The 115343-nt window shown below is 64.4% G+C and carries 93 protein-coding genes, 4 tRNA genes, 3 rRNA genes and 5 pseudogenes (2 of these 105 only partly in view); 56 read left to right on the forward strand and 49 right to left on the reverse strand.

Translation table 11 applies throughout. The annotated features are described in order from the left end of the window. Positions 1-370, reverse strand: the 5' portion of a protein-coding gene (locus AC3IT0_RS03825) for a hypothetical protein (RefSeq protein ID WP_489322472.1). Its footprint begins 140 nt before the window's first position; 370 of the gene's 510 nt are visible here — the first part of the coding sequence; the start codon lies at positions 368-370; its stop codon lies beyond the left edge, outside the window. Beyond that, complete coding sequence (locus AC3IT0_RS03830; protein ID WP_489322473.1) at positions 357-1775, reverse strand: phosphomannomutase/phosphoglucomutase; 1419 nt, start codon at positions 1773-1775, stop codon at positions 357-359. The genes AC3IT0_RS03825 and AC3IT0_RS03830 overlap by 14 nt, the downstream gene beginning before the upstream one ends. Before the next feature lie 96 nt (positions 1776-1871). On the opposite strand from AC3IT0_RS03830, the gene AC3IT0_RS03835 reads away from it, so the two are divergent. Then, complete coding sequence (locus AC3IT0_RS03835; protein ID WP_489322474.1) at positions 1872-4052, forward strand: RecQ family ATP-dependent DNA helicase; 2181 nt, start codon at positions 1872-1874, stop codon at positions 4050-4052. Here the strand turns inward: AC3IT0_RS03835 and AC3IT0_RS03840 are convergent. From AC3IT0_RS03840 to AC3IT0_RS03855, 4 genes are all read right to left on the reverse strand, one after another. Beyond that, positions 3976-5481 (reverse strand): MFS transporter, encoded by a 1506-nt coding sequence (locus tag AC3IT0_RS03840; protein ID WP_489322475.1) that lies wholly within the window; start codon positions 5479-5481, stop codon positions 3976-3978. The two genes, AC3IT0_RS03835 and AC3IT0_RS03840, sit on opposite strands and share 77 nt — an antisense overlap. Positions 5482-5710: 229 nt before the next feature. Beyond that, positions 5711-5798 (reverse strand) — tRNA-Ser (locus AC3IT0_RS03845). A 135-nt stretch (positions 5799-5933) separates the two neighbouring features. Further along, positions 5934-6461, reverse strand: coding sequence for a GNAT family N-acetyltransferase (locus AC3IT0_RS03850; RefSeq protein WP_489322476.1), 528 nt, complete (start codon positions 6459-6461; stop codon positions 5934-5936). Continuing rightward, positions 6461-8731 (reverse strand): prolyl oligopeptidase family serine peptidase, encoded by a 2271-nt coding sequence (locus AC3IT0_RS03855; RefSeq protein ID WP_489322477.1) that lies wholly within the window; start codon positions 8729-8731, stop codon positions 6461-6463. The genes AC3IT0_RS03850 and AC3IT0_RS03855 overlap by 1 nt, the downstream gene beginning before the upstream one ends. 75 nt (positions 8732-8806) lie before the next feature. Between AC3IT0_RS03855 and AC3IT0_RS03860 the strand changes: the two genes are divergently transcribed. Next, entirely contained in the window at positions 8807-10855 is a 2049-nt protein-coding gene (locus AC3IT0_RS03860; RefSeq protein ID WP_489322478.1) for an FAD/NAD(P)-binding protein, read from the forward strand. A 397-nt stretch (positions 10856-11252) separates the two neighbouring features. Here AC3IT0_RS03860 and AC3IT0_RS03865 read toward each other — a convergent pair whose 3' ends face one another. Beyond that, positions 11253-11597 carry an AAA family ATPase gene (locus tag AC3IT0_RS03865; RefSeq protein ID WP_489323713.1) on the reverse strand — a complete coding sequence of 115 codons (345 nt, stop codon included), beginning with the start codon at positions 11595-11597 and terminating at the stop codon, positions 11253-11255. A gap of 141 nt (positions 11598-11738) precedes the next feature. Between AC3IT0_RS03865 and AC3IT0_RS03870 the strand changes: the two genes are divergently transcribed. Next, positions 11739-14522 carry a phytase gene (locus AC3IT0_RS03870; RefSeq protein WP_489322479.1) on the forward strand — a complete coding sequence of 928 codons (2784 nt, stop codon included), beginning with the start codon at positions 11739-11741 and terminating at the stop codon, positions 14520-14522. 937 nt (positions 14523-15459) lie between these two features. On the opposite strand, the gene AC3IT0_RS03875 is transcribed toward AC3IT0_RS03870, so the two are convergent. The 10 genes and pseudogenes from AC3IT0_RS03875 to AC3IT0_RS03920 all read right to left on the reverse strand — a co-directional run bounded on the left by AC3IT0_RS03875 (position 15460) and on the right by AC3IT0_RS03920 (position 25019). After that, a complete protein-coding gene (locus AC3IT0_RS03875) occupies positions 15460-15963 on the reverse strand; it encodes a DUF6262 family protein (RefSeq protein ID WP_489322480.1) in 504 nt (167 codons plus the stop codon). Further along, a complete protein-coding gene (locus AC3IT0_RS03880; RefSeq protein ID WP_489322481.1) occupies positions 15960-16247 on the reverse strand; it encodes a hypothetical protein in 288 nt (95 codons plus the stop codon). The genes AC3IT0_RS03875 and AC3IT0_RS03880 overlap by 4 nt, the downstream gene beginning before the upstream one ends. Further along, positions 16244-17467 carry a hypothetical protein gene (locus AC3IT0_RS03885; RefSeq protein ID WP_489322482.1) on the reverse strand — a complete coding sequence of 408 codons (1224 nt, stop codon included), beginning with the start codon at positions 17465-17467 and terminating at the stop codon, positions 16244-16246. Before AC3IT0_RS03885 ends, AC3IT0_RS03880 begins: the two co-directional genes overlap by 4 nt. Before the next feature lie 4 nt (positions 17468-17471). Beyond that, on the reverse strand, positions 17472-18230 hold the full coding sequence (locus AC3IT0_RS03890; RefSeq protein ID WP_489322483.1) for a tyrosine-type recombinase/integrase: 759 nt from the start codon (positions 18228-18230) through the stop codon (positions 17472-17474). Between the two features lie 329 nt (positions 18231-18559). After that, positions 18560-19174: a hypothetical protein gene (locus AC3IT0_RS03895; RefSeq protein ID WP_489322484.1), complete on the reverse strand. Its 615-nt coding sequence runs from the start codon at positions 19172-19174 to the stop codon at positions 18560-18562. A 129-nt stretch (positions 19175-19303) separates the two neighbouring features. Further along, on the reverse strand, positions 19304-19489 hold the full coding sequence (locus AC3IT0_RS03900; RefSeq protein ID WP_489322485.1) for a hypothetical protein: 186 nt from the start codon (positions 19487-19489) through the stop codon (positions 19304-19306). A gap of 1 nt (position 19490) precedes the next feature. After that, positions 19491-20855, reverse strand: coding sequence for an RHS repeat-associated core domain-containing protein (locus tag AC3IT0_RS03905; RefSeq protein ID WP_489322486.1), 1365 nt, complete (start codon positions 20853-20855; stop codon positions 19491-19493). A gap of 188 nt (positions 20856-21043) precedes the next feature. Continuing rightward, a pseudogene (locus AC3IT0_RS03910) lies at positions 21044-23794 on the reverse strand (5'-nucleotidase C-terminal domain-containing protein); the annotation flags it as partial. A gap of 202 nt (positions 23795-23996) precedes the next feature. Next, positions 23997-24764 (reverse strand): VOC family protein, encoded by a 768-nt coding sequence (locus AC3IT0_RS03915; protein ID WP_489322487.1) that lies wholly within the window; start codon positions 24762-24764, stop codon positions 23997-23999. A gap of 167 nt (positions 24765-24931) precedes the next feature. Further along, positions 24932-25019: transfer RNA gene (locus tag AC3IT0_RS03920), tRNA-Ser, on the reverse strand. A 109-nt stretch (positions 25020-25128) separates the two neighbouring features. Between AC3IT0_RS03920 and AC3IT0_RS03925 the strand changes: the two genes are divergently transcribed. The 9 genes from AC3IT0_RS03925 to AC3IT0_RS03965 all read left to right on the forward strand — a co-directional run bounded on the left by AC3IT0_RS03925 (position 25129) and on the right by AC3IT0_RS03965 (position 34900). Beyond that, on the forward strand, positions 25129-26112 hold the full coding sequence (locus AC3IT0_RS03925; protein WP_489322488.1) for an NAD(P)H-quinone oxidoreductase: 984 nt from the start codon (positions 25129-25131) through the stop codon (positions 26110-26112). A gap of 120 nt (positions 26113-26232) precedes the next feature. Continuing rightward, the gene (locus tag AC3IT0_RS03930) at positions 26233-26844 is read left to right on the forward strand and encodes a PadR family transcriptional regulator (RefSeq protein ID WP_489322489.1); all 612 of its coding nucleotides are present in this window, start codon (positions 26233-26235) and stop codon (positions 26842-26844) included. After that, the gene (locus AC3IT0_RS03935) at positions 26841-27578 is read left to right on the forward strand and encodes an ABC transporter ATP-binding protein (protein WP_489322490.1); all 738 of its coding nucleotides are present in this window, start codon (positions 26841-26843) and stop codon (positions 27576-27578) included. Before AC3IT0_RS03930 ends, AC3IT0_RS03935 begins: the two co-directional genes overlap by 4 nt. 1 nt (position 27579) lies before the next feature. Next, positions 27580-30477 (forward strand): FtsX-like permease family protein, encoded by a 2898-nt coding sequence (locus AC3IT0_RS03940; RefSeq protein WP_489322491.1) that lies wholly within the window; start codon positions 27580-27582, stop codon positions 30475-30477. Between the two features lie 140 nt (positions 30478-30617). After that, complete coding sequence (locus tag AC3IT0_RS03945; protein ID WP_489322492.1) at positions 30618-30902, forward strand: DUF1540 domain-containing protein; 285 nt, start codon at positions 30618-30620, stop codon at positions 30900-30902. A 200-nt stretch (positions 30903-31102) separates the two neighbouring features. Continuing rightward, positions 31103-33403, forward strand: a complete 2301-nt coding sequence (locus AC3IT0_RS03950) for a carbon starvation CstA family protein (protein WP_489322493.1) — start codon at positions 31103-31105, stop codon at positions 33401-33403. Beyond that, positions 33403-33606: a YbdD/YjiX family protein gene (locus AC3IT0_RS03955; protein WP_489322494.1), complete on the forward strand. Its 204-nt coding sequence runs from the start codon at positions 33403-33405 to the stop codon at positions 33604-33606. Before AC3IT0_RS03950 ends, AC3IT0_RS03955 begins: the two co-directional genes overlap by 1 nt. A 113-nt stretch (positions 33607-33719) precedes the next feature. After that, positions 33720-34412 (forward strand): bacterial proteasome activator family protein, encoded by a 693-nt coding sequence (locus AC3IT0_RS03960; RefSeq protein ID WP_489322495.1) that lies wholly within the window; start codon positions 33720-33722, stop codon positions 34410-34412. Positions 34413-34420: 8 nt separating this feature from the next. Next, positions 34421-34900: a hypothetical protein gene (locus AC3IT0_RS03965; protein ID WP_489322496.1), complete on the forward strand. Its 480-nt coding sequence runs from the start codon at positions 34421-34423 to the stop codon at positions 34898-34900. 21 nt (positions 34901-34921) lie between these two features. Here AC3IT0_RS03965 and AC3IT0_RS03970 read toward each other — a convergent pair whose 3' ends face one another. Together AC3IT0_RS03970 and AC3IT0_RS03975 are read right to left on the reverse strand one after the other, a co-directional pair. Continuing rightward, the gene (locus AC3IT0_RS03970) at positions 34922-35107 is read right to left on the reverse strand and encodes a hypothetical protein (RefSeq protein ID WP_489322497.1); all 186 of its coding nucleotides are present in this window, start codon (positions 35105-35107) and stop codon (positions 34922-34924) included. Positions 35108-35146: 39 nt separating this feature from the next. Next, complete coding sequence (locus AC3IT0_RS03975) at positions 35147-36130, reverse strand: hypothetical protein (RefSeq protein WP_489322498.1); 984 nt, start codon at positions 36128-36130, stop codon at positions 35147-35149. A gap of 352 nt (positions 36131-36482) precedes the next feature. On the opposite strand from AC3IT0_RS03975, the gene AC3IT0_RS03980 reads away from it, so the two are divergent. Continuing rightward, positions 36483-36704, forward strand: a complete 222-nt coding sequence (locus tag AC3IT0_RS03980; RefSeq protein ID WP_489322499.1) for a hypothetical protein — start codon at positions 36483-36485, stop codon at positions 36702-36704. 254 nt (positions 36705-36958) lie between these two features. After that, entirely contained in the window at positions 36959-37276 is a 318-nt protein-coding gene (locus tag AC3IT0_RS03985; protein WP_489322500.1) for a hypothetical protein, read from the forward strand. Between the two features lie 177 nt (positions 37277-37453). Here the strand turns inward: AC3IT0_RS03985 and AC3IT0_RS03990 are convergent, their stop codons facing one another. The 4 genes and pseudogenes from AC3IT0_RS03990 to AC3IT0_RS04005 form a co-directional block, all read right to left on the reverse strand. After that, positions 37454-37846 (reverse strand): DNA/RNA non-specific endonuclease, encoded by a 393-nt coding sequence (locus AC3IT0_RS03990; protein ID WP_489323714.1) that lies wholly within the window; start codon positions 37844-37846, stop codon positions 37454-37456. A gap of 86 nt (positions 37847-37932) precedes the next feature. Continuing rightward, positions 37933-38286, reverse strand: a pseudogene (locus tag AC3IT0_RS03995) (hypothetical protein); the annotation flags it as partial. 27 nt (positions 38287-38313) lie between these two features. Continuing rightward, the gene (locus AC3IT0_RS04000) at positions 38314-38583 is read right to left on the reverse strand and encodes a helix-turn-helix domain-containing protein (RefSeq protein ID WP_489322501.1); all 270 of its coding nucleotides are present in this window, start codon (positions 38581-38583) and stop codon (positions 38314-38316) included. A 269-nt stretch (positions 38584-38852) separates the two neighbouring features. Next, positions 38853-39218: a hypothetical protein gene (locus AC3IT0_RS04005; RefSeq protein WP_489322502.1), complete on the reverse strand. Its 366-nt coding sequence runs from the start codon at positions 39216-39218 to the stop codon at positions 38853-38855. Here AC3IT0_RS04005 and AC3IT0_RS04010 point away from each other — a divergent pair. Next, positions 39207-39740: a flavin reductase family protein gene (locus tag AC3IT0_RS04010; protein WP_489322503.1), complete on the forward strand. Its 534-nt coding sequence runs from the start codon at positions 39207-39209 to the stop codon at positions 39738-39740. The genes AC3IT0_RS04005 and AC3IT0_RS04010 overlap by 12 nt on opposite strands. Before the next feature lie 292 nt (positions 39741-40032). On the opposite strand, the gene AC3IT0_RS04015 is transcribed toward AC3IT0_RS04010, so the two are convergent. From AC3IT0_RS04015 to tmk, 5 genes are all read right to left on the reverse strand, one after another. After that, entirely contained in the window at positions 40033-42528 is a 2496-nt protein-coding gene (locus AC3IT0_RS04015; protein ID WP_489322504.1) for an ATP-dependent Clp protease ATP-binding subunit, read from the reverse strand. Positions 42529-44286: 1758 nt separating this feature from the next. Continuing rightward, a tRNA-Thr gene (locus AC3IT0_RS04020) sits at positions 44287-44359 on the reverse strand. Positions 44360-44455: 96 nt separating this feature from the next. Further along, complete coding sequence (locus tag AC3IT0_RS04025) at positions 44456-46021, reverse strand: alpha/beta hydrolase (RefSeq protein ID WP_489322505.1); 1566 nt, start codon at positions 46019-46021, stop codon at positions 44456-44458. A gap of 21 nt (positions 46022-46042) precedes the next feature. After that, positions 46043-47185 carry a DNA polymerase III subunit delta' gene (locus AC3IT0_RS04030; RefSeq protein ID WP_489322506.1) on the reverse strand — a complete coding sequence of 381 codons (1143 nt, stop codon included), beginning with the start codon at positions 47183-47185 and terminating at the stop codon, positions 46043-46045. Further along, on the reverse strand, positions 47182-47838 hold the full coding sequence (gene tmk / locus AC3IT0_RS04035; protein ID WP_489322507.1) for a dTMP kinase: 657 nt from the start codon (positions 47836-47838) through the stop codon (positions 47182-47184). The genes AC3IT0_RS04030 and tmk overlap by 4 nt, the downstream gene beginning before the upstream one ends. 53 nt (positions 47839-47891) lie before the next feature. Between tmk and AC3IT0_RS04040 the strand changes: the two genes are divergently transcribed. Continuing rightward, the gene (locus AC3IT0_RS04040) at positions 47892-49082 is read left to right on the forward strand and encodes a trans-sulfuration enzyme family protein (RefSeq protein WP_489322508.1); all 1191 of its coding nucleotides are present in this window, start codon (positions 47892-47894) and stop codon (positions 49080-49082) included. Between the two features lie 9 nt (positions 49083-49091). Further along, positions 49092-49442: a DUF2516 family protein gene (locus AC3IT0_RS04045; protein ID WP_489322509.1), complete on the forward strand. Its 351-nt coding sequence runs from the start codon at positions 49092-49094 to the stop codon at positions 49440-49442. Positions 49443-49503: 61 nt separating this feature from the next. Here AC3IT0_RS04045 and AC3IT0_RS04050 read toward each other — a convergent pair whose 3' ends face one another. Then, a complete protein-coding gene (locus AC3IT0_RS04050) occupies positions 49504-50328 on the reverse strand; it encodes a class I SAM-dependent methyltransferase (RefSeq protein WP_489322510.1) in 825 nt (274 codons plus the stop codon). Between the two features lie 94 nt (positions 50329-50422). On the opposite strand from AC3IT0_RS04050, the gene AC3IT0_RS04055 reads away from it, so the two are divergent. Further along, positions 50423-51169: a phosphoglyceromutase gene (locus AC3IT0_RS04055; RefSeq protein ID WP_489322511.1), complete on the forward strand. Its 747-nt coding sequence runs from the start codon at positions 50423-50425 to the stop codon at positions 51167-51169. A 75-nt stretch (positions 51170-51244) separates the two neighbouring features. Here AC3IT0_RS04055 and phoU read toward each other — a convergent pair whose 3' ends face one another. Then, on the reverse strand, positions 51245-51898 hold the full coding sequence (phoU, locus tag AC3IT0_RS04060; protein WP_489322512.1) for a phosphate signaling complex protein PhoU: 654 nt from the start codon (positions 51896-51898) through the stop codon (positions 51245-51247). 202 nt (positions 51899-52100) lie between these two features. Between phoU and AC3IT0_RS04065 the strand changes: the two genes are divergently transcribed. Together AC3IT0_RS04065 and AC3IT0_RS04070 are read left to right on the forward strand one after the other, a co-directional pair. Next, positions 52101-53309, forward strand: coding sequence for a sensor histidine kinase (locus AC3IT0_RS04065; protein ID WP_489323715.1), 1209 nt, complete (start codon positions 52101-52103; stop codon positions 53307-53309). Next, the gene (locus AC3IT0_RS04070) at positions 53306-53986 is read left to right on the forward strand and encodes a response regulator transcription factor (RefSeq protein WP_254752476.1); all 681 of its coding nucleotides are present in this window, start codon (positions 53306-53308) and stop codon (positions 53984-53986) included. Before AC3IT0_RS04065 ends, AC3IT0_RS04070 begins: the two co-directional genes overlap by 4 nt. Positions 53987-54091: 105 nt before the next feature. Here the strand turns inward: AC3IT0_RS04070 and AC3IT0_RS04075 are convergent, their stop codons facing one another. Then, positions 54092-54652 (reverse strand): hypothetical protein, encoded by a 561-nt coding sequence (locus AC3IT0_RS04075; RefSeq protein ID WP_489322513.1) that lies wholly within the window; start codon positions 54650-54652, stop codon positions 54092-54094. A 255-nt stretch (positions 54653-54907) separates the two neighbouring features. On the opposite strand from AC3IT0_RS04075, the gene AC3IT0_RS04080 reads away from it, so the two are divergent. The 9 genes from AC3IT0_RS04080 to AC3IT0_RS04120 all read left to right on the forward strand — a co-directional run bounded on the left by AC3IT0_RS04080 (position 54908) and on the right by AC3IT0_RS04120 (position 63858). After that, positions 54908-55390 carry a CarD family transcriptional regulator gene (locus AC3IT0_RS04080; RefSeq protein WP_026266570.1) on the forward strand — a complete coding sequence of 161 codons (483 nt, stop codon included), beginning with the start codon at positions 54908-54910 and terminating at the stop codon, positions 55388-55390. Between the two features lie 135 nt (positions 55391-55525). After that, entirely contained in the window at positions 55526-56332 is an 807-nt protein-coding gene (gene ispD / locus AC3IT0_RS04085) for a 2-C-methyl-D-erythritol 4-phosphate cytidylyltransferase (protein WP_489322514.1), read from the forward strand. A gap of 2 nt (positions 56333-56334) precedes the next feature. After that, positions 56335-56832, forward strand: coding sequence for a 2-C-methyl-D-erythritol 2,4-cyclodiphosphate synthase (gene ispF, locus AC3IT0_RS04090; RefSeq protein WP_489322515.1), 498 nt, complete (start codon positions 56335-56337; stop codon positions 56830-56832). Between the two features lie 73 nt (positions 56833-56905). Continuing rightward, complete coding sequence (gene cysS / locus AC3IT0_RS04095; RefSeq protein ID WP_489322516.1) at positions 56906-58363, forward strand: cysteine--tRNA ligase; 1458 nt, start codon at positions 56906-56908, stop codon at positions 58361-58363. A gap of 67 nt (positions 58364-58430) precedes the next feature. Then, positions 58431-59420, forward strand: coding sequence for a 23S rRNA (guanosine(2251)-2'-O)-methyltransferase RlmB (gene rlmB, locus AC3IT0_RS04100; protein WP_489322517.1), 990 nt, complete (start codon positions 58431-58433; stop codon positions 59418-59420). A gap of 182 nt (positions 59421-59602) precedes the next feature. After that, a complete protein-coding gene (glgX, locus tag AC3IT0_RS04105) occupies positions 59603-61714 on the forward strand; it encodes a glycogen debranching protein GlgX (protein WP_489322518.1) in 2112 nt (703 codons plus the stop codon). An 18-nt stretch (positions 61715-61732) separates the two neighbouring features. Then, positions 61733-62218, forward strand: coding sequence for a guanyl-specific ribonuclease (locus tag AC3IT0_RS04110; RefSeq protein ID WP_489322519.1), 486 nt, complete (start codon positions 61733-61735; stop codon positions 62216-62218). A gap of 8 nt (positions 62219-62226) precedes the next feature. Further along, positions 62227-62583, forward strand: a complete 357-nt coding sequence (locus AC3IT0_RS04115) for a barstar family protein (protein ID WP_489322520.1) — start codon at positions 62227-62229, stop codon at positions 62581-62583. A 594-nt stretch (positions 62584-63177) separates the two neighbouring features. Next, positions 63178-63858, forward strand: coding sequence for a hypothetical protein (locus AC3IT0_RS04120; protein ID WP_489322521.1), 681 nt, complete (start codon positions 63178-63180; stop codon positions 63856-63858). Here AC3IT0_RS04120 and glgP read toward each other — a convergent pair. Continuing rightward, positions 63855-66473, reverse strand: coding sequence for an alpha-glucan family phosphorylase (glgP, locus tag AC3IT0_RS04125; RefSeq protein ID WP_489322522.1), 2619 nt, complete (start codon positions 66471-66473; stop codon positions 63855-63857). The two genes, AC3IT0_RS04120 and glgP, sit on opposite strands and share 4 nt — an antisense overlap. Positions 66474-66625: 152 nt before the next feature. On the opposite strand from glgP, the gene AC3IT0_RS04130 reads away from it, so the two are divergent. The 7 genes from AC3IT0_RS04130 (at position 66626) to AC3IT0_RS04160 (ending at position 81012) form a co-directional block, all read left to right on the forward strand. Then, complete coding sequence (locus AC3IT0_RS04130) at positions 66626-68707, forward strand: alpha-1,4-glucan--maltose-1-phosphate maltosyltransferase (RefSeq protein ID WP_489322523.1); 2082 nt, start codon at positions 66626-66628, stop codon at positions 68705-68707. Next, positions 68704-70500: a maltose alpha-D-glucosyltransferase gene (treS, locus tag AC3IT0_RS04135; RefSeq protein WP_489322524.1), complete on the forward strand. Its 1797-nt coding sequence runs from the start codon at positions 68704-68706 to the stop codon at positions 70498-70500. Before AC3IT0_RS04130 ends, treS begins: the two co-directional genes overlap by 4 nt. A 1-nt stretch (position 70501) precedes the next feature. Then, the gene (locus tag AC3IT0_RS04140; protein ID WP_489322525.1) at positions 70502-74209 is read left to right on the forward strand and encodes a 1,4-alpha-glucan branching enzyme; all 3708 of its coding nucleotides are present in this window, start codon (positions 70502-70504) and stop codon (positions 74207-74209) included. Positions 74210-74677: 468 nt separating this feature from the next. Then, a 16S ribosomal RNA gene (locus AC3IT0_RS04145) occupies positions 74678-76203 on the forward strand. Between the two features lie 490 nt (positions 76204-76693). Next, a 23S ribosomal RNA gene (locus AC3IT0_RS04150) occupies positions 76694-79833 on the forward strand. A gap of 220 nt (positions 79834-80053) precedes the next feature. Next, a 5S ribosomal RNA gene (rrf, locus tag AC3IT0_RS04155) occupies positions 80054-80170 on the forward strand. The 16S, 23S and 5S rRNA genes sit together here, the layout of an rRNA operon. Positions 80171-80514: 344 nt before the next feature. Then, complete coding sequence (locus tag AC3IT0_RS04160; RefSeq protein WP_489322526.1) at positions 80515-81012, forward strand: SRPBCC domain-containing protein; 498 nt, start codon at positions 80515-80517, stop codon at positions 81010-81012. A 26-nt stretch (positions 81013-81038) separates the two neighbouring features. On the opposite strand, the gene AC3IT0_RS04165 is transcribed toward AC3IT0_RS04160, so the two are convergent. Then, entirely contained in the window at positions 81039-82085 is a 1047-nt protein-coding gene (locus tag AC3IT0_RS04165; protein WP_489322527.1) for a LacI family DNA-binding transcriptional regulator, read from the reverse strand. Then, the gene (locus AC3IT0_RS04170; RefSeq protein WP_489322528.1) at positions 82085-83815 is read right to left on the reverse strand and encodes a glycoside hydrolase family 13 protein; all 1731 of its coding nucleotides are present in this window, start codon (positions 83813-83815) and stop codon (positions 82085-82087) included. The genes AC3IT0_RS04165 and AC3IT0_RS04170 overlap by 1 nt, the downstream gene beginning before the upstream one ends. 197 nt (positions 83816-84012) lie before the next feature. Here AC3IT0_RS04170 and AC3IT0_RS04175 point away from each other — a divergent pair, with 197 nt between their 5' ends. Continuing rightward, on the forward strand, positions 84013-85383 hold the full coding sequence (locus tag AC3IT0_RS04175; protein ID WP_489322529.1) for an FAD-binding oxidoreductase: 1371 nt from the start codon (positions 84013-84015) through the stop codon (positions 85381-85383). Positions 85384-85524: 141 nt separating this feature from the next. On the opposite strand, the gene AC3IT0_RS04180 is transcribed toward AC3IT0_RS04175, so the two are convergent. From AC3IT0_RS04180 to AC3IT0_RS04195, 4 genes are all read right to left on the reverse strand, one after another. Beyond that, complete coding sequence (locus tag AC3IT0_RS04180) at positions 85525-86946, reverse strand: DUF4032 domain-containing protein (protein WP_489322530.1); 1422 nt, start codon at positions 86944-86946, stop codon at positions 85525-85527. A 175-nt stretch (positions 86947-87121) separates the two neighbouring features. Further along, positions 87122-88204, reverse strand: coding sequence for an ABC transporter ATP-binding protein (locus AC3IT0_RS04185; protein WP_489322531.1), 1083 nt, complete (start codon positions 88202-88204; stop codon positions 87122-87124). A 234-nt stretch (positions 88205-88438) separates the two neighbouring features. After that, a complete protein-coding gene (otsB, locus tag AC3IT0_RS04190) occupies positions 88439-89269 on the reverse strand; it encodes a trehalose-phosphatase (protein ID WP_489322532.1) in 831 nt (276 codons plus the stop codon). Then, positions 89259-90761 (reverse strand): alpha,alpha-trehalose-phosphate synthase (UDP-forming), encoded by a 1503-nt coding sequence (locus AC3IT0_RS04195; RefSeq protein WP_489322533.1) that lies wholly within the window; start codon positions 90759-90761, stop codon positions 89259-89261. The genes otsB and AC3IT0_RS04195 overlap by 11 nt, the downstream gene beginning before the upstream one ends. A gap of 179 nt (positions 90762-90940) precedes the next feature. Here AC3IT0_RS04195 and AC3IT0_RS04200 point away from each other — a divergent pair, with 179 nt between their 5' ends. The 4 genes from AC3IT0_RS04200 (at position 90941) to AC3IT0_RS04215 (ending at position 92940) form a co-directional block, all read left to right on the forward strand. Next, positions 90941-91816, forward strand: a complete 876-nt coding sequence (locus tag AC3IT0_RS04200) for a DsbA family protein (RefSeq protein ID WP_489322534.1) — start codon at positions 90941-90943, stop codon at positions 91814-91816. A gap of 151 nt (positions 91817-91967) precedes the next feature. Next, positions 91968-92044: transfer RNA gene (locus AC3IT0_RS04205), tRNA-Thr, on the forward strand. Between the two features lie 138 nt (positions 92045-92182). Then, complete coding sequence (locus tag AC3IT0_RS04210) at positions 92183-92545, forward strand: hypothetical protein (protein WP_489322535.1); 363 nt, start codon at positions 92183-92185, stop codon at positions 92543-92545. Positions 92546-92550: 5 nt separating this feature from the next. After that, entirely contained in the window at positions 92551-92940 is a 390-nt protein-coding gene (locus tag AC3IT0_RS04215) for a hypothetical protein (protein ID WP_489322536.1), read from the forward strand. A 94-nt stretch (positions 92941-93034) separates the two neighbouring features. Here the strand turns inward: AC3IT0_RS04215 and AC3IT0_RS04220 are convergent, their stop codons facing one another. From AC3IT0_RS04220 to AC3IT0_RS04235, 4 genes and pseudogenes are all read right to left on the reverse strand, one after another. Further along, the gene (locus tag AC3IT0_RS04220) at positions 93035-94063 is read right to left on the reverse strand and encodes an AAA family ATPase (RefSeq protein WP_489322537.1); all 1029 of its coding nucleotides are present in this window, start codon (positions 94061-94063) and stop codon (positions 93035-93037) included. A 512-nt stretch (positions 94064-94575) separates the two neighbouring features. After that, positions 94576-94887: a HigA family addiction module antitoxin gene (locus AC3IT0_RS04225; protein ID WP_489322538.1), complete on the reverse strand. Its 312-nt coding sequence runs from the start codon at positions 94885-94887 to the stop codon at positions 94576-94578. A gap of 53 nt (positions 94888-94940) precedes the next feature. Next, positions 94941-95515, reverse strand: a pseudogene (locus AC3IT0_RS04230) (DUF6994 family protein). Further along, a complete protein-coding gene (locus tag AC3IT0_RS04235; RefSeq protein WP_489322539.1) occupies positions 95505-95633 on the reverse strand; it encodes a DUF6994 family protein in 129 nt (42 codons plus the stop codon). Before AC3IT0_RS04235 ends, AC3IT0_RS04230 begins: the two are co-directional and overlap by 11 nt. Positions 95634-96390: 757 nt before the next feature. On the opposite strand from AC3IT0_RS04235, the gene AC3IT0_RS04240 reads away from it, so the two are divergent. The 3 genes from AC3IT0_RS04240 to AC3IT0_RS04250 all read left to right on the forward strand — a co-directional run bounded on the left by AC3IT0_RS04240 (position 96391) and on the right by AC3IT0_RS04250 (position 97506). Beyond that, positions 96391-96597 (forward strand): hypothetical protein, encoded by a 207-nt coding sequence (locus tag AC3IT0_RS04240; protein WP_489322540.1) that lies wholly within the window; start codon positions 96391-96393, stop codon positions 96595-96597. Between the two features lie 248 nt (positions 96598-96845). Next, complete coding sequence (locus AC3IT0_RS04245) at positions 96846-97022, forward strand: hypothetical protein (protein ID WP_489322541.1); 177 nt, start codon at positions 96846-96848, stop codon at positions 97020-97022. A 220-nt stretch (positions 97023-97242) separates the two neighbouring features. Then, positions 97243-97506, forward strand: a complete 264-nt coding sequence (locus AC3IT0_RS04250) for a hypothetical protein (protein WP_489322542.1) — start codon at positions 97243-97245, stop codon at positions 97504-97506. 48 nt (positions 97507-97554) lie between these two features. Here AC3IT0_RS04250 and AC3IT0_RS04255 read toward each other — a convergent pair whose 3' ends face one another. The 3 genes from AC3IT0_RS04255 to AC3IT0_RS04265 all read right to left on the reverse strand — a co-directional run bounded on the left by AC3IT0_RS04255 (position 97555) and on the right by AC3IT0_RS04265 (position 99923). Then, the gene (locus AC3IT0_RS04255) at positions 97555-98151 is read right to left on the reverse strand and encodes a hypothetical protein (RefSeq protein WP_489322543.1); all 597 of its coding nucleotides are present in this window, start codon (positions 98149-98151) and stop codon (positions 97555-97557) included. 48 nt (positions 98152-98199) lie between these two features. Further along, complete coding sequence (locus AC3IT0_RS04260; protein WP_489322544.1) at positions 98200-98451, reverse strand: hypothetical protein; 252 nt, start codon at positions 98449-98451, stop codon at positions 98200-98202. A 119-nt stretch (positions 98452-98570) separates the two neighbouring features. Further along, positions 98571-99923 (reverse strand): alpha/beta fold hydrolase, encoded by a 1353-nt coding sequence (locus AC3IT0_RS04265; protein ID WP_489322545.1) that lies wholly within the window; start codon positions 99921-99923, stop codon positions 98571-98573. Between the two features lie 101 nt (positions 99924-100024). On the opposite strand from AC3IT0_RS04265, the gene AC3IT0_RS04270 reads away from it, so the two are divergent. From AC3IT0_RS04270 to AC3IT0_RS04285, 4 genes are all read left to right on the forward strand, one after another. After that, positions 100025-100978: a GlxA family transcriptional regulator gene (locus AC3IT0_RS04270; protein ID WP_489322546.1), complete on the forward strand. Its 954-nt coding sequence runs from the start codon at positions 100025-100027 to the stop codon at positions 100976-100978. A 153-nt stretch (positions 100979-101131) separates the two neighbouring features. Beyond that, entirely contained in the window at positions 101132-101416 is a 285-nt protein-coding gene (locus tag AC3IT0_RS04275) for a hypothetical protein (RefSeq protein ID WP_489322547.1), read from the forward strand. Between the two features lie 42 nt (positions 101417-101458). Beyond that, positions 101459-102328, forward strand: a complete 870-nt coding sequence (locus tag AC3IT0_RS04280) for a hypothetical protein (RefSeq protein ID WP_489322548.1) — start codon at positions 101459-101461, stop codon at positions 102326-102328. A gap of 43 nt (positions 102329-102371) precedes the next feature. Beyond that, positions 102372-102689 (forward strand): hypothetical protein, encoded by a 318-nt coding sequence (locus tag AC3IT0_RS04285; RefSeq protein WP_489322549.1) that lies wholly within the window; start codon positions 102372-102374, stop codon positions 102687-102689. Positions 102690-102742: 53 nt separating this feature from the next. Here AC3IT0_RS04285 and AC3IT0_RS04290 read toward each other — a convergent pair. Beyond that, a pseudogene (locus AC3IT0_RS04290) lies at positions 102743-103581 on the reverse strand (helix-turn-helix transcriptional regulator). Positions 103582-103738: 157 nt separating this feature from the next. Here AC3IT0_RS04290 and AC3IT0_RS04295 point away from each other — a divergent pair. Continuing rightward, positions 103739-104654, forward strand: a pseudogene (locus AC3IT0_RS04295) (SDR family oxidoreductase); the annotation flags it as partial. Here AC3IT0_RS04295 and AC3IT0_RS04300 read toward each other — a convergent pair. From AC3IT0_RS04300 to AC3IT0_RS04310, 3 genes are all read right to left on the reverse strand, one after another. After that, positions 104543-105334: an SDR family NAD(P)-dependent oxidoreductase gene (locus AC3IT0_RS04300; protein WP_489322550.1), complete on the reverse strand. Its 792-nt coding sequence runs from the start codon at positions 105332-105334 to the stop codon at positions 104543-104545. The pseudogene AC3IT0_RS04295 and the gene AC3IT0_RS04300 overlap by 112 nt on opposite strands. Before the next feature lie 186 nt (positions 105335-105520). Next, positions 105521-105754: a hypothetical protein gene (locus AC3IT0_RS04305; protein WP_489322551.1), complete on the reverse strand. Its 234-nt coding sequence runs from the start codon at positions 105752-105754 to the stop codon at positions 105521-105523. Then, the gene (locus AC3IT0_RS04310) at positions 105751-106614 is read right to left on the reverse strand and encodes a sugar phosphate isomerase/epimerase family protein (RefSeq protein ID WP_489322552.1); all 864 of its coding nucleotides are present in this window, start codon (positions 106612-106614) and stop codon (positions 105751-105753) included. The genes AC3IT0_RS04305 and AC3IT0_RS04310 overlap by 4 nt, the downstream gene beginning before the upstream one ends. Positions 106615-106861: 247 nt before the next feature. Here AC3IT0_RS04310 and AC3IT0_RS04315 point away from each other — a divergent pair, with 247 nt between their 5' ends. The 7 genes from AC3IT0_RS04315 to AC3IT0_RS04345 form a co-directional block, all read left to right on the forward strand. Beyond that, positions 106862-107854 (forward strand): substrate-binding domain-containing protein, encoded by a 993-nt coding sequence (locus tag AC3IT0_RS04315; protein WP_489322553.1) that lies wholly within the window; start codon positions 106862-106864, stop codon positions 107852-107854. A 74-nt stretch (positions 107855-107928) separates the two neighbouring features. Further along, positions 107929-108969 carry an ABC transporter permease gene (locus AC3IT0_RS04320; protein WP_489322554.1) on the forward strand — a complete coding sequence of 347 codons (1041 nt, stop codon included), beginning with the start codon at positions 107929-107931 and terminating at the stop codon, positions 108967-108969. Positions 108970-108983: 14 nt separating this feature from the next. Then, on the forward strand, positions 108984-109910 hold the full coding sequence (locus AC3IT0_RS04325) for an ATP-binding cassette domain-containing protein (RefSeq protein WP_489322555.1): 927 nt from the start codon (positions 108984-108986) through the stop codon (positions 109908-109910). Positions 109911-109941: 31 nt separating this feature from the next. Further along, positions 109942-111372 (forward strand): aldehyde dehydrogenase family protein, encoded by a 1431-nt coding sequence (locus tag AC3IT0_RS04330; RefSeq protein ID WP_489322556.1) that lies wholly within the window; start codon positions 109942-109944, stop codon positions 111370-111372. 24 nt (positions 111373-111396) lie between these two features. Beyond that, complete coding sequence (iolD, locus tag AC3IT0_RS04335; protein WP_489322557.1) at positions 111397-113346, forward strand: 3D-(3,5/4)-trihydroxycyclohexane-1,2-dione acylhydrolase (decyclizing); 1950 nt, start codon at positions 111397-111399, stop codon at positions 113344-113346. Beyond that, a complete protein-coding gene (locus AC3IT0_RS04340) occupies positions 113343-114116 on the forward strand; it encodes an HpcH/HpaI aldolase family protein (RefSeq protein ID WP_489322558.1) in 774 nt (257 codons plus the stop codon). The genes iolD and AC3IT0_RS04340 overlap by 4 nt, the downstream gene beginning before the upstream one ends. 28 nt (positions 114117-114144) lie before the next feature. Next, positions 114145-115343 carry the 5' portion of a Gfo/Idh/MocA family protein gene (locus AC3IT0_RS04345; protein WP_489322559.1) on the forward strand. Its footprint extends 13 nt past the window's final position, so the window shows 1199 of its 1212 coding nt (coding positions 1-1199); it begins with the start codon at positions 114145-114147; the stop codon falls past the right edge of the window.

Consider the following 115343-nt stretch of genomic DNA (forward strand, 5'->3'; position numbering starts at 1 on the left):
CGTCCGATTTTTCCTCCACGAGCAGGATGTCGCAGACCACCGCGGCCGCCCGGAAATCATCCCGGTTTTGGCGGAGCAGTTCCGTGAGGTCGCTGATCATCACATCCGCGTCGAAGTCGCCCCCTGAACCCTCCGCGGCATCTGCCGGCGTGATCGCCATCAGCCGGACCTCGCCGTCGTTCGCCACTACCAATGCGAATGGCAGGAACCCGCCGTTCCGTTGCAGCTGTTCCTGGGCTGCGCCGACGCCTGTGCCCAGCAGGTTTTCCAGGTCCGTGGCCGAGGCCTCCGGAACGGAATCCCGCCACGAAGCCACCGTAGCCGGGCCGTCCGTGGCTTCGTGGGCCACCTCCGGCTTAGCGCCGGACATTGGACAGCACGCGGTCGCGGACGCTTTCCATCGTGGCCCGGTCCGTTGCTTCCACGTTCAGCCGCAGGAACGGCTCGGTGTTGGACGGGCGCAGGTTGAACCAGAAGCTGCCGTCATTGGACGTGAAGGTGCTGCCGTCCATGGTGTCCACGGTGATGTCCTCGGCGGCAAAGTCGGTGCGGACGCGCTCGACGGCTCCGGCCTTGTCCTCGATTTCGGAGTTGATCTCACCGGAGGAGACATAGGGCTCGTACTCGCGGCCGAGCTCGGACAGCGGTCCGTCCTGCTCGCCGAGGGCTGCCAGTACGTGCATGGCTGCGAGCATCCCGGTGTCTGCGTTCCAGAAGTCGCGGAAGTAGAAGTGCGCGGAGTGCTCGCCGCCGAACACGGCACCTTCCTCTGCCATGACTGCCTTGATGAAGGAGTGGCCCACGCGCGTGCGGACGGCGCGTCCGCCGTCGTGCTCTACCAGTTCCGGCACCGCACGGGAGGTGAGCAGGTTGTGGATGACGGTGGGCGTTGCCTCGCCCTGCGCCTGGGCGCGGGCGATTTCGCGGCGTGCCACCATGCCGGTGATGGCCGACGGCGACACGGGCTCGCCCTTTTCGTCGATGACGAAGCAGCGGTCGGCGTCGCCGTCGAATGCCAGGCCAATATCGGCGCCGTGCTTAATGACGGCGGCCTGCAGGTCGCGGAGGTTCTCCGGCTCGAGGGGGTTGGCCGGGTGGTTCGGGAAGGAGCCGTCCAGCTCGAAGTAGAGGGGGATGATCTCGAACGGGAGCTTGGGCAGCAGGGCGTCGCCCAGGACCGCGGAGGTGGTGAGGCCGGCCATGCCGTTGCCGGCGTCCACAACCACCTTAAGCGGGCGGGACGAGGAAAGATCCACAAGCTGGCGGAGGTACTCGGAGTAGTCCTTCAGGACGTCATGGACGCCGATCAGGCCGCGCTCGGGGGCTGCCGGGATGGAGCCTTGGTTGAGGTACTGCTCGGCGAGGGCCTGGATCTCCTTGAGGCCTGATTCGGAGGAGATGGGCTGCGCGCCGGCCTTGGACATCTTGATGCCGTTGTATTCGGCAGGGTTGTGGCTGGCGGTGAACGTGGCGCCGGCAGCGTTGAGGGAGCCGCAGGCGAAGTAGAGCTCATCTGTGGAGATGAGGTCGAGGAGCTTGACGTTGGCGCCGCGGGTGGCTGCTCCGTCAGCGAATGCCTTGGTGAACTCGGGGGAGGAAGGGCGCATGTCGCCGCCCACCAGGACTGTCTGGCCCTCCAATTCCAGGACGTCAACGAACGCGGCGCCCACGGCTTCGACGATTTCAGCGGTGATGGATTCACCCACGATGCCCCGGACGTCGTAGGCCTTGAAGGATGCCGAGAGGTCAAAAGTCTTTGTATGTTCGCTAGTCACGGGTTTTATCTTACGTGGAGCCACCGACGTTTACGGTTGTCCACATACGGCGGTCCCGGCTTTATGGGTGTCGGTGGGGGCTGGGATACTGAATCAATGGTCGATACCCAGAACGCCGCTCTTCTTTCCGCTTCCCCTGACTCACCGTCCGCCACAAAAAGCCAGGCGCTGGCGGTTCTCCGGGAACTTGTGGGGCATCCGGCGGCGGATTTCCATGACGGACAGTTTGAGGCGATTGAGGCACTGGTCGACGGCGGCCGCCGGGCTTTGGTGGTCCAGCGCACCGGTTGGGGAAAATCGGCGGTGTATTTTGTGGCGTCCCTGCTGCTCCGGCGCCGCGGCGCCGGCCCCACGCTGATCGTTTCGCCGCTTCTCGCCCTGATGCGGGACCAGGTGGCTGCCGCCGCCCGCGCCGGAGTGCGTGCCGTGGCCATCAACTCGGCAAACCAGCTTGACTGGGACACCGTCCGGGAACAGCTCGCTGCCGATGAAGTCGACGTGCTGTTGGTTTCGCCGGAACGGCTCACCAACCCGTCCTTCCGTGAGAACCAGTTGCCGGAGCTCATCCGGCGGACGGGCCTGCTGGTGATTGACGAGGCTCACTGTATTTCGGACTGGGGCCACGACTTCCGGCCGGACTATCGGCGGATCGCTGACCTGATCACGCAGCTGCCGGAGTCCGTGCCTGTCCTGGCCACCACCGCCACGGCCAACTCGCGCGTGGTCCACGACATCGAGGAACAGCTGGGCGCCGGCGTCCTCACCATCCGCGGAACCCTTGGCCGGGATTCCCTGCGCCTGGGTGTCCTCGCACTCCCGAATTCCCGCGAACGGCTGGGCTGGCTCCTGACGCACCTGGCCGATCTGCCCGGCAGCGGCATCATCTACACGCTGACCGTCTCCGCCGCGGAGGACACGGCCCGGCTTCTCGCCGAAGCCGGGCACACGGTGCAGGCCTACACCGGCAGGACCGATCCCGCGGACCGGGAGCGCGCAGAGCAGCTGCTCAAGGACAACCAGGTCAAGGCACTGGTGGCCACATCGGCGCTCGGTATGGGCTTCGACAAACCGGATCTTGGCTTCGTGGTCCACCTCGGGGCACCGTCCTCCCCGGTGGCGTACTACCAGCAGGTGGGACGTGCGGGCCGCGGCGCGGCGAACGCAGACGTGCTGTTGCTGCCGGGATCTGAAGACCGGGATATCTGGCAGTACTTCGCCACCGCTTCCATGCCATCGGAGGAGAAAGCCACGGCGGTGCTGACGGCGTTGGCTGAGGCCGGTACGGCCGTGTCCACCGTTGCGTTGGAGGCCAGGGTTGACCTCCGCCGCACCCCGCTGGAGCTGCTGCTGAAGGTCCTGGCCGTGGATGGTGCCGTTGAACGCGTCGGTGGCGGGTGGCGTTCCACCGGCCAGCCCTGGATCTACGACGCCGAGCGCTACCGCCGGATCGCCGAGGCCCGGGTGGACGAGCAGGACTCCATGGTGATTTACCAGGACACCGCGGGTTGTCGGATGGAGTACATCACCTCGGTCCTCGATGACGAGACAGCGCACCCCTGCGGGCGGTGCGACAACTGTGCAGGCCGCTGGTTCCGGGCTGACATCGCCGCGGATGCCACGGCAGCCGCCGGCCAGACCCTCACCCGCGCCGGCGGTGTCCTGGAGGCACGGCTGCAGTGGCCCAGCGGCATGGACCGCCTGGGCGTTCCGGTCAAGGGCAAGATCAAGCCTGACCACGGACTGGCGGACGGCCGCGTGCTGGCCAGGCTTACTGATCTCGGCTGGGGCGGGGCGCTGCGGGAACTCTTCGCAGCCGGGGCCGCGGACCGTCCGGTGGATCCCGCCATGCTGCAGGCCTGTGTCCAGGTCCTGCGGGAATGGGCTACCGGTGACGGCCGGAACCCGGGCTGGAGCGGTGCAGGGCGGCCGGCCGCGATCGTCAGCATGCCTTCCCGCAGCAAACCTGAACTGGTCCGGTCCCTTGCCCAGGGAATTTCGGAAATCGGCAGGATCCCCTACCTTGGCGAGCTGGCCCTGGGCCACGGCGGGCCCACTGGAAGCCGCGGCGGCAACAGCGCGTACCGGCTGGCGGGTGTCTGGGACCGCGTGATGGTGGGTCCGGAGTTGGAGGTGGCCATGGCGTCACTTCGTGGCCAGGGCGTGATGCTGATTGATGACCTCGTGGACAGCCGGTGGACCGTTACCGTGGCTGGACGTGCCCTGCGCCAGGCGGGAGCGGGGGCTGTTCTTCCGCTGGTGCTTGCCCAGGCCGGCTGACTTTTGGCCCGCCAGACTGGCTGACCTCTGCGCCGGCATGCCGGTGCAGTGACAGGCTGTCCGCCGTACTGAAGAGCATCAGGACGGCCATGGTGAGGAAGGCTCCACGGAACGGGCCGGCATGATCGGCGGGAAAGGCCGCCACGCCGTCGAAAATCCGGATCAGCAGGGCGCCAACGGCGATGCCGGCGCCAGCGGCGAGTTGCACTAGGGTCGCTGACACGGAATTGGCCGATGTCAGCTGGGCGGGTGCGATGTCCGCGTACTGCACCGACGCGTAGGCGGAGAAGCCGATGGAGCGGAACGCCCCGCTGCAGACCAGCAGGGCGAAGATCAGGGCCTGCGGCGTGTCCGGTGTGAGCAGGGCGCACAGTGCGAAGGTCACCGCTGATGCCAGGGAGCCGAAGACCAGCATGGCCCGGAAACCGAAGCGTCGGATCAGCGGCGTGGTGGCCGGCTTGATGCCGATGTTGCCAATGAACACGGCCGCCACCATGATTCCTGCGTGCAGCGGTGACCAGCCGAAGCCGGTCTGGAACATCAGGGGCAGGAGGAAGGGCACCGAGCTGATGGTCAGGCGGTACACAAACCCGCCGGTGGCCATGGCCCGGAAAGTGCGGGTAGTGAAAACCGAGAGGTCAAACAGCGGGTTCTTGGCCCGCCGCATCCACAGCACGGCGGCGGTGAGGGCGCATACCCCGGCAGCGGCGCTCACGGCGGCCCATGGTCCGTCCGGGTGCGCCGTAGCCAGTTCTAGGCCGACCACCAGGGCACCAACGCCGGTGGTGGTCAGGAGCAGGCCCAGCCAGTCGAGCTGGCGTGCGCTGTCTCCGGCGCCGAGGGGAACCAGCCTGAGGGCGGCGATGAAGGCGGCCGCCCCCAATGGCAGGTTGATGAGGAAGATCCAGTGCCAGGACAGGTACATGGTCAAGGCGCCGCCCACGAGCGGCGCTAATACCGGCGCCAGCAACGCGGGCCACACCAGGAAGGCCGTGGCGCGCAGGAGCTCCGACTTGGGTGTGCCGCGCAGTACCAGGAGGGTGCCGACAGGAACCATCATGGCCCCACCGGCGCCCTGCAGGATCCGGCTAGCGGTCAGCACCGTCAGGTCAGGGCTGACGGCACAGGCCAATGAAGCGAGCGTGAAGAGCCCTATCGCGAAGCAGAATACTTTGCGTGCTCCCACACGTTCAGCAAGCCAGCCGCTAAGCGGGATGCCCATGGCCACGGTCATGAGGTATGCCGTCATGGTGATGTTTACGTCGGCGGCCGGAACGCCAAAGTCGCTGGCGATGTTGGGAATGGCGGTGGTGAGGATGGTGCCGTCGAGGAACTCCATAAAGAGTGTGGCGGCAACCAGTAGCGCCAGGCGGGGATTCCATGCCTGGCGTGAGCTGGATTCCGTCGCGGGGGCGTTGCTTGCTGCCATTCCACCATCCTGCCACCGCCGGCCCGGGTGGAGCCTCCGGCGTCCGCACCCCGGACCGCCAGCCCACGCACCCGCGCGCACCACGCCCAGGCTCCCGCCCATGTAGGTAGCAGTAACTGTCGTTGTGAGCGTCCATAACGACAGTTACTGCTACCTAGTTGGGGGGCCAGCCAGACGCGCATGTGCCCTCGGAACGCAAAAGGCCCCGGTCCAGGACCGGGGCCAAACGCGGAGACGGGGGGATTTGAACCCCCGGTGGAGTTGTGCCCCACACTTCATTAGCAGTGAAGCCCATTCGGCCGCTCTGGCACGTCTCCAATGGCTATTACTAGCCCACCAAGGATACGCAGAACCGGGCACGCAGTGCAAAACGGCCATGGGTTCCGGCCCAAGGCAGCCCGCGGACGGCCGGCAACTGGCAGGCCCTGCCATGCCCGGGGTTGCGGTCCACCTCAGATGTCGGGCTGCGCGGGGCGGACCATCCTGATTTCGCGGAGGTTTTCCCAGCCAGTGATCCGGTCCTCGGCACCGTCAGCAGCAAAGCCGAAGCGGGTATAGAAACCGATGGCTCTGCCGTTGTCTGCTGCAACCCACAGGCTCGCCGCGTTATTGCCCAGGGCAGCTTCGAGAAGCCGGCGCCCCAGGCCCAGCCCCTGATGCGAGGCCAACAAATACAATCCCCAGAGCTCCAGGTCACCGGACGACGGCGGCGGGTGGCCCTCCGGGGAGCCGGGAGCGGGCTGTCGGCGGGTGCCGGCGAATCCGACCACAGTGCCGTCGTCGCACGCTGCCCACACCTCGGCGGGGTCCGGCCGGTCCAGCAGCTGGTGCCATAGTGCCAGCCGGCCTGCCGGATCCACGGCGGACAGGAAACTGTCGGACAGCATGCCGCGGTACGTTTCCTGCCAGCAGCGGACATGGACAGCGGCAAGCCGTTCCACGTCAGCCGAGACTGCCCGCCGCACCGACAACCCGGACATCAGCCGCCTGCCAGGGTCCGCCACAGGAAGTGCTGGCTGCGGGCCTGCAGCGCGGCGGCCTGCCGGTTGTCCGAAGCCCCGGCGTGGCCGCCTTCCAGCGCCTCGTGGAACCAGACATTCGGGATTCCCATCGCCAGCATCCGGGCAGCCATCTTGCGCGCCTGGACCGGCCCTACCCGGTCATCAGAGGTGGCCGTCCAGATGAAGGTTTCCGGGTACTCCACGCCGTCCTTGAGCAGGTGGTAGGGCGAGAACGTCTTGATGTACTCCCATTCCGCCGCCACATCCGGGTCGCCGTATTCGGCGATCCAGGAGTGCCCGGCGGAGAGCCTGGTGTAACGCCTCATGTCCAGCAGTGGAACGCCACAGGAGACAGCCCCGAAGAGCTCCGGGTAGCGCGTGAGCATGTTGCCCACCAGCAGCCCGCCGTTGGAGCCACCTACGCAGCCAAGCCGCTCCCGTGACGTGACGCCACGGGAGACGAGGTGCTGCGCAACGGCCGCGAAGTCTTCGAAGGCACGGTGCCGGTTTTCCTTGAGCGCGGCCCGGTGCCATGACGGCCCGTATTCGCCGCCGCCGCGGATGTTGGCCACCACGTAGACGCCGCCGCGGGAGTGCGCCGCCTCGCCGGGCCCGCCGGAGGTTGCGGTCCTGCGTTCCAGCCAAGCCCGGCCGACGGTTCCGCTGTACGCAGGGGTCCGGGAGACTTCAAAGCCGCCGTAGCCGGAGAGCTGCGTGGGGTTCTGCCCGTCCAGGACCAGGTCCCGCGAGGCCACCTGGAAGTAGGGGACCCGGGTGCCATCTGCGGATACGGCGAAGTGCTGCTGCACCTCGTACTGGTCGTCATTAAAGAACGACGGCGACGCCTTGACTGCCGCATGGCTGCTCACCACGCCAGCCGTCCCGGCAGCGCCCGCTCCGGAGCCTGCCGTCCCGGCAGAATCCCGTGTGAGGCTTCCGCGCATCAGTGTGCTGGGGGTGGTGAAACCGGTGGCGACCAGCCAGAAGTCGTCGCCAGCACCGCCGTCGGCCGGTCCTTCATCCTCGTCGTCCACCGCGTAGGCGTTGACGTCGTGCAGCGGCGGGCAGGCGTCCAGCAGCGAAGAAGCCCAGGCACCCCCGTCGGCCGCGCCGCCACCGGTCGCGCCCCCGTCGGCCGCAGCGCCGGGCACGGACGGATCCAGGACCCGGATCTCGGACGAGACGTCCCGCAAAAGGTTCAGCAGCAGGAAATTCCGGGTCCAGCTCCAGGACTGCAGCGACGTGTGTGCATCCGGCGAAAACAGCACCAGAAGATCCCGTGAGCCCGCGAGGTAGTCCTCGAACTTGGCGGCCAACAAGGACCCGGCGGGGTAGGTGCTGCCCTCAAGGGACCAGTCCTGCTGCGGCCGGAACAGGAGCCACTCGCGGTGCGCGCTGAGGTTCACATCCGTCGGCGCGTCGATCTCGAGCCAGGCGTCGTCCCCGCGGATGAACGTGCTGCGGTTGTAGAAGTCGATGTAGTCCACGGCGAAGGTTCGCTCGAAACCGGGAGTGGAGTCGTGCGCCACCACAGCCATCATGTGGTCCTCCGGCACTTCAAAAAGCCGGGCAGCCGCGGAGAGGGCTTCGCCGCGTCGCAGGGTGACGGCCGTCCGGGCGTAGGAGGAGGCGGTCCGCGGCAGGTCCCCGGCGGTGGAAGCGACCAGCAGCGTGTCCGTGTCCAGCCACGAGACGTTCCCCTTCGCCGTCGGGAGGTCAAAGCCGCCGTCAGCCGGGTCAACAAAGGTGCGGGTTTCGACGTCGAACTCGCGGTAGCGGTTGGCGTCGCCGCCGTCGGGGGAGAGCGCCAGCAGCGCGAGGCGGTACGGTTCCCCTTCGGCGGGGCGCAGGAACGTGGCGCCGTGGAATACCCACTCTTCGCCTTCGGCGGCGGCGAGCGCATCCACATCCAGCAGGACATCCCAGTCGGGGGAGTCCGTCAGGTAGCTTTCCCAGGTGGTGCGGCGCCACAGGCCCTTCGGGTTCGCCTGGTCTTTCCAGAAGTTGTAGTACCACTCGCCGCGCTTGCCCACCATGGCGATCCGGTCCGTGGAGTCCAGCACCTCCAGGATGCGTCCTTCCAGGCCCGCGTAGTCGGCGTCTTCCAGCAGGTCCTCGGTGCGGGCGTTCTGCTCGCGGACCCAGGCAAGCGGCGCCTCGCCGTAGATTTCCTCCAGCCAGACGTTCTCATCAGTGGGTTCGGGGGCGGGCGATGAACCGGATGCTTGATCAGCTGCAGTGGTGGTCATGCGCCCCATCCAAACAACATTTTCGCGCCGCAAGCAAGTCAAGTGCCCGGGGCGCATGCCGATACTCTGGATGCCGTGGGTAAATCGAAGAGCATCCGGACAGCCATCATCGGCGCCGGACCGCGGGGAACCAGTGTGCTGGAGCGCCTGCTCGCCCACGCAGCCGCCTACGCTGCAGCCCACTCCGGCCCCTCATCCCTTCATATTGACGTCATCGACCCCTATCCCGCGGGCCCGGGGCACGTGTGGCAGCCCGGCCAGTCCCGGCTGTACCTCATGAACACCCAGTCCTTCTACCCGACGGTCATCCCTGAGGACTCCCGGCTGGCGCCGCCCGTCGCGGGCACCACGTTCGACCGCTGGCGTGCCCGGCAGCAGCGTGAGCCGATGCCGTCCCTGACGTCGGACGAGCGGTCCGAACTGGCTGCGTTGGGATCGCGGAACTTCCCCAGCCGGGCCCTGTACGGCCGCTACCTGCGCTGCACGCTGGACGAGTTGACGGAAAAACTGCCCGCTGGCGTCACCGTCAGGTTCCACGAAACCACCGCCGTGTCGGTGCGCCCGTCGGGCGACCGAACAGCCCGGACGCCGGGGGACGGAACAGCCCGGACGCCGGGAGGCGGCCCAACAGAAGACGGCACAACAGAAGACGGCACCCCAAGCGGCACAACCCCAAGTACCGGAACGTTCGACGTCGGACTCGCCGGCGGCGGGTCCCTCACGGTCGATTCCGTGGTCCTGGCCTTGGGGCACCTTGCGTCCCGGCTGAACCCTGAGCAGCGCGAACTCCGGGCATCGGCCGCCCAGCTGGGCCTGAGCTACTTCCCGCCGGCCGTCCCGGCGGACGTCGACTGGGCCGCGGTTCCGGCCGCCGACCCGGTCCTGGTCCGGGGCATGGGGCTGAACTTCTTCGACGTCATGGGCCAGCTCACGGAGGGCCGCGGCGGAAAATTCATCGACGCCGGACCCCGGCTTGAGTATCAGCCGTCCGGCCAGGAGCCGCTCATCATTGCCGCCTCCCGCCGCGGCACCCCGTACCGCGCCAAGGCCGCGCTGGCCGGCTACTACCCGGCGTCGGTCACCCTGCGGTACCTGACCGCGGCCGCGCTGGAGCGGTTCGCGGCCACCGGGATCCGCCCGGGTTTCGACCACGATCTCTGGCCCCTGCTGCACCGCGACACCCTCTGGGCCTACTACTCCACCCTGGTGCGCTCGCAGCCGGCGGCCGTCCCCGACGCGTCCGCGTTCCTGGCCGCGCTGGAGGAGGCGCTGCGGCCGCATGCCCACAGTGCCGCCAACTGGGAGGCGGCGGTGGAGAGCGTCCTTGCCGTGCACGTCGGGCCGCGGCACCGGCTGGATCTGCCAGGTCTCGCGTCTCCCCTGGCGGGCAAGTCCTTCGCGTCGCGTGCTGAACTGGACGCCGCCGTCGTCGAGTATTTGCTGGATGACGCCCGCCGCTCCGCACTCGGCGAGGAGGATCCGGTGAAGATGGCCATCGGCGCCCTGCATCATGGCCGCGCGGTGCTGAAAACGGCAGTGGCCGACGGCGGCATCACCGATGAGTCCTGGGTGGCCGGCCTGCGTGGCTGGTTTGAGTCGTTTGTGGAGGGCCTGGCCAGTGGCCCGCCCGCGCTGCGCGCTGAACAGCTGGCGGCCCTGGCGCGCGCCGGCGTGGTCAGCTTCGTGGGACCCGATCCGCGGTTCAGCGTGGACCGCCGGTCCGGCCGTTTCACCGCAGTCTCGCCCTGGGTGAACGGTCCGCCGGTGGCCGCGAAGACCATGGTGGAGGCCCTCGCGCCGGCGAACCGAGTGTCCGCGAACGATTCACCGCTGCTGGAACAGCTCCTCGCGGACGGGATGGTGCGGCCCCGGCTGATGATGACGGCGGAAGGTGCGCCGGTCCAGGCCACCGGGCTCGACGTTGCGCCGCACCCGTACCGGCCGGTGGCGGCCAACGGCTCGGTCACCGACGGTCTCTATGTGCTGGGCCTCCAACTCTCGGCCACGCAATGGGGCACGGCCATCGCCGCGGAAGCAGTCCAGCCGGGCGGCCCCACATACGCCAGCGGGCAGCGGACGCTCCGCGACGCCGACGAAATCGCGCAGGCGATCCTCGGGCACTGAGGATCCCGGCCGCGACGAAATATTCGTCCATACGTCCCCTGAGTTTTTGTCCAGATAACTGCCCCTGAGCCTGTGAATCGCAGCGATGAATGGCGGGGTTTCCGCAGCGATAAATGTCACCCCCGGCCGCCCCCTAGCCGAACGCTCTACGGACACAATGGAAGCTGAACTCGGATGAAGGCGAAGATCCTCACCGGGCGATTGGCTGCGTAGTATCCCATCCGGGCAATGTGCCTTCGGGGAATCGTGAAGCAACCTGCAGATCGCGGACGTTTCGTGATTACCGCCGTGTTCAGTGTCCGATGAGGAGGGCTTCCTGGGCGGCGTCAACAGCTTCCGGTGTCAGTTGGTCGCGCGGACGATCGCGGCGAGGGCTGCGGAGTGTGCGAGTCCAGCGTCATCTGGGTCGGGCCCGGGGAGGCTTTGTGCCACAGCAGCGGCGAGTTCGTCGCCCGTACTCGTGGGCGAAGCCTATGCGGCTATAGAGCTGGGGATAGCGAGCGAGGCGTTTCTCGATGGCGGGCATGCCTATTAGGATGACGCCCATGCTGTGGCGGTCGTAGAAGTCGCGGACTTGCTTGAGGCCGGTGGTCTTGAGCCGGTCGGCTTCGTCGATGATGAGTAGATCGGTCTGCCCGCTGTGCTGGGATTCGGTGTGAACGTATGAGTCGACGTGCCCGTGTTCGGCGTAGTTCTCAAGCCAGCAACCAAGTACCGGGGGCAGAAAATCAGGTAGTGCCAGCCGATATTCGGGTACCTGGCCTTATTCTGGGCTGGTCCGGCCGCGGGTAGGCTTCATCTACGGCGCGGAATGTTGCTGGGGGCGTCCGTATCGGACGTCCGGTGCCTTCGTGCAGCGCACCGGCCAACGGATAGGAAATCCATGGCTCACACTGTTAGTGTTCGACGCACGCAGGCGGCTGGCGGATCCTTGCGCCACGCTCCCACGCTGCTCCGGCTACTGCTTGTCGCGGTTTTAGCTGCCGCCCTCGCAGGCCTCAACGTACTCATCGCCCCGCAAGCGCATGCGGCGGACGTCCTCGTGACTCCGTCGGCAGAGACAACACCCGTTCCGAGCTCTAGTGACGCGGCAGACGACACCGCGATCTGGATACACCCAACGGATCCGTCGCAGAGCGTGGTGATCGGTACGGACAAATTAAGTACCGGAGGCGTGGGGGTCTACGACCTGTCGGGGCGCCAGTTACATTTCTACCCGCACGGCAGTATGAACAACGTCGATCTCCGGTACAACTTTCCGTTGGGCAGTGAGCGCATCGCCCTCGTCGGCGTGACGGAGAGGAATGTGGAGTCGACCGGCGTTCGATTCTACAAGGTGAACGTCGCGGATCGGTCCCTGACAGAGGTGGGGCGCATCAGCACTCCAGGTAGGCCTCGCGGCTTCGGAATGTATCACTCCCCAGTCTCTGGGAAGTATTACGCCTTTGTGCATGACTTCAATACGAATGTGGTAACCCAGTTCGAGCTGGACGGCTCCAATGGATCGGTTCGAGGGACTGCCGTGCGTTCTTTCGACAACGGCGACAGCTCCGAAGGCATTTCGGCAGATGATGAGCTGCAACGTGTCTATGTGTCCGAGGAGAAAGTCGGCTTGTGGCGGTACGGAGCTGAGCCGGGGGACGGTTCAACCCGGTCACTCGTGGATCGCACCGTGGCAACCGGTGGACGAATAGTGGAGAACGTCAAGAATTCCGCCATTTATTATGGTCGGCAGGGGACCGGTTATCTGATTGTGTCGAGCCAGGGTGGATCCAACTTCGTCATCTACAACCGCGGTGACAACGCCTTCGTCGGCTCCTTCAAGATCATCGATGGAGGCGGCGTCGACGGTGTGAATGGTCAAGACGGGATTGATGTCACCAATTTCCCACTTGGATCTTCCTATCCCGCTGGACTTTTCACCAGCCAGGACCACAACAACACCAATGCGGGCAACGGCAACAGTGGTAACCAAAATCACAAGCTTGTCTCCTGGCAGCGAATTGCCGATGCTTTCAGCCCTCGGCTGCTTGTGGACACCACTTTTGACCCCCGTCAAATAGGAGCAGTGGGCGGAGGAGGAGACCCCGGACCGGATACCGCACCGCCCGATACCTCGATTTCAGGTGGTCCATCAGGGACGATTAGCAGCACTTCGGCTGAGTTCACCTTCACTGCGACGGAGCCTGGGACTTTCGAGTGTGCCTTGGATGGGGGTGCCTTCGAGGGATGTACGTCGCCGAAGAATTACGCTGATCTCGCAGTTGGCTCGCACGTCTTCGCGGTGCGAGCGACCGACGCGGCTGGCAACTCCGATCCAACTCCTGCGGAGCGAACCTGGGTAATCGATATGTCCGCGCCTCAGACGGTGACGTTGGCGCCGACAGCGGACGCCTATGTTTCCAGCGCGGCGGCGACGACGAACTACGGGACGGCGCCGAAGCTCGCAGTGGACAACAGCCCGGTGGAGAATGCCTACCTGAAGTTTGATTTGTCGGGACTCGCAGGAAAGACGATCGTAAGCGCGAAGCTCCAACTGCGGGCGACGACCAGCGGCTCAACGGGTACGCAGAACGTCAGGTTGGTTACGGAAGACGCGTGGACTGAGAGCGGCCTCATGTACAGCACAAGGCCGGCTTTGGGCAGCAGTGTGCTGGGCAGTGTCGGACCGGTCACAGGGAACACCGGTTATGAAGTGCCACTGTCTGCGTCAGCCCTTCAGGGTGAGCTTGGCGGCATCCTGTCGCTTGGCATCAACACCACCAGCGGCGACGGGGCCGACTTCGGCTCCAGAGAGACTACGACCCCACCAACGCTGGTGCTCCAGTTAGGATCGGGCACGGGGACGCCACCGGAGGATACCACCGCACCCACGGTGACCTCAGTGACTCCGGCAGAGAATGCACCAGACGCAGCGGTCACCGGAAATGTCACGGCTACGTTTTCGGAGGCCATGGACTCGACGACGGTCAACAGGACGACGTTCACGCTGGCCGAGGGAACTTCAACCACTCCTGTGGATGCGGTCGTCAACCTCAGCAACAACACCGCCACATTGGATCCCACCGCCAATCTCAATCCTGGTACGCAGTACACCGCGAGGGTCACCGGAGCGAAAGATTCCTCCGGCAACACAGTCATCGCTAAGACGTGGACTTTCACTACAGCCGCGGCTACGACGCCCTCGGTGACGGTGACGTTGGCGCCGACAGCGGACGCCTATGTTTCCAGCGCGGCGGCGACGACGAACTACGGGACGGCGCCGAAGCTCGCAGTGGACAACAGCCCGGTGGAGAATGCCTACCTGAAGTTTGATTTGTCGGGACTCGCAGGAAAGACGATCGTAAGCGCGAAGCTCCAACTGCGGGCGACGACCAGCGGCTCAACGGGTACGCAGAACGTCAGGTTGGTTACGGAAGACGCGTGGACTGAGAGCGGCCTCATGTACAGCACAAGGCCGGCTTTGGGCAGCAGTGTGCTGGGCAGTGTCGGACCGGTCACAGGGAACACCGGTTATGCAGTGCCACTGTCTGCGTCAGCCCTTCAGGGTGAGCTTGGCGGCATCCTGTCGCTTGGCATCAACACCACCAGCAGCGACGGGGCCGACTTCGGCTCCAGAGAGACTACGACCCCACCAACGCTGGTGCTCCAACTGCAACAACCGTAGGTAATCGCAGCTGGACCAGCTTCAGGCCTCAGCGCGCCGAACAGTCGTCCCATCTACGGGTCACTCGGCCGGCACGATGCTGGCGTGCCGAATGCTCAGACGCCATGCCGCACCGTGTCGGGTCCGGATGTCTGCGTATCGAAAGGTGGCGTCCCCGTTGAACCTGAAGAGTAAAAGCGCGGACACCGGTAAAGACGCGCAATAGGGCTAGGGGATTTCGCCGAGGCGACCAGAGCACCACTTAGGAGAACAAAAGGCGGGGTCCAGTGGACCCCGCCTTTTGCTTGCTTGTCAGCGGACCCCGGTTAGGTCCTCATCCTTGGGTGCTTCGAGGTTGACCTTGGCCTGCTTCTTGATGAAGAACAGGACCAGGCCGACGGCCAGGAACTCTATTTACCGCAACGTGTGCAGCGCCTGTAGCGGCCGCCATCCTCGGTGGTTTCGATATGCCACTGGTGGCGCAGATTCGTCTTGCACAGCAGGAACTTGAGCATGATGCTTTCCCGTCCGAAGCACGGCAACGCTCAAAAGGGTGACGGATTCCAGCTTAGCTGCGGCCTTCAGCCGCGGCTACTGACGGTGTCGTGGGCACGGCGAGATAATTCTGCCATCACGGGAGGTGCTGCTGCCCGACCGTGGAATATCGAAGGAAATGAGACGCGGATGTGGCACAAAGAAAGCCACGAGATGGGGGACCAGTGGGCTTTCCGGATTCGACAGTACCGGTAGCGGTTTCGGACATCGAGTGAAGTTTCGAGAAATGAGTTCCGGTGCAGACTGTCCCAATTCCAAGGTTCTCTCGGGGTCCGACGGGACTCCGGCAAGGAACAGACTTCGTTTGTGCAGGTCAGGCGTCGTCGGGCGCCACTCTGACGTGGGCCACAGGTGTGGTCCTAGTGATTACACCCGTCGGAGTGTGGCCGGTTGAGCCGGGTCATCAGCTCGCGGTTGGTGGCCCGTGTCGCGTGGAGCTCGTCGTCGTTTTCTGAGAGTTGCCGGCGTTGTTCTGCGGTCTGTTGTTCCAGCTCGGTGACGCGGCGGTGGAGACGGTCGACATCGTCGGGGCACCGAGGCCGGACTCTCGCCACACCCGTTCGCCGAGATGCTCGGACAGACGCTGGCGGAGTTGGGTGTTTTCGCGGGACAGACGGGTGATGCGGTCATGAGCGTTGGCCAGGTCGGCAATGAGGGATGGCCGGCTGACGCTCGGTCCTCCGGTCCTTGCGGTGGTCGGTTCGGCGGCCTTGACGAGCACCGCTGCGTGCAGGTCGCGGTGGCGATAGAGGAAGCTGCGGTCCACCCCGGCGCGGCGGGCGATCGCGGAGATGCTGATTTCGGTGCCCAGATGGACAGCTTGCTCAAGTGCGGCGAGAACACGTTGACGGCATCTTGTGCTGTGGGCTTGCCGGGCCGCGGCGATGCCATTGGTGTTGTTGTTCACGGTCTCTCCAGTCCCACACTGAGATCGGGCAGGCGCTTGATGGCTGGCATACCCAGGCTGGTTACTTGGCGGGTGCGCCGAACGGCAGAAATGGCGGCGGTGATATCGGCTCGTTCGGCGGGGGTTAGCTGTTCGACATGCTCTTGGACACGGTGCACGAGTTCTTTCACCCTGCGGATCTCCTCCTCTGACGGTAAAGCTTCTGTTCTGGCCCAGTTTTCGAGATCGGTGGTTGCCAGCACGCGTTCGCGGTCACGGAGCAGGTCGTGCAGGTAGGCCTTCAACTCGGGCAGGTGCGAGGGATCGGTGTGGAAGTGATCGCAGCCGACGCAGCGAAACCGGAATGGACAGGCGCCACCCCCTGCTTGGACGTTCGAGGGTTCGTGACAGTTGCCGTAAGGCACCGATACTTGGCCGAGCGCGTGGCGCGCATGCTCTTCGTCGAGTAAAGCCTGAGCGTCACGCCAGACGTGCTTGCCGTGCGTTGCGCGTAGGTGTGTCGATAGGAGTAGGGCGTGATCGTGGTCAGGTCATAGCTGCTGCCGTCGGAGCGCCGGAGAGGAGACGGCAGCGCAGCGAGCCAGCCGCGGTGGGCCCGGCCGATGCGATGCCGGGCCATCGCACGTCGGCCGTCCGGGTCTTCCGGGTCCGAGGGCAGCAAAACCAGCGACGCCGAGTTGCTGTCCGGGAACCGCTCCCGGATTGCTTGCTGTTGGGCGATGATCAACTCCGCGGTCGCCTGGGTGATCGGAAGCCGCCGGCCCGGCCGGTTGTTCTTGAGGTCGTCGTAGACCAGGACATAGTTCTCGTCGTGATCGCGGTCTATGCAGTCCCAGGGCAGGTTCAGGATCTCACCGGGTCGGCGGCCTGTGTCGATGAGCAACTCGATCGCAACGGCCAGCCCTTTGGGCGCGCGGGTGCGAAGCAGTGGCAGGGCATCGCAGAGCTGAGCGAGGATCTCGGGCGGCAGCGCCCGGTTTGGAGTCTGCCGGTCCGGGTGTTCGGGAATGTCCTCGCGGCGGAACGCGAAGTCGTCAGGCAGCCCGCTGAGTGGGTCACCGGCCCGGGTCAGGCCGAGCAGCCGCATCTGACGCAGCGCGTGATGAGCCTTCCGACAGTTCAGGGACCGGGATAACGCGGTGATCTTGTCGCAGTGCTCCAGGTAGGCGAGTCGCTGCAGAAACAACTCGATGTCAGGGCGGCCGAGCTCGCGGATGACCAGGCCGCGGTCGCTTCGATGGGCGCGCAGGCTCTCTGATAGACCGGCCAATGCCGCCACGTGAGCTCTTAGCACCGTGGTGACGCCCTCGCCCCGGCGACGTATCAGGTCGTGTATCGCCCACCGTTTCGCGCCTTCGCGTAACCAGGGTTGGCTGATCGCGGTGAAGTCCAACCGCCCGCTGTGGCCAAACAGGGACATCGCCCAGATGTCCTTGGCCTGTTCTGCTTCCAGCTGGTCCTCGTGTGTCGACGTGACCAGCGCACGAGCCGGCACTGCGGTCACCTGGTCACGTTCCCGGTGACGTGGCGGCCTGGGCTACCCGCTCCACCGCAGCCCGCAACCGCTCCGGTGCCGGATGGAGATACACCTGGCTCGAGCTGATCGAGGCATGGCCGAGGAGCTCTTGGACCTCGTCGATGCTCCCGCCGGCGTCCAGGACGTTGCTGGCAAACCCATGACGCAGCGCATGTGGGTGCACCGCCGGATTCAGACCCGCGCGGCGGGAGGCCGCGGCCAGCAGTTCGTTTACCGCAGCGGGAGTCATCGGCGCGCCGATTGGCGCCCGGAACAGGTTCACGAAGACGAAATCGCTCTCACTTGCCGCGGTATTCGTGGCTCTCTCGGTGAAGTACTGGTCGTGGGCATACACGACCACGGAATCCACCGGGACGATCCGGGAGTGCCGCGATTTTGCCCACGCGCCGTTGGTGTTCTGCCTCCGCACCACGTGCAGGTGAGATCCGGGGAAGCTACAGCCCAAGGATGATGAGTCGACCAGGAAATGGACGTCCTCACGCCGCAGTCCAACCAGCTCGCCGCGACGCAACCCCGCCCGCGCGAGCAGCATCACCAGCAACCGGTCGCGCGCCGAGAGGCACGCCCGCAGCAATGCGAGGACTGCGTCATCGCGGGCCCGATCAGGCCGTTGCCTGATGGCCGGAACCCGGTGCCGGGCCTTCATCCGCAGCCTCCAGACGCCGTCCTCGCCGCGCGCCTCAGCCGGCAGATCCTGGCTATCGGCAAGCTCATAGAGATGACCAAGCACCCCTCTCGGAGCGTCGCCGTGATCCACCGCGAAGGACAGAAAACCCCGTACCCCCGCGAGCACACAGTTGATCCGCCGCGGTCCGCGGACCGCAGGCACGACCGCACCGCCGATCGACCGGAAAAGTTCGCATGGTCATCTCCTATGCCAATCATGGCCGCCAGAACGACGAACCCCTGACCGACACACGGAGAGAACCCGTCGTCCACCAAGCAAGCGATCAAGCTTGTGCCACAGTCCACCACAGGCGATGGGACCCCCATAGAACCAAGGAAGTGGAACAGTCCGCCGTGCTGGCGTGACACAGGTTCCGGCGCCCATCCATTTGACTAGGGGTTCGCTCGGTGCCGCTTTCTCGTCCTGAGTATCGTCCAGAGGGCGGCGGCGATGATCAGGAGCATAATTGCAATCGGCAGGAGGAGCGGCAGGGCGAAGGTGTTACCGGCCGCTCCGGCGATGACGGCGATGCAGCCGAGACTGATACCGATAATCGCTAAGACGATGGCAGCTCTCTTCCAGGATCTGGCATCACGGTCGCTTAGATCTGGTGCCTTGAACAGGGGAAGGCCTTCCGGTTCGTACAGATAGGCAACGAACAAACCCAGGAGCATCTGCACCAACGGGGACAGCAGCGGGGAGTAGCGATCCGGCTGTGCTGCGAGGATGGCGATGACCGCGACCGTGATCGTCACGGCCACAACGGCGCCGACGATGGTGAAATACTTCCAGCGTCGTCGGGTTAGGAGCAGCGTGCCGGATTTGGTTTTTCCGCCCAGGATCATGGCGGCCCATAGAAGCAGGATGGCGCACAGCAGGCTCCCGCTGATCTTGAACCAAAGCTCGATCTCCGGGCGCCAGATCATAAAAAGCGAAGCGGCGGCGAGGGCGATGACTGCCAGAGCGAGAGGGATCCGGAGTCTGGCGTTAGTCTCTACGGATGCCATGGGCTAAGTGCATCCGTCGGTCTTGCGCTTGTCAATAGGCGGCTGGCCTGGCGTGGGAAGTCTTCGGAGGGCGGTGTGTGGACGGTGCCGCGCCTTGCAGGACGCCACCACTGAAGATGGCTGGAGGGGTCACCCTTCAAGTCTGATAAACAACACAGCGATGAGGCAACAAATACTCAGAAAGAGGGGGATCATCATGAGTTTCTGTTTCCGGCTGTATGGTTTGCCCTTGATGGGCGGGTCTTTCGTCAGATAGACCGTGGTTATCGCGCCCAGAAGGATGCCCACCATCGTCAACATGGTCGCCAAGTACATGTCACAACCCTAGAGGGCAGTAGAAGAAGAGTGCGTTATAGGCATAAATAAAGCCCAATCCGCCTGTGAGCCATGTAGCGAGCTGCCACCTCGGATCCTTAAGGACGGCCCAGAAAATGTTAGCGCCAATATTCGCGATGAACATCACGTTGCTGATGTCATTGAAAGCGTCACACAGGGGTCCAAGCCCGGTGGGGTCGGTGGTGTTGACGGGGTTGCAGCCCGCATAGGCGTAGCGGTTGGATTCTTGTCCGGAGGGGTCGGGTTGGGTGAAGCGGCCGCGGGCGGGGTGGTAGTAGCGGGCACCGAATTTGATGCGATTGCTGGTGGTGTCGTTGTAGCCGCCGGCGTAGGTCCAGGGGTTGGTTGCTGCTTTGGTCCCGGTGGTTCCGGTGTTCTCTCCCCAGGAGCCGTAGCTGTAGGTGGCGGCTTTGGCTTGGGCGCTGTCGGTGAGCAGGATGGTGGAGCCGAGGGCGTCGGTGGTGTAGTAGTAGCTGGCGCCGGAAGCGTCGCGCATGCTGATGAGGTTCCCGTCGGGGTCCCGGATGAACGAGGTTGTCCCGCCGGTCCTGGTGAGTTGCGTAATGCCCAGGGAGCCGTTGAGGAACGAGGTTGAGCCGGCGGTGAGGCGTTCATCGTTGCGTGTTCCGGCGTAGGTGTAGTTCGTCACGGTGGTGCCGTTCGTGCCGGAGGTGAATTGGTCGAACACGTTGTAGGTCAGGTTCGTGGCGGAGCCACCACCGGTGTTGTTGCCGTTGGCGTCATATGAATAGTTGGTGGCTCCTGCAGGCGGAGCTGAACAGTCCCCGGAGGTGCTGGCGTACCAGCAGAGCTGGTCCGCGGCGTTGTAGGCGGAATGGACGGTGGGGGTCCCGGTTTTGGCGTCGGTGAGACGGTTGCCGTTGAGGTCGTAGGTCCAGGATTCGGTGACCGCGCCGGTGACGGCGGATGTCAGACGCCTCACGGCGTCGTAGCTGTAGGTCGTTACCTGGCCGGTCTCGGTGGTCATGGTCTTTCGGAAGGCGCCGTCGCGGACCGGGGCGGTGCCCCAGGTGGTGTGCGTGTAGGCGCGTTTGGCAAGGATGGCTGTGGCGGTGTTGGTCGCGGTGATGGAGGTGATCCTGCCGGAGTTGTCGTAGACCGTGGTGTTTTTCACGCCGTTCGGGTACGTGGTTCCGGTGCGCCGGTTCTTGTCGTCGTAGGTGAAGCCGGTGCATTTGGTGCTGTTGGGGAAGGCCGGGGTCACGGGGCAGGATCCGCCGGGTTCGGCCAGGGCGGTGAGCCGGTCGGCGTTGTCGTAGCGGTAGCCCACAGTGCCGGTCGGGTCGGTGAAGCTGGTCACGTTGGAGGCCGGATCGTAGGTCACGGTGGTGCTGACCCCGCCGATTGTACACCGGGCGGACGCTCCGCGAGCACTTTGGCCTGGCCGTCCCGGCCAACTCCTTTGAACGGGTGCCACAGCCTGCCTGAGCATTAATCGTGGCCATTAACGGAAGGTGCCCCTCCCCACTGGTTCAGTCGGGGAGGGGCACCTCTGCTTATGCTGGCCCGCGCTTAGCCGCGCAGCCACTGCTGGTACTGGATCCAGGCAGTGCCGTAACGGATCCAGCCCAGGATGTCGTACCACTTGGTGGGCGCCACCGGTGCCGTGCAGACCGGCGGAACCGGTCCGCTGGCAGCCACCTGGACAGCCGTCTTCACCACGGTGCCGGACTCGGCGGCCGTGAGCGCCAGGGTGCCCGATCCTGAAGCAGCGCCGGTAGGAACGGCCAGATTCACGGCGGCTGCACCGGCCGACACCGGCACCGTGCCAAGGTCCGTCACAGTCCCGGCGCTGTCGGTGAACGCCGCAGCCAGCGAAGTATTGACCGGGCTGCCCAGCGAGGTGAGGTCCAGCTTGGCGACCGCCAGCGTGATGCCGTCCCCGGCCTTGACCTCGGTGGCTGTGGTGTTCACCACGGCCACCGTCCGCCGGGCGAAGTCCGGCGACACGGGGTTGTGACCCTGCAGGTACTTGATCCAGGCGTCCCGGTCCACCAGCCCTGAATCCTTGGTGCCGGTTCCCTCCTTGAAGACCCGGAAGTTGTCGCCGCCGGTGGCCAGGAAGCTGAACGTCCCGATCCGGTAGGACTTCGCCGGATCGATCAGCGCGCCGGCCACCCGGATGGAGGTGATCCGGTCACCTGCGGCGCGGGTTGCGTCGTAGGTGTAGTTGACGTTCTGGGAGAGGCCCAGTTGCTGGAAAGCGCGGCTGGGGACCGTGCCGTCGGCGTTGGTCTGCCACTGCTGCTCCAGGAGGGCCTTGAACTGCGTGCCAGTCAGGGACGTGGTCCACAGGTTGTTCACGAACGGCAGGACCGAGTCGGCCTCCGCGTAAGTGATGGTGCCGTCCGGGGCGTAGTACAGCTCGTTGCGGAGGCCGCCGGGATTGACGACGCCGATTTCCGCGCCGCCCAGCTCGGCATGCTGGAGCGACTCCAGCAGGGAGTCGGCCACCAGGTTGCCCAGCGTCGATTCGCTGGCACGGTCATCACGCTTGGCCGGTCCGCCCGCGGGGTCCGCGGTGAACGCCGTGGTGATATCTGCGGTCAGCGCCCCGACCGGCTGGTTGCCGATCGCGGCTGCTTCGGCCAGGGCCTTCCGCACAATGGCATCAACCGCTGCAACCCGCGGGTAAGCGTTCACGAGGTCAGTGGCCAAGTCCGTGGTCCGCTTGACGTTCCCGGCCTTCGACGCGGTCACTTCCTTGGTGGCCGTATCCACCGTGAGCTGGATCTGGCCGATGTTCTCGCCGTAATTGCCGGTCTGGACAATCGGACGGGTCTTGCCGTCGGCCCCGGGGACCGGTGCGTCCCAGGCGTATTCCTTGTGCGTGTGGCCGGTGAAGATGGCGTCCACGTCGGCCGAGGTTTCGGTGACCAGCTTCGCGAACGGGCCGCCCGCTGCGACTTCCAGCTCAAGGGTGGCGCCGTCGGGCGTCCCTGACCCGGCGCCGTCGTGGTTTTCGGCGATGATCACGTCGGCGAGGTTCTCCGCCGTGATCTTGGCAGCCACGCGGTTGATCGCGTCCACGGGATCGCCGAAGTCAAGATCGGCGATGCCGGCGGGTGTCACCAGGGACGGGACTTCCCGGGTGACGGTGCCGATGACGGCAACCTTCACGCCGTCCATGTCCAGCACCGTGAATTCCGGCAGGACCGGTTCGGTGGTTCCCTTCTTGTAAACGTTCGCCCCCAGCAGCGGGAACGTAGCGTTGGTGCCGCCCGCGATGACGCGGTCGCGCAGGTCCGCCCAGCCGCCGTCGAACTCGTGGTTGCCCACGGCGGAAGCGTCCAGTTCCAGCGCGTTCAGCACATCGATGGTGGGCTGGTCCTTGGCAACGGCCGAGGCGAACAGTGACGCGCCGATGTTGTCGCCCGCGGACAGGAAGGCCGTGGCCCCGGGGGCGGCGGCGCGCAGCTTCTCGATGGTGCCGGCGAACAGCACCGTGTTGGTGTCGATGCGGCCGTGGAAATCGTTGATGCCCAGGAAGGTCAGCTCAACGCTGGCCGGTGTGACCGGGCCGGCAGGCAGGTCCAGGCCCACCACCACAGGATCGTGGTCGCTGGCGCGGTACTGGTCCGGCGCATAGTAGTTGGTCACATTGTTGTTATACCTGCTGTACTCCAGCGCCACGGACTCTACGGAGTTGATGTTCCAGATGTCCGCCCCGGTGACCACTGCGTCGGCGCCCGGGGAGGCCAGGATGTGGTCCAGTGAACCCACCAGGCCGCCGAACAGGTAGGAGTGCTTCGCGGAGCCGTCGGCGTGCTTCGCTTTGCCGTCCTGGTTGACGTAGCCAGCGTCCGTGAAGACGTTCATCGGGTCTTCCTGGGCGTAGGAGTTGAAGTCGCCGATCAGGAAAACCTTGTCCGTGTCATCCGGCGTTGCTGCCGAACCCTTGGACTTGAAGTGGTTGGCGATCGCGATGAACTTCTCGTCGTCCCCGGCACCCACCGGCTTGAACACTGGGGCCAGCGGCTTGCGGGCGTTCGCGAAGGCGACGCTGTCGTTGTGGATGATGGACTCTTCCACGGGTTCGGCAAGGGCTTTCTTGAAAATGAACGCGGTGCGGATGATGTCCTCGTCAGCCAGCGGGGGAGCGTTGGCTGGCGTGCGCACATAGTCCCAGATGCCGGGAGTCGCGATGTTGAGGGCGTCCACCAGTTTGGCCAGGGCGTCGTCGCGGTCCTTGCCGAACTGGGCGGAGTTTTCGATTTCCATGAGGGACACCACGTCGGCGCCGGTCTTGGAGATCGCGGCAACCCGATGGAGTGTGTCCGGGTTGTACCTACGGACAATGTCCGGAATCCACGCGTGATCAGGTGGTGTCCGGCACAGCAAAGCAGCGCCGCATGAACGCAAGGTTGATGGTGGGTGCATTCGGCGAAACGTCCGTGGGGCAAAACAATACCGGCCGGTAGCCTCGATGGAAGCTGCCGGCCGGTATTTCGTCGAAGGAATTTACTTATGCAATGATCTTGAACATTGCTCCGGTGGGGTCGGCCAGCGAGGCGAGGCGGCCGAACGGAGAGTCCTCCGGTCCGTCAATGACGGTGGCTCCGAGCGAAACAGCTTTCTCAATCGAAGCGTCCGCATCTTCGACGTTGAAGTAGACCTGCCAGTTGGACGGAACGTCAGCCGGCAGGTAGCCGGAGGCGTCCATGATGCCCGCCTTGGCGAAGTCCCCGGCGCCCAGGGTGGTGTACCGGAAGTCCGGAGTGTCGCTCATAACATCCGTGTCCCAGTTAAATACTGCCTGGTAGAACTTCACGGCGGCGTCGTAGTCCTTGGTGTGGAGCTCGTGCCATGCGGCAGCGCCGGGCTCGGCAACTAGCTCATACCCCTTCATCTCGCGCGGCTGCCAAACTCCGACGGCCGCGCCGGCGGCATCACCGAAGATGGCCATGTGGCCCTGCTCCGGCACATCCATGGGCGGCATGTACACCTCACCGCCGTTGGCCGTGACAGCGGCCGCAGTGGCCTCGGCGTCGTCCGAGCGGAGGTACGTGGACCAGACGTCGGGCATGCCGGCCTCGTCCTCACCCTTCTGCATGAGCCCGGCCACGGTCTTGCCGTTCTTCCGGGCGGTGGTGTAACCGCCGTACATTTCCTCGTCGCCGGTTTCGTACTCCCAGCCGAAGAGTTCGCCGTAGAACTGGCGGGCTTTGGTGATATCCGATGTCATGAGGTCGATCCAGCAGGGTGCGCCGGGGGTGATCTCGGGTGCAGGCATGATGGCTCCTTGATGTGTGCAGGCGGATAGGTCGGCCTCAAAAGGGCCGGTAGAGACAGGAACGACACTATGCCCGGGGACTGACAGTTTCAACGAAAAGTTCGCGGAATCCGATTAAAACGAAGAACCCCGGCCCGCCATTATGTGGCGTGCCGGGGTTCCATTCGCGGAAGGTAAGAGATTCGAACTCTTGGTACGGGGTTACCGCACACTAGTTTTCAAGACTAGCTCCTTCGGCCGCTCGGACAACCTTCCCTAACGAGTAGTGTTTCATAGGCAGTTGGCTGCAACAAAACAGAGTCTGCCGTGCGTCCGGTGCACACTGGTTCTGGGGCACGAATCAGCTAGAAAACGGGAGTTCTCCATGAAAGCGGTCTACATAACAGAACCCGGTGGTCCGGAGGTGCTGGTGGTCCGCGAAGTGGACGCGCCGGTGCCCGGGCAGGGCGAGGTGTTGATCGACGTCGTCGCCGCCGGCCTGAACCGCGCAGACGTGCAGCAGCGCAGGGGCTTCTACCCGCCCCCGCCGGGCGCGTCCGAGATTCCCGGGCTGGAAGTCTCCGGGCGGATCGCCGGCTTCGGACCCGGCGTCACCAAGGCGTTCTCCGTGGGCGACAAGGTGGTGGCCCTGCTGGCCGGCGGAGGCTACGCGGAACAGGTTGCGGTGCCGGCGGAACAGGTCCTGAGGATTCCCGACGGCGTTGATGTGGTCACTGCTGCGTCACTGCCGGAAGTCGCAGCCACGGTGTACTCCAACCTGATCATGACGGCGCAGCTGCAGGCAGGCGAGACGGTCCTGATCCACGGCGCCACCGGCGGGATCGGCACCATGGCCATCCAGCTGGCCAAGGCATTCGGCGCCAGGGTGGCCACCACCGCGGGAAGCGCGGAAAAGGTGGGGACGGCGAAGGCTTTCCTGGGCGCGGACATCGCCATCAACTACACCGAAGAGGACTTTCCGGAAAGCCTCCGGCGGCAGAACGGCGGCAAGGGTGCCGACGTGATCCTCGACGTCGTGGGTGCCAAATACCTGGCGCAGAACGTTGATGCGCTCGCGGACTACGGCCGGCTCGTTGTCATCGGCCTGCAGGGCGGGACGAAGGGGGAGCTGGATCTTGGCCAGCTCCTGCGGAAGCGCGCGGCAGTGGTTGCCACGGCACTGCGGCCGCGCCCGGTGGCGGAGAAGGGCGCCATCATGAACGCCGTCCGCGAATCCGTGTGGCCCCTTATCACGGACGGCCGGATCCGCCCGCTGGTGGCCAAGACCTTCCCGCTGGACCAGGCCGCGGCCGCCCACCGGTACTTCGACAGCGGCGACCATGTGGGCAAGGTCCTGCTGGTCATGTAGCCAAGGTAGATACTGAGTATTGCTTTGCATGGCGGACTGGGTTAGCCTCACTCTATACGCGGTATGCACGGGTCTTGGGGGTCCGTGCATGCCGACGCTGACGCCACCGCTAGGAGCATCATGTCCATCCGCCACAGCCTCCTTGCCCTGCTGCAGGACCAGCCGCGTTACGGCTACCAGCTCAGGGTTGAGTTCGAAAACCGGACCGGGTCCACCTGGCCCCTGAATATCGGGCAGGTGTACACCACCCTGGACAGGCTGGAACGCGACGGCCTGGTCAGCAATGACGGCAGTGATGGCGAAGGCCACGTCGTCTACAGCATCACCGCCGCCGGCACGGCGGAAGTGCAGAACTGGTTTGCCGCCCCCGTGGAGCGCAACAACCCGCCCCGGAACGAGCTGGCCATCAAACTGGCGCTCGCGGTCACGCTGCCGGGCGTGGATGTGCAGGGCATCATCCAGGCCCAGCGGGTGGCGTCCATCCGCGCGCTGCAGGATTACACCAAGGCCCGCCGCGACACCGCCGCCAACCAGAGGGCGGCGGACACCGCCTGGCTGCTGGTGCTGGATTCGCTGATCTTCCAGACAGAAGCGGAGGTCCGCTGGCTGGATCTTTGCGAGGCCCGGATGCTGCAGCAGGCGCAGACCGCAGGCCAGGACACACCACGTAAATCGTCCAACGGGGTCACTGTGGAAGAGGCTGCCCCGCTCATCGCGGATATCCGCCGATGAGCGTCCAAGGGCCGCAGCAGGTCCTGGAACTCGCCAAGGTCAGCAGGACGTTCGGTGAAGGCGCGACGGCGGTCGCCGCGTTGCGCGAGGTTGACCTCAGCATCAGGGCGGGCGAGTTCGTCGCCGTGATGGGTCCGTCAGGTTCCGGGAAATCCTCCCTCCTGGCGCTGGCAGGGGGACTGGACAGGCCGACGTCGGGCGGTGTCTTTGTGGAATCAACACCCCTGGGCGGGCTGGGACTTAACGAACTCGCCCGGTTGCGCCGCCGCGCCGTCGGCTACGTCTTCCAGGACTTCAACCTTGTCCCCACCCTGACCGCGGCCGAGAACGTGGCGCTGCCGCTGGAACTGGACGGGACGGCCACTCGGAAGGCGCAACGCCAGGCGCTGGATGCGCTGCGGCAGGTGGGCATCCCGGAACTCGCGGACCGCTTTATGGACCAGATGTCCGGCGGGCAGCAGCAGCGGGTGGCCATCGCCCGGGCCATCGTGGGCGACCGCCGGCTGATCCTGGCGGACGAACCCACGGGAGCCCTGGATTCCACCACAGGCCACGGCGTGATGGAAGTGCTCCGCGGACGTGCCGATGCCGGTGCGGCCGTGATGCTGGTGACCCATGAGGCCCGGCATGCTGCGTGGGCTGACCGGGTGGTGTTCCTCCGGGACGGCCGGATTGTGGACCAGGCAGCGGCCATGCACGATCCCGCCATGCTCCTCGCACAGGCCGGCAGCTGACGTGGCACTCACCCTCGCACCGGCGCCCGGCGGGCGTCGGCAGGCTTTCCGCGTCGCCGTCCGGATGGCGCGGCGCGATATCCGCCGCCACAAAGCGCGCTCCCTCCTGATCATCCTGCTGATCATGCTCCCCGTGGCCGCCATGGCCGGGGCGGCCACCCTGGTCCAGAGCACCCAGGAGACCGCCGCCGAGCGCGTGGAGTACCAGCTCGGCAAAACGCAGGCGCGGTTCCGGCCCATGCCCATGGCCAACGGGGTCATGGTCCAGCACCCGGTCGACGAGCTGCAGATCACCACGAGCGACTGGGACAGCAACCCTGGCTTCACGCCGACTGATCCGCAGGACGCGATCCCGGCCGGCTACGACGTGCTCACAGAATCCACCCTCGACCTCACCGCTGAATCGGGGGCGGCGGACGTGCGGGTGGTGGGCCGGGCAGTGGACGCCCTGGCCCCGGCATTTGCCGGAAAATACACGCTGCTGGACGGCAGAGCCGCCGGGACCGATGCCGAGATGCTTGTGTCGCCGGGGCTGCTGGAGCGGTTCGGGCTGGGACTGGGGGAGGAACTGCCGACGTCGGCCGGGACGTTTGTTGCGGTCGGAACCCTCCGCGATGCGGGCTATTCGGACAGCAACTCCATCGTCTACCTCAAGCCCGGCCAGGGCGACGTGGGCGTTCCTGTTCCGCCGGACTCCGCTGTCCGCGAGCCAACCGTGTCCGCCATCAAGTCCACCATGTATTACCTGGTGGGTTCCGTGCCTGTGACCTGGACCCAGGTGCTGGCGGCCAACGCCGTGGGTGTCACCGTGCTGTCCAGGTCCGTGGTGCTGAATCCGCCGCCCCAAGAGGAGCGCGGGCCGGAGGGCGCGGGGACCTCGTCCAGCGCGTCGGTGCCCCTCGCCGCCTATGCGGCCGGGGCGCTCCTGGGCGCCCTGGCATTGCTGGAGGTGGGCCTGCTGGCGGGAGCCGCGTTTGCCGTGGGCGCCAAAGGGCAGGTCCGGGAGCTGGCCCTGCTCGCCGCGACGGGGGCCGAAAGCCCCACCATCCGTTCGGTGGTGATGGCGGCGGGCCTGTGGCTCGGCGGACTTGGCGTGGCCGCCGGCGCCGCGGTGGGGCTGGCAGCGGCCGCCGGGGTGGTGATGGTTGCGCGCCTGAACGGATCGGTCCGTTTCCCGGGTTTCCATCCGGACGCTTTGCTGACGGTCCTGGTGATGATTATGGGTTTTGTCGCCTGCCTCCTGGCTGCCTTGGCCCCGGCGCGGCAGGTGGCACGTCAGGCCGTCCTCGGCGCACTCAAATCAGGGCGGGCGCCGGCGTCGGCCGGCAGGGCGCCCACCGTGGTGGGTGCTGTCCTGCTGGGCGTGGCCGCCGCTGCGCTCGCGGCCGGCACGTGGCTCGCCGTCAGCAGCGACGACCCTGACGTGTTCAGCTCAAGGACGCCGGTGGTCGTCTGGTTCCTGCTGGGCGGCGCGGTACTTGGCGTGACGTCCCTGGTCCTGCTGACCGGCAAGGTGGTGACCCTCCTTGCCAGGCGTGCCGGACGCCTTCCCCTGGCTGCGCGAATGGCCGCACGGGACTCTTCGCGGAACCGCAGCCGGACTGTTCCGGCTGTTGCCGCCGTCCTTGCCGCGGCCACCCTGGCGAGTGCCGGCATGGTGCTGGCCGCCAGCCAACAGGCGAACGAGCAGCAAAACCACTACTGGTCCGCGTTGCAGAACCAGGCGGTCCTGCCGTTGTCCGTGGCGCAACCCCTACTGGCTGACGGAACAGTGCCGGACCCGGTGCGGATTGACCCCGCTGCGGTGGCGTCCGCATTGGATGGCGCTGTGGACACCGTCGAATGGACCAGTGTCCTGCGCACAGCCGACACCCGGAACTGCGATATGCGGCCGGAACTGGCGGACGCGTCGCCCCCGCAGACGCCGACGTCGAGCTGCCTGCAATATTCGCTGGCGACGCCGGAAGGCAACGCGTGTCCCGTGACCGCCGGCGGGCGTGTCCTGGATCCGGAGGACTGGCGCTGCCAGGGGCCAATGCGTCCGTATGAGTCCCAGGGAAGGGCCGACTCGATGATCGTCGGAACTGCCGATGACGTCGAAAGGCTGTTCGGAACGGTGCCGACGGCCGAAGCCCGCGACGTGCTGGCGGCCGGCGGAATGGTAGTCGGCAACCCCGTGTTCGTCCGCGACGGGCAGACGTCCTTGGTGGCACGGGACGTGCGCAAGCCCGCGCGCGCCGACCCCGCCACAGGCGCCTTCCAGGGCTACGAGGAGACGGCGCGGACGGACGTGGCCGCGGCTGTGTTGGCGCCGGAGGTCAATGTGCCGTACTACGGAGTGGTATCCCCGGAAGCTGCCGCGGCGGCCGGAATGCGCGTGGATGACAGCGCCCTGCTGGTCCAGTTCAGCGCTTACCCCGATGCCGTCCAGATGGACAAAATGTCCGCCGCAGTCGCCGCCATCTACAAGGACCGCTACGGGACCCCGCTTGTGGAGCGCGGAGCGGAGCGGGACACCTCGCTGATCCTCTGGTCCATCGTGGGCCTGGGCGCACTGATCACACTCAGCGCGGCCGGCATCACCACGGGCCTGTCCATGGCGGATTCGCGGAAAGACCACGTGACCCTTGCCGGGGTGGGTGCGGCCCCGCGGTTGCGGAAGGCGCTGGCAGGTTCGCAGGCCCTGATGACGGCGGGTCTCGGAACTGTGTTGGGCAGTGTTGCCGGGATAGTGCCCGCCGTGCTGCTGGTGACCGCAACCGGGATGGCGCGGACCGCCGTCGTTCCCTGGCTCCAGCTCGTGGCGCTGCTGATCGCGGTGCCGCTCACCGGTGCGGCCCTGGCCTGGCTGTTTACCCGGGCAAGGCTTCCGGTGTCCCGCCGCGAGGTGGGGACCTGAGCGCTCTGCCGTGGCAGCTGATTGGGGGCGGGCCGGGAATTAGGTCACACAGTTGGGTCTTTTTGATTGGACCCAACAGGCCTACCGTGGGACTCAGGGCGCTGTCCGTCCCGGACGGCCGAAGTACGGAGGAACCTCTTATGACAACGCATGTTGCCGATTGCAGTGTTACCCGTTGCTCGTTTAATGACCATGAGGGCTGTTCGGCCCACGCCATCACCGTGGGCGGGAGCAAGGACCACGCCAGCTGCGCCACGTTCATCGACACCGGCACACACGGCGGGCTGCCCAAGGTCCTGGCAGATGTCGGAGCATGCCAGCGTGTCGAATGCGTTCATAACGACCACCTGATGTGCAACGCCCCCGAAGTCCATGTGGGCCCCGGCGTCGACAACGCGGACTGCCTCACTTACGCACACGCGTAGCCACGGCTCCCGCCCGGGATTATTCACGAAGGCCTCCGTCCAGGAAACCCTGAACGGGGGCTTTTGTGCGCTCGGCGCCTCCCGTCCGCCGTTCACCGCAATGACACGCGGCGCGAGCACGATGCCGCCTCCTTGTTGGTGCGGCGTTGGTAGGGTGCCTTTGAGCAACTCACTGAAGCACCAAATCTCAAGGAGGAGACATGGCCAGCAGGCCTGACGAACCGGTAAGTGCAGCGAAAGGAAGGGGCCCGTTGACGGCCGATCCGAAGCTTCCGCCAACGGCCGTGGATGAGGCCGTCCGCGAGGCTGAAGACAAGAAATGGACCCCGGCCAAGATCGCCCTGTGGGCAGCCATCGCCCTGCTCGGCGGCGTCGCCTGGTTCATGCTGGCTATCGTCCGTGGCGAGACCGTCAATGCGATCTGGTTCGTTTTTGCCTCGGTCTCTACCTACCTGATCGCTTACCGCTTCTACTCCAAGGTGATTGAACGCCTCATCACCAAGCCGGACGACCGCCGCGCCACGCCGGCGGAATACAAGGCTGACGGCAAGGACTATGTCCGCACGGACCGCAACGTGCTGTTCGGCCACCACTTCGCCGCGATCGCCGGCGCCGGCCCGCTGGTCGGGCCCATCATCGCAGCCCAGATGGGCTACCTCCCCGGCACCATCTGGATCATCATCGGCGTTGTGCTCGCAGGCGCCGTCCAGGACTACCTGGTGATGTTCTTCTCCATGCGCCGCGGCGGCCGTTCCCTCGGCCAGATGGCCCGCGAGGAACTGGGCGTCATCGGCGGCACCGCAGCACTGATCGCCACCCTCCTCATCATGGTGATCATCGTGGCGATCCTCGCGCTCGTCGTCGTTAATGCCCTGGGCGAAAGCCCGTGGGGCGTGTTCTCGGTGGGCATGACCATCCCGATTGCGCTGTTTATGGGCGTCTACCTGCGCTACATCCGGCCGGGCAAGATCATGGAAGTCTCCCTGATCGGCTTTGTGCTGCTGATGGCCGCCATCATCGGCGGCGGGCTGGTGGCGGAGACCGAATGGGGTTCCGCGTTCTTCACCCTGGACAAGGTGACCATTGCCTGGGGCCTCATTGTCTACGGCTTCATCGCCGCCATCCTTCCGGTCTGGCTGCTCCTCGCTCCCCGCGATTATCTCTCCACGTTTATGAAGATCGGCGTGATCGTGATGCTCGCGCTGGCCATCATCGTGGTCCGCCCCGAGATCAATGTCCCGGCCTTCAGCGAGTTCGCCAGCAGGGACAACGGACCGGTGTTCCCCGGTGCCCTGTTCCCGTTCCTGTTTGTCACCATTGCCTGCGGGGCCCTATCCGGCTTCCACGCCCTGATCTCCTCGGGCACTACCCCGAAGCTGATCGAGAAGGAACGCCAGACCCGCTTCATCGGCTACGGCGGCATGCTGATGGAGTCGTTTGTGGCCATCATGGCGCTGGTCGCGGCCATCTCCATTGATCGTGGGCTCTACTTCGCCATGAACGCACCGGCCGCCCTGACCGGTGGCACGGTGGAAACCGCGGCCGCCTGGGTCAACAGCCTTGGCCTCGCCGGAGTGAACATCAGCCCGGATCTGTTGTCGGAGACGGCCAGGAACGTCGGCGAGCAAAGCATTGTGTCCAGGACCGGCGGTGCGCCCACGCTCGCCGTCGGCCTCGCGCACATCATGCAGCAGTTCATCGGCGGCACGGCACTGATGGCGTTCTGGTACCACTTCGCCATCATGTTCGAGGCGCTGTTTATCCTCACCGCGGTCGACGCCGGCACGCGTGTTGCGCGCTTTATGCTGCAGGACTCCATCGGCAACTTCGTCCCGAAGTTCAAGGAACACTCCTGGCGGCCGGGGGCCTGGCTGTGCACCGCCGTTATGGTGGGCGCCTGGGGTGCCGTGCTGCTCATGGGCGTGACCGACCCGCTGGGCGGCATCAACACGCTGTTCCCGCTGTTCGGCATCGCCAACCAGCTGCTGGCCGCGATCGCGCTCTCCGTGTGCCTGGCCATCGTCGCCAAGCGGGGGACCTTCAAGTACCTCTGGATCGTTGCGGTGCCGCTGGCGTTCGCGGCAGTGGTGACCATCACCGCCAGTTACCAGAAGATCTTCTCCCCAACGCCCGCCGTCGGCTACTTCGCCAACAACGCAGCCTTCAGCAAGGCACTCGCGGACGGCAAGACGGAGTTCGGTTCAGCCAAGAGCGTTGCCGCCATGGAAGCCGTGGTGCGGAACACCGCGATCCAGGGCTGGCTGTCCGTTATCTTTGTGGTGCTGAGCATCACCGTCATCGCCATGGCCCTGGTGGCCACCATCAAGGCCTTCCGCAACCATTCCGCAGGGCTGCCGAACGTTGACAACGAGGATGAGGCCCGGCCGTCCAAGGTCTTCGCACCCGCCGGGCTGATCCCCACACCCGCGGAACGTGAGCTGCAGGCCGAATGGAACAAGCTGCCGGCCGAGCTGCGGTTTGAAAGGCCAGGTCACCACTAATGAGCACCGGTCTGGCCGCGGTGGCAACAGGGTTCCGGGGTTTCGCCCGGTATCTCGGCGGCGTGCTCGGTGCCGATGCGTACGCCAAGTACCTGGAGCACCACCACGCGGCCGGACACGGGGAGCCCCCTCTGACGGAACGCGAGTTCTGGCGGGACCGGACGGACCGCCAGGACACCAACCCGCAGGGCCGGTGCTGCTGATGCTGCCGGCCGACGTTGACAGCCGGCCAGCCTTTACCAGGGTGGCCGGCTTCATCAACTGGCCGGCTTCATCAACTGGTCTGCGCGTCCTCCGCTCGTGAGAGTATGAACGCATGAGCGATCCGACAGACACTCAGCCTGATGATGTCCCCGTTGAGGGCAGGACCCTCGACAACGGCGAACCGGCTGGTCCGGCAGCTGCCAGCGACTTCGGACCCGGCACCGGTCCGGTGGCTACCGTGCCCGCGGCTGGTGGCCCCGCGGCGGGCGGCCCGGCGGCCGGGGGCAAGGCCAAGGGCAGCAACCTGCAGGACCTGGTGGACGAGCCTGCGAAAGTCATGCGGATCGGCACCATGATCCGGCAGCTCCTGGCGGAGGTTAAGTCAGCTCCGCTGGACGACGCCGCGCGCGAACGCCTGGCCGAGATCCACGAGCGTTCCATCAAGGAACTCGAGGACGGGCTGGCCCCCGAGCTCGTTGAAGAACTGGAACGGATCAGCCTGCCCTTCCCGGAGAACGCCACGCCGTCGGACGCGGAGCTTCGGATCGCCCAGGCCCAGCTCGTGGGATGGCTGGAAGGCCTCTTCCACGGCATCCAGACGGCCATCGCCGCCCAGCACGCCGCGCGGGATCAGGTCGCCGCGCAGCTGCACCTGAAGCAGCTTCCCCCGGGCACCATGATCGCCCCCGGTGTGGTCATCGGGGAGAACGGTGAGCCGCAGAGGGCCACCGCCGGCCAGCGTCCCGGTCCGGTGCCGTCAGGCCGGCCGGAGGACCCGGACCACGGCCCCGGCCAGTACCTCTAGGCTCCTGCATGGGATTTTTTACTGCAGCCCGCCAGGGGCGCAAAGACGATGCTGAGCTGGGCAAGGGCCTTTGGCGCCGCGCCCACGATCGCTTCCAGCGCGGCCTGGACCGCTATCACCAGGTCCTCGAAGGGGTCGAAGACGAGCAGCTTTACGCGGAACTCGTGGAAGTCGCGAACGAGCTGGCGGGGCTCCTGGAACGTGTCCGTGTCGTTTGTGTCGAAGCCCAGCGACGTTCGCCCAGCGAGGGGCTGGACATTCCTGGCGCCTTGGCCGGTGTGCACCGGTCGCTGTCGAAGGCGGGCAATTCACTGGCCACCACTGCCGAGGCTGCAGCCATGCTCCGGCTCGCCGTCGGTCCCGTCCCGGTGGGGGCGGCTTCGGTGCGCCGCCGCGCGGAATCCGTGTTCGAGCAAGTGGCCGACGCCGAACGCCGGCTCGCCGAGGATGCCGCCGCCGGCGGGAGGCCGGAAAGCCGTTCCGGCTGAGCGGTATTTCCGGCTGAGCCTTCAGGCGGCGATCCGGGCCTGCCCCACGGCAACAGCGTCGATGACGGCCCATGATTCCTCGCTGCCACAGTTCCGGCTGGCGAATCGTTCGGCTTCTTTCAGGGAGTCGAAGATTTCACTGCTGATCCGGCCGCAATCGGCGTCGAAGTACGTGACGTGAAATTCCTGTGCAAGTTGGTTTTCCATAAATCCAGTCTGCAACCGGGGTCTGACAATAACCGTTCATCAGTCCCGCGTGTTGCCCAGGCGCAGCACGCGCTCCTGCGCGAGCATGGCCGAACGCTTGGCCTTATCTGCTGCCCGCGCCGCCTGCTTGGCCTCGGCCGCCGCCGTGCCCAGATTCTTCCGGGCATTGTCTAGTTGCTCCTCGGCGGCTTTGAGCCGGTCGCGGAGCTCACGTGTTTCGCGGGTCAGGTCCGCGACTTCAGCCTCCGTGTCCGCCAGCTGACTTTGCCGGTCCACGGCCAGCCGGGCGGACTCCTCCTCTGCTGCCTTGGCCTCGGCCAACGCGGCGTTGGCCTTCTCCAGGGCCGAGGGTGAGGCCGGCCGCGGAGTCTCCCGGACAGCCTTGAGGCGCGGTTCGTCCGCGCGTTTGCTCGTGCCGGGTTCCGCCGTCGTCCGTTCTGCTTCTTCTGGCGCAGTGGCCACCGGTGGCTGTTTGGGGCGACCTTGTGTGGTGGCGCGCGGCGCCGGCACTGCCCCGGGCACCGCTACGGCGCCATCGAGATCAACAGTGTCCACACCGTCGGCGGACAGTGCCTGGACCAGCAGTCCGCTTTGGACGGCGGCGGTGGCACCTTCGTCGGCGGTCATCGCCTGCAGGGTCCGCTCGACGTCGGCCGCAATCGTTGCGCTGATGCTGCGTCCCTGCTGTTCGGCAATGGAGCGGGCGGTGTCGACGGCGGTCGCTAGCAGGGTGCGGCGTTCCCGCGCCAGTTCGCGCAGGGCGGCGGCGTCGAGGGCTGCCTGGGCCGACCGCATCCGTTGGCCGAGCTCGGCCAGCTGCGCGAGCACTTCCGGTTCATGGATGGCCACCATGTTGACCGCCCAGGCCGCCGCTGACGGTTTTGGCAAGGCCTTGACCGCGGCAAGGAGCTCCTTGCCGGAACCGGTGGCGGCCTTGGCTGCCGCGGTCCGGGCAGCCACAAATTCGTCGAAAGGCAGGGCATACAGTTCGAACGCGATCGCCGCCAGCGCCTTGTCATCCATGCACGCCATCTTAGGGGGACGGCTCCGGCGCCGCAGTGCATGCACCGCCTAGACTGGCCGCATGGAAAGAGTGTGGGGACTCCTTGTCCGGCCAGCTGTACTGATGCTGGCGGTTTGCCTTCCGCTTGCTGGCTGCTCTAACGTATGTCCCGCCATCGGGTGGGTCAATTCGGTCACCGTTGAATTGTATGGGGACGTATCGCGGGTAGCCACGGTGCAGCTGTGCGCCGATGGCGCATGTTCGGAGCTGCGTCCAGAGCCTGGGTCAGCAGCGCCGCGTATTGTCGTAACAACGCCGCTGGATGCCAGGGCTCCTGTCGTACCTGACGGCACACCGGATGTGCAGCCCACCATGGCCCCGTTCTACGCTGCGCGGATCGACGCCGATACGTGGCGGTTCACCGTAGTCAATATGGGTTCGCCGGACCAAGTGACCGCCAAAGCGCTGTCCGCCACGGGTGAGCTCCTTGCCGAAACGGACGCGGATCTGGACTGGAAGCGGGTCGGCGGCTCGGCCCAATGCGGTGGGCCTGCGGAGGCTTCGCCGGTCGAGCTCACAATCCCGAACGGCTGAGCGGGGACGTTGTGGCCACCCAACGTGTACCGGCGGTGCTTCTGGTCGCGGCGGGCGCAGCGTGGATGGCCAAGGCCGGCGTCATTCTTGCCACCGGCGTCCAACCGGCGCTATTGCTGCAAATCGGCTAGATGCTGTGCGCACTGGCTCTCCTACTACTGCTCGCGGGGTTACCAGAACCGCAAAGGCGGCGTGTGGTCATTGGGGCAGTTGCTGCAGGCGCCGCTGTTGTTGCCATCTTGGCGGCGTCCGTTATGGAACTGGTGCCCGGCGCCGAAATTTCCCGGGGCGATGACTTCGTGTTCCCTTATTCCGCGTTGGTTCTGACTGGCACTCTCGGCATCTTCTTCGCCATGCTTTCGTTTGGAATCGAGTTCCGCCGTTTGGCGCGCCCAGCCGGGAAGTCGATGGTTCCGCTTGTTGCAGGGTTGGTGCCCCTGCCGTCAGCTGCGACGGGCTTCATGCACATCGAGCTGCCAATCCTTCTTATCGGTTTCGCGTGGGTTGCGGCAGGCTCCGTGATCCTCCGTCAGCCGCCGAGGTCGGTTCAGCCCAAGGGACCCTGGGCTTGACCCGCACCTCGCAGCACCTCATGCACGCCATATGCGGCTGCGCCGGCGTTAAAGTATGGGAGTGGAGATTACAGCCACCATCGAGGCCCGGACGGCAGCTGATCGCCATCCGCACTTTCTGACACGACAGTTTGCCCCGGTCACGGCAAATGGTCGCTTGACAAACCTTCCCGCATATCAGTCGCCGTTCAGATCGAAGTCCAAATCGAGGTCTTCCAGGGACACAAGCTTCCGCCAGGTCGACGTCACCCGTGCAGTGGGCAGTTCTGCAGCAATGGGCATCCGATCAACTGCCACCAGCTGGTCCAAGTTCAGGCCGGTGAGGGTCGCGATGTCACGGATGGGGACCTGAAATGTCCGGAACGGGCCAAGCGGGGGCGCCACGTCCACGGCCCCCGGCCGGGGCACATCGGGCAGCTCGGCCAGCTGCGGCGACTGGTCCACGATGTAGCCGGTGGCTGCGAGCTCCCCATCCTGAAGGAAAGCGGCGGCTTTGAAGAACAGCAATGGTATGTCCACGCCCCGGTATACCGGATCGTTGTCACCGAAGATTGGTCCGGTGAAGACGATGAGCCAGCGGCCGTTGTTGGCGGGGTATCACCCCAGACAGCTGAAGCCCTCCGGACCAGATGTCCGCGGTCAATGTCGTTGCGCGCGTAGAGCTGCTCACCGGTCTGCTGGTCTTCGGCCAACCTGGGGTCCAGCCGCCACTGGATGCCGGACCTGTCCAGGTCCATCAGCTTCTCCCCGTCAATCCCGAGGGCGGCGACGGCGGCCAGGCGTTTATCCAGCCGCATGAGCACCGAGAAGTGTGTGTAGGGCAGCAGGACCGTCTCGATGCCTGCCAGGGCCGGGACACGGACCGGAAGGCCCAGGAAGTCGACGTCGAACCCGGCGCGGCCCGACAAATCACGAACAGCGGCAGAACCTGGCACCATCAACACTTCATCCATGGCCGGACACGAGCAGCCGCACATGACAACGAGATGAAATCGCGGTGCCCAAACCATGCCGTCGGCGGTAAGGGGCCGCTGGTCCTATTTCCACCGGCGGGATGGGTCGGCCATGGCCGCTGCCTCCATAGCCAGGGTCGATACCGGGATGGCCAGTGCTCGGCTGATGGCGTCCACATCGTTGAGGGTCAGCGGTGCGGCGTCGCGGAGCCGCTTCGCCAGATAGTTCTGCGAGACGCCGATCTTCCCAGCGAGAACAAATTCTGAAATGTGCTGTCGGTGCATGCGCTCCCGGATGGCAGCGGACCAAGACCGGGCCATCAATCCTGAAGGTTCCATCAAAGGGGAGGTCATGCCTCATCGTTCCACGGCTGGGGCACCGTAAACCCCGGAAGCGGACGGTTGCTAATAAGGACGCCGACCTTCGCACTGGATGATCCTCAGCGCATGCCGGCACCTCTCCAATGAGGCGGTCGCTCCTGGAGCTGCCGGTTCAAAGTCCTCACAAGCATGACCCAGGGGCGATTGACCTTGATGAGGTCCTTCATCAGGATTTTCGGGCGAAGACGAGTGACGCCAAAGCCGGTGCGCGCCCAAATAGGGTCGGCGCCCAGGGCAACTGCCTAGTAGACGGCGAGCTGCTGGTCCTTGAGGTCTTCCGGGGGATGGCTGAGCTTTTCGAGCCGCGTCAGGTCCGAGGATTTGCAGGGCATAACCCTGGAAATGATTTCTGCAACACGCTTTTTGGGAACGCGGTGACGGAACTCCCGCAGATCCATAAACAGGTCGCCGAAGCGGCAACCCATCGGGATGCGGTTCGCGTGCTGGGCGGTAACATCCACGGCCTTGGCAGCCAGTTCAGGGTAGGCAGCTGAAAAGTCAGTCCTGTCGTGTGCCAGGATGTCCAGGATCTTCGACCTGCAGGCCCTGATGTGCTCACTGCGTGAAACGATGTGCTTATGGAGACTCCAGGGTCGTTGGACGCGCATCGCCTTGGCGACGAACAGCCTTCCGAAGCGGACATCGATCTGTACCGCGTGCTCAGCGCGGACATCTCGGCCGGTGTCGCCGTGGTTTCTACGTCGCTGCACAAGCGCGACTACGCAGCAACAGTGACTGCTTTTCTCTCCGTCTCCTATGATCCGCCTACGATGCTTGTCAGTCTCTACGCGGGCTCACGCATTGGCGAAGCAATTGCCACGACGGGTAGGTGGGCGTTGAGTCTGCTGCGCAGCAAGCACCAAGGCGCGGCGGATTGGCTGGCCAGTCCAGGGGCCCCCGTTGAGGGCCTGCTGGCCCAGGTTCCCTACCGCCGTGGCCCCGCCACCGGATCGGTGATCCTCGACGGATCGATCGCGTACTTCGAACTGCGAACGGTTGCCATCCATCCGGCGGCCACGCATCTGCTCATCGTGGGAGAGGTCCTTGCGATGGGTAGTGACGCTCCAGCGGCGGAAGTACCGGACCCGCTCATACATTTTGCTTCTGCCTACCACCGACTGGCGCCCTAGACGCACACAAAGGCGGCGAAGACCACTGATCTCCCGGGCTGCCACCGGGACCGCACACGGCACCCCGACCTGGATCCAAACCCACCATTTCCGGAGGCACAGCGGCACCTCAAATGGCGCACGGGTCCAGCTCTGCCCCTTATCGCAGGGCGGGCCGCACCCCCGCCTTGGCCACGCCATAGCAGCACCCCGGCTGGATCCTCAGGCGTCATGGAATCCTTCGCCTGCAGGGCAGTGTGGTGAGACACCGGACTTCAGCCGCCTCAACGGTGGTCAGACGGGGTTTTCCTGGTTAGCTCGCGGCCGGCAGTGCGTCCGGGATCCGCGGTTTCGTGTTTCCTGCGAAGGTGAACTTGGCGTCGTCGCCTTCGCCATCCACGTCCACTACAACGATGTCGCCGGCGTGGAGCTCGCCGAACAGGATCTTCTCGGAGAGCTGGTCCTCGATCTCGCGCTGGATGGTGCGGCGCAGCGGCCGCGCACCCATGGCTGGGTCATACCCGCGGGTTGCCAGCAGCACCTTGGCTGCGGTGGTGAGCTCGATGCCCATGTCCTTGTCCGCCAGGCGCTGCTCCAGACGGCCGATCATCAGGTTCACGATCTGGATGATCTCATCCTGGGTCAGCTGCGGGAACACGATGACGTCGTCAACACGGTTCAGGAACTCGGGGCGGAAGTGCTGCTTGAGCTCCTCTGTGACGCGGGCGCGCATCCGGTTGTAGCCGGTCTGCATGTCTGTGCCGGACTGGAAGCCGGTGGCCACGCTCTTGGAGATATCCCTGGTGCCGAGGTTGGTGGTCATGATGATCACGGTGTTCTTGAAGTCCACCACCCGGCCATGGCTATCGGTCAGGCGGCCGTCTTCCAGGATCTGCAGGAGTGAGTTGAAGAGGTCTGCGTGCGCCTTCTCCACTTCGTCGAAGAGGACCACGGAGAACGGTCGGCGCCGGACCTTCTCGGTCAGCTGGCCACCCTCGTCGTAACCCACGTAGCCCGGAGGGGCACCGAAGAGACGCGACACCGTGTGCTTCTCCGAGTACTCGGACATGTCCAGGGTGATCAGGGCATCGTCTTCACCGAACAGGAACTCAGCCAGGGCCTTGGCCAGCTCGGTCTTGCCGACGCCCGTGGGGCCGGCGAAGATGAACGAACCGCCCGGACGCTTCGGGTCCTTCAGGCCCGCACGGGTGCGGCGGATCGCCCGCGAAACCGACTTAATCGCCTCCTCCTGGCCCACCACGCGCTGGTGCAGCTCGTCTTCCATCTTCAGCAGGCGCGAGGACTCCTCCTCGGTGAGCTTGAACACCGGAATACCGGTGGCATTCGCCAGCACCTCCGCGATCAGTTCCTCATCCACTTCGGAGATATCGTCCATGCCGCCGGACTTCCAGTGACGTTCCTTCTCTCTGCGCACCTCGATGAGCTTCTGCTCTTGGGCGCGCAGCGAAGCGGCACCCGCGTAGTCCTCCGCATCCAACGCGGACTCCTTCTCCAGCTTCATGGCGGCGATGCCCTCGTCCATCGCCTTGAGCTCCGGCGGGGCCGTCATCCGGCGGATGCGCAGCCGGGCACCGGCCTCGTCGATCAGATCGATCGCCTTGTCCGGCAGGAAGCGGTCCGAGATGTAACGCTCCGAGAGGTTGGCGGCGGCGACCAGCGCGCCGTCGGTGATGGTGACCCGGTGGTGCGCCTCGTACCGGTCACGCAGGCCCTTGAGGATCTCGATCGCGTCGGCCACGGAGGGTTCCTTGACCTGGATCGGCTGGAAGCGGCGCTCCAGCGCGGCATCCTTCTCGATGTGCTTACGGTAGTCATCAAGGGTAGTGGCACCGATGGTCTGCAGCTCGCCCCGGGCCAGCAACGGCTTCAGGATCGAAGCCGCATCGATCGCACCCTCGGCCGCACCCGCGCCGACAAGGGTGTGGATCTCGTCAATGAAGAGGATGATGTCGCCGCGGGTGCGGATCTCCTTCAGGACCTTCTTCAGCCGCTCTTCGAAGTCACCGCGGTACCGGGAGCCGGCCACCACGGAGCCCAGGTCCAGGGTGTAGAGCTGCTTGTCCTTGAGAGTCTCCGGGACATCGCCGCGGACAATCGCCTGGGCGAGACCTTCAACGACGGCGGTCTTGCCGACGCCCGGCTCACCGATCAGCACCGGGTTGTTCTTGGTGCGGCGGGAAAGGACCTGCATGACGCGTTCCATTTCGGATTCGCGACCGATCACGGGATCGAGCTTGTTCTCGCGCGCAGCCTGGGTCAGGTTGCGGCCGAACTGGTCCAGGACAACGGAGCCGGCAGGGGTACCTTCGGGCTGGCCCGGGCCTAGGTCTGCGCCGGTGGTTTCCTTGCCCTGGTAGCCCGAGAGTAGCTGCATGACCTGCTGGCGGACCCGGTCAAGGTCCGCTCCGAGCTTGACGAGAACCTGCGCGGCAACGCCTTCACCCTCACGGATGAGACCGAGCAGGATGTGCTCGGTGCCGATGTAGTTGTGGCCCAGCTGCAGGGCCTCGCGGAGCGCGAGCTCCAGCACCTTCTTGGCCCGCGGAGTGAAGGGGATGTGGCCGGATGGGGACTGCTGGCCCGGGCCGAGGATCTCCTGCACCTGCTCACGCACGCCGTCGAGCGAAATGCTCAAGGACTCAAGAGCTTTGGCGGCAACGCCCTCACCTTCATGGATCAGACCCAGAAGGATGTGTTCGGTGCCGATGTAATTGTGGTTCAGCATGCGTGCCTCTTCTTGGGCAAGCACAACTACGCGACGGGCACGGTCCGTAAATCGCTCAAACATTTCGCCACACTCCTGGCTGCCGCCTACTTAGATGCTACGTCGCCGCAGGCCCTGGTGGGGAGTTCGCCGAGACCCAGGATAAAGAGAGCCGGGTTCCCGTGACTTTCCCATTTAAGGGGCAGGGTTTCGCACTGCTATCCGCCACGTCACCGCGTGTGATCTCTACCGCAAAAACACCCCCCACAGTTCGACGCCGGATCGGTTGCAGTAGATCGCGGCTCACCTGAGCCCGGGCTTTTCGTTTCATCAGACAGTTCTAAGTCGCTCGTCAGCTGGACACCTGCTGGAACGTCATGCGTCAACAGGATGTCCAAGGGAACTCCGGCGATGAGTTTCTCGATGTCAGTACCTCGACTTCTTCGATGCCCGGCCACAAGCTGACGCCGATTTTTCTCCACTTATTAGCTCGACGCCAACCTCGCCCAGATACCGGTCCAGCTTGGCATCGAAGCGACCTTTGTTTCTCCCAGGCCACAGAAACCCCAAGTCGCCAACCTGAAGAATGGTCCTAGCCCCTGCCGCGCTGGCTGAACGGATCAGCATCCTCATCCACGGAAGATTCCCATGGACGTCTCCTGCGACGACGATGGGACAAATAACTTCACTCATACGGGCAGGCTAGCGGCTAGGCCCGACAGAATGAGCGGCAACGTTCTGTTCAAGGACGAGGTGAGGGTGATTTTGTCCTGCGTCCAGGAGCACGCGCCACAGGGTGGTTTTGCTATCTGTCGGGCCCATCCAGCTAATCGAGTGGCACTATGCAAACGACTGGAGACGTCGTTCTGAGAGTGGGGATGTGATCGTTGCGTACCTGTATCCAGAAGAGGGCTGGTGCGCCGACGCGGCAGGCCTCGAGCATGAGTAGGTCCAACTCTTCCCCATCGCGACGGAGCTCGGACAGCCCTCCGGGGAGGAAGTCCGATTCGGGCGCAGCTGCTGCCACCTTCCGAGAGATCTTTCGTTCTGCAAGAAGGGAAACGATGTATTCGCTGCCTGTAGACGTCCTAACACAGAATCGTCCATTGCTGTCGTTGCGTATAAGGTGCATGGCGGGAGCATATACGGGGACTGCGACATGGTGATGGCCATCGTTCGTGGACGTCGCACGCGGGCGCCGCGTACGACCAGAAATCTACGTTATTGCGTAGCAGCTTCGCTGATGGCTTCGGCCCGACTGAGCCACCCCAACGCAGGCTCTCTACGGAAAGCCTCTATCGCCTTGGGTGAGGCGACGACCAGAAGGGCCACGGGCAAGTCGTCCCGGACCAGGTGCTGGAATGCTGCCACTGCTGAGACCAATTCGGGTGCAAACGGACTCTTCCCACTCTGAAGGACGAGATAACCACTCTTTGGGAGGCGGTAGTCCCGTTTGAAGTCCTCAATGCACAGGTTGATGACCTGCCACCCTGCGTCTGCCGCGATCCGTCGGGCAGTCTCCAAGATGCGTTCGAAACCTGCTTCGTCGTCCGCCGAAGCCAACGTGATCTGTTCGGGCCATGCCCGGAGTTTTTCAACGCGTAGGCAAGGCCCTCTGCCCATTCGGTGGCCGTCATGTCCACCATCATGTCCCCACCTTAGCGCTGAGGTCGGAGGGTGGGACGCCTTCGGTCCCGACTACAATCGCTTCATCTCTTGGGTTCGACCGTGTTCGGAAGGAGTGCAAAGTGTGCCATAAGTGTGCCCTGACCTCTAAGGGTGGTCCCGGCTTAACCAGCGAAAAACCCCCTAAAAACCTTGGTTTCTAGGGGGTTTATCCCGAGCTTCCTATCAGAATCGAACTGATGACCTTTTCATTACGAGTGAAACGCTCTACCGACTGAGCTAAGGAAGCACCGCATAAAATCTCCCGGCGTAACCGGGCGGTTCATGCAAGAGTCAACTGTAATAGAGTCCCTGCGCCCGGGTCAAAATGGGCGACAAAAACACCTCAGCAGACGGTGTTGTCGGCGGGAACCGTTCCGTCCACAAGGTACCTGTCCACGGCGTCTTCGAGGCAGCTGTTGGCCCGGCCGTACGCCGTGTGGCCTTCCCCTTCCCAGGTCATCAGCGAGGCGTTGCCCAGCTGTTTACGCAGGGACGCGGCCCATTCCACCGGGGTGGCAGGGTCGCCGGTGGTTCCGATGACCACGATCGGGGCTTTCCCGGTGTATTCCACCGGGGCCGGGGTGCGCAGGTTCTTGTACGGCCAGTCCACGCAGTTGGTGCCGCCGTAGGCGAAGAAGTAGCCCAGCGTAGGGGAGGCCTGCATCAGCCGTTGCTGTTCCGCGCGCATGGCGGCAGTGTCGGACACCATGGGGTAGTCCAGGCAGTTGATGGCGCCGAAGGCGAAGGTGGAGTTGGACGTGTACTTCCCGTCGGCGCCGCGGTCAGCGCCGAGGTCCGCCAGGCGGAGCATCAGGCTGGCGTCACCGTTCAGTGCAGCTTCGAGGGCCTGGGTCAGGGCAGGCCAGCTCTGGTCGTTGTACAGCGGAGTGATGAGGCCGCTGACGAATATCGTGGCGTTCACCAGGCGGCCGTCCTTGGCCTGCCAAGGTGTGTTTTGCACCGCGGTGATGACGTCGCGGATCTGCTGGACTCCGCTGTCCACGTTCCCCCTGAGCGGACACGAGGATTCCTGCTGGCAACTGGCCACATAGGCCCTGATGGCTTTTTCGAAGGCCACGGCCTGGCCGCTGGTCAGCTCCTCGTTGCTGATGGACGGATCCAGGGCACCATCAAGGACCATACGGCCCACATTTTCCGGGAACAGCGAGGCATAGGTGGAACCAAGGAACGTGCCGTAGGAGTACCCCAGATAATTAAGTTTCGAGTCATTGACCACGGCCCGCAGGATGTCCAGGTCCTTGGCCGCGCTGACAGTGTCGACGTGGCCCAGTACCGGACCGGTCTGCGCGGCGCACTGCGCGGCGATGGCCTTGTTGTCGGCCAACGCGGCGGCAAGTCCGGCGTCGGTCTCCAATGCATAGACCTTTGCCCGGGACGCGTCCCGCTCGGCATCCGTCAGGCACGTAACGGGGGCGGAGCGCTTGACGCCGCGCGGATCAAAGCCCACCACGTCGTAGTTGGCCCGGACAGACTGCGAGAAGTGCGTGCCGGCCGCATCCTTGACGAAGTCGTAGCCGGACCCGCCCGGACCGCCCGGGTTGACCAGGAGGCTGCCGGTCTTCGAGCCGGTGCTCGGAGCCTTTAGCGCGGCTATCTGGATCTTGTCGTCGTCAGGCTGCGCATAGTCCACAGGCACGGTGACCTTGGCGCACTGGAAGCCGTTTTCGCAGGGCTCCCACACGACCTCCTGGGAGTAGAAGGTGTCCAGGCCGGCGGGCGCGGACGCCACGATGGAAGGATCTGCTTTCGCCGTGGCCGGGGCCGCGTCCGGGGTGTCCCCGCCAAAGAGGCCGCACGAGGCCAGCGTCAGGGCCAGGATCAGGGCGCCGGCGGCCCGCAGCCCAATCACCAAGGATCGGGAGCGTGCGGGCAGGGGGCGTGCAGTCATCGAGCGGTCTCCTAGTTATTGCTAGATCAGGCTGGCTGCCATGGACTCAATGGTCAACAGCGGAGCAACGTTGGTGGTGGTGATGCGTTGGCGGGCTTTGTTGATGGCGTCCATGCGGGCGAGGGTGGTCTCCGGGGCAGACCGGGCGGCGAATTCCTCCAGCTCACCCCTGAGCTCAACGTTTACCAGCTCCACGGCGTTCCCGAGCTGGATGATCAGCACATCCCGGTAGAACGAGAGGAGGTCCGTCAGCGTCCGGTCCAGGGAGTCCGTGATGGATCGTTTGGCCCGTCGCTTCTGGTCGTCTTCCAGCTGCCTGACCTGGCTGCGCATGGTCGGCGGGAGCGTCCCCGACTCCGGTGCACCCAGGGTGGCCAGCAGCGCAGCCTTCTCGGCGGCGTCGCGCTCTTCATTGGAACTGTTGGCTTCCGCGGTGGCGATCTTCACCAGCTTGTCCGCCATCATCACCGCCGCGGTCACGCCGCGCAGCCCCAGCGGGAACCTCACCGTTTCCAGCCGGCGTTCCCTCGCCTCAGGGTCCCGCGCCAGCCGGCGGGCGATCCCCACATGGCTTTGCGCCGCGCGGGCCGCGCGTTCGGCGAGGACCGGGTCCACGCCGTCGCGCTTGACCAGCAAAGCGGCGACGTCGGCGGCGGGGGGAAGGCGAAGCGCGACGGCCCGGCAGCGGGAACGGATGGTCACCAGGACGTCGGCGGGCGACGGCGCACACAGCATCCAGATGGTCCGCGGCGTGGGTTCCTCGATGGCCTTCAGAAGCACGTTGGTGGTCCGCTCGGCCATGCGGTCGGCGTCCTCCACCACAATGATCCTCCAGCGCCCGGATGACGGCCGGTTGCCCGCAGTGGACACCAGGTCGCGGGCTTCATCGATGGTGATGGTGACCTTCTCGGTCCTGACGAACGTCACGTCCGAATGGGTCTCACCGAGGATGGTCAGGCAGGCGGGACACTCGCCGCAGCCACGCCTGGCGACGTCGTCCTGGTCGCAGTTGAGGGCGGCCGCAAAGGCCTTCGCGGCGTTGGAGCGCCCGGAGCCGGGCGGGCCCGTGAACAGCCAGGCATGGGTCAGTCCCTCGCCCAGCGTCGCCTGGCGGAGCTGTTCGACGACGGCGGGCTGGCCCTGGAGATCGTCCCAGACAGTCATGCGGCGCCCCGCCCGGAAGACGCGAGCAGGGCATCCACCCGGGTGAGGATCCGCGCGGCAAGTTCGTTGACGGGCAGGTCCGCCGGCAGGACCAGATAGGTCTCCGGCCGGCTGGCGGCCAGGTCAAGGAACGCCCCGCGGATTGTTGAATGGAACTCATCGGCCTCTGACTCAAGGCGGTCTTCGGCGGCGTCGCCGGCCGTGCGCCGGCGGCGGCCGTCAGCGGGGTCCACGTCCAGCAACACGGTGAGATCGGGCTGCAGCCCCGACGTCGCCCATTCGTTGAGGGTGCGGACGGCGTCGGCACCCAGATCCCGGCCCGCCCCCTGGTACGCCACGGACGAGTCAATGTAGCGGTCCGTCAGGACAACCTCGCCGCGTTCCAGCGCCGGGCGGATCACCTGGCCGGCATGGGCTGCGCGGGAAGCAGCAAAGATGAGCGCCTCCGTGTGGGCGTCGATGTGGCCATGGCCGTGGTCCAGGACCAGGGAACGCAGTTTTTCGCCAATGGGCGTCCCGCCGGGTTCGCGGGTCCGCAGGACCGTCAGGCCACGTGTTTCCAGGGTCTCGGCAAGCCGGGCCGCCTGCGTGGACTTGCCGGCGCCGTCGCCGCCCTCGAAGGCGATGAAAAGTCCGGGGCTGTTGGTGGTCACTGCTCAAGACTACCGACTTCGGGGGCCGCCGCACGTCCAAGTACGCTTTCTCCATGAGTCTCTCGGAACAGTACGCAGCGTCCCTGTCGGCCGAAACCGTGGTGGTTGCCGCCGGCCGGCCGCCGCGTGAGCGGGACGAGCCCGTGAACCCGCCCATCGTGCTGTCCTCGACGTACTTCGGCACGGGAGCGCTGGCCGACGGGGACCGTGGCTACGGCCGTTATTCCAACCCCACCTGGGATCCCTTTGAAGAGGCCCTCGGCCAGCTTGAAGGATCTGAACTGCCGGGCCTGCTTTATGCGTCCGGGCTCGCGGCCGTCAGCTCGGCGCTCTCCCTGCTGCCCGCCGGCGGCGTCCTGGTGATGCCGTCGCACAGCTACGCGGGCTCGCTCGTGATGGCCACGGAGCTGGCTCAGAAGGGCTTCCTGGAACTGCGGACTGTGGACATCGCGGATACTGACGCGGTCAAAGCACAGCTCGCGCCGCAGGGACCGGACGCGAAAGCGGCCAGGATGCTGTGGCTTGAGAGCCCCACCAACCCGATGCTGGGCATCGCAGATATCCGCGAACTCACTGCGGCGGCCCATCAGGTGGGCGCCATTGTGGTGACGGACAATACGTTCTCCACGCCGTTGGTCCAGCAGCCGCTGAGCCTGGGTTCCGACGTCGTTCTTCACTCGGTGACCAAGTACCTGGCCGGGCATTCCGACGTCGTCCTCGGCGCCTTGGTGACGTCCAATCCGGACATCCGGGCAGCGCTGCTGCACCACCGCATCATCCACGGCGGTATTGCCGGGCCGTTCGAGGCATGGTTGGCACTGCGCGGGCTCCGGACCCTTGCCCTGCGGGTGGAACGGTCGCAGGCTTCCGCCGCGGTCCTGGCCGAACGCCTCAGCACCCACCCCCTGATTCAAAGCATCCGGTTCCCGGGCCTTCCCACCGACCCCGGCCACGAGCGGGCCAAGACACAGATGACGGGTTTCGGGTCGATTGTGTGCGTGCAGATCGCGCCGGTCGCCGGGCTGAACGGAGCGGACGCCGCGGACAAACTGGTCCGCGCGCTGCAGCTGTGGCTACCGGCTACTTCCCTGGGCGGGGTGGAATCGCTGATCGAACGGCGCCGCCGGCACGCCGCTGAGCCGCTGAGCGTTCCGGACAACCTGGTGCGCCTGAGCGTCGGCATCGAGAATATTGAGGACCTCTGGGCCGATTTGAAACAGGCGCTGGACTCGCTGGGCCGTTAGGCTTGGACGGTGGACGGTGAACTGATAATTAGGCCTGTAGAGCTGGCAGTGTTTTTTCTCCTTGCCCTGGTGGCATTCGGACTTGAGGTGTGGGCTCTGCTGGACTGCGTCAGGCACAAGCCCGCCGCCTTTGAGGCGACCGGCAAACGGACCAAGACTTTCTGGCTGGCCCTGACTGGCGGCGCCACCCTGATCGGTGTGATCTCGCTTTTCAGCAGCGGCGGAATCTTCGGCACGCTTGGCCTCTTCGGGCTCGCCGCCGTGGTGGCAGCGTCCATCTACCTCGCAGACGTCCGGCCAGCGGTCAAGGACGCGGGCCGCGGCGGCAGCCGCAACACGGGGCCCTATGGCGGCTGGTGATCCCCACCGGCACCCTCAGCTCGCAAGCTCGCTCAGGGAACCCTGCCGGCGTGGGCCCAGCCTAGTCCGGCGGCGCAACAGCTTCCCAAGCCACAGTTAGTTCGCCCAGGCGCCACCGCGCCGGCCCGTCCTGAACCGGCCACCCGCCGTCGAGCAGTGCCCTGCACATGGCGTGCCAGCGCTGCCTGTTACCGAACGACGCCAGCGGCGCCGACTCCAGCCAGGCCCGGTCCATGGCCTGCATCAGCCGGTGGACAGGCTCGCCCGGAACGTTGCGGTGGATCAGCGCTTTCGGCAGCCGCTCGGCAATTTCCGACGGCAGGTCAAAGCTGCCGAACCGTACTGACATGCTCAGTGACAACGGCCGTTCGGCGTCGAGGGCAACCCACGTCACCCGCCGCCCGATCTCATCGCACGTCCCGTCGATAAAGAGTCCGCCGGGGGCCAGCCGGCCCTGCACCAGCCGCCAGATCCCCGCCACATCAGCCTCTTCGTACTGCCGCAGGACGTTGAAGGCGCGGACCAGCACAGGGCGCCCGGGCAGCGGCAACTCGAAACCGCCCACCTGGAAGCTCAGCCCCGGCCTCTCGAGCGCCTTGGCGATCCGGACGCGCTCCGGCTCGATTTCGATTCCGCACACCCGCACGTCAGGCCGGACGGCGCGGAGACGTTCAAAGAGTTCGACGGCGGTGGCAGGCGTTGCGCCGTAGCCCAGGTCAACCACGAGGGGGTCTTCGGCAGCGCGCAGCCGCCAGGCCTGGGGGCCGGTGAGCCAGCGGTCCACCCGCCGCATCCGGTTGGGATTGGTGGTGCCCCGCGTGATGTTTCCGACCGGCCTGCCGCTCCGGCCATGGGGAGCGCTCACGCGTTCAGCTTTTTGCACCACGGCCCAACCCTATCCTTGTAACGCAGGGCCCTTGTAACGCAAGGCCCTTGTAACGCAAGGCGGGCGGCGCTTTGCCTCGGCTAGGATAAAAATCATGACTTACAAGCTGATTCTGCTGCGCCACGGCCACAGCGACTGGAACGCCAAGAACCTGTTCACCGGCTGGGTGGACGTCGACCTCAACGACCAAGGCCGCGAGGAAGCAGCCCGCGGCGGCGAGCTCCTGGTTGAGAACGATCTTCTCCCGGATGTCCTCTACACCTCGCTCCTGAGGCGGGCCATCAACACGGCCAACATTTCCCTGGACAAGGCCGACCGCGGCTGGATCCCCGTCAAGCGGGACTGGCGCCTGAACGAACGCCACTACGGCGCCCTGCAGGGCAAGGACAAGGCACAGACCCTGGCCGAATACGGCGAGGACCAGTTCATGGAATGGCGCCGGTCCTACGACACCCCGCCGCCGCCCCTGTCCGACGACTCCGAGTTCTCCCAGGCCCACGACCCCCGTTACGGGGACCTCGGCGACGCGCTGCCGCGCACGGAATGCCTCAAGGATGTCCTGATCCGCCTGCTCCCGTATTGGGAATCGGACATCAAGGAAGACCTGAAGGTCGGCAAGACCGTCCTGGTCACCGCCCACGGCAACTCCCTGCGCGCCCTGGTCAAGCACCTGGACGGCATCAGCGACGAAGACATCACCGGCCTGAACATCCCCACCGGCATCCCGCTGGTCTACGACCTCGACGAGGACTTCCAGCCGATCAAGCCGGGCGGTACATACCTGGATCCGGAGGCCGCCGCGGAGGCCATCCTGGCAGTGGCCAACCAGGGCAAGAAATAAGGCAGTAGTTAACGTACGACGGCGGGCCGGTCACCTGAGGTGGCCGGCCCGCCGTCGTACGCGGTTAGGAGAGGGTTAGAAGCCCTGCGGCTGCCATTCGCCGGTGACGAGGTATGTGACCTTGCGGGCCACGGACACGCCGTGGTCAGCGAACCGTTCGAAGTAGCGGCTGGCCAGGGCCACGTCCACGGTAGTGGCGGGGGACTCGGCCCAGTCCGGGGCGGCGATCGCCTTGAAAACGCTCAGGTGAAGGTCGTCGATGATGCTGTTGGCCTTGTGGATGTCGCGGGCCACTTCGAGGTCCCGGGATTCCAGCAGGACAATAAGCTTGTCCGCGATCAGTTGGTCCTGCTCGGCCATTTTGTTGAACGTTTCCGTCATGGATGCAGGGATCACGGTGGACGGGAAACGCAGCCGGGCCAGCTGGGCGATGTGGCGGGCCAGGTCCCCCATCCGCTCCAGGGAAGCGCTCATGCGCAGGGAGCCCACGATCATCCGCAGATCGCTGGCCACCGGCCCCTGCAGGGCGAGGATGTCGATGGCGCGCTCATCCAGGCTGGTCTGCAAAAAGTCGATGCGCGCGTCCGCGGCGATGACGTCCTCTGCCAGATCAACGTCGGCAACCTGGAAGGACGTCGCGGCCTTCCCCAATGCCTCGCTGACCAACTTTGAAATCTCCACCAGCTGCTCACCCACCTGGGTCAGCTCTTCCTGAAAAACCTTACGCACGTGGGCGTCCTTTCTTTGGAACTCCGCCCCGCGGGTGGCAGACGGAACTCATGTCGCCATTCGGCACTCCAACGTATAACACTGTCAGCGTGCGGTAAACGATTAGTCGGTTGTAGATGAACGTTAGCTGAACCGTCCCCGCAATGGGCCATGACGCACCGTCTCGACAGGAACCACGGCCTAAGCTGGAGTTGTGGATCCTATGCTCATCGGTGTCATCGCCGGCCTGGTCGGCCTGTCGCTCGGCACCTTTGGCGTGCTCGCCTTCAGGATCAGTGAAAAGCAGCGCAAGCTTGTTGACGTCGACGTGGACGAACTCGCTTTGCCGGCCGGCGCCGCGGAAGTGCTGGCCGTCGTCGGACGGGCTTTTGTGGTGATTGACGCCGTGGACGGTGTGGTGCGTGCCAGCCCGGCAGCTTATGCGTATGGCCTGGTGCGCGGCCATACGGTGGTCCACAAGGAGCTGCTGGACATGACAGCCGGCGTGCGCCGCGACGGCGTGATCCTGGAAAAACGGCTGGAGCTTCCGCGCGGTCCGCTCGGCCAGGGCACCATCATCGTGCAGGTCCGCGCAGCCATGCTCGGCGAGGAATATATCGTGCTGCTGGCCGACGACCGCACCGAGATCACCCGCACCGAAGAGATCCGGAACGACTTCGTGGCCAACGTGTCCCACGAGCTGAAGACCCCGGTGGGGGCCATTTCCCTGCTGGCCGAGGCGCTGGAGTCCTCGGCTGACGACGAACAGGCCGTACGCAGGTTCGCCAAGCGCATGCACAAGGAGTCGGGCCGGCTTGCCGCCCTGGTCCAGGACATCATCGAACTGTCGCGCCTCCAGGGCGCCAGTGTGTCCCAGCAGGGCCGGGCCGTGGACATCAACGCCGTCATCACCGAAGCAGTGGACCGCTCCCAGCTCCCCGCCGAAAGCAAGAACATCCGCATCGTTGTGGGCGATCGCGTGAAAGCCACCGTTTATGGCGACCAGGACCTGCTGGTTACCGCGCTGCGGAACCTGATCGACAACGCCATCCGCTACTCCCCGGAGAACACGCGGGTGGGCGTGGGCGTCCGGTCGAAGGACGGGCTTATCGCCGTGTCGGTCACGGACCAGGGCGAGGGGCTGACCCCGGAGGATCAGGAGCGGGTGTTTGAGCGCTTCTATCGGGTGGATGCGGCGCGTTCGCGCCACACGGGCGGAACGGGCCTGGGCCTGAGCATCGTCAAACACGTTGCCTCCAACCACGGCGGTGAAGTGACATTGTGGTCACGGCCCGGCCAGGGTTCCACATTCACCCTGCGGCTGCCTGAGATGGAAAGCCAGGACGAACCGGATACTGCAGGTGTCAAACAACGAGCCGTACCCGAGCGTGGCAAAGAACGCGGCGTACATGAGCAAGGAGCCAGCGCTTGAGCAGGATTTTGATTGTCGAAGACGAAGAATCTTTCAGTGATCCGTTGTCCTATTTGTTGGGCAAGGAGGGGTTCGAGGTTGAAGTGGTGGACAACGGCTTGGACGCCATCACCGAATTCGACCGCAATGGGGCGGATCTGGTGCTGCTGGATCTGCAGCTCCCCGGCCTGTCAGGTACGGAGGTCTGCCGCCAGCTGCGGCAGCGCTCCAGCGTTCCGGTCATCATGCTGACGGCCAAGGACTCCGAGATAGACAAGGTGGTTGGCCTGGAGTTAGGCGCCGACGACTACGTCACCAAGCCCTACTCTTCCCGTGAGCTGGTGGCCCGCGTCCGGGCCGTGCTCCGCCGGCAGGGTGAGCCTGAGGAACTGATCTCGGCCACAGTCCAGGCCGGCCCTGTCCGGATGGACATCGAACGGCATGTGGTCAGCGTGGATGGCCAGCAGGTCCTCCTGCCGCTGAAGGAATTCGAGCTGCTGGAAATGCTGCTGCGCAACTCCGGCCGTGTACTGACCCGCGGCCAGCTGATCGACCGGGTTTGGGGTTCGGACTACGTGGGGGACACCAAGACCCTGGACGTGCACGTCAAGCGGCTGCGCGGCAAGATCGAGCCCGACCCGTCCGTGCCGCGTTTCCTGGTAACAGTCCGCGGCCTGGGCTACAAATTCGAGCCGTAGGTCTCTCCGCCGTAAGGCACATTAGGCATAAGGCACACCAGACTTCAAGGGCACAAAAGGAGGGGCTCCCCGCGGGGAGCCCCTCCTTTTGTGCCTTGTTGCTGCCTAGTGGGCCGCGCCTGTGCCCGTGGCCGACGGCGACGGGCTGGGTGTGGCGGATCCGGTCGGTTCGCTGCCGGCCGGCAGGTACTCCTTGTACTCCGCGAGGGAAGCATCCAGGACCGGGATCCGGACAGTCTTGCTCACCTTGGTGCCGTCTTCGGTGACCTTGACGTCCAACAGCGAACCGGCGATGGCGCCGGTCGTGCTGAGGATGGCCTCATCCGTGGAGTCGTTGAGCAGGGTGTAGGAGTTGGCTTTCACCGGCACCTGCGTCTGCGAACCCTCGGCCCCGTTGACGGTGAGCTTGACGTCCTGCGAAGAGGAGTTGTAGACGGCGCCGAGCAGTCGGCCGGGCTTGTCTTCGGCAGCGGAGACAATGAGCATGTTGCGCAGCTGCAGGGGGCCCAGGTCGGCGCGGATACCGTCCGACGACGCGTACTGGTGAGAAGTCTGCTGGGGGTTGATGTAGCCACAGCCGGTCATCGTCGCCAGGGCGAGGGCCAGGGATCCTGCCGCCAGTGCCAGTTTGCCGCCCTGGGCCCGGTTCATCGCAGTGAAACGCACGTCACGTACTCCTTGAGAGTCTTGAAACATTATTCAGCCATAGCCTAACGGCAAACCGCACCAAACGAGGATTCCGCACGGTCACATTGCCCTTGGCAGCACGCCGCGCATGCACTATTATCTGCATTCGTCAAGGGGTCGAAGGGGGTCTATTCTGCCCATTTTCCGCGTATTTCCGGGGTTCCGGGGCCGGTTCGAGGCCAGTCATATGCCTGAATCGTGATAAACTGGTCTGCGGGAAAGGGGAATGTCCACATGGTATTTGAGGTCGGCGAGACAGTAGTTTACCCTCACCACGGTGCTGCAAAAATTGAAGAAATCAAGATGCGCACTGTCAAGGGCGAAGAGAAAATGTATCTCAAGCTCAAGGTGGCTCAGGGTGATCTGACCATTGAAGTTCCAGCAGAGAACGTTGACCTTGTTGGGGTCCGTGACGTAGTGGGCAAGGAAGGTCTGGAGCACGTATTTGATGTTCTCCGGGCTGAGTTCACTGAAGAACCCACCAACTGGTCGCGCAGATACAAGGCAAATCTGGAGAAGCTTGCTTCCGGTGACGTCATCAAGGTAGCAGAGGTTGTTCGCGATCTCTGGCGCCGTGATCACGATCGGGGCCTTTCCGCAGGTGAGAAGCGCATGCTGGCCAAGGCCCGTCAGATTCTGATTTCAGAACTTGCACTGGCTGAAAAGACTGATGAAGAGAAGGCTGCAAGCGTTCTCGACGAGGTCCTGGCTTCCTAAGAATTGAACCCCGGGGGTACGCAAGTGCCTCCGGGGTTTCTTTTTGCCCTTTTTCGGAACACTTGACCGCCGCGGCAGGCGCGTCGCGCGGGTGGGATTCGGCAGGCCGGGCAGGTGGGCACGTAGGCTGGCAGCATGAACAACGGACTTCCCCGCCCCGTCACCGCCGTCGTTATAGTGGCTGCCGGTTCCGGCGAGCGGCTGGGTTACGGCATGCCCAAGGCGCGCGTGCCGCTGGGGAGTGACGCCATCCTCACCCACGCCCTCCGGGGCGTCGCGGCCGCCGGCGTTGCACGCCAGATCTGTGTGGCACTGCCGCCCGGCGATACGGTCCTGCAGGAACTGTGCGCTGCCTTCGCCGAGGAACTCCGCGCAGGGCACGACGGCAACCCGGAGAACCCGCTTCCCGTGCTGACAACGGTCGACGGCGGCGCCACCCGTGCCGCGTCCGTCCGGTCAGCGCTGGCCGCCTTGCTGGACGGCACTGAAGCCGTGCTGGTCCACGACGCCGCCAGGGCGCTGACGCCCGAGTATGTCTTCCACCGCGTCGTTGATTCCCTGGCTGCCGGCGCTGTTGCCGTGATTCCGACGGTGCCGGTGGTGGATACGGTGAAGATGGTTGCCCCCACGACCGGTGACGACAGCAGGATCGCCCCGGAACTCGTGACCGGGACCGCGCCGCGGGAGGAGCTCCGTTCGGTCCAGACGCCCCAAGGTTTCCGCCTGTCCACACTGGTCCAGGCCCATCAGGCGGCGGAGGCCTTTGACGAGAAACAGGCTGCGGCGGTCACCGACGACGCCATGCTCGTGGAACTCCTGGGAGTTCCCGTGCACGCTGTCCATGGCTCCACCCAGTCTTTGAAAATCACCACGCCGCTGGACCTGATCATTGCCGAGGGGCTGTTGGAAGGCCCGCTGGGCATCCGCTGGGTGGAAGGTTAACCATGGGTGAAGCCAAGATGATCCTGCCGCGCACGGGTATCGGCCTGGATGTGCATGCCTACGCGTCCCCTGACCTTCCCCGTCCGCTCTGGCTGGGCGGGCTGTTCTGGGAAGGCGAGCGTGGACTGGCCGGGCATTCGGACGGGGACCCGGTGGCCCACGCCGCAGCCGACGCCCTGTTCTCGGCAGCAGGCATCGGGGACCTCGGCACGCACTTCGGCACGGACCGCCCCGAGTTCGCCGGCGCCTCAGGTGTCACGCTCCTGGCCGAGGCGGCGAGGATTGTCCGTGCGGCCGGCTTTGAGATCGGCAACGTGGCAGTGCAGTTCGTGGCTACTCGGCCCAAATTCGGCCCGCGGCGGGAAGAGTCCCAACGCGTGCTGAGCGACGCGGCAGGGGCGCCGGTCAGTGTCACGGCCACCACCAGCGACGGACTGGGTTTCACCGGCAGGGGCGAGGGCATTTCCGCCGTCGCCACCGCATTGGTCTATCCCCGGTGATTCAACCCGGCGCTGTTCAGGCCGGACAGCGCGCGGGGGCCGGGGCGCAGGCCTTTTCCGCTAATCTGGAGCGGTGACTCTCCGCTTCTATGACACCGCGTCCGCCGAAGTCCGTGACTTCGTTCCCCTCGTCCCGGGAAAAGCGAGCCTGTACTACTGCGGAGCCACCGTGCAGGGCCTGCCCCACGTGGGCCACATCCGCTCGGCGATCGCCTTTGACCAGCTCACCCGCTGGCTCGAGTACCGGGGGCTGCGGGTTACCGTGGTCCGGAACGTTACGGACATCGACGACAAGATCCTGGTCAAGTCCGCCGAGTCGTTCAGCCCGGACTTCGAAGACGGACCGGATTCTGTCCGCGAGGAGGAATGGTGGGCGCTGGCCTACCGCTACGAGCAGGCGTTCCTGCAGGCCTACGACACCCTCGGCGTTTCCCGGCCCACCTATGAGCCACGGGCAACCGGCCATATCCCCGAAATGCATGCGCTGATCCAGCAGCTGATGGACCGTGGCCACGCCTACCCGGCACTGGACGATTCCGGCGATGTCTACTTCGATGTTCGCTCCTGGGACAAATACGGGTCACTGACGCGCCAGAACATCGACGACATGCAAGGCGCTCCGGACGCGGATCCCCGCGGCAAGAAGGACCCCCGCGACTTCGCCCTGTGGAAGGGCACCAAAGAAGGAGAGCCGACGACGGCGAGCTGGGCCTCGCCCTGGGGCGCCGGCCGCCCGGGCTGGCACCTTGAATGCTCCGCCATGGTCACCAAGTACCTCGGCACCGAGTTCGATATCCACGGGGGCGGACTGGACCTGCGCTTCCCGCACCACGAAAACGAGATGGCCCAGTCCCAGGCCGCGGGGCACGGGTTCGCCAACTTCTGGATGCACAACGGCATGGTGACGTACCAGGGCGAAAAGATGTCCAAGTCCATCGGCAACACCATCAGCCCGTCGGAGATGCTGGAGCTCGCGTCGCCGCGGGTGGTCCGCTACTACCTGGGACAGGCCCACTACCGCTCAGTGCTGGACTACCGCCCCACGTCGCTTGAGGAGGCCGCCGCCGCCGTCGAACGCATTGACGGCTTTATCAGCCGCGCCGTTGGCGCGCTCTCCGCCGGCGGGAACTACACGTTCGCCACCTACGGCACGGTTCCGGAGTCGTTCGTGCGCGCCATGGACGACGACCTCAACGTGCCGCAGGCCCTCGCCGTGGTCCACGAAACCGTCCGATCCGGAAATAATGCCCTGACAGAAGGACGGCTGGAGGACGCACAGCAGGCGCTGCACAGCCTGCATGACATGCTGCGCGTCCTGGGCCTGAACGCGGTGGCTTCCGGACCGGCGTCGGACGCCCGGCAAGCGGCGGCCTTGGACGTACTGGTCGAAGCCCAGCTCGCTGCCCGCGCGCAGGCCAGGGCCACCAAGGACTGGGCCGCCTCCGACGCTATCCGGGACACGCTGAAGGCGGCCGGCGTCGTGGTCGAAGATGGCCCGGATGGCGCCACCTGGAGCCTGCAACGGGACTGAACCGGCGATTTTACTTGATTCAGTAGACTGGTAATCAGACTCAGTCAAACAATCAAGGGTGGAACTCATGGCCAACAACGGTCGCCGATCGGTCAAAGCAAAGAAGGGGCCAACCATCGGAACCGGTGGTCATGGCCGTAAGGCCCTTGAAGGCAAGGGTCCCACGCCCAAGGCGGAGGACCGCCCTTACCACAAGGCGCACAAGAGCAAGCAGCTTGCCGAACGCTCGGCCGCCAAGCGCGGCACGGGTGCCCGCAGCGCCGGCGCCTCCCGCACGGGTCCCAAGGGCCGCGCCACCGAGGAAGTCGTCACCGGCCGTAACTCCGTGGTGGAAGCCCTCCGCGCCGGGATCCCCGCGAAGGCCCTGCACATCGCCATCCGGATTGAAATGGATGACCGCGTTAAGGAATCGCTGAAGATCGCCGCCGAACGCGGCATCCCGCTGCTCGAGACCGGCAAGCCCGAACTGGATCGCATGACGGACGACGCCATCCACCAGGGCCTGGTCCTGCAGATCCCGCCCTACGAGTACCAGGACGCTTATGACCTGGCCGAGGAAACCGTGGACCGCTGGAAGAAGGGCCACGTATCCAACGCTCCACTGTTCGTTGCCCTGGACGGCATCACGGACCCGCGCAACCTCGGTGCCATCATCCGCTCCGTCTCGGCCTTCAGCGGCCACGGCGTCATCGTCCCGGAACGCCGCTCCGTGGGCGTTACGGCCTCGGCCTGGAAGACCAGTGCCGGCGCTGCCGTGCGTGTTCCTGTGGCGCGGGCCGCCAACCTGAACAGTGCCCTGAAGCAGTTCAAGAACATGGGCATCTTTGTCCTGGGGCTCGACGGCGAGGGCGACGTTTCGCTGCCTGACCTTACCCTGGCCACCGAGCCCGTCTGCATTGTGGTCGGTTCCGAGGGCAAGGGCCTGAGCCGCCTGGTCCGCGAAAACTGCGACCAGATCGTTTCCATCCCGATCAACTCCGCCATGGAGTCGCTCAACGCGTCCATGGCCGTTGGCATCTCGCTGTACGAAATCTCGAGGCAGCGCGCCGTCAAGTAGGTCGCTGCGGGAGAAACGCTCTCTCACTTTTGGTGGGTTTAACGGGAACGCTCTCTCACCCGGTGAGAGAGCGTTCCCGTTAAGTTGCGAAAAGTGAGAGAGCGTCGGAGCGTGGTGGGGCCGCATGACGTCATAAAAGTGGCAGTGCAGTTCAACAGCCGCTGGCCGCTACCATGGACGTGATGGTCATGCCGCTATTCGATACAGCTTCCACCAAGGATGCCTCTTCGGCATATCCGCTCGGTGTCAGCGTCCCGCGCCCGGGATCGGGAGCGGATTACGCCGTGCAGTCCAGCGCCAACGTCGCCGTGTACGCCCCGGCCGTGGAGAACCTTGAGATTGCCTACAAGGCCCCCGGCAGCGAGTGGCATCTGCAGACCCTGCCCAATGTCACCCACGGTGTGCACCACGGAATTGTTGAGGATTTCCCGTACGGATCGCTGTACGGTTTCCGCGCCACGTCCAAGGCGGACCCGTTGCCGCTGGCGGTCCCCATCGTGGACCTGGACGACGACGGCGGGCAGCCCCTTCTGCTCGATCCATACGGCCGAGCCGTGGACCAGCGGGAGGGGTTCCTGACGAGCGTCCGGATGGCCGGCGATTTTGACTGGGGCACCGACGAACCGCCCCGGACGCAGTGGCGGAACACCATCATCTACGAGGCCCATGTCCGCGGCCAGAGCATGCTGCATCCCGATGTCCCCGCCGAGCTGCGCGGAACCTACGCCGGAATGGCCCATCCTGCCATCATCGAGCATTTCAAGAGCCTGGGCATTACCGCTGTCCATCTGCTCCCGGTGCACTTCCACCGCGATGAGCTGCACCTGCAGAACCTTGGCCTGACCAACTACTGGGGCTACAACACGGCCGCGTTTTTCGCACCGCACGCGGCCTATGCAACGCAGGCTGCGCAGGATGCCGGACCGCACGCCGTCCAGGACGAGTTCAAGGGAATGGTCAAGCTGCTCCACGCGGCAGGGCTTGAAGTGATTCTCGACGTCGTTTACAACCACACTGCCGAGGGCGGCCCCGACGGCCAGACCATCAGCTTCCGCGGACTCGGCGAGGACACGTACTACCGAACGGACGGACACGGGAAGTACATCGACACCACGGGCTGCGGCAACAGCCTGAATTTCGGCCAGCCCCAGGTGGTCCAGCTGGTGCTGGATTCACTCCGCTACTGGGTGGACGAATTCCACATCGACGGTTTTCGCTTCGACCTGGCCGTGACGCTCTGCCGGAACGCGGACAACGAGTTTGATCCCCGGCACCCGTTCTTGGTGGCCGTGGCCGCCGATCCTGTGCTGTCCGACGTCAAACTGATCGCCGAGCCCTGGGACGTCGGCTACGGCGGCTGGCAGACGGGACGGTTCCCGGGAGGCTGGGTTGACTGGAACGACCACTTCCGGGACGGCGTCCGCTCGTTCTGGCTCGCCGACCGGGCGGCCATCGAGGCCGGCGGCCATGGCGGGTCCGTGGCGCGGCTGGCTGATGCATTGTCCGGATCGGCCGGGCTTTTTGAAGCGTCAGGCCGGTCCAGGCTGGCGTCGGTCAACTTCATCGCCGCACACGACGGCTTCACGCTCAACGACCTCGTGTCCTACGACCGTAAACACAACGAGGCCAACGGTGAGCAGAACCGGGACGGGCACGGGGACAACCGCAGCTACAACCACGGCTTCGAAGGCCGGAGCGAGGACGAGACCATCGTGGCGAACCGGGCGCAGTCCCGACGGAACCTGATGGCCTCCCTGATGATTTCCCTCGGCGTGCCCATGATCACTGCCGGCGACGAGCTGGCGCGCACGCAGCAGGGAAACAACAACGCCTACTGCCAAGACAATCCACTGGCGTGGCTCGACTGGACGCGTACGCCGGAATCCGCGGAGATGCTCCGCAGTACCAAGCGCTACGTCCGCCTGCGCAAGGAGTTCCTGGCAAGCCAGCCCCATGATTTTCCGGCTCGGGATGAGCAGTCCTATCTCTACTGGTTTGATCACTCCGGACAGCCCATGTCCATGGATCAGTGGAATGATCCCCGGCACCGCGTCATGCAGCTCCTGCTTGGCTCGGATGACGGCACGCTGGCCGGCCTCGTAGTGGTCAACGGCAGCGGCTCCGACGTGAAAATCACCCTTCCGGAACTCAAGAACGACGACGGAACGCCCCTCAGGATGTTCGAACTCCGGCTGACAACGTCGCCCCTTCACGAGCTTCGACAGGGAAGCCGCGTGGCCTCGGGCGGGACTGACCTCATCGAGGCCAACTCGATCAACATCTACCGCACGTAGCTGCGGAGGGGACGAGAATTGCGTAACCGCTCCATTGCCCTGCTGCTGACCGGGCTCCTGGCCATGGCGGTGTTCGCTTTCGGCGGCCCCGGGCTCCTTGAATCGATAACGGGAAGTACGACGCCGGCAGCAAGTTCCAGCGCGGCCCCGGCTCCAGGCGCTCCCGTCCCGGGTCCTGCGGAGGTTCCAGGCCCGGCGGCAGTCCCAGCCAACCCGTCCGGGCTGCCCGCCATCAAGGAATCCCAGCTGCCGGCCGAAGCCCGGACTACCCTCGCCGCGATCCGCGCCGGCGGCCCCTACCGCTACAGCCAGGACAACAAGACGTTCGGCAACTTCGAGCGCATCCTCCCGCGGCAGGATTCAGGCTATTACCGCGAGTACACCGTGCCCACCCCGGGTGAATCCGACAGGGGAGCCCGCCGCATCGTCACCGGTTCCGAGGGCGAGAAGTACTACACGCAGGACCACTACGACTCGTTCAAATTCATCGCAGAAGGCAGCTGAATACCCTTATGAAAATCTACTCAGCCGATACGTGGACCATCGAAGAACTCCAGGAACAGGTTGCCGACGCCGGCCGCCGCAGCCTGGTGGTCCCCGCCGCCGACAGCAAGAGAGCGGTCCTGGAAACCTTCGGCGAAGTGCTCGCGTTCCCTGAGCACTACGGCGTGAACCTGGACGCCCTGAACGATTCCCTGCACGATTTCGCGGACAGCATCGGCGAGAACGGCAGTGCCCCGGTCACGATCCTCTGGCAGGTGGCCGGAGCGTTCCGCGGTGACCGGTCGTTCGGGATCATCTGCGAGATCCTCCAGGATGCCGAGAGCTACGCCGGCAGCGACCTCGCCGTCACCGCGGTGCTGTTCTAGCCCCGGCAGACTCTCCGTTGGTTGGCTAACAGAAGCCGTTTTTCGTCCCCCCCCGGGGAATCCTCGGGGGGATTCCCCCCTTTCCAAACGGGCGAAATAGGGTCATTATTTCTTGCAAAGCCTGTCCGGGAATAGACAAGGTCTCAGGTTGAGGAGGCTGAACGAACCTTCTGGTCGTTTTTTCGACGTATCCCCGACAGACTTTATCCGCGCCCGGTCAAGGGTGATTTCGCATCATCCTGACACGTCGCGGTTGTTGGCAACAATTGGTTCCATTCGTGAAAGGCAACACTCATGCTCCAGCCTAATAGGGGACTTTCCGGCTCGGGTTTCATTTTCACGCTGCTTCTGGTGATCTCCACTGTGGCGTCGTGCGCGGCGCCAGCTGCCCCACAGCCCCGTGCCACTTCCGCCGCGACACCGTCATCGGCATCGCCTTCAGGGTCGACTCCGTCGCCGTCGAACACCTCAGAGCTGTGCGGGCCCGGGTCGGCCATCAACTTCGACCGCACCGCCTTCCCGGACTCTCCGAAGATCGACAACAAATGGTTTCCGCTAAAGCCGGGCGCCCTGTACACAACGACGGGCGAGGTTTTGACTGACGAGGGCGCTATCGAGCGGACGGTCACACACACCGTAACGGGTCTGACCAAGGTCATTGACGGCGTGAAAACCCTGGTGCTGTGGGACCGCGACTACGCCGACGGGTCGCTGGTTGAATCCGAGCTGGCCTTCTTTGCGCAGAGTAACGCTGGAGCCGTATGGCTTTTCGGCGAATACCCCGAAGAGTTCGAGAATGACGTCTTTATTGGGGCGCCCAATACTTTCATTCACGGGATTTCCGAGAGCCAGGCCGGAATTGCAATGCAGGCCCAGCCTAAGACCGGAACACCCGAGTATGTTCAGGCCCACGCACCCTCCGTGAACTTCTTGGATTGCGGGGATTTTTTCGAGGAGAAAGTCGCTAAATGCGTTCCCGCCGGCTGCTATGAAGACGTGCTGGTGATTGATGAGCACAACCCGCTGGAACCGGCTGTAGGCCACCAGCGCAAGTACTATTCAGCCGGAACGGGACTGGTGAAAGTGACAGCTGAGGGTGGCACAAATCAGGAAACTCTGGACCTCGTTAAAGTTGAACAGCTCTCCGACGCCCAACTTGCTGAGGTCAACCAGCAGGCCCTGGCGCTCGACAGCCACGGCTACGAGGTCAGCAAGGACGTATACGGCCAAACACCCCGTGCCGAAGTTGCCACGGAGAAGTCGGGCGATGACTAAGCGTTGACGATCAGCCCCAGCTCGGCCTTGGAAGCCAGCGCCTCGTGCCGGGGCAGGACGCGGACGGTGTAGCCAAAGGGACCGGAGCGGTCTATGACCAGGGAGCCGCTGAACAGGTGGCGCCCCTCGCCCAGGTCTTCTTTCGAGTTCAACTCCATCAGGGTGACGTCCGCCAGGGTGTCGCTTTCCTCGGCACGGCCATAAGCCACCTCCACGGACACGTCCTCCGGTGAGAGGGTGTGCAGCGCGATGTAGGCGTTCACCTGCAGGGTGTCCCCGATCTGCGGGTCCTCGGAAACTCCCACGGAGTCCACATGTTCAACGTGCAGCAGGGGCCACGCTGAGCGCACCTTGGCCGTCCATGCCGCCAGGACACGGGCCTGGGCGTAGGAGTTGGCAACGGCCCTGCGTCCGGCCTCGGCCGCGGGGCAGTAGAGCATGTTGACGTAGTCATGCAGCATGCGCTCGGCGGAAACGGCCGGGCCGAGATGGGACAGCGTGTGCTTGATCATGGACACCCAGTGCGTGGGGACTTTCTCCGTGCCCGTGGTGGACGGGCCGGCCGCACCTGCGCTGTCAGACACCGTGCTCCCATAGAACCGCGGTGCCACCTGTGTTTCCAGGAGTCCGTACAGCGCCGCGGCCTCGATGTCGTCCCGCTCTTCGGGGGACGCGTCGTTGTTGGCGGTGGGGATCGCCCAGCCGTTCTCGCCGTCGTACATTTCATCCCACCAGCCGTCCATCACCGAAAGGTTCAGCGAACCGTTGATGGCGGCCTTCATGCCTGAGGTGCCGCACGCCTCGAGGGGGCGGAGCGGGTTGTTGAGCCACACGTCGCAGCCCGGGAAGAGCGTCCTGGCCATGGCGATGTCGTAGTTCGGCAGGAAGGCAATGCGGTGGCGGACCTCGGGGTCGTCGGTGAAGCGCACCAGGTCCTGGATCATCTTCTTCCCGGCGTCATCTGCCGGGTGGGACTTTCCTGCGATCACGAGCTGGATCGGGTGCTCCGGATGCAGCAGCAAGGCCTTGAGCCGGTCCGGCTCGCGAAGCATCAGCGTCAGGCGCTTATAGGTGGGCACACGCCGGGCGAAGCCGATGGTCAGCACGTCGGGGTCCAGGACCCTGTCGGTCCAGCCAAGCTCGGCGTCGGCGGCGCCGCGCTTCTTCCAGGCGGCCCGGAGCCGGCGGCGTACGTCCTCCACCAGCGCTGAGCGCATTTCACGGCGCAGCGCCCAGACGTCCGCATCGCTGACGTTGTAGGCAAGGTCCCAGCGGCCAGTGGCTTCGGCCTCGGTGCCGAACTGTTCCCGCGCGAGCCGCGAGATGCGCCCGTCCACCCAGGTGGGCACGTGGACGCCGTTGGTAACGGACGTGATGGGCACCTCGGAGTGGTCGAACCCCGGCCACAGGGCCGAGAACATCCCGCGGGATACCTCGCCGTGCAGCTTGGCGACGCCGTTGGCCCGCTGTGCCAGCCGGAGTCCCATGACCGCCATGTTAAAGACTGAGGGATTGCCGTCGGCGTAGTTTTCCCGGCCAAGTTCCAGGATCCGGTCCACGGGTACCGCGGGCGCGAGCCCGGCCTGGAAGAAGTGGTGGATCTGGGAAATCTCGAAACGGTCGATGCCGGCCGGAACGGGGGTGTGGGTGGTAAAAACCGTGGATGCCCTTCCGGCGGCGAGGGCTTCGTCGAAGGTGAGGGCGGCGTCGCCGGCCATCAGTTCCTGGATGCGCTCAATCCCCAGGAAGCCGGCATGGCCCTCATTGGTGTGGAACACCTCGGGCGCCGGGGTTCCGGTCAGCTGCTGGTACGCGCGCAGCGCCTTGACTCCGCCCATGCCCAGCAGGAGCTCCTGCTGGAGCCGGTGGTCTCCGCCGCCGCCGTAGAGGCGGTCGGTGATGCCGCGCGCGGCGTCGTCGTTGCCGGGAACATTGGAGTCCAGCAGCAAGAGGGGAACGCGTCCGACGTCGGCACGCCAGATGTGTGACAGCAGCCGGCGCCCGTTGGGGAGCGGGAGCGAGATCTGCAGGGGCCGGCCGTTGCCGTCGGCGGACGGCTCACGGAGCAGGGTGAGGGGGAGGCCGTCGGGGTCGAGTACCGGATAGGTTTCCTGCTGCCAGGCGTCGCGGGAGAGGGACTGCTTGAAGTAGCCGGCCTGGTACAGCAGGCCAACGCCGATCAGGGGCACACCCAGGTCCGAGGCGGCCTTGAGGTGGTCGCCGGCCAGGATGCCCAGGCCGCCGGAGTACTGCGGCAGGACTTCGGTGATGCCAAATTCGGGGGAGAAGTAGGCGATGGCGGCCGGGGCATCCTCGCCCAGGCCCTGGTACCAGCGGGGCTGCTCAAGGTACCGGTCAAGGTCCTCGGCCGCGGCGCGGACCTGGTCCACCACCGAGTGGTCGGCGGCGAGGCGCTGGAACTCTTCGCGGCTGACCCGGCCCAGGAAACTGATGGGATCCTGGCCGGATTCCTCCCAAATGCGGGGGTTCAGGCCCGCGAAAAGTTCACGGGTAGGCCGGTGCCAGGACCAGCGCAGGTTGGTGGCCAACTGAGCCAGCGGCCTGATGGGTTCCGGGAGGACTGTTCTGACGGTAAATCTGCGGATTGCCTTCACCTGCGCCACACTAACCGACAACATCAACGTCTGGAACCGCTTTGGCTTTCTTTTAGGTAAATGACAGTTGGCGTGGCGGATAAGTCGAAACGCCGTGACAAAAAGCCGCGCGGGCTTAGCAATCTGGGCCATTTCTCGCTAACGTCGAGCCTGTGACGACTAACTCAGTAACCCGTGCCGCCTCAAAGAAAAAGCCGAAAGGCAAAATCACCGATGGGCTAAGATTTGGCCGTTTTCCGATCACCGCCGTGCAGCCTGCGGTGGAGGGTGGAAAGTATCCTGCCAAGGCCTTGCCGGGGGAGGGAATTGTGGTGGGAGCCACCGCTTTCCGGGAGGGGCATGACCAGCTGGGAGTCAGCGCGGTCCTCCTGGATCCCCGCGGGAAGGAACGCCAGCGCGTCAGGCTGGCGCCGCCCAAGGGGGACCGCGGCCTCGGGACGGACCGCTGGGAGGGTGTCCTCACGCCGTCGGCGGTTGGAAACTGGACATTTTTCATTGAAGCCTGGCACGACAGCTACGGAACCTGGCACCACAACGCCGAGGTCAAAGTGGCCGCAGGGATCGACGTGGAGCTGATGCTCGCCGAAGGCTCTGCGCTGCTCTCAGAAGCGGCCGACGACTCCTCCCGCAATGCATCGGAACGGCGCACCCTCCGCATGGCGTCTTCCATTCTGGGCAACGGATCCCTCACCGACGAGGAGCGCCTCGCTGCCGGCTTCGGCGCGGACGTGGCCGCCGTGGTGGACCGCCAGCCGATCCGCGAACTCGTCACCGTTTCCGAGCAGTTCCCGCTGCTGGTGGAGCGCGATCTCGCAGGCCGCGGAGCCTGGTACGAATTCTTCCCCCGGTCCGAAGGCGCAGTCAGGGACGCCACCACCGGTGCGTGGACGTCCGGGAACTTCCGGACCGCGGCGAAGCGGCTGGACGCGGTGGCGGAAATGGGCTTCGACGTGCTCTACATGCCGCCCATCCACCCCATCGGCGTCCAGCACCGCAAGGGCCCCAACAACACCCTGATTGCCGGCCCTCACGACCCCGGCTCGCCCTGGGCCATCGGCGCCAAGGAGGGCGGCCACGACGCCATCCATCCGGAACTGGGCACGTTCGAGGACTTCGACGCCTTTGTTGCCCGCGCCAATGAACTGGGCCTGGAAGTCGCCCTGGACCTGGCGCTTCAGGCCGCGCCGGACCACCCCTGGGTGCAGTCCAACCCGGAATGGTTCACTACCCGGGTTGACGGGAGCATCGCCTATGCCGAAAACCCGCCCAAGAAATACCAGGACATATTCCCCCTGAATTTCGACAATGATCCCGAGGGCCTGTCCAAGGAAATCCTGCGGGTCGTGTTGCTGTGGGTCAGCCATGGCGTGAAGATCTTCCGGGTGGATAATCCGCACACCAAACCGGTGTGGTTCTGGGAATGGCTCATTGGCCAGGTCAACAAAAAGACACCCGGCGTGGTGTTCCTCGCCGAAGCATTCACGCGCCCCGCCATGATGCACGCACTGGGCCGGGCGGGCTTCCAGCAGTCCTACACCTACTTCACGTGGCGGAACACCAAAAAGGAACTGGAAACCTACTTCACGGAGGTCAGCCACGAGTCGCCGGCGTACTTCCGGCCCAACTTCTTTGTCAACACGCCGGACATCCTCACGGAATACCTGCAGTTCGGCGGTCCGGCGGCCTTCAAGATCCGCGCCGCCTTGGCCGCAACCGCCAGCCCCCTGTGGGGCGTTTACGCCGGGTTCGAACTCTATGAGCATGTTGCCCGCCCCGGCGCGGAAGAGTACATCGACAACGAGAAATTCGAATACAAAGCCCGTGACTGGGACGCTGCCGCGGCCTCGGGCCGCACCCTGGCGCCGTACCTGACCAGGCTCAACGCGATCAGGCACAACCACCCCGCATTGCTTGACCTGCAGAACCTCACGGTCCACCACAGCACCGACGACGCCACGGTGGTGTACTCCAAGCACAAGACCCTGCCGGACGGCACCAAGGACACCATCATTGTGGTGGTCAACGTCGATCCGCACGGCACCAGGGAGAGCACCATTTCACTGGATCTGGCTGCCCTGGAACTCGACCCCGAGGACCTGTCGCCCAACGGCGGGTTCCGGGTGGATGACCTCATTTCCGGAGAATCCTGGGAATGGGGCGAATACAACTACGTCCGCCTGGACGCGCATGTCGAACCCGCACACATCCTGAGCGTGAGGAGATTGCATCAGTGAGCTTTAATCCGCAGAGTTCCGGCCAGCATTTCACCCCCAAGAGCACATTTGAGCTAAACGCCCCTGGGCTGCCCCACGATCCGCTCTGGTATCGGAAGGCCGTGTTCTATGAAGTGCTGGTGCGGGCCTTTGCGGATGCGAACGGCGACGGTTCGGGCGACTTCTCCGGCCTGATCGACAGGCTGGACTACCTGCAGTGGCTTGGCGTGGACTGCCTGTGGCTCCCGCCGTTCTTCCAGTCGCCACTGCGTGACGGCGGCTATGACATTTCGGACTACAACTCCGTCCTGGATGAATTCGGCACCATCAGCGACTTCAAGCGGCTGGTGGCCGAATCCCACGCCCGCGGCGTCCGGGTCATCATTGACCTGCCGCTGAACCACACCTCGGACCAGCACCCCTGGTTCCAGGAATCGCGCAAGGACCCGGATGGTCCCTTCGGCGATTTTTACGTGTGGAGCGACACGGACGAGAAGTACCAGGACGCCCGCATCATCTTCGTTGACACGGAGGAGTCGAACTGGACCTTCGACCCCATCCGCCGGCAGTTCTTCTGGCACCGCTTCTTCAGCCACCAGCCTGACCTGAACTTCGAAAACCCCAAGGTCATCGAAGCGCTCTTTGACGTGGTCCGTTTCTGGCTGGACCAAGGCATCGATGGTTTCCGGGCGGACGCCATCCCGTACCTCTTCGAGGAGGAGGGAACCAACTGCGAGAACCTGCCGGCCACCCATGACTTCCTGCGCAAGCTGCGGGCCATGGTGGATGAAGGCTACCCGGGCCGTGTCATCATCGCCGAGGCCAACCAGCCGCCCAACGAGGTGGTGGAGTACTTCGGAACGGCGGAAGAACCCGAATGCCACATGGCCTTCCACTTCCCCATCATGCCGCGCCTCTATTACGCCCTGCGCGACCAGAAGGCCGCTCCGATCATCGAGACCATGCATGACACCCCGGAGATCCCGGAAGGGGCGCAGTGGGGGACCTTCCTGCGCAACCACGATGAACTGACGCTGGAAATGGTCACGGCGGATGAGCGTGCTGCGATGCTGGGCTGGTATGCCCCCGACCCCCGGATGCGCGCCAACATCGGGATCCGGCGCCGCCTTGCACCGTTGCTGGACAATTCCCGGGCGGAGATCGAACTAATCAATGCCCTGCTGCTGTCGCTGCCGGGCAGCCCGTTCCTGTACTACGGGGACGAGGTCGGCATGGGGGACAACATCTGGCTCGACGACCGCGATGCTGTCCGCACCCCCATGCAGTGGAACCCGGACCGGAACGCAGGATTCTCCAACGCTGATCCAGGCAAGCTCTACCTGCCTGTCATCCAGTCGCTGGTGTACAACTACGCCATGGCCAATGTGGAGGCCGAGGCCGCCCACTCCGGGTCCCTGCTCCGCTGGACCCGGCAGATCCTCAGCGTCCGCAAGAACCACCCTGCCTTCGGGCTGGGCGCGTTCAAGCATGTCGAAGCCGACCACGACGCCATTGTGGCTTATATCCGGGAACTTTCGGATGACAACACTGCGGGGCTGCCCGGCGAATCCATTCTGTGCGCCTTCAACCTTTCGCAGCACCCCGTCGCGGCAAAACTGCGGATTCCCCAGTTTGCCGGCCGCGGGCTGCGCGATGTGTTCGGGGGGCAGCCGTTCCCCGGGATCGACGACGACGGATCACTTACGCTGACCCTGGGAAGCCATGATTTCTTCTGGCTGCGGGTCCGCTCGGCGACGTCCAATCCAGCCTCCCCGTACACGCAGGCACTGCCCATCCTGTCCATCGAGAACTGACATGCCCCAGCCCAACCTCACCGCCGCACTGAGCGCTGTCCTTCGCGAATGGCTTCCGCGCCAGCGGTGGTTCCCCGTGAAGACAGCCGATTTTTCGCTGGAACAGGCAGGCAGCCTGAGCCTTGAAGATGCCGCCGGGCAGGCCCGGCTGGAGGTCTTCCTGCTGGCTGTTTCCTCCCGGACGGCCGACGGCGGTCTCCGGACTGACGTGGTCCAGGTCCCGCTGAGTTACCGGGCAGGTCCGCTTGCCGGAGCGGAGCGGGCACTGGTCGGCCACGCTCCCGAGGCCGGCATGCCCTGGATCTACGACGCCGTGCACGATCCTTCCTTTGTGTCTTCCTGGCTGGAGCTGATCCGGTCCGAAGCGGGCTCAAGCACGGGCTCGGCGACGGGCCACCGCACGCGGTCGGAGCACCGGCTGCCTACCGCCCACGGAATGGTCAAAGTCCTGTCCGGCGAGCAGTCCAACAGCTCTGTCATTGTTGACGACGGCGAGTCCGCTGCGATCGTGAAGTTCTTCCGCGTCCTCTCTGCAGGGATCAACCCTGAGGTCGAGGTAGGGGCGGCACTGACGGCCCAGAGCACCTTCGAGGTTCCGGCCACACTGGGGTGGGTCCGCGGGGAATGGCAAGTGCCGGCGTCACCGGGGCTCCCGGCACAGGCGTCATCGCAGGGCGAGCTTGCCGTAGCCCACGAATTCCTCGCCAGCGGCCGCGATGCCTGGCGCCTTGCTGTGGATGCCGCGCGCACTGGTGCCGATTTCACCGCCGAGGCGCATGCCCTGGGCGCTGCCACGGCCACTGTCCACCGGCGGCTGGCGGAGGCACTCGGCACAGCGGTTGAACCGGCCCCGGGGCAGCTCATTGCTCCCGGAGTAGCCCAGCGGGTCCGGCAGGCATGGGCGGAAGCCCGTACCGCCGTCGGGCCTTACGACGACGCGCTAGGGGCGGTGCTTGGCGAGCTCGACGGCGTGCCGGCAGGACCGCTGCAGCGGATCCACGGCGATCTCCACCTCGGGCAGATCCTGCACGTCCCGGGCCACGGGGGCGAGCCCGGCCGGTGGGCCATCCTTGATTTTGAAGGTGAGCCGCTGCGGCCTATCGCCGAACGCAACTTCCCCGACGTTCCACTCCGGGACGTGGTGGGAATGCTGCGCTCCTTCGACTACGCGGCCGGCGCGGCGGAACGCGAATATCAGGGGGCCCGCGTCCCGGCATCCTGGGTCGATGATTGTGCCGACGCGTTCCTTGCCGGCTACGCCGAAGTCACACCCGGCACCATCGACCGGACTTCACCGCTCTTTGTGGCATTGTGGCTGGACAAGGCCCTTTACGAAGTTGTTTATGAAATGCGGAACAGACCTGACTGGCTGGCCATTCCAACGAATGCGTCCAGGCGGCTCCTCAGCGTTAAAGGCTCCGGCGATCAGGCCGGGGCAGCATCGGAAGGTATCAAAATGACAGGCTCAGCACGTACAGACCGGCCCCGTGTGCCTCTTCACGTGGACCCGGACACCTTGGCCCGCGTGGCGAACGGCGAACACCACGCGCCGCACTCGGTACTCGGCGCCCACCTGGACGACCACGGCCATGTGACTGTCCGGACGGTCAAGCACCTCGCGGAGGCAGTGAGCGTGGTGACTGCCGTTGGTTCAGTGCCCATGGTCCACGAGGCCAACGGCGTGTGGGTGGCAGTCCTGGAGCCGCTGCAGGCCGGCCACGTGCCCGACTACCGGCTCGAAGTCACCTACGCCGGAGCCGCACCCGTGACTGTGGACGAGCCGTACCGCTACCTGCCCACAGTGGGTGAAGTGGACCTGCACCTTATCAGTGAGGGCCGGCACGAGAAGCTCTGGGAAGTGCTTGGCGCGCACGTCCAGCACTACAAGTCGCCCTTGGGCGACGTTGACGGGGTCTCCTTTGCCGTCTGGGCGCCGAACGCGGAGGCGGTCCGCGTCAAAGGCGACTTCAACTCGTGGGACGGCCGCGAAAATTCGCTCCGCTCGCTCGGGTCATCCGGAGTGTGGGAAGTCTTCGTGCCGGGCGTTTTAGCAGGGGCGTGCTATAAATTCGAGATCAAGGCCAAGGGCGGCTACTGGGTCGAAAAGGCGGACCCCCTGGCCTTCGGCACCGAGGTCCCGCCGCTGACAGCTTCCCGCGTGGTGGAACCGTCCTACGTGTTCAAGGACGACGAATGGATGGCGGCACGCGCCCAGCGTGACCCGCACAATTCGCCCATGAGTGCCTACGAAGTCCACCTTGGATCTTGGCGCCTTGGCCTGGGCTATCGCGAGCTCGCCAAAGAGCTGGTGGAGTACGTCAAATGGCTGGGTTTCACGCACGTCGAATTCATGCCCGTGGCCGAACATCCCTTCGGCGGGTCCTGGGGCTACCAGGTGACGTCCTACTTTGCGCCGACATCCCGCTTCGGCCACCCGGACGAATTCCGGTTCCTGGTGGATTCCCTGCACCAGGCCGGAATTGGCGTGCTGCTGGACTGGGTGCCCGCGCACTTCCCCAAGGATGACTGGGCGCTGGCCCAGTTCGACGGCCAGCCCCTGTACGAGCACGCTGACCCCAACCTGGGCGAGCACCCCGACTGGGGAACGCTGATCTTCGACTTTGGCCGCACCGAGGTGCGGAACTTCCTCGTGGCCAACGCGCTGTACTGGCTCGACGAGTTCCACATCGACGGTCTCCGCGTCGATGCGGTGGCCTCGATGCTGTACCTGGACTATTCGCGTGAAGACGGGCAGTGGTCGCCCAACCGCTTTGGCGGACGGGAGAACCTGGAAGCCATTTCCTTCCTCCAGGAAGTCAACGCCACCGTCTACAAGACCCACCCCGGCGCCGTGATGATCGCCGAAGAGTCCACCGCTTTCCCCGGCGTCACCGCCCCCACAAGCCACGGCGGCCTGGGCTTCGGGCTCAAGTGGAACATGGGCTGGATGCACGACTCCCTCAAATACGCCTCCGAGGACCCCGTGAACCGGAAATGGCACCACGGCACCATGACGTTCTCCATGGTCTACGCGTTCACCGAGAACTTCCTGCTCCCCATCAGCCACGACGAAGTAGTGCACGGCAAGGGCTCCATGCTCGGGAAGATGCCGGGGGACCGCTGGCAGCAGCTGGCCAACCTGCGCGCCTTCTTTGCGTTCCAGTGGGCGCACCCGGGCAAGCAGCTCGTCTTCATGGGCACCGAATTCGGCCAGGAGGCTGAATGGTCCGAGCAGCACGGCCTGGACTGGTACCTGGCCGACATTCCGGCGCACCGCGGGGTACAGCTCCTGACCAAAGACCTCAACGAGCTCTACACCGCGACGCCGGCCCTCTATACGCGGGACAACGAGCCCGGTGGTTTCCAGTGGATCAATGGTGGGGATGCTGACCGCAACGTCCTGACATTTGTCCGCTGGGACAAGGACGGCAATCCCCTGGTGTGCGCCATCAACTTCTCCGGCGGTCCGCATGTGGGCTATGTCCTCGGCGTTCCCGCTGTCGGGGCCTGGGCCGAGGTGCTTAACACCGATGCTGCGGTCTATGGCGGTTCAGGTGTCCTGAATCGCGGCAAGCTGATTGCCCTGGACGAAGGGCTTGATGGCCAGCCGGCATCGTTGACCGTAACGTTGCCGCCCCTGGGTGCGGCGTACTTCAAGCCCGTTCCGCAAGCGGCCGGCCGACCGAATGGTGTGAACCCGCTCTCTTAACTGCACCACGAAAAGCCCGGAAATCCTTGAGATTCCGGGCTTTTTGCTGCCTTGAGGGAGGGGGTGCAGGAGGCCGCACGGTGGTTGGGTGGCCATCTCGGCAAAGTGGTGGTAGAGTTTATTTCCGCGCTGCTCCACGGAGTCAGACGGAAAAAACCGACACGAAAGCCTCAGGCTGAGAAGGTCGCGGACGCCGAGTTGACAAGAGTGAGATCAGCCGGTAAGTTTGAAAAGTTGCTCCGGAGCGATCCACGGCCGATATGTTGGTTGTGGTGGTGCCGGGTGTGTCTGTTGTTTGAGAACTCAATAGTGTGCCAAGTTTGTTGATACCAATTTATTGTATTGAATTGGTTGAATTTGCCGGGCCCGCCACCCCGTGGTGTGGTCTGGTGTTTTTAGCTGGTTTCAAATTTTGTGCAGCCATTTTATCCTGTTATTTCCGGGGTTGGTGGTTGTGTCTGTTTTTCTTCAACGGAGAGTTTGATCCTGGCTCAGGATGAACGCTGGCGGCGTGCTTAACACATGCAAGTCGAACGATGATCCGGTGCTTGCACCGGTGATTAGTGGCGAACGGGTGAGTAACACGTGAGTAACCTGCCCTTAACTCTGGGATAAGCCTGGGAAACTGGGTCTAATACCGGATATGACTCCTCATCGCATGGTGGGGGGTGGAAAGCTTTATTGTGGTTTTGGATGGACTCGCGGCCTATCAGCTTGTTGGTGAGGTAATGGCTCACCAAGGCGACGACGGGTAGCCGGCCTGAGAGGGTGACCGGCCACACTGGGACTGAGACACGGCCCAGACTCCTACGGGAGGCAGCAGTGGGGAATATTGCACAATGGGCGAAAGCCTGATGCAGCGACGCCGCGTGAGGGATGACGGCCTTCGGGTTGTAAACCTCTTTCAGTAGGGAAGAAGCGAAAGTGACGGTACCTGCAGAAGAAGCGCCGGCTAACTACGTGCCAGCAGCCGCGGTAATACGTAGGGCGCAAGCGTTATCCGGAATTATTGGGCGTAAAGAGCTCGTAGGCGGTTTGTCGCGTCTGCCGTGAAAGTCCGGGGCTCAACTCCGGATCTGCGGTGGGTACGGGCAGACTAGAGTGATGTAGGGGAGACTGGAATTCCTGGTGTAGCGGTGAAATGCGCAGATATCAGGAGGAACACCGATGGCGAAGGCAGGTCTCTGGGCATTAACTGACGCTGAGGAGCGAAAGCATGGGGAGCGAACAGGATTAGATACCCTGGTAGTCCATGCCGTAAACGTTGGGCACTAGGTGTGGGGGACATTCCACGTTTTCCGCGCCGTAGCTAACGCATTAAGTGCCCCGCCTGGGGAGTACGGCCGCAAGGCTAAAACTCAAAGGAATTGACGGGGGCCCGCACAAGCGGCGGAGCATGCGGATTAATTCGATGCAACGCGAAGAACCTTACCAAGGCTTGACATGAACCGGAAATACCTGGAAACAGGTGCCCCGCTTGCGGTCGGTTTACAGGTGGTGCATGGTTGTCGTCAGCTCGTGTCGTGAGATGTTGGGTTAAGTCCCGCAACGAGCGCAACCCTCGTTCTATGTTGCCAGCGCGTGATGGCGGGGACTCATAGGAGACTGCCGGGGTCAACTCGGAGGAAGGTGGGGACGACGTCAAATCATCATGCCCCTTATGTCTTGGGCTTCACGCATGCTACAATGGCCGGTACAAAGGGTTGCGATACTGTGAGGTGGAGCTAATCCCAAAAAGCCGGTCTCAGTTCGGATTGGGGTCTGCAACTCGACCCCATGAAGTCGGAGTCGCTAGTAATCGCAGATCAGCAACGCTGCGGTGAATACGTTCCCGGGCCTTGTACACACCGCCCGTCAAGTCACGAAAGTTGGTAACACCCGAAGCCGGTGGCCTAACCCCTTGTGGGAGGGAGCTGTCGAAGGTGGGACTGGCGATTGGGACTAAGTCGTAACAAGGTAGCCGTACCGGAAGGTGCGGCTGGATCACCTCCTTTCTAAGGAGCACCTACAGTCACCTTGCCCCGTGTATGCGGGTGTGGAGGGGTTGTCAGGAGTATATGCCCGTTGCGCAGACGCAAGTTCTGCGGCGGGTGCTCAAGGGTGGAATATCAACAAATAGCGGCCGCTTGTTTCTTTCCTCGCCCAGTACGGTGGTTGGTTGTCCTTCGGGATGGCCGTCTCTGCCTGGAACGGTGCGGGATGGGGGTGGGTGGTTTAGTGTTTGGCACACTGTTGGGTCCTGAGGCAACAGGGCCGGGTTTTCCCGGTACTTGTTTGTTTCTGGTTTCCTGGCTGCACCGAGCGCGCACTTTGTGTGTGTGGGGTGTGTGGTTTGGGGTTGTTGTTTGAGAACTACATAGTGGACGCGAGCATCTTTTATAAGAAGCAATTTCCAAGAATTATGAACCTGGATCTGTCCGCACTCTTTTGGGGTGTGGGTGGTTTCTGTGGTTCTCTCGAAAATTAGTTTTTTTGATCTTTTGTGGTCAAGTTTTTAAGAGCACACGGTGGATGCCTTGGCATTAGGAGCCGAAGAAGGACGTAGGAATCTGCGATAAGCCTGGGGGAGTCGATAACCGGACTGTGATCCCAGGGTGTCCGAATGGGGAAACCCCGCCAGGGGCGCGAGTCGCCTGGTGACCCGCATCTGAACACATAGGGTGCGTGGAGGGAACGCGGGGAAGTGAAACATCTCAGTACCCGCAGGAAGAGAAAACAATAGTGATTCCGTTAGTAGTGGCGAGCGAACGCGGATCAGGCTAAACCGTTCCATGTGTGATAGCCGGCGGGCGTTGCATGGTCGGGGTTGTGGGACTTTCCATACCAGTTCTGCCGGACTGGTGAGGTGTGATGTGCAGGCATAGGTGAACGGTCTTGAAAGGCCGGCCAGAGAGGGTGTGAGCCCCGTAACCGAAATGTTTTGTGCCGCCTGGAGAGTATCCCAAGTAGCACGGGGCCCGAGAAATCCCGTGCGAATCTGTCAGGACCACCTGATAAGCCTAAATACTCCCTAATGACCGATAGCGGACCAGTACCGTGAGGGAAAGGTGAAAAGTACCCCGGGAGGGGAGTGAAACAGTACCTGAAACCGTGTGCTTACAATCCGTCGGAGCAGCCTTGTAGTTGTGACGGCGTGCCTTTTGAAGAATGAGCCTGCGAGTTAGTGTTACGTCGCGAGGTTAACCCGTGTGGGGAAGCCGTAGCGAAAGCGAGTCTGAATAGGGCGTTGCAGTGGCGTGATCTAGACCCGAAGCGAAGTGATCTACCCATGGCCAGGTTGAAGCGACGGTAAGACGTCGTGGAGGACCGAACCCACTTCAGTTGAAAATGGAGGGGATGAGCTGTGGGTAGGGGTGAAAGGCCAATCAAACTTCGTGATAGCTGGTTCTCCCCGAAATGCATTTAGGTGCAGCGTTGCGTGTTTCTTGCTGGAGGTAGAGCTACTGGATGGCTAATGGGCCCTACAAGGTTACTGACGTCAGCCAAACTCCGAATGCCGGTAAGTGAGAGCGCAGCAGTGAGACTGTGGGGGATAAGCTTCATAGTCGAGAGGGAAACAGCCCAGACCACCAACTAAGGCCCCTAAGCGTGTGCTAAGTGGGAAAGGATGTGGAGTTGCGAAGACAACCAGGAGGTTGGCTTAGAAGCAGCCATCCTTAAAAGAGTGCGTAATAGCTCACTGGTCAAGTGATTCCGCGCCGACAATGTAGCGGGGCTCAAGTACACCGCCGAAGTTGTGGATTTCAGACAAATAACCCAGCCGGTCCCTCGTGGATCCGGTTCAGGTGTCTGGAGTGGTAGGGGAGCGTCGTGTGGGCAGTGAAGTCGCGGTGTAAACCAGCGGTGGAGCCTACACGAGTGAGAATGCAGGCATGAGTAGCGAAAGACGGGTGAGAAACCCGTCCGCCGAATGATCAAGGGTTCCAGGGTCAAGCTAATCTGCCCTGGGTAAGTCGGGACCTAAGGCGAGGCCGACAGGCGTAGTCGATGGACAACGGGTTGATATTCCCGTACCGGCGAAAAACCGTCCATGTTGAACAGGGGATACTAACCGCCCGAGACCTGCCCGCCCACCCTTGTGGTGACGTGGGTTTTGGTGGAGCGCGGGACCTGATCCTGGGAGGCAAGCGTATTAACAGGTGTGACGCAGGAAGGTAGCCAAGCCGGGCGATGGTTGTCCCGGTCTAAGGATGTAGGGCGAACGGTAGGCAAATCCGCCGTTCATGATGCCTGAGATCTGATGGGACCCCCTCACGGGGGGATTTGGTGATCCTATGCTGCCGAGAAAAGCATCGACGCGAGGTTTTAGCCGCCCGTACCCCAAACCGACACAGGTGATCAGGTAGAGAATACTAAGGCGATCGAGAGAATTATGGTTAAGGAACTCGGCAAAATGCCCCCGTAACTTCGGGAGAAGGGGGGCCCCAACCTTGAACACCACACGCTGGTGGGAGGGGATCGGGGCCGCAGAGACCAGGGGGAAGCGACTGTTTACTAAAAACACAGGTCCGTGCGAAGTCGCAAGACGATGTATACGGACTGACTCCTGCCCGGTGCTGGAAGGTTAAGAGGACCGGTTAGCCCGCAAGGGCGAAGCTGAGAATTCAAGCCCCAGTAAACGGCGGTGGTAACTATAACCATCCTAAGGTAGCGAAATTCCTTGTCGGGTAAGTTCCGACCTGCACGAATGGAGTAACGACTTCCCCGCTGTCTCAACCATAAACTCGGCGAAATTGCAGTACGAGTAAAGATGCTCGTTACGCGCAGCAGGACGGAAAGACCCCGAGACCTTTACTATAGTTTGGTATTGGTGTTCGGAGTGGCTTGTGTAGGATAGGTGGGAGACGTTGAAGCCCGGACGCCAGTTCGGGTGGAGTCATCGTTGAAATACCACTCTGGTCACTTTGGACATCTAACTTCGGCCCGTAATCCGGGTCAGGGACAGTGCCTGATGGGTAGTTTAACTGGGGCGGTTGCCTCCTAAAAAGTAACGGAGGCGCCCAAAGGTTCCCTCAGCCTGGTTGGCAATCAGGTGTCGAGTGTAAGTGCACAAGGGAGCTTGACTGTGAGAGAGACATCTCGAGCAGGGACGAAAGTCGGGACTAGTGATCCGGCGGTACATTGTGGAATGGCCGTCGCTCAACGGATAAAAGGTACCTCGGGGATAACAGGCTGATCTTGCCCAAGAGTCCATATCGACGGCATGGTTTGGCACCTCGATGTCGGCTCGTCGCATCCTGGGGCTGGAGTAGGTCCCAAGGGTTGGGCTGTTCGCCCATTAAAGCGGTACGCGAGCTGGGTTTAGAACGTCGTGAGACAGTTCGGTCCCTATCCGCTGCGCGCGCAGGAAATTTGAGAAGGGCTGTCCTTAGTACGAGAGGACCGGGACGGACGAACCTCTGGTGTGTCAGTTGTACTGCCAAGTGCACCGCTGATTAGCTACGTTCGGATGGGATAACCGCTGAAAGCATCTAAGCGGGAAGCTCGCTTCGAGATGAGATTTCCATACACCTTGTGTGTGAGAGGCCCCCAGCCAGACCACTGGGTTGATAGGCCGGATGTGGAAGCGAGGACTAACGACTCGTGAAGCTGACCGGTACTAATAGGCCGATAACTTACACCACACACCACCCCGCAAACCTATTCAAAAGAGGTTTGCACCACGGGGTGGTAAAAAGAAACAAGACTGCTTGCGTCCACTATGTGGTTCCCAAACAACAAACCCGTCCATACGACGGCACGTTGTCCAGGGAACAAAAACACAACAAAATAACAACACCACAATGTTGTAACCACAAAGTTTTCCCACCCCACGGCACAGCCGGCAGGGTGTGGAGCAAGGGTTACGGCGGTCATAGCGTGGGGGAAACGCCCGGTCCCATTCCGAACCCGGAAGCTAAGACCCACAGCGCCGATGGTACTGCACCCGGGAGGGTGTGGGAGAGTAGGTCACCGCCGGAACATCATTACAGGTCGAGAGCCCCCCAACCACCAGGTTGGGGGGCTCTCCCACATTAACCACCACAACCAAAAACACCCCTTCTCACCGGACACACGGCACGCACCCAACCGGCCACCGCCGTCGAACGCTCTCTCACATCCTGCCGTGAATTCCCACACCCTCTCTCACCACCCACAACCAGCCGCGCACTCACGTGCACCCGCCGTCGTCGAATGACCGCGACCCGGCACGCGAAGTGAGAGAGCGTCCCCTGGAAACGTGCATTAAGTGAGAGAGCGACGGCTGGAAAACCGCGAAAAGTGAGAGAGCGTCCGGGGTGTGGAGCCGCGTAGAGTTGACGTCCATGGATAACCTTTTCAGCCACGCGAACGACGCCCTTCCCGCCCCTGTTGAGACCGCAGAGACCTTGGAACCTGTCATCTATACGGTCACCGTACCCGGACCGGTGGCGCAGGCGTTTGCCGGGTTCACAGATCACACGCACTTATGGTGGCCACTGGATTCACACGGTGTGTACGGGGTTGGCTCGTACGTTGAGTTTGAAGAGAACCTCATCATGGAAACAGCTGACGACGGCAGGACCGCTGTCTGGGGCTCCATAGATGACTGGCAACCGCCCCTTTCCTTCCACGCGTCCTGGCACCCCGGGACCACCGCTATCTGGTCCACTGAGCTGCGAGTCGCGTTCCGGGCGGTGGAGTCCGGGACGGAACTGCGCCTGGTCCACAACGGGTGGGAAGGTGCGGAGGATCCTGCCGCTACGCGTGCCGCCTATGCTGCCGGCTGGCCGAACGTGCTGGACCGTTTCGTGAGGTTCATGGGCGGGGAAGCCCAGGACTGAAACCCAGCTAAAACAGGACTGAAAGTTCAGGCTGGCGGGACGGCCGTGCTGTTCCGGACCAGGAACTCTGTGGGGTACTCCCGGTCAGTGGCCGCAGCTGACGGCGAGGCGCCCTTGGCAGGCCGCTTCGCGCCGGCGTCGAGCGTTTCCAACAGCATGCGGGCCGCCAGGGCGCCTTGGCCGCGCGCGTCCTGGTTGATGGTGGTCAGCCCAAAGACCTCGCCGAGTTCGTGTCCGTCCATGCCGATCACGGAGAGATCCTGTGGCACGCGCAGGCCGAAGTCGCGCGCGGCGAGGATGGCGCCGATGGCCATCTCATCGGAGGCGGCAAAAATGGCAGTGGGTCGCCCGGCCGCGGAAGCGAGGAGATTGCGGGCACTCGCGTAGGCGCCTTGGATGGTGAAGTCCGCGGACACTACCCATTCGGGGCGGACAGCATGCCCCGCAGCCTGCATTGCTGCCTCAAAGCCAGCCCGGCGTATCCCCGGCAGTTTGAAGTCCTGGTTCAGTTCGGCATCGCCGGTGATGTGTGCGATCCGGGTGTGACCCAGTCCTAGGAGGTGCTCGGTTGCTGTCCTGGCGAGGCGGGCGTCATCAATCCTGAGCGTAGAGGCACCGGCCAGGGCGCCGCCGATGCCGACGATCGGTCGGTGGATTGCCAGGAGCTGCTTAATTTCGGCCTCGCTCAGGACCAGCGCTACGGCGATGACCGCATCCAGCCGCTTACGAAGCAGGAAGTCGTTCAGGACGCTGTGGCGTCGTTCCGGCCGGTCACCCACGTTGTAGAGGGTGAGGTCGTAGCCGGCGTCGAGCAGGGTGCCGGACACGCCCTCCACCACGGACGAGAAGTACCAGCGGTGGATGGACGGGACCACCAGCCCCACGTTGTGGTTACGGCCTGAAGCCAGACTGGACGCATGGTAGGACGGGACGAAGCCCAGTTCGTCGGCCGCCGCCTTTGCCAGCTGCCGGCTCTTGGCCGACACATTTGCCTTGCCGCTGAGCGCCCGCGACACAGTGGCGATCGACAGCCCGGCGCGGTCGGCAACGTCCTTGATGCCCGCAAGTCCCACTACGCTGCGTCGCCTCCGCCAATCCACAGCCACGCGGTTTCACCGGAAGCCAGGAATGTTCCTGATCCCGGGTCAGCGCTGCGGACCAGGACGTGGCCCGCCGGCATCTCCAAGGGCTCGTGGTTGAGGTTCATAAGCACCAGCGTATCGCCGTTCACGTACGCAAGGGACGAACCGCTGCACCAGTCCTCGGCCCAAGCCAGTGACCCGCGGCCCAGGCCCAGCTCGCGGCGCAGGGCCAGCATGTTCCGGTACAGGGAGAGGTGCGACGACGGCGATGCGGCCTGGGCGTCCCGTGCCAGTTCCGTGAAGCTCGCCGGGATGGGAAGCCAGGGATCCTGGCCGGAGCCGAACCCCATGTGCGGTTCTGCGCTGCGCCACGGGAGGGGCACCCGGCACCCGTCGCGGCCCAGCCGGGCTCCTCCGGTGCGCGCGAACGTGGGGTCCTCCCGCAAGTGTTCCGGAATATCGATGCCGTCCGGCAGGCCGAGCTCCTCGCCCTGGTACAGGTAGGCGGCGCCGGGCAGTCCCAGCATAAACAGGGAGGCGGCGGCTGCACGCCGGCGGCCCAAGGCTGTGTCCGGCTGTGGATCGGCCGGTCCGATGCCGTCGCCATCGCGCGGACCGGACCCGTTGTAACCAAAGCGGCTGGCATGACGGACCACGTCGTGGTTGGACAGCACCCACGTGCTGGGGGCTCCTACTGCATCCAAGGCAGTCAGCGAGTCCGTAATGACATTGCGCAGCCGGTAAACGTCCAGGCCGGCCTGCAGGTAGGGGAAGTTGAAGGCCTGGTGCATTTCATCGGACCGCACCCAGTCGGCGAGGCGGGGTAGTGGGTCCACGTTGGCTTCGGCACACAGAATGCGGTCCGGCCCGTACGCGTCCAGGATCAGGCGCCAGGCCCTGAAGATATCGTGCAGGGCGGGCTGGCCGAACATCGGGGCCTCGTGGCCGGGGAAGCCGTCCGAGCTGCCGCCGTCCGGCCGGCCGCCCCAGGCAGGCAGGCCCGGGGCCTTGACCAAAGCGTGGGCAACGTCCACCCGGAAGCCGGAGACGCCGCGGTCCAGCCAGAAACGGAGCACCCGCTCAAATTCGGCGTGCACGGCCGGGTTGTCCCAGTTGAAGTCCGGCTGGGACGAATCAAACAGGTGCAGATACCACTGGTTCGGCTGGCCGTCAGGACCGGTGACCCGGGTCCAGGCCGGACCGCCGAAGTGGGACTGCCAGTTGTTGGGCGGTTCGTGGCCGTCAGGCCCGGCGCCGTCCCGGAAGATGAACATGTCGCGTTCCGGGCTCCCTGCAGGAGAGGCGAGGGCCGCTTGGAAAGCCATGTGCTGTTCCGAGCAGTGGTTGGGAACCAGGTCCACGATGACCCGCAGTCCCAGGCGGTTGGCCTCGGCAATCATGACGTCGAAGTCGCCCAGGGTGCCGAAGATCGGATCCACGTCGCAGTAGTCGCTGACGTCATAGCCGGCATCGCGCTGCGGGGATTTGTAAAAGGGGGACAGCCAGACGGCGTCCACATCCAGATCGGCCAGCTGCGGCAGCTCCTCGGTGATCCCAGCGAGATCGCCGATGCCGTCGCCGTTGAGGTCGCGGAAGGACCGCGGGTACACCTGGTAGATGACGGCGGAGCGCCACCAGCCGGGGGCGGTGTCGGCATCGTGGATAAGGGACAGCCGGCCCGTCAGTGGGGCGGTGGCGGTAAAAGCTGTATCTACAGACATGGAGGACAGCTTAGACCCTAGGCGGCGCGAAACTGCAAACGTTTCCACGAGAAAATTACTATTTCTACTGATAGGTAGGTTACGGGCAGGCCACCCTGCTGGAAGCGTTTGCAGTCGATAGTGGAGGACGAACCGTTGGGGAACCACCGCAATAGACTGGGGGAGAACGACAACAACGACAAGGAACGGGAGGCTGCGTGGGCAGCTTGGTTGAAGAGTTGGTGGGCGCCCTCGGGCCAGGGCAGGTCAGTACCGAAGAGGAATTGCTCGCGAGGTATGCCGTGGACCAGGCTCCCATCCTGGATTTCCAGCTCCCCGAAGCGGTGGCCTTTGCCAGGTCGGTCGCGGACGTGCAGGCAGTGGTCAGGGTGTGTGCGGCCCTCAACGTCGCCGTCGTGGCCCGCGGAGCGGGAACGGGCGTTTCCGGTGGCGCGCACGCAAGCAGGAACTGCGTAGTCCTGTCCCTGGAACGGATGAACCGCATCCTTGACCTCAACCCGGACGACGAGACCGCCGTCGTCGAACCCGGCGTAGTCAACGCCGCCCTCAACGAGGCCGCCGCAGCGCATGGCCTGATGTACGCGCCGGATCCGGCGAGCTTCCGTTCCTCCACGATCGGCGGCAACGTTGCCACAAATGCCGGGGGCCTGCGCTGCGCCAAGTACGGCGTCACCCGTGATTCGGTACTGGCGCTGGATGTGGTCCTGGCCGACGGGTCCCTCATCCACACCGGCCACCAGACGTTCAAAGGCGTTGCGGGCTACGACCTGACGGGGCTGTTTGTCGGCTCCGAGGGCACTTTGGGGATCGTGGTGGGGGCCACCGTCCGGCTGAAATACCTGCCCCGTGACGTGCACACCATCGCCGCGTTCTACCCGGACTTCAGGCAGGCCGCTGCCGGCGTCCTGGCGGTGGGCCGGGCGCGGGTGCAGCCGGCCATCATGGAACTGCTCGACGGCGGCACGCTGGCACAGCTGGACGAGCTCCACGGCTCCGACCTGGGCTCACGCGGCCGTTCGCTGCTCCTCATCCAGACCGACGGGTTCGGGGCAGCGGCGGAGGCCGACGTCGTGCGTTCCGTCCTCGCCGCAGGCGGGGCAACGGTGAGCACGGAATCGACGGCGGAAGCCGAGCAGCTCGTGGAGCTCCGCCGGAACAGCCGGGGCGTGGAAGTGGATGACGAATACCGTGTAGGTGAGGACGTGGCCGTGCCGCGCTCACGCCTGGTGGATTACGTGGCGGCGTTGGAAGAGCTCGCGGCAACGCACGGCGTGAGCCTGAAGGTGGTGGCGCACGCCGGCGACGGCAACCTGCACCCCACGTTCTGGATTGACCGCGAGGACAGCGCGGTGGACGCTGACGCCATGGGCCGGCTGAACCATGCCTTGGACGAGTCGATCGAAGCTGCGCTGGAAATGGGCGGCACCATCACCGGGGAGCACGGGATCGGCCAGTACAAGCTGCGCTGGCTGGGCCTGGAGCAGCCGGAACCTGTCAGGGAGCTCCAGCGCCGGATCAAGGAACTCTTTGACCCGGCCGGCATCCTGAACCCGGGCAAGGCCATCTAAAGGCCGTCGCCCGCCTCCCAACTAAGTAGCGCTATCTGTCGTTATGAGCGCTCAAAACGACAGTTACTGCTACCTAGTTGGGGTGGTGTTAACACAGCCGTGCTGCCAACGCGGCCCGGCCCGGTCCCCGGTCAGTCGTCCTCAGTCGTCGACGTCCGGGTACTCTTCGATGGATTCGTCGGCGCCATAGCGGGAGGACTCCTCGGTTTCCACTTCGAGGATCTTCAGCATTTCGGTGTCCGGGTTGAGCATGATGGCGGCCTCGTCCCGGCGGTGGCGGAGGACGGATTCGATGTAGGACTGCACGGCCTCGGCGAGTGGAATGTGGCGGGCCTGCTGCTCGGACATGTACCAGCGGTGCTCGAGCACCTCGTGGACGGCCTCCGCCGGCTCCAGCTTGCGGGACAGGTCACGGGGGATCGAGCGCACAATCGGCTCGAAGACCTGGCTCACCCAGAGGTGCGCGCTGTATTCCTCGTCCATCCCCGGGTTGTTGTCCGCCCGGAAGGAGTCCATGTCATTGAGCAGGCGCCGGGCCTGGTTCTCCTGGGCGTCAAGTCCGGTCAGGCGCAGCAGCCGGCGCATGTGGTGCCCGGCGTCCACCACCTTGGGCTGGAGCTGGATGGTGGAACCGTTCTGGGTGGTTTTGATGGCGTATTCCTCGACGTCGAAGCCCAGTTCGTTGAGCCTGCGGATACGCGCGCCCACGCGCCACCGTTCGCCAAGTTCGAAAGATTCCTTTTCAGTAAGCTCCGCCCACAGGCGCCGGTAGCTCTCCATGATGAGTTCACTGGTGGCCACCGGGTCCACCTTCTCCTCGATCAGGCCGCCGTCCAGGAGGTCCATCAGCTCACCGGCGATGTTGACCCGGGCAATCTCGAGATCGTACTCGCGCTGGCCGGTGGAAAGATCGGGGTACAGCTCGCCGGTTTCGGCGTCCACCAGGTAGGCCGCGAACGCGCCGGCGTCACGGCGGAACAGGGTGTTGGAGAGCGAGACGTCGCCCCAGTAGAAGCCGATGAGGTGCAGCCGGACCATGAGCAGGGCCTGGGCGTCGATGAGCCTGGTCAGGGTGTCCTTGCGCAGCATCTGCGAGAACAGGGCCCGGTACGGCATGGAGAACTTCAGGTGGCGGGTGACCAGCACGGGGTTCAGCGGCCGCCCGTCCGGGGTGGTCCGGCCGGTGATGACGGCCACCGGGACAACGCACGGGACGTCCAGGCGGGCCAGCTTGCGGAGCATGTGGTACTCGTGGCGGGCCACATGTTCGGACGTTTCCTTGATGGCGATGACGGAGCCGCCAAGGTGCGCGAACCGCACGATGTGCCGCGAGATGCCGCGGGGGAGCGCTGCCAGGTTCTCCGCCGGCCAATCTTCCAGGGCGATGTGCCAGGGCAGATCCAGGAGTTCGGGATCCGCGGACGCCGCGGTGATGTTCAGCGAGCTGGAAACGGCAAGGACCTTGTCATCCTTGGCGCTCGCGGCCTCGAACCGCGGCAGTTTGCCGACCTGCGCGTAGTCCGTGGGCTCGTCGTGCCACTGTGCGCTGTTTTCATCGGTCATGGATCAATTCTTTCGTACAGAGGGCTGCTGGCCTAAAGTTTGCGGTTAAACGCCGACGGCGGCCCGTCCAGTCAGGAGGGCCGCCGTCGGTTAGTGGATCTCGGCGCCGGTGGTTGGGCCCACGCCGGCAGGGTTCCCTGGCCGAAGCGGAGCGAGGTTAGGGCGCCGGTGGGGACTAGTCGCCCAGGCGCAGGCCGGTCTTGGTGTCGAACAGGTGCACGTGGCCGGACTGCGGACGGACGTAGATGGTGTCGCCCTTCAGCGGGGGGCGGCGGCCGTCGACGCGTGCCACGATGTCGTGGTCCTTGCCGTCCAGTGTTGTGTGGCCGTAGACGTAGGCGTCGGCACCGAGTTCTTCAACAACGTCGACCTCGACCTGGAGACCTTCACCATGGGCGGCCTGCTCGAGGTCCTCGGGGCGGCTGCCCAAGGTGACGGTGCTGCCGTGGGCCTCTTCGAGGATGCTGCGCGGCACGGGGTAAACCGTTCCGCCGAACTGGACGCCGCCGTCGACCACGGGCAGCTCGAGCAGGTTCATGGCGGGGGAGCCGATGAAGCCGGCAACGAAGACGTTCTTGGGCTTGTCGTAGAGGTTGCGCGGGGTGTCAACCTGCATCAGCAGGCCGTCCTTCAGCACAGCGACGCGGTCACCCATGGTCATGGCCTCGACCTGGTCGTGCGTAACGTAAACGGTGGTGACGCCGAGGCGGCGGGTCAGGGATGCGATCTGCGTACGGGTCTGGACACGGAGCTTGGCGTCCAGGTTGGAAAGCGGCTCATCCATGAGGAACACCTGCGGGTTACGCACGATGGCGCGGCCCATGGCAACACGCTGGCGCTGGCCGCCGGAGAGTGCCTTCGGCTTGCGGTCCAGGTACGGCTCGAGGTCAAGAAGCTTGGCGGCTTCACGGACGCGCTCGGCGCGCTCTTCCTTGGAAACGCCGGCGATCTTCAGCGCGAAGCCCATGTTGTCCGCAACCGTCATGTGCGGGTACAGCGCGTAGTTCTGGAAAACCATCGCGATGTCGCGGTCCTTCGGCGGAACATCGGTGACATCACGGTCGCCGATAAGAATCCGGCCGGCGTTGACGTCCTCAAGGCCTGCGAGCATGCGCAGGGAAGTGGACTTACCGCAACCGGAGGGTCCAACGAGGACCAGGAATTCGCCATCGGCGATTTCAATGTTGAGCTTGTCAACAGCGGGCTTCTCTGTGCCCGGGTACAGACGCGTAGCGTTATCAAAAGTAACTGTAGCCACAGTTATCAATCCCTTCACCGGCAGGTACGTGCCGGACGATCCGTAGTGAATGGTTCATGTAATTCAGTTATCCACGGCATTGCAGCCGTGTACTCCCCGGCCGAAGGCCGAGGAGTATCGCGTGACGCCGCACGGTTCTGTGCGCCACATCACAACCAAGAGTATGTCAGACGAATGGCTTATTCGCGCAAATGTTACGGAGGTCACATGTGAGGTTGGACATGCCCCCGAGGTTCAGTTCGTCCCGGGCTCTTCTTCGGCCACCACCAGGCTCCGTTCCTGCAGGAGTGCTTCGAGCAGTTCCGCCACGTGGGCCGGCGCTTCCACCCGGAACTCCGCCTGGGTGAAGTCCAGGCCCACCTTGACGCCGACATCGCCGGATTCCAGGCGGGCCAGGGCGTCTTCGTCCGTGACGTCGTCACCGGCGAAGAGGACCGCGGTGGCCCCCGTGATCTGGCGCAGGAAGGTCAGGCCCTCACCCTTGGAGGCGTTGACCACCGATGTTTCCAGGACACGTTTGCCGTTCTTCAGGAAAACACCCTTGCGGTCCTGGAGAACCGAACGGGCCGCAGCAACGGCGTCCTCGGCGACATCGTCCGTGGCCAGCCGGGTATGCAGGACCACGCCTGCGGGCTTGTCTTCGAGCAGCGTGCCCGGAGCCTGCTCAACGATCTCTTCGAGGACACCGCGGACTTCGGCCAGCAGCAGCCGTTGGGCCTCGTCCAGCGTCAGCTCCGTGGAGCCGGGGCCAAGCCACGCCTCGGCACCATGGCTGCCGATCAGCAGCGTGTCCACCGGGGGCGAGGCGACCGCGCGCAGGCTGGCGAGGGCCCGTCCCGAGATGAGTGCCGTCGTCGTGCGTGGAAGGGCGGCGAGCCCGGCGAAGGCGGCGGCCGTGCGCGGAAGGGGGCGGGCCTCGTCGGCGCGGTCAACGAGTGGGGAAATGGTGCCGTCGAAGTCCATGGCCACCAGCAGGTGCTCCGTCTGGGCGATGCGACGGGCGGCCTGCCGGAGTTCGGGGGACAGGGCGAGCGGGCCCTTGGCCGGGCGGGCGTCAGGAGTCATCGCGCACAACTTTCTCATTCAGGGCGGCCAGGAAGTCAGCTGACCAGTGGTCGACGTCGTGCTCCAGGATCTGCTTGCGCATGGACCGCATGCGGCGCGCGGCGTCTTTGGGGGGCAAATCGACGGCCCGCATGATGGTGTCCTTGAGGCCGTCTATATCGTGCGGGTTCATCAGCAGTGCCTGCTTAAGCTGGTCCGCGGCGCCGGCGAACTCGCTGAGGACCAGCGCGCCGTCGTTGTCCTTGCGGGCAGTGACGTATTCCTTGGCCACGAGGTTCATGCCGTCCCGCAGTGCGGTCACGAGCATGACGTCGGCGGCGAGGTACAGCGCCACCATCTCCTCCACGGGGTAGCTGTGGTGCAGGTAGCGGACGGCGGTGTTCTGGATGGTGTCGTAGGTGCCGTTGATGTGGCCGACGGTACCTTCGATTTCCTCGCGGAGGAGGCGGTACTGCTCAACGCGTTCGCGGCTGGGGCTGGCAACCTGGATCAGTGTCGCATCGCCGACCGTCAGCTTGCCTTCGTTCAGGAGTTCCTCAAAGGCCTTGAGCCGGTGCCGGATGCCCTTGGTGTAATCGAGCCGGTCCACGCCCAGGAGGATGGTCTTGGGGTTCCCGAGGTCCTGGCGGATCTGGCGTGCACGCTCGATGATCTCGGGGTTGTGCGCCAGTTCGTTGATCTGGGCCACGTCGATGGAGATGGGGAAGGCCTGGGCCCTGGCGATGTGCGTGATTTCGCCGTCCGCACCCTTCACATGCACCTGCTGCTGCTTGACGCTGGCGCCCAGGAACCGGCGGGCGGAGCGCATGAAGTTACCGGCGTCGCTGGGGCGCTGGAAGCCCACAAGGTCTGCGCCCATCAGGCCGTCGATGATGGCCTGCCGCCACGGCAGCTGGGCGAAGATCTCCGGCGGGGGGAAGGGGATGTGGTTGAAGAATCCGATCCGCAGGTCCGGCCGCGCTTGGCGCAGCAGCCGCGGCACCAGCTGCAGCTGGTAATCCTGGACCCACACCGTGGCGCCCTGGCCGGCATGGCGTACGACGGCGTCCGCGAACCTTTGATTGACCTTGCGGTAGGCGTCCCACCAGGTTCGGTGGAACTCCGGCGGGGCGATGACGTCGTGGTAGAGGGGCCACAGGGTGGCGTTGGAGAAACCCTCGTAGTAGAGCTCAACGTCGTCGTTGCTCAGTTGGACGGGAACCAGGTCCATGCCGCCGTGGCTGAAAGGCGCCACGGTTTCGTCCGGGGCGCCGTGCCAGCCCACCCACGCGCCGTCGGTCTTGGTCATCATGGGGGCGAGGGCAGTCACCAGGCCGCCGGGGGAGCGGCGCCAGCCGGAGCCGTCGTCGCCGCTCTCGCCTGGCGCGCAGCGGTCAACCGGCAGTCTGTTGGACACAACCATAAAGTCGTACGTGGCGGCCGTGCTGTGGCTGCGTGCGGCGGCGCCGGTGGCAGGTACAGCTGTTGGTTTTTCTTGGACGGGTGTTTGCATTGCGGCCCCCTGGGGTTGCTTGTGCCTTTAAGCCACCTTAATAGGATGGAATCATCGGGGCTATTCGTCCGTTGGTTATTCGGGCGGAATACTTGAAGGCGCAAGCTCTCAGGTTTCTCCCCTAAAATGATGGAGTTGCCACTGAGTGGTCCCCCTATGTCGATCGACCCAAGGAACACATGAGCCCCGCAAATGAACCACGTAAGTCCAAGGCTGAACGAACCTCGGAGGCGCGCGAGAAGGCACGCCAGATCCGTGAAGTGCAGCTGAAGAAGGACAAGCGCAACAAGCTGCTTATCGGCTGGGGCATTGTGGTGGCCGTGGTGGCCATCCTTACGGTGGTGGCGCTTGTAGTGACCACAAACATCCAGCAAAACACTCCCATTGCAGACCAGGGTCCCGTGCCGGCCAGCGCCAACGCCAACGGTGGTGTGACCCTGCTGGCCAACAGCGAAGTGAAGAAAACGGACCCTGCCACGGTGGACATGGCGAACCTTCCCGCCAAGCCGGACACGTTGCCCAGCCCCCTCGTGGCTCCGGGCGCGGAAGCCGAAGCAGGACAGCCGGTGAAGGTGATTGCCTACATCGACTTCATCTGCCCCGTCTGCCTGCGGTTCGAAACCACGTACAACGATGCGCTGACCACACTCCGCAATGAAGGCAAAATTACGATGGAGTACCGGCCGTTGGGCTTCCTGGACCGTCAGTCCAGCACCAACTACTCCTCACGCGCCGCCAACGCTGCGGCCTGTGTAGCCGACAAAGCACCGGAAAAGTACGCCGAATACGTTGACGTGCTGTTCGCGAACCAGCCTGCTGAAGGCGGAGCGGGCCTCTCTGACGACAAGCTGAAGTCCCATGCCAGCGACATCGGCGCCGATATCAACAGCTGTGTTGATGGGAAGACCTTCCGCCCGTACGTGAAGTACTCCACCGATTTGGCTGCGAACTCCGGCATCACCGGCACTCCCACCGTTTTTGTTGATGGCAAGCAGTGGCAGGGCACCACGGACCTGAACGCTGACATCCAGGCAGCGATCGACGCCAAGGGCTGATCCCTGAATGCAAAGGACCTGCTTCCGGATCGATTCCGGAAGCAGGTCCTTTCTTTTGCCCGGGTTGCCCGCGGCCTGCGGTTTTTACGAGCGGGCGGACTTGGGCTAACCTTATCTAGCGCCATTGCGGCGCACGCCCCGCATGGGGTGCGCCTCCTTAGCTCAGTTGGCCAGAGCACCGCTCTTGTAAAGCGGGGGTCGTCGGTTCGAATCCGACAGGAGGCTCCACGAACCCCTTCATTCCGGCGATTTTGCCCGGGATGGAGGGTTTTTTCATGCGCGAAAGACCGGGGCACAACACGTTTACTACACGCTTTGGGAAAGGCGGACGACACCCGTCACGGGCTTGGCTGCATAGGGAAAAGCATGCAGACAAGCAAAAAGACCCTAGGACCGGCAACGGACCAGGGCAACGCGGCGCCGCTCCTGACTACCGAAGAAGTGGCCTCCTGGCTGCGGGTCGCTCCTAAGACCCTCCGCAATTGCCCGGCGGCCGCCGAACGTGGCACCAGCGCTGCGCTGACCGGTGCGTACCTGCTCGTCGTGGCTCTCCTGGCGGCCTGTATCCTGATCCCATCGACGGTGCTGGGGCGGGCACGGCAGTCCTTCCGCCGCCGGCTCCGCACTGACACTGGACTTCGGAGGGCCGTGGAGAACGACCTGGGCAACTGGCGGGACCCCGTACGGCACCGCAGGCTACGGGCCGCTCTAGACTCAGGGGAGGGGTGAAGACGATGTCTGAAGCAAGCCGCCGATGGGCTGGAAGCATCGCGTGGATCCTGCTCGTCCTCGCCTCGATGATCCTGATCGGCTACGGGATCGCGCGCGCCAACTGGCATATTTGGCTGCCGAGTCCGGCCGATCAGGAAGAGACCTGGATTGGCAGTCGCTACATCTTCGCCGGCTCCACCATGTCCCTCGCGGCCGCCCTCTGGTCACACATCCGCGGCAACCCCGTCTGGGTGACGGTCTGCGTGGCACTGCCAGGGGCTCTCGTGGGCTGGGCTACGCTGGTGCAGCCCTACAACCTGCTGCGCCACCTGGCCGCCGTCGTGGCGTTCCCTCTCGCCCTGGCCGGGGTCGCCAAGGTCATCAGGGCGCGTGGCCGCCGGCAGAAGGACTAGAAATCCGTCCTCCGGTTGCACCACAGTGGAATAGTTGTGCCTTTCCCGCTCGGGGGCGGTCCTTGCATTCGCCTGACAGCCGCCGCGGATCCGATCAGACCAGCCAGCGCCACCAACGTGACCGCTCCGGTTCCGGCGTCGGTTCCGGCTCCTCGCCCAAGGCCAGCGCGGCCTCGACGATGTCGTCCGCGGTGAGCATCATGACGGCCTCACGATCGAGCGCGTCGAGACTTTGCTCCTCGTCGAGCGACAGCCGCAGCGACTGGCGGTTGAGCGCCTGCTCGAACAGCCTGCGGGCGAACCGTGCGTTGCCGGAGTCCTCGCCCGCGTGGAGCCCGGTAAAGATGCGGCGCAGCATCTGGTCCGCACCCGGCTCCAGCGTGTACTCGTGCTGGGCCAGCATCTGGTGGAAAATCGTCTGGAGTGCGTCGACGGAGTAGTCGGGGAACGTGATCTCGCGGGCGAACCGGGAGCGCAGTCCGGGGTTCGAGAGCAAGAAGGACTCCATCAGCCGCGGGCACCCGGCCACGATCACGACCAGGCGGTGGCGGTGGTCCTCCATCCGCTTGAGCAGAACCTCGATCGCCTCGGGGCCGAAGTCCATCCGGCCGTCCTCCGGGGCCAGCGCGTAGGCCTCGTCGATGAACAGGACGCCGTCCAGCGCACGCCGGATCACCCGGTCCGTCTTGATGGCGGTCGCGCCGACGTACTGCCCCACCAGGCCCGAACGGTCGACCTCGACCAGGTGGCCTTTCTGCAGCAGCCCGACCGCGCGGTACATCTCGGCCAAGAGCCGCGCCACGGTGGTCTTGCCCGTGCCCGGGTTTCCGAGGAACACCAGATGCTGTGAAGTGGCCACCTCCGGCAGGCCGTGCGTCTTACGGCGGGCCTGGACCTGGAGCAGTGCGACGAGGGCCCGCACCTGTTCCTTCACGGTCTCCAGTCCAACCAGCGCGTCGAGCTCGGCCTGCACCTCGGACAGCGGCCGGGCCGGCCCGGGCCTCGCACCGATGAGATCGCCGACCAGGTCATCAACGCGCTCCGAACCGTGCAGCCTGAGCTGATCGGTCAGATGGCCGATGGTTTCGCGCAGGTCGTCGAGCGGGTTGCGGCTGGCAGCCATGCATCCACTGTAATACTCGATTCCCGACCGGGGTGGGGTTGGCCTCACCAGTATCAGCGCCCTTTTTTATGCTGTGAGGGTGACCGAAGAATGCCCCATTCAGCTCAGCCCAGGCTTCATCGTCTTCCTCAGCCCGGCGAAGTGTCCATGTCAGATCAAAGGAGCATCCGATCGAATACACCTTCGAGAGTTCGAAGGCCAGCACAAAGCTGCGGCTGCGATGCAGGAACTGCCCGATGTGAACAACTGCAGGCAGTTCGTGGGTCGGCGCACCAGCCCAGGCCCGGGGAACGTACCTGACGGTCCTGCCGCGGCGTGGTTCTTCCGGTACGGGCAGGTCTTGGAAGAAGGTCATGGTCATCATTGGTTCGCGCGGCGACCGACCAGCGGAGCAGCGGCACCGCCGCCCTGGATCCCCCAATCCGTCCTAACCCCGTCAGTCTAGCCACACGTACCTCACTGGGGGCGACGGCAAGGGGCGGCACTGCCCCATTCAGCTCCTCACGTGCTGCTCACACTTGCGGAAAATTCACATAGGCCTTGGCTCGGCGTTTGATGCCTCGGAGCATCTTCTGTAATTCCTTGTTACGGGACAGCACCCACAACTCATACTCATCCTGAAGGTCCAGCCAGTACTCGGCGGTCGTGCCGAGGGCCGCGCCGAACTGTACCGCCGAGGTCCTGGTGATTCTGGTCTTGCCATTGATGACCTCACTGACGAACTGAACGGGCCGGTCGATTACTTCAGAAAACATTGCCTGGTTCCAGTGGAGCTTCTCGACGTGCCAGGCCAGTACGTCGCCTGGCTTTTCAGGTTCTTTCATGATGGTTCTCCTTGCGCGGTGGTAATCACCAAAAGTGAGTTCATGGGCCACACCTAGGGTTCCGCGTCGATCCTGTTGTTTCGCGCGGTGATGAAGTCGTTTTTCCGCCGCAGATACTTGAGGTACTTGTCTTTGTCTTGCGGGACGGCAGGCGTCGTGAAGTTCTTGAAATCGTGGAAGTACTTGATGGTCACGCCGTCCTCCTCTACGAGGTCCTGCAGCATGAAGAACTCGACGTACCCGTCGAAGGTCTTGAACAGGGCGAAGAATTCCTTATATCTGTTCAGGACATCTGAGAGTGGGTTCGGCTCCATACGAAGGTAATGGCGCCGGATGCACTCCAAGGTCAGATCGAAGCGGTCGGCGATCAGGGGTGACAGCCGCGTGCCTGATTGATCACCTGCTGTCCGCCGATCTGGATGCCCGGGAACACCAGAGCGCTCCCGGCGGTGTAACCGCGGTACGGAGGGATCTCATCCTCCGGGATGCTGCTTGTGAGGCTGGCCGCCTGCTTTTGAAGTCTGGTGGTGATGGCATCGCTGGATAGGCCAAACTCACCCAAATGGGACCGGTGAGCGAGATACGACTTGGGTTCAGGGGCCAGGTCGAAGTGACCGCTACCGGGCAGCTCTTTTGCTCCACAGGAGCTGGTGGTGCCTTCGTAGGGTGGGACTGTACCTGTCCGGGTCTTTACCGTGTGGAGTGTCTGAGTGGTAGTCGAAGGTCGTATCGACACCGGCGGTCATGCTGTTCTCCCGTGACGAGTGGGTGCAAGTTCGGCGAGGTCGCGGATGAGACGCTGCACCTCATGTTCCCGGCCCTTGCGGGGGGAAACCTGCTGCACTGCATGTGGTTCAACCACGGGTTTGATGGGCCGGGCTGGCACAGGAGCCTGCGTGGCTCGTGCTTCCTCCCCAAACGGAATACTGCTCGTGCTCATAAGTCCCCCAGACGTAGTCGTTACTGCCTTGGGAACACTCTATGAAGCCAGGAGGAAGCTGGGGAAGGGAATCGGTCAATCCTCGGAATCTCTTGTGTCGATCTTGAGCTGCTACTTCGTGGGGGACCCCGGGCCGGGCGCCGCGGGCTGAAACAGCAGCACGCCGCGAGAGCCGACGCCAAACCGCGCATCAGGATGATCCGGTGACCGACGAACCCCAGAAGCTGCGCTTCCTGACCATTGCCCAGGCGGCCGAAGAGCTGAACGTAAACCAGAACCAGATCCGGGCCCTGCTCAGGACAGGGGAGCTTCGCGGGATCCAGGTCGGCGGGGCGTGTGGCGCATCGGGGCCAGCGACATCGAAGACTTCATCATCGAGGCCTACCGGCGCACCGCCGAGCGCATCGCCGCCGGCGAGCTCAAAGACGAGGGAGAATCTGAGCCCGAGTAGCTCCTCCAGAAGCCCTCCGGAATATGGCATGATCAGTACAGCAAGACCGCTATGAAGATGGCGACTGTAGGCGGGTGTGAACCGTTCGGTCAACCGAACGAAGGACCCCGCGATGGCCTGTCAGAAAAACCAGTACCCCAACCAGTTCACTGCCCTGCGCGCCCTGGACGCGATCCTGGCGGCCGGGAAGCCCGGCAAGCAACCGTTCGCGCCTACCCGTGCCATGAGTGCCACCGCTGGCATCTTCCTCAAAGAGGCTCACTGGAAAGACGCCCCGGTGGGAGCGGAAGCTTTCGTTGACGATTCGTTGACCAGATAGCCCTGCTGCGGCCACAGCTCCAGTGAATGCCGCCGATCTTTCGTTGACCACTACCTGGGATTGGACTCTCCGTGCAGTTCTTGAGGACACGCCCCGCCAGCTCCACAAGACTGTCGGTGCCCGGGAGCACCATGGAGCTATGACGGCTCCAACTGTTGAGGCGGCGCTCCATGAGCTGATGGATCTTGCCTGGAATGTTGTCTACGACCTGCTCGAGCAGCGGGGCTTGCTCGGGGTTGGGCTCTTCGTTGAGGGAGTACACCTGGATCCATTCCTGGGTGGAAGACCTGAACCGGTACACGGTGGTGCACTCCCGGACGGTCGCGATCCTGTTCGTGGACACCCGGCCCGTCGACGCCATCGCCTTCCTCCAGGACCTCTTGGGCGCCGACGATCCGAAAAGTTTCTTCAGGTTTCTTCAGTAGTGGGCGGTGAGCCCCCGTTGGCGACGGCATGGTTGACGGTGGAAGGTGATGGCCCAGCCTGTTGACATCCTGCACGGGAGCGAGTAAGACAACCAGTGGCGGCCCATTTCCGGGCCACCGCAGCTAATCGTGCACGCGCGGTCGACCATCAAAGCCTGGAAGGTTCACGGGCCCGGACCGGTCCGAGAAATAGCGCGGCACGCTTCAAAGGAGAAGCACCATGGCCGTTGCAACCATCCTTCATCGTGTCGCCGACTACGACGCCTGGCGCAAAGTCTACGATTCCGTCGCCGACATGCAGAAAGAGGGCGGGGTGACCCAGGAGTCAGTGCACCGGATGGCCGATGACCCGAACAATGTCCTCGTCATCCATCATTTCGACAATGTGGACACCGCCAGGGCGTTTATCGGCCGCGACGAACTCAAGGAAGCCCTCCATCGCGGAGGCGTTCAGGGAGCACCGCGCATCGAGCTCTTCGAGTAGCTGCCTTCCACTCGCCTCCCGCTGTCCACGGCCTCGAGAACCTCCCCGCTATTCCAGGACGTCCGCCATTGCGTCCAGCACAAGGTAGTCGCCGTACGCTGACTGGAAGCCAAAGCCTTCCCAGTAACGCCGCAGCGCAGCCTTCGCTGCTTCATGCTCGGGAGTGCCTTCCTCCGGGGCGGCCTTGCCGAGGAGAGGGGCGGCCTCCACGATGACAAGGGCGGCTGACCTGCCGAGTGCGCCGAGGATCGCCTTCAGGACATCGTGCCCGAGCTTGTTGCCGCGGAACTTCGGCTCAATCTGCAGGGACGACAGGATCAGCAGGTCCCCGCCGAGTGCCATCTCCTCCAGGAGGTCAGGTCGCTTGATCGTGAGCATCTCGGCGACGTTGGCCACTTCCTGGTTGACCGCGTCCAGGGTCAGGAACAGGTCGATGATTCCCGCGTCGGGCACCACGTACAGCTGTGCCTTCCCGACGGTCACCTCTTTGCCGTCCCCGCCGTCATCCTTGTCGTCCCACACCGTCCCCTTGACCTTGACGGTCCAGACCATGGGGTAGTCCTCCGGGTCGTGGCGTGCTCCCGGGGTTCCCCGGAACTGACATTGGTAATCGAAGGTCAGGTATTCAGGGACAAGGTCGGCCATGGAACTCCTTCAGCAGTGTCGTTGGGCGCGGGGTGCCTGCGGCTTCAGCTAACGCTCTCGATCTTGGCGAGCCTTTTCATGCCTCGCGGCCAGATCAAGCAATGGACGTAAGGCGGCCCGCGTTGTGTCCCCAAGGTCGAACCCACTGACCAGCTCGCCGCCGCCCATTCCCCGCATGTAGCCCACCGACCATCCTTCGGCGTCAGGTGTGAAGGTCATCCCGAAGCCCTTCTGCTCCCCGAGGGCTAGAAGCTCTCCAATCGATTGGAGCGTTTCCTGGTCAAACACGTTCTCAGTCATGCTCGAATGCTAGCCGACCTCAATGACCCGGCCCCTCATAATGAACCCGGCCCGTAAATGCTCGCCGCCATAATGACGGCTCCTTTCCCCGAATGGGTGAGTCACGGGCTTACTTCGTCCTACGGCGTGAGCGGGCTTGCATTCCGCACAGCGGACACGACGTCGAGAATTCCCCGGGCAGCCGCGGCCGCGTTCTCCTGATCGGTGACAAAGGATGCATGGGTGGCCCCGTCGATGATGCGGTGCAGTGTGCTGGTCGAGAGTGAGGCAAGTGCTTCCTGCGAAGCGTCCCAGCCGGGCTGACTGCCGGTGCCGGCTGTCAGGACGACCAGCGGTCTGTCGGTGAAGTTCGCCAGGCCGGCGGCCTGCTGCGCTGAGGAGCCGCCTTGGATGTACTCCTCGGTCGTGCTTATGAGGTGGCTGGGTGTCACGCCGAGCAGCCTGCCGATGCCCAGTTGCGCTGCGCTCGAGACCAGTGCGGAGATACGGTTTATCGTGTCGTCGGCGTCCGTGCGAGGGCCGTGCACTGATTCCGCGTCCGATGCCGGTGCGGTCGAGTCCACCAAGACCAGACCGGCTACATCCTCGGGATGGTGGGCAGCGAAAGTGAGGGCGTAGAGGCCACCGAACGAATGTCCAGCCAGCACATACGGTCCGGGAACGTACGCCCGCTGCAGCAGTGTATGGAGGTCGGTCGCGATCTGCGCGCCGTCCTGCGGCGTGCTCGCCGGATCGCTCCATCCACGGCCTGCCCGGTCGTAGACGCACACCCGGGTGTCACGGGCAACGGCCGGTGCTATCAATCCGAGGTCAGATGACATTCCGCCTGCGCCGGGTTCGATCACGACAGTGGGACTGCCGGAACCGGTGCAGCTCAGGTACAGGCGGTGCCCGCCGACGTCGATCAACTGACCCCGCGCCGGAGAGGCCGTTGCAGCCGCCGCTGCGCTGACGGTTTCGAAGCCGCTACCCGCTGATGCCAGAGCGAGCATTACGATCACCGGGTAGAGCAGGAAGCGCCCGCTCCGACTGCGAAGCTGCCGTTTGGCTTGGAAGATCATCCAGACCGCCAGCACCAGCAACGCGGGGGGCCACACCCAGGCGAGCACTGCCTGCGCCGGGGAGCCGAGCACCAGCAGAAGGAGCCCGCCCAGTCCCATGAAGAGTGCTGGGGCGGCGGCCCATTGCTGTGGTTGATCGGTGAACCGGACCGACAGCATAGCCAGCATGGCCCATCCCAGGGCCAGCCCCAACAAGATGACACCGGTCAGGGTGCTCTCGGTTGCCGGAACAAACGGGGCGACGGCCAGCAGCAGTGCAGCGAGAACTCCGGTAGCCAGCGAACCGGTCACGATCCAACCGATGTGTCCCTTCTGTAAAAGATCAACGCCGGGCGCTAGGTCCTGCTCCGTGGATGTAGGGTCCTTGGCAGTGGTAGCTGTGATTTCGTGCCCCGCCTGAAAGATTGTCATGCGCCCATGCTGTCATTCGCCGGCTACGGAAATGCATGGCAAAAATGCCCCGTATGGAAAGGATTCTGCTCAGCTCGTGCCTTGCTGAGTACAGTGTGCATATGCACCGAGTCGTCGCGCTGGCACTGCCGGATGTGGTCGCTTTCGACCTGGCCATTCCAGCTCAGGTTTTCGGCCATGAAGATGAACGGGGACGATACTCGTTCCGGGTCTGCGCTGCCCAGCCCGGCCTGGTTCCGACAACGTCCGGGTATTCCATCCAGGCCCTTGATGGCTTGGACGCCGTTCTGTCAGCGGACACTGTCGTGGTGCCCGGCTACGCACCGCTGAACGATCCGCCCGCCGAGGTCAGCGAGGCCCTGCGCCAGGCAGCGGGCAACGGAGCCCGCGTGGTGTCGGTGTGCACCGGCGCTTTCGCTCTCGCTGCTGCAGGTCTCCTGGACGGTAAGCGGGCAACCACCCACTGGAGAAACGCCGAACGGCTTCAAACCCTGTACCCGGGCATCGCCGTAAACGCCGACGTCCTGTACATAGACCAAGGCAACGTCAGTACCAGCGCCGGGGTCGCGGCAGGCATAGACCTTTGTCTGCACCTGGTCCGCAAGGACTATGGAACCGAGGTGGCCAACAGTATTGCGCGACGGATGGTGGTGGCCCCGCACCGGGAAGGGGGCCAAGTCCAGTACATGGAGCGCACGGTTGCCGCACCGTTGGCCCTCTTCGCCGACACCTGCGCCTGGGCCAGGCAGAACCTGGCTGCGCCACTCACGGTCGAGGACATTGCTGCACACGCCGGCTGGGCAACCAGTAGCTTCACACGGAAATTCACGGCCGAAGCAGGAATGACCCCTTTGAAGTGGCTGAACGACCAACGCGTAGCCGAAGCCTGCCGGCTCCTGGAAACCACCGACCTGACGGTACAAGCGGTCGCCTCAATGACCGGCCTGGGAACGACAGCAAATTTCCGGCTCCACTTCGACCGGAAGCTCAACATCACACCCTCAAGCTACCGCCGCCTCTACCAGGGCAGGAACAGGAAAGCTGCGCCAGCCTAGACCTTCCTGTGGTCAGTCTTGAAGCGGCATGAATGCTTATCTCCGGCTGTGGATGCGGGACCCGGCTGGGAGTCGCAAAAGCCCTCCTGAACCACTGCAGCCGGCCGCGCGTCGCTCCCGAACCCTGTCAGTCACTGGAGAGACCATGGACTTATGACGGCTCCAACTGTTGAGGCGGCGATCCATGAACTGATGGATCTCGCCTGGAATGTTGTCTATGACCTGCTCGGGCAGCGGGGCCTGCTCGGCGACGGGTTGTTCGTTGAGGAGTACACCGGGATCCATTCCTGGCTGGACGGGCCCACTCGCTACACCGTGGTCCACTCCCGGTCGGTTGCGGTCCTGTTCGTGGACACCCGGCCGGTCGACGCCATCGTGTTCCATCACGATCTCCTGGGCGCCGACGACCCGAAGAGCTTCTTCAGCATCCCTGGCTGACCGACCGGCGCACCGGTATGCTTTGGCCTCAAGGGGGATGCCATGGCTCAGTATGTCGACTACATCAACATGACCAAGGCAAGGTCTGAGGCCGCCTTCCAGGAGTATCTGGAGGAGCGCGGGCCGGCACTGGAGCGGCTGCGGGAGGTCCTGGTGGCCGACGGGCAGGACCCGGATGCACTCCTGGACGGGTCCATCGAGAGCCTGGTTCCCCTATGGCGATGGAGCCTGGCCCACCTCACCATCGCGGACGCACCCGGCGCCACAGACACCACCAGCGTGCCGCGGGAACAGTGGCCCTCCTGGGCCCGGTACGCCTACGAGACAGTAGGGGAACTCTCACTGGAGTCGCTGTTCCTGCTGGACGGACTGGTGTCCTACCTGGGCGATGTCGTGCAGCAGCGCGCACCAGAGGCGCGGTGGGAAATCGCGCACCACCGCATCAAGCGATACCACCTCAACAAGCATCCCGTCCTGGTCAGCGGCACAGGGGAGGACCACAAGTTCCTCCCCGATGTGCCAAGGGTCCACGCCCACGGCAGCATCACAGGTTTTCGCGAGTCCCCGGATGACACCATGGCCGAGTACGCCCGCCGGCTCATTGAGCGGTTGAACCGGGGCGACAGCCTGGACGAAGCTGAGGTGGCCGAGGAGGAACCGCTCGTCGAGGTAGAAGACCTGGGCGATGACGAGCTCCGCGGCCGGGAGCTTGAGGTGTCGTTGCGGGAGGACATCGTTCACGAGCACAACCGGGTGGTGGGCCGCATGATCAAGGCCCTCAAGCAGGAAGACGGCATCACCCGCGTCATCCGTGAGGACCGTGAAGTACTCCTCGTCGCCACACCGACGTGGAGCACCGACCGGCTCCATGAATGGGTTGCCGGTTATCTCGAAGGAAACGTCCGCGACTGAACTCACTGGCTCAAATCCTTCCCTGCACAAGCGTTGAACCCTAGTGGTGTTTCCCGCATTGCTGTTGTTAACGGTCTGGATGATTTTCCAAGCCTATCGGCAGCTTCGCAGCCGGACCGGGCGCTTTCTGCTCTACCCAGCGATCGCGATGCTCGCTCTGGCTTCATTGGGTAGCGCCTTCGAAACCGTGCGCGAAGCGGTGGATGCAGCGGCCTCTCCGGCTCAGGGTCAGTTGATCGACGTCGGCGGACACCGCCTGTACCTGAACTGCACCGGTTCCGGCAGTCCGGATGTTTCCTGTCCATTCGAGCGTGTTGAAGCTTGCGGGCGGCCCGAACCCCGAATGGCGTCATCCAGATAGCGCCACCGCGCGCCCCTATTGGCGGCTGGTTCCGCGCTGTCCTGTGTGGTGCGCTAGCGGTGCGCTTGCGTGCCGCTGGCGGACAGCAGTTGCAGCTTCTCGTAGCTCTCACTGCCGGGAATGGCGGTGTAGACGAGCAACGAATGCGATTGTCCCGGATCGAGCAGTGTCTGGCAGGTCAACTCCAAGGCGCCGAGTTCAGGGTGGATGAAGTGCTTCACCTCGTGGGGACGAATGCCGACCTCGTGCTCGCTCCAAACGCTCCGGAACTCTTCACTTCGGGCGAGAAGCAAGTCGGCAAGGTGAGCCGCCCGGGAGGCAGGACCTCGCAGCGTGGCACCCCGCGCAGGCCCGAGACGAACATGCGGGTGAGGAACGGATGTTCGTCGGGGGCGTAGAGCTGCCGTGTCGCGGGGTCAGTGAACCAGCGGTAGCCGATGCTGCGGGCAGGGCCGCTGTAGGAGGTCAGGTCACCGGTGAGCGCGACGCCGAGTGCGGTCTGCCGCAGGGTCTCGCCGAGCTCGGTGACGATCTCCGCGGGAGTATCGTGCAGCCGGTCGAAGATGCGCAGCAGGCCGGGGCTGATGTGCTCACTGACAGTGCCGCGGGCGGGTGGGTTGTGTCCGGCGAGTCGGAACAGGTGGTCGCGCTCGTCGAGGGAAAGGTGGAGCCCTTGCGCGATGGAGGCGATCATCTGCTCGGACGGCTGCGGTCCGCGCTCCCGCTCGAGTCGCGAGTAGTAGTCGGTCGACATGTGGCAAAGCAAGGCGACTTCCTCGCGCCGCAGCCCGCTTGTCCGGCGGCGTTGTCCACGCGGGAGGCCGACGTCCTCGGGTTGCAACGCCTCGCGGCGGCGCCGGAGGAACTCCGCCAGTCCGGTCCTGTCGATCACCATTGCGTCTCCTTCGTTGAGGCCACTTCCTTCCTACCACGTTCGCACGCAGGTCCGGTCGGAACTTTCCTGCCGTATCAGGGGATCAAGCGGCCCTGAATAACGCCGCCGTCTTCCGCGACGATGGAGGCAACGAAACAACGATCAGGAGTGAACCATGCCACGCAAGAACATCGACATCACGGTCCCCGACCTATCTGGGAAGCGCGCCGTCGTCACCGGAGCCAGCGACGGGATGGGCCTGGGGATGGCGGCGCGGCTGGCCGCAGCTGGCGCGGAAGTCCTCATGCCCGTCCGCAACCGGCGCAAGGGTGAGAACGCGATCGCCAGGATCAAGCAGGCGGTCCCGGCCGCGGATGTGTCGCTCCGCGACCTCGACCTGTCCTCGCTCGCCTCCGTCGCATCCCTCGGGGAGGCCCTGCGACAGGAGGGGCAGCCGATCCACATCCTCATCAACAACGCCGGAGTGATGACACCGCCTGACCGGCAGACGACCGCCGACGGGTTCGAGCTTCAGTTCGGCTCCAACCACCTCGGCCACTTCGCGCTCGTGGCCCACCTGCTGCCCGTCCTCAGAGATGGGCGGGCACGGGTGACCTCGCAGGTCAGCGTCGCGGCGAACCAAGGCGTCATCAACTGGGACGACCTGAACTGGGAACGGTCATACCACGGCATGAATGCCTACAGCCAGTCGAAGATCGCGTTCGGACTGTTCGGCCTCGAATTGGACCGGCGAAGCCAGGCAGGCGACTGGGGCATCAGCAGCAACCTCTCGCACCCCGGAGTCGCTCCGACGAACCTGCTCGCCGCGCGCCCTGAGCTTGGCCGCGACGAGGAGACGTCGCGCAGGAGACTGATCCGTACCCTTTCCGAACGGGGCATCGGCGAAGCTGCCCGCACTCATGGCAGCGACCGCACCTGAGGCCAGGTCCGGCGCCCTCTATGCACCTCGGGGCCTCGGTCACCTCGGCGGCCCGCCCGCCGAGCAGCGGATGTACGCCCGCCTTCGCAGCACTGAGGATGCCCAGCGCATCTGGCACATCTCGGAAAAGCTCACGAAGGTTCCCTTCCCCAACGGCTGAGATGCTCCACAATTCCTCCGTGGACGACGCCTGAGTGAATGCTGGGACGGCCCGACAAACATGCGCGTGTGTCCCGATGGCCGCATAGTTCCGCTTCGTCTCCTGATTACGGAGCGCTTGAAATCTCGGATCGTGGGCGGACATGCACATGCGTCAGCTGCGCTTCGATCGATGCGGTCCTTCATGAGCATCGGCGTAGCAGTCTCGCCCGGGTAGGCGGTGGTAACCCGCACTCCCCATGCCGCCACTTCCCCGCGGAAGGCGTCGGCCAACCCATTCAGTGCGAACTTCGATGCGGTGTAGACACTGGTGGTCGGCACGGCGCGTACACCGGCGCCACTGTTCACAAACACGACCTGTCCGCGCGACTCACGCAAACGGCCAAGTAGTGCCTGCGTAAGCATCGCTGGCGCGATGACGTTCACGTCAAAATGGCTGTGCCATGCCTCAATCGGAGCGGCCTCTAGAGTGAAACGCTCCGAAACGGCGGCCGCGTGCACCAGCGGCAACAGCCGCTTAGCGGAAAATGCCGGGGTTGTCGCCTCTGACGGAGCAGACTGCGGGATCGGCGGGGAGGGGTTCGTTCGGTTCAATTTTGCGATGCCACCGGAGCTGCTCACCCCGGGTGTCTTGGCAATTGCAGCGGCTTTGCCCCAGCGAACCGCAGACATCTCGTAGCAGCATCAGCGCGGCAACTGCCCGGGCATCGGTCACGGCTCACGCCCAACATTGGCGGGCCAGCGGTTCCCAACAAGTCGGGAACCGCTGGCCTGATTCTTAGCTCTTTTGGCAGGAAACCGGCTACGAGCACGGCAGGTTTCCTGGCTGAAACGGCCTACAGATCGTCGTCCTGACCCCTACCTGCGTGTCGACGACGTTTCCCATTTGTACTCGATCCACACCGAGAAGTCCTCAGAGCGGTCGAACATGGCCCGGGACTCAGCGCCGTCCGCTGCCATCCAAAGGATTTGATCGTCGGACGTTACGCCGTCCACCCGGCCTGTCCTTACGGTCCTGTAGCCGAGCCGTACTTCGACAATCTCGCCCACGACGGGGAACCACTCGGACTGCAGGTGCAGCCTGTTTTTCACTGCGCTGCAAAGCATTCCAATGTCCTGGTCCGGGTCTCGCGCAGTGCCTCCAGAACGGGAAGCGCTCGATGTTCCTCCGACAGGATCTCCACGCCCCACGGTCCGTCGAAGCCAAGGGATTTCATGGTTCGGATGAACCCGACGACGTCCTGGTCACCCTGCCCGCACTGGCGGCGGTTGTCGCGTGTGTCTTCGAAAAGGGAGCCCCTGACGTCGGCATCTGCGTCGTTGAGCTCGACGCCGAAAATCTGGTTAGCGTCAAGGCTCTGGGACAGCTCGTCCAAGGTGGTTCCGGCACGGAAGACGTGCCAGTAGTCGACCACCAGGCCGCATCCGGGCATGTCGACCTTGCGGATCAGTTCCGCTGCGGCGGGAAGCGGTCCGACGGTGGCGAATGCCATCGGTTCCAGGGCAATGCTTGTGCCCCGGAGCTCGGCCTCTGCTGTCAGGCGCCGGAGGGGTTCGACGAGGAAGTCGAGGTCATCCAGGGCCTCGCCAGGAGCAGTTCCGACTTTGATGAACCGGGCACCGAGCGTCTCGGCAGCCTCAAGGAGGAGGTCGAGCTGCGGCCGCCACTGGTGGGAAAGGCTCTCGTCCCACCAGTTGCTGAGGAGTTCAACTTCAACATAGCTGAAGCCGGCGTTGTCAATCAGCTTCCGCAAGGCCGGGAAGCCAAGTGTGGAGCGGACGGCGGCCAGGTCGTCATGGGCGAGCCCAAAACCTGACCATCCTGTTGCGGCCATGGCGTCCAAGCGATCCTTGATCGGCACGGGACTTGTCTCCGGAACTTGCAGCGGCGCCGCATTGCCGGCGCTGGTCCAGCACGATGCCACGAGCTCCGGGGCAGACGAGTCAGTCATGGTTCTCCTTTGAAGCAAATGAGGGCCGCCGCCCGATCAAATAAGCGCGTCTAAGTATGAAACCACAAACAATTGGAACGGTCTATTGACATTCCGAATCCCCGTCTTCTATGGTTGGACCGTTCCACTCAGAGAGTTGGATCACATCCGTTCATAATCAGCGACCTCCGCATTTCGCTCCATGCCCCGGCGTGCGACCGAAGCGTTCACGACGGTCGAAAATGGTGCGAATCAAAGGAGATTTCACGTGGCAAAAATCAGTTGGCGTCAGGGCGTTGTGGCCCTGGCCGTTGTTCCGCTCCTGACCCTGGCGGCATGCTCCAGTGGTGGCGGCAAGACCGAAACCGCAAATGTTGGGGGAGGCGGCGCGGTTGCGGACACACCCCGCCTGAAGGTCGCGATGATCACCCACGCCGCTGCCGGCGACACCTTCTGGGACATCGTCCGGAAGGGTGCCGAGAGCGCGGCAAAGAAGGACAACGTCGAACTGCTCTACAGCGGTGACGCTGAGGGTGGCCGCCAGGCGCAGCTGGTGCAGCAGGCCATCGACCAGAAAGTTGACGGTATCCTCGTCACGCTGGCCAAGCCGGAGGCCCTCAAGGACGTCGTCAAGAAGGCTGCGGACGCCGGGATTCCCGTGGTGAGCTTCAATGCCGGCGAAGACCAGTCGAAGGCTATGGGCGCAATCACCCACTTTGGCCAGAGCGACAAGCTCGCCGGTGTCACGGTTGGCCAGCGACTCGCCGCCGAAGGCATCAAGCACCCGATCTGCGTGATCATGGAACAGGGCCACGTCGGCCTCGAAAACCGGTGTGCCGGTGTCAAGGAACAGGTCCCCGGCTCCGAGATCCTCAACGTCAACGGCGCAGACATGACCTCCGTTTCCTCCACGGTGACGGCGAAGCTCCAGTCCACGCCGGACGCCGACGCGATCATCGGCCTCGGCGCCCCGTTCACGCTCACCATCGTGAAGTCCGTGAAGGAAACAGGCAGCAAGGTCAAGGTGGCTTCCTTCGACCTGAACGGCGAGCTGGCCAAGGCCATTGAAGACGGAAGCGTCGAGTTCACCGTCGACCAGCAGCCCTACCTCCAGGGGTACGGCGCTGTGGACACCATTTGGCTGAACAAAGTCGGCGGTTTCAAGGTTGGCGGCGGGCAGCAGGTCTACACCGGCCCGGCCGTCGTCGACAAGAGCAATGCGGCCGATGTCTCCAAGTTCGCCCAGGCCGGCATCCGCTAAGCAGGAAATTTCTGTGGGATGCCGGGCGCCCCGGCAGTCGCACCCGGCATCCCACCACAAAGGAGTCAAAAATCATGGCCAATGCTGTCCTCACGATTGCAGGCGACGAGCGAGTCAGCGCTCGAAGCCCCTTGCAGAAACTACTTGTCCGGCCCGAAATAGGCGCCCTCGTCGGCGCCCTGGTACTTTTCGTATTCTTTTCCGCCATCGCCCCCGTTTTTCTCCAGCCCAGCTCCCTGGCAACCGTCCTGTATGGCAGCTCCACCATCGGGATCATGGCCGTGGGCGTGGCCTTGCTGATGATCGGTGGCGAGTTTGACCTCTCCACCGGCGTCGCAGTCATCACGTCAGCCCTCTCAGCCTCCATGTTCAGCTGGTATTTCAGCACCAACATCTGGGTCGGAGTTGCCTTTGCGCTTGTAGTGTCCCTGGGCATCGGGTTCATCAACGGCTGGATCCTCGTCAAAACAAACCTCCCCAGCTTTATCGTCACGCTGGCTACCTTCCTGATGCTGGCCGGTCTCAACCTCGGCCTGACCCGCATGATCGGCGGGGCTGTGGCAACCCCCTCGGTGTCCGACCTCGACGGTTTCGACGCCGCCCGCGTGCTCTTCGCCTCCACCATCAAGATCGGCGGCATCGACGTCAACGTCACGGTGTTCATTTGGATCGCCTTGGTGGCTGTTGCGTCCTGGGTCCTGCTGCGCACCAAAGTGGGCAACTGGATCTTCGCGGCCGGCGGCGACGCCAACGCCGCCCGCGCTGTGGGCGTTCCCGTCACCAAGACCAAGATCGGCCTTTTCATGGCTGTCGGTTTCTGCGGCTGGATCCTGGGTATGCACAACCTTTTCGCCTTCAACACCGTGCAGTCCGGTGAAGGTGTCGGCAACGAGTTCCTGTACATCATCGCCGCGGTCATCGGCGGCTGCCTCCTCACCGGCGGCTACGGCTCCGCAGTGGGTGGCGCGATCGGCGCGTTCATCTTCGGCATGGCCAACAAGGGCATCGTCTACGCGCAGTGGAACCCGGACTGGTTCAAGTTCTTCCTGGGCCTGATGCTGCTGCTGGCCACCATCGTTAACCTCATCGTCAAACGCCGCGCGGAACTCAAGTAAAGGGGCCGGAGAACATGAATGCCAAGGAAATCGACCAAACCACCCTGCTCCGGAACGAGACGGACCCGCTGACCCACACCCCCGTGCACCTGCTCTCGTTGAACAAGGTGGGGAAAAACTACGGCAACATCCTCGCGTTGAGCGATGTCACGATGGCCGTGGACAACGGCCGCGTCACCTGTGTCCTGGGTGATAACGGCGCGGGTAAGTCGACGCTGATCAAGATCATCGCCGGCCTGCACCAGCACGACGCCGGGGTCCTGAACATCATGGGTGAGGAGCGGAAGTTCACCTCGCCCCGTGACGCGCTCGACGCCGGGATCGCCACGGTCTACCAGGACTTGGCCGTTGTGCCGCTGATGCCGATCTGGCGGAACTTCTTCCTCGGCTCGGAGCTGACCTCCGGTTTTGGCCCGTTCAAGAGCCTGGACGTCGAGAAAATGAAGGACATCACCAAGACCGAACTCGCGGAGATGGGCATTGACCTCCGCGATGTGGAGCAGCCCATCGGCCAGCTCTCCGGCGGTGAACGCCAGTGTGTGGCGATCGCCCGCGCGGTGTACTTCGGTGCCAAGGTCCTCATCCTGGATGAGCCGACGGCGGCCCTCGGCGTCAAGCAGTCCGGCGTGGTGTTGCGGTACATCCTGCAGGCCCGCGACCGCGGACTGGGGGTTATCTTCATTACCCATAACCCGCACCACGCCTTCCCTGTCGGGGACCGGTTCCTGCTGCTCAAGCGCGGCAAGTCCATCGGTTACTACGACAAGAAGGACATCACCCTCGACGAACTCACCGCCCAGATGGCCGGCGGCGCCGAACTCGCCGAACTCGCCCACGAACTCGAACAGCTCGGCGGCCACAGCGACATCGTCAAAGAAGTCCAGGCGGAGGTCGCGGAAGTCGCGGACGCGGCATACGAAAGCACCACCAGGCGCCACTGAGCGCAAACGTTTACAACCAGATGGAGCAACCATGCAAATGCTAATCGCCGGAACATGGCTCGGTGCCGCCGACGGCAGGACCGAGGAAGTCCGGTCACCCTTTGACGGCCGGATCATTGACACGGTCCCCGTGGCAACGGTCAAGGACGCCCAGACCGCGCTTGACCGCGCCGAGATCGGCGCTCAGCTGCAGCGGGCCACCCCGGCACACGAAAGGGTAGACATCCTCCTGCGGGCAGCTGCCCTGGCCGATGAACGTGCCGAGGACATCGCCCAGACCATCAGCGCGGAAACCGGGAAGCCCATCACCGAAGCCCGCGGCGAGGCCAGCCGTTCCGGCAACATCATTCGCCTGGCTGCCTACGAAGGAAGCCAGCTGTACGGTTCCACCCTTCCCCTGGACGCCAACGCAGGCACGGGCCTGGAAAAGATCGGCTTTACCCTGCGGCAGCCTGTGGGCATCGTGGTGGCCATTACGCCCTTCAACTACCCCGCCCTGCTCGTGTTGCACAAAATTGCACCCGCGCTGGCAGCCGGTAACGCCGTCGTACTTAAACCCGCCCGTGCCACGCCGCTGACGGCGCTGAAACTGGCGCAGTGCTTCGTCGACGCCGGCCTGCCGCCGGAAGCGCTTTCCGTCCTGACCGGACCCGGCAGCACCCTGGGCGATGTGCTGGTCACCGACCCGCGCGTCCGGAAAGTCTCCTTCACCGGGTCCACCGCAACCGGCACGCGGATCAGCTCGATCGCCGGAGTCAAAAAACTGTCACTGGAGCTGGGCGCCTCATGCCCGGTCATCATCCTGCCGGACGCAGACCTTGAGCTCGCTGCCAGCGCGGTTGCAGCAGGCGGTTTCATCAACTCCGGCCAGGTATGCATCTCAGTGCAGCGGGTCATCGTTGACCGCCGGATCGAAGCAGATTTCCTCGACGCCCTCATCCCCAAGGTCGAAGCCATCGCGGTGGGGGACCCCCGTCATGCCGAAACCCGTATGGGGTCGCTGATCTCGGAAGAGGAAGCCACACGCGTCCAGTCCTCCATCGACGAAGCCCGTAACTCCGGAGCCAAGGTGCTCACCGGCGGGGACCGCCAGGGAGCCGTCGTCACCCCGACCGTCGTCGCAGGCGTTGACCCGCGCTCTCCACTGAGCCGCAACGAACTCTTCGGACCGGCCGTGGCTGTTACCTCAGCCAGCGACATCGAATCGGCGATCGCCCTGGCCAACGACAACGACTACGGGCTCGGTGCAGGAATCTTCACCAGCGACGTCTCGGGGTCTGTCCGGGCCATGCGGCAGATTGACGCCGGAAACATCCACATCAACTGGACGCCCCTGTGGCGCGCCGACCTCATGCCCTACGGAGGACTCAAGGGCAGCGGCGTTGGCAAGGAAGGCGTCCGCTCCGCAGTGCAGGAAATGACCGAAGAAAAAACGGTCATCCTGCACGGACGCCCCTGGTAAACCCCCGACTTCTGGAATAAGGCAATGACCACTAACTCGCAGACCATCCGACTGACCACCGCCCAGGCGGTCGTCAAGTACCTGTCGGTCCAGTACTCAGTCTCTGACGGCGTCCGCCGCCGCCTCATCCCCGCCGCCCTCGGGATCTTCGGGCACGGCAACGTGGCCGGCCTCGGCCAGGCGTTCGACGAACTGGCCGATGACATGCCGTTCATCCAGGGCCGCCACGAACAGTACATGGCGCACATTTCCACCGCGTACGCCAAGGCAACCCGGCGCCAGTCCGTGCTGGCCGTCACGGCCTCCATCGGTCCGGGCGCCCTGAACCTGGTGACCGCCGCCGGCCTGGCGACCGTCAACCGGCTTCCGCTGCTGCTCCTGCCCGGCGACACGTATGCCACCCGGCACCAGGGTCCTGTCCTGCAGCAGCTGGAACACCCCATCGAGGCTGACGCGACCGTGAACGACGCCTTCCGTCCGGTATCGCGCTTCTTCGACAGGATCAACCGTCCGGAGCAGCTCCTGACCGCCCTTCCGCAGGCCATGCGCGTACTCACCAGCCCCACCGATACCGGTGCCGTGGTCATTTCGCTGCCCCAGGACGTGCAGTCCCACGCCTACGACTTCCCGGCGGAGTTCTTCGAACCCCGGGACTGGAAGATCCGCCGGCCGCTGCCGGACCTGGCAGAGGTCGACGACGTCGCCCGCCTGATCCGCTCGGCCGAGCGTCCGGTGATCATCGCCGGCGGCGGTATCCACTACTCCGATGCGCACGCCGCACTTGAGGCGCTGGCAGGGCAGGCCGGAATTCCCGTCGTCGAGACCTTCGGCGGCAAAGGTGCCGTGACCAAGGACGAATGGTGGCAGGTGGGCGGCGTGGGCCTGGAAGGCAACTTCGCCTCCAACACCCTCGTCAAGCAGGCTGACCTGGTCCTGAGCGTCGGCTCCCGACTCACCGACTTCGCCACCGGCTCACAGTCCATCTTCGAGAACCCGGACGTCCGGTTCGCGTCGTTGAACATTGTGGACGCCGATACCCGCAAGCAGGGCGCCACCGGAATCCTGGCGGACGCCCGGCTGGGTCTTGAAGCACTCTCCCAGGCACTGGAGGGCCACAGCACCAGCGAAGCCTGGCAGGACACAGTGCAGACCGAGAAGGCCAAGTGGGCCCCCATCCGGTCCACCTGGCTCGACGCGGACAACGCCTACAACCCCGCGGACCACCCGGACGCGCCGGTCACCGGCGCCCTCCTGACCCAGCCCCAGCTGATCGGCCTGATGCAGGAACACGCACGTTCCGGCGACACGGTCATCGCCGCTGCGGGCGGCGCCCCCGGCGACCTGCAGAAGGTGTGGGACGCAACCGGCAACCGTAACTGCCACCTCGAATTCGGGTTCTCCTGCATGGGCTACGAGATCGCCGCAGGCATGGGCGTCCGTCTCGCCGAAGGCAACAACGACAACCGGGTGGTCACCTTTATCGGTGACGGCACCTTCCTGATGGCACCCACGGAAATCCTCACCGCGGCCCAGGAAGGCCTCAACGTCACCATCATCGTCTCGGAAAACCACGGCTACCAGGTCATCCACCGCCTGCAGATGAACCGCACCGGCAAGGAATTCGGCAACGAGTTCCGGTACCGCACCACCGGAGGAAGCGTCGCCACGGAGGACGCCCCCAAAGCGCGCCTCGACGGCGACTACCTCAAGGTGGACCTGCGGCAGATCGCCGAGGGCCTGGGCGCGCTGGCCATCCGCGCCACTACCGCGGCAGAGGTCCGGGAAGCACTGTCCTCGACCAGGGACACCCAGGGCCCGGTAGTCATCGTGGTCCCCACCGTTCCCCACGTGGACCTGCCCGGCGGCGACGTCTGGTGGGACGTTGCCCCGGCTGAAGTCTCCGGCCAGGAATGGGTCCGCACGCTCCGCACCGACTACGAGAAGGCACGCGGCAGCCAGCGGTGGTTCGGATGAGCCACGGACCACTGAATGCAGGTCAGCTGCGCCGGCGCCTCGCCGCAGGCGAAGTCACAGTCGGCACCTTCGTGGGCCTGGCTTCGGCCACCGCCGCCGAAGTCTGCGCAGCGGCAGGCGCCGACTGGGTGCTGATCGACCTTGAACACGGCTCCGGCGGTGAAGACGCGGTTCGGGACGGAGTAATCGCCGCCGGAAGCTACGGCGTCCCCACCATCGTCCGGGTCGAATCCGGCGACCGCATCCGGATCGGCCGGGTGCTGGACCAGGGGGCGGCCGGGATCATGGTTCCGCGGCTGAACACCGTTGACCAGGCCGCGGAATCCGTCCGGCACATGCTGTACCCGCCCCTCGGAGACCGCGGTGTGGCCACCTACAACCGCTCCTGCCGCTGGGGTATGGACCGCCGCACGCTCACCGAACCCGACCAGGAAACCCTGGGAGTCATCCAGATTGAAACCCTTGAAGCGCTGGATTCCGTCGAAGACATCGCCGCCCAGGAAGGCGTCGACGTCGTATTCGTCGGCCCACTGGATCTCTCCTACGCCCTCGGGGTACCGCTGCAGCTGGACAGCAGCGTCTTCCAGGCGGTCCTGCAACGCGTCGTAGCCGCGGCGCAGCGCCACAACAAGGCGGCCGGAATCCTGGCCGTGGACGGCCTGGGAGCCGCCAAATACATCGGCCAGGGCTTCCGGTTCGTGGCCATCGGCTCAGACTCCACCATCATGGCGGCGGCGTTCCGCGACGCCTTCGACACCGCCCGCAACTGACATGAATTCCCCCGAGAAAGGCAAGAACGTGAACGCAGAATCCCGCACCGTCGGTGTAGGCCTCATCAGCGTCGGATGGATGGGAAAGCTCCACTCGCGCGCCTACCAGACTGTCCAGTACGCGTACCCGGAGCTTGGTATAAACACCAAGCTTGTCATCGCCGCTGACACGGCGCCCGACCGCGTGGACTATGCCCGCGATGTCCTGGGCTTCGCGGAAGGCACCACCGATTACCACGACGTGCTGAACCACCCGGACGTGGACGTCGTTTCCATCTGCGCCCCCAACTTCCTGCACGCCGAAATCGGCATCGCGGCAGCCAAGGCCGGAAAGCATTTCTGGATCGAAAAGCCTGTCGGACGCGGCTACGAGGAAACCGCAGCCGTGCAGGAAGCCGCCGCGGAGGCCGGCGTCGTCACCACCATCGGCTACAACTACCGCCACGCCCCGGCAGTCGAGCACGCCCGGAAACTGATTGCCGAGGGCCGCCTGGGCCGGATCACCAACGTCCGCGCCGTCTTTTTCTCCGGGTATGCCTCCGAACCGAACGGTGCGCTGTCCTGGCGTTTCGACCGCAAGCTTGCCGGCACCGGCGTGCTGGCGGACCTGTTCAGCCACGCAACGGACCTGTGCCAATATGTAGTTGGACCCATCGCCGAGGTAACCGCGCTGACAAGCACGGTCTACACCCAGCGGCCCAAACTGGCTATGGGATCCGGCACGCACTTCGCAGTGATTGAGAACGGTGAAATGGGGGAGGTCGAGAATGAAGACTACGCTGCAGCGCTGGTCCGTTTCGGCCCGTCCGCGGTCGGTGCAGGGGCCGTCGGCACCATCGAGTCGTCCCGCGTCGCCGTCGGACCCGAGTGCGGTTACCAGATTGAGGTCTATGGCACCGAAGGCTCCCTCAAGTGGGACTTCGAGCGCATGAACGAACTCAAAGTCTGCCTCGGACGCAACAACGACGAGCAGGGCTACACCACGGTCAACGCCAGCCCGCGCCATGGGGACTACTCACACTTCCAGCCCGGCCCCGGAAACAGCATGGGCTTTGACGACCTCAAGGTCATCGAAGCCAAGAAGTTCCTGGTGGCCGTCACCGGTGGCGCACAGGAGAACTCCAACATCCACGACGCCGCTTCCGCTGCCGCCATTGTCAGCGCGGCAGAAGCTTCCTCGCTGTCCGGTCAGTGGCAGAAGATCGAGGAAATCCACGGCACCACAGC

The sequence above is a fragment of the Pseudarthrobacter sp. KH_020_B genome (assembly GCF_057840185.1).

Bases quoted from the DNA above. Each gene is read 5' to 3' on its own strand.
- AC3IT0_RS03835 (WP_489322474.1), top strand. From the start codon at position 1,872: ATGGTCGATACCCAGAACGCCGCTCTTCTTTCCGCTTCCCCTGACTCA.
- AC3IT0_RS03840 (WP_489322475.1), bottom strand. From the start codon at position 5,481: ATGGCAGCAAGCAACGCCCCCGCGACGGAATCCAGCTCACGCCAGGCA.
- AC3IT0_RS03850 (WP_489322476.1), bottom strand. From the start codon at position 6,461: ATGTCCGGGTTGTCGGTGCGGCGGGCAGTCTCGGCTGACGTGGAACGG.
- AC3IT0_RS03855 (WP_489322477.1), bottom strand. From the start codon at position 8,731: ATGACCACCACTGCAGCTGATCAAGCATCCGGTTCATCGCCCGCCCCC.
- AC3IT0_RS03870 (WP_489322479.1), top strand. From the start codon at position 11,739: ATGGCTCACACTGTTAGTGTTCGACGCACGCAGGCGGCTGGCGGATCC.
- AC3IT0_RS03895 (WP_489322484.1), bottom strand. From the start codon at position 19,174: ATGGCATCCGTAGAGACTAACGCCAGACTCCGGATCCCTCTCGCTCTG.
- AC3IT0_RS03900 (WP_489322485.1), bottom strand. From the start codon at position 19,489: ATGTACTTGGCGACCATGTTGACGATGGTGGGCATCCTTCTGGGCGCG.
- AC3IT0_RS03915 (WP_489322487.1), bottom strand. From the start codon at position 24,764: ATGCCTGCACCCGAGATCACCCCCGGCGCACCCTGCTGGATCGACCTC.
- AC3IT0_RS03925 (WP_489322488.1), top strand. From the start codon at position 25,129: ATGAAAGCGGTCTACATAACAGAACCCGGTGGTCCGGAGGTGCTGGTG.
- AC3IT0_RS03930 (WP_489322489.1), top strand. From the start codon at position 26,233: ATGTCCATCCGCCACAGCCTCCTTGCCCTGCTGCAGGACCAGCCGCGT.
- AC3IT0_RS03935 (WP_489322490.1), top strand. From the start codon at position 26,841: ATGAGCGTCCAAGGGCCGCAGCAGGTCCTGGAACTCGCCAAGGTCAGC.
- AC3IT0_RS03945 (WP_489322492.1), top strand. From the start codon at position 30,618: ATGACAACGCATGTTGCCGATTGCAGTGTTACCCGTTGCTCGTTTAAT.
- AC3IT0_RS03950 (WP_489322493.1), top strand. From the start codon at position 31,103: ATGGCCAGCAGGCCTGACGAACCGGTAAGTGCAGCGAAAGGAAGGGGC.
- AC3IT0_RS03955 (WP_489322494.1), top strand. From the start codon at position 33,403: ATGAGCACCGGTCTGGCCGCGGTGGCAACAGGGTTCCGGGGTTTCGCC.
- AC3IT0_RS03960 (WP_489322495.1), top strand. From the start codon at position 33,720: ATGAGCGATCCGACAGACACTCAGCCTGATGATGTCCCCGTTGAGGGC.
- AC3IT0_RS03965 (WP_489322496.1), top strand. From the start codon at position 34,421: ATGGGATTTTTTACTGCAGCCCGCCAGGGGCGCAAAGACGATGCTGAG.
- AC3IT0_RS03970 (WP_489322497.1), bottom strand. From the start codon at position 35,107: ATGGAAAACCAACTTGCACAGGAATTTCACGTCACGTACTTCGACGCC.
- AC3IT0_RS03975 (WP_489322498.1), bottom strand. From the start codon at position 36,130: ATGGATGACAAGGCGCTGGCGGCGATCGCGTTCGAACTGTATGCCCTG.
- AC3IT0_RS03980 (WP_489322499.1), top strand. From the start codon at position 36,483: ATGGCCCCGTTCTACGCTGCGCGGATCGACGCCGATACGTGGCGGTTC.
- AC3IT0_RS03985 (WP_489322500.1), top strand. From the start codon at position 36,959: ATGGAACTGGTGCCCGGCGCCGAAATTTCCCGGGGCGATGACTTCGTG.
- AC3IT0_RS04000 (WP_489322501.1), bottom strand. From the start codon at position 38,583: ATGACCTCCCCTTTGATGGAACCTTCAGGATTGATGGCCCGGTCTTGG.
- AC3IT0_RS04005 (WP_489322502.1), bottom strand. From the start codon at position 39,218: ATGCGCGTCCAACGACCCTGGAGTCTCCATAAGCACATCGTTTCACGC.
- AC3IT0_RS04015 (WP_489322504.1), bottom strand. From the start codon at position 42,528: ATGTTTGAGCGATTTACGGACCGTGCCCGTCGCGTAGTTGTGCTTGCC.
- AC3IT0_RS04025 (WP_489322505.1), bottom strand. From the start codon at position 46,021: ATGACTGCACGCCCCCTGCCCGCACGCTCCCGATCCTTGGTGATTGGG.
- AC3IT0_RS04030 (WP_489322506.1), bottom strand. From the start codon at position 47,185: ATGACTGTCTGGGACGATCTCCAGGGCCAGCCCGCCGTCGTCGAACAG.
- AC3IT0_RS04040 (WP_489322508.1), top strand. From the start codon at position 47,892: ATGAGTCTCTCGGAACAGTACGCAGCGTCCCTGTCGGCCGAAACCGTG.
- AC3IT0_RS04055 (WP_489322511.1), top strand. From the start codon at position 50,423: ATGACTTACAAGCTGATTCTGCTGCGCCACGGCCACAGCGACTGGAAC.
- AC3IT0_RS04065 (WP_489323715.1), top strand. From the start codon at position 52,101: ATGCTCATCGGTGTCATCGCCGGCCTGGTCGGCCTGTCGCTCGGCACC.
- AC3IT0_RS04080 (WP_026266570.1), top strand. From the start codon at position 54,908: ATGGTATTTGAGGTCGGCGAGACAGTAGTTTACCCTCACCACGGTGCT.
- ispD (WP_489322514.1), top strand. From the start codon at position 55,526: ATGAACAACGGACTTCCCCGCCCCGTCACCGCCGTCGTTATAGTGGCT.
- ispF (WP_489322515.1), top strand. From the start codon at position 56,335: ATGGGTGAAGCCAAGATGATCCTGCCGCGCACGGGTATCGGCCTGGAT.
- rlmB (WP_489322517.1), top strand. From the start codon at position 58,431: ATGGCCAACAACGGTCGCCGATCGGTCAAAGCAAAGAAGGGGCCAACC.
- glgX (WP_489322518.1), top strand. From the start codon at position 59,603: ATGGTCATGCCGCTATTCGATACAGCTTCCACCAAGGATGCCTCTTCG.
- AC3IT0_RS04115 (WP_489322520.1), top strand. From the start codon at position 62,227: ATGAAAATCTACTCAGCCGATACGTGGACCATCGAAGAACTCCAGGAA.
- AC3IT0_RS04140 (WP_489322525.1), top strand. From the start codon at position 70,502: ATGCCCCAGCCCAACCTCACCGCCGCACTGAGCGCTGTCCTTCGCGAA.
- AC3IT0_RS04160 (WP_489322526.1), top strand. From the start codon at position 80,515: ATGGATAACCTTTTCAGCCACGCGAACGACGCCCTTCCCGCCCCTGTT.
- AC3IT0_RS04170 (WP_489322528.1), bottom strand. From the start codon at position 83,815: ATGTCTGTAGATACAGCTTTTACCGCCACCGCCCCACTGACGGGCCGG.
- AC3IT0_RS04180 (WP_489322530.1), bottom strand. From the start codon at position 86,946: ATGACCGATGAAAACAGCGCACAGTGGCACGACGAGCCCACGGACTAC.
- otsB (WP_489322532.1), bottom strand. From the start codon at position 89,269: ATGACTCCTGACGCCCGCCCGGCCAAGGGCCCGCTCGCCCTGTCCCCC.
- AC3IT0_RS04195 (WP_489322533.1), bottom strand. From the start codon at position 90,761: ATGCAAACACCCGTCCAAGAAAAACCAACAGCTGTACCTGCCACCGGC.
- AC3IT0_RS04200 (WP_489322534.1), top strand. From the start codon at position 90,941: ATGAGCCCCGCAAATGAACCACGTAAGTCCAAGGCTGAACGAACCTCG.
- AC3IT0_RS04210 (WP_489322535.1), top strand. From the start codon at position 92,183: ATGCAGACAAGCAAAAAGACCCTAGGACCGGCAACGGACCAGGGCAAC.
- AC3IT0_RS04215 (WP_489322536.1), top strand. From the start codon at position 92,551: ATGTCTGAAGCAAGCCGCCGATGGGCTGGAAGCATCGCGTGGATCCTG.
- AC3IT0_RS04220 (WP_489322537.1), bottom strand. From the start codon at position 94,063: ATGGCTGCCAGCCGCAACCCGCTCGACGACCTGCGCGAAACCATCGGC.
- AC3IT0_RS04225 (WP_489322538.1), bottom strand. From the start codon at position 94,887: ATGAAAGAACCTGAAAAGCCAGGCGACGTACTGGCCTGGCACGTCGAG.
- AC3IT0_RS04235 (WP_489322539.1), bottom strand. From the start codon at position 95,633: ATGACCGCCGGTGTCGATACGACCTTCGACTACCACTCAGACACTCCA.
- AC3IT0_RS04240 (WP_489322540.1), top strand. From the start codon at position 96,391: ATGGCCTGTCAGAAAAACCAGTACCCCAACCAGTTCACTGCCCTGCGC.
- AC3IT0_RS04250 (WP_489322542.1), top strand. From the start codon at position 97,243: ATGGCCGTTGCAACCATCCTTCATCGTGTCGCCGACTACGACGCCTGG.
- AC3IT0_RS04255 (WP_489322543.1), bottom strand. From the start codon at position 98,151: ATGGCCGACCTTGTCCCTGAATACCTGACCTTCGATTACCAATGTCAG.
- AC3IT0_RS04260 (WP_489322544.1), bottom strand. From the start codon at position 98,451: ATGACTGAGAACGTGTTTGACCAGGAAACGCTCCAATCGATTGGAGAG.
- AC3IT0_RS04265 (WP_489322545.1), bottom strand. From the start codon at position 99,923: ATGACAATCTTTCAGGCGGGGCACGAAATCACAGCTACCACTGCCAAG.
- AC3IT0_RS04270 (WP_489322546.1), top strand. From the start codon at position 100,025: ATGCACCGAGTCGTCGCGCTGGCACTGCCGGATGTGGTCGCTTTCGAC.
- AC3IT0_RS04275 (WP_489322547.1), top strand. From the start codon at position 101,132: ATGACGGCTCCAACTGTTGAGGCGGCGATCCATGAACTGATGGATCTC.
- AC3IT0_RS04280 (WP_489322548.1), top strand. From the start codon at position 101,459: ATGGCTCAGTATGTCGACTACATCAACATGACCAAGGCAAGGTCTGAG.
- AC3IT0_RS04300 (WP_489322550.1), bottom strand. From the start codon at position 105,334: ATGTCTGCGGTTCGCTGGGGCAAAGCCGCTGCAATTGCCAAGACACCC.
- AC3IT0_RS04310 (WP_489322552.1), bottom strand. From the start codon at position 106,614: ATGACTGACTCGTCTGCCCCGGAGCTCGTGGCATCGTGCTGGACCAGC.
- AC3IT0_RS04320 (WP_489322554.1), top strand. From the start codon at position 107,929: ATGGCCAATGCTGTCCTCACGATTGCAGGCGACGAGCGAGTCAGCGCT.
- AC3IT0_RS04325 (WP_489322555.1), top strand. From the start codon at position 108,984: ATGAATGCCAAGGAAATCGACCAAACCACCCTGCTCCGGAACGAGACG.
- AC3IT0_RS04330 (WP_489322556.1), top strand. From the start codon at position 109,942: ATGCAAATGCTAATCGCCGGAACATGGCTCGGTGCCGCCGACGGCAGG.
- iolD (WP_489322557.1), top strand. From the start codon at position 111,397: ATGACCACTAACTCGCAGACCATCCGACTGACCACCGCCCAGGCGGTC.
- AC3IT0_RS04340 (WP_489322558.1), top strand. From the start codon at position 113,343: ATGAGCCACGGACCACTGAATGCAGGTCAGCTGCGCCGGCGCCTCGCC.